This window comes from Rhizobium etli CFN 42, from assembly GCF_000092045.1.
Taxonomy (GTDB): domain Bacteria; phylum Pseudomonadota; class Alphaproteobacteria; order Rhizobiales; family Rhizobiaceae; genus Rhizobium; species Rhizobium etli.
The window spans coordinates 56,618-171,960 of the sequence record NC_007763.1 but is presented as its reverse complement, the minus strand read 5'-3'; the positions used below and the strand labels follow the sequence as shown (position 1 = coordinate 171,960).

General features: G+C 62.3%; 101 protein-coding genes, 6 pseudogenes and 1 riboswitch (2 of these 108 running past the window's edge). Of the genes and pseudogenes, 62 read left to right on the top strand and 45 right to left on the bottom strand.

The features are described 5' to 3' along the window. Positions 1-198 carry the 5' end (the start) of a fumarylacetoacetate hydrolase family protein gene (locus RHE_RS22795; protein ID WP_011427618.1) on the bottom strand. The gene continues 963 nt to the left of window position 1, outside the view, so the window shows 198 of its 1,161 coding nt (coding positions 1-198); it begins with the start codon at positions 196-198; the stop codon falls past the left edge of the window. A gap of 359 nt (positions 199-557) precedes the next feature. Between RHE_RS22795 and RHE_RS22790 the strand changes: the two genes are divergently transcribed. Together RHE_RS22790 and RHE_RS22785 are read left to right on the top strand one after the other, a co-directional pair. After that, positions 558-1,568, top strand: a complete 1,011-nt coding sequence (locus RHE_RS22790) for a Gfo/Idh/MocA family protein (RefSeq protein WP_011427617.1) — start codon at positions 558-560, stop codon at positions 1,566-1,568. Positions 1,569-1,578: 10 nt separating this feature from the next. After that, positions 1,579-2,646, top strand: a complete 1,068-nt coding sequence (locus RHE_RS22785; RefSeq protein ID WP_011427616.1) for a Gfo/Idh/MocA family protein — start codon at positions 1,579-1,581, stop codon at positions 2,644-2,646. 90 nt (positions 2,647-2,736) lie between these two features. Here RHE_RS22785 and RHE_RS22780 read toward each other — a convergent pair whose 3' ends face one another. Beyond that, positions 2,737-3,246, bottom strand: coding sequence for a GNAT family N-acetyltransferase (locus tag RHE_RS22780; protein WP_011427615.1), 510 nt, complete (start codon positions 3,244-3,246; stop codon positions 2,737-2,739). A 154-nt stretch (positions 3,247-3,400) separates the two neighbouring features. Here RHE_RS22780 and RHE_RS22775 point away from each other — a divergent pair, with 154 nt between their 5' ends. Then, positions 3,401-3,841, top strand: coding sequence for a VOC family protein (locus RHE_RS22775; RefSeq protein WP_042119686.1), 441 nt, complete (start codon positions 3,401-3,403; stop codon positions 3,839-3,841). Here RHE_RS22775 and RHE_RS22770 read toward each other — a convergent pair. Beyond that, positions 3,838-4,758 (bottom strand): helix-turn-helix domain-containing protein, encoded by a 921-nt coding sequence (locus RHE_RS22770; RefSeq protein WP_041678940.1) that lies wholly within the window; start codon positions 4,756-4,758, stop codon positions 3,838-3,840. The two genes, RHE_RS22775 and RHE_RS22770, sit on opposite strands and share 4 nt — an antisense overlap. Positions 4,759-4,844: 86 nt before the next feature. Here RHE_RS22770 and RHE_RS22765 point away from each other — a divergent pair, with 86 nt between their 5' ends. The 5 genes from RHE_RS22765 to RHE_RS22745 all read left to right on the top strand — a co-directional run bounded on the left by RHE_RS22765 (position 4,845) and on the right by RHE_RS22745 (position 11,037). Then, entirely contained in the window at positions 4,845-6,119 is a 1,275-nt protein-coding gene (locus tag RHE_RS22765; RefSeq protein WP_011427612.1) for an extracellular solute-binding protein, read from the top strand. 87 nt (positions 6,120-6,206) lie between these two features. Next, positions 6,207-7,067, top strand: a complete 861-nt coding sequence (locus tag RHE_RS22760) for a carbohydrate ABC transporter permease (protein WP_011427611.1) — start codon at positions 6,207-6,209, stop codon at positions 7,065-7,067. Next, positions 7,064-7,900 (top strand): carbohydrate ABC transporter permease, encoded by an 837-nt coding sequence (locus tag RHE_RS22755; protein ID WP_011427610.1) that lies wholly within the window; start codon positions 7,064-7,066, stop codon positions 7,898-7,900. Before RHE_RS22760 ends, RHE_RS22755 begins: the two co-directional genes overlap by 4 nt. A 15-nt stretch (positions 7,901-7,915) precedes the next feature. Then, the gene (locus tag RHE_RS22750; RefSeq protein WP_011427609.1) at positions 7,916-8,998 is read left to right on the top strand and encodes an ABC transporter ATP-binding protein; all 1,083 of its coding nucleotides are present in this window, start codon (positions 7,916-7,918) and stop codon (positions 8,996-8,998) included. Between the two features lie 35 nt (positions 8,999-9,033). Beyond that, entirely contained in the window at positions 9,034-11,037 is a 2,004-nt protein-coding gene (locus RHE_RS22745; protein ID WP_011427608.1) for an aldo/keto reductase, read from the top strand. Positions 11,038-11,179: 142 nt separating this feature from the next. Here the strand turns inward: RHE_RS22745 and RHE_RS22740 are convergent, their stop codons facing one another. Beyond that, positions 11,180-11,779, bottom strand: coding sequence for a HupE/UreJ family protein (locus tag RHE_RS22740; RefSeq protein WP_020922744.1), 600 nt, complete (start codon positions 11,777-11,779; stop codon positions 11,180-11,182). A gap of 343 nt (positions 11,780-12,122) precedes the next feature. Here RHE_RS22740 and RHE_RS22735 point away from each other — a divergent pair, with 343 nt between their 5' ends. After that, positions 12,123-13,154, top strand: a complete 1,032-nt coding sequence (locus RHE_RS22735) for a hydroxyacid dehydrogenase (RefSeq protein WP_011427606.1) — start codon at positions 12,123-12,125, stop codon at positions 13,152-13,154. A gap of 144 nt (positions 13,155-13,298) precedes the next feature. Continuing rightward, a protein-coding gene (locus tag RHE_RS33030; RefSeq protein ID WP_086005013.1) for an IS630-like element ISRel6 family transposase occupies positions 13,299-14,247 on the top strand; the annotation gives its coding sequence in 2 pieces (ribosomal slippage) (positions 13,299-13,634 and positions 13,636-14,247; 948 coding nt in all). Between the two features lie 6 nt (positions 14,248-14,253). Here RHE_RS33030 and RHE_RS22720 read toward each other — a convergent pair. Both RHE_RS22720 and RHE_RS22715 read right to left on the bottom strand, forming a co-directional pair. Then, positions 14,254-15,267, bottom strand: coding sequence for a Tim44 domain-containing protein (locus tag RHE_RS22720; protein WP_011427605.1), 1,014 nt, complete (start codon positions 15,265-15,267; stop codon positions 14,254-14,256). Positions 15,268-15,351: 84 nt separating this feature from the next. Further along, positions 15,352-15,810, bottom strand: coding sequence for a YbaK/EbsC family protein (locus RHE_RS22715; RefSeq protein ID WP_011427604.1), 459 nt, complete (start codon positions 15,808-15,810; stop codon positions 15,352-15,354). Between the two features lie 247 nt (positions 15,811-16,057). On the opposite strand from RHE_RS22715, the gene RHE_RS22710 reads away from it, so the two are divergent. The 7 genes from RHE_RS22710 to RHE_RS22680 all read left to right on the top strand — a co-directional run bounded on the left by RHE_RS22710 (position 16,058) and on the right by RHE_RS22680 (position 23,264). Continuing rightward, positions 16,058-17,404, top strand: coding sequence for an extracellular solute-binding protein (locus RHE_RS22710; RefSeq protein ID WP_011427603.1), 1,347 nt, complete (start codon positions 16,058-16,060; stop codon positions 17,402-17,404). Positions 17,405-17,468: 64 nt separating this feature from the next. Then, entirely contained in the window at positions 17,469-18,770 is a 1,302-nt protein-coding gene (locus RHE_RS22705) for a carbohydrate ABC transporter permease (protein WP_011427602.1), read from the top strand. 2 nt (positions 18,771-18,772) lie between these two features. Next, positions 18,773-19,615 (top strand): carbohydrate ABC transporter permease, encoded by an 843-nt coding sequence (locus tag RHE_RS22700; protein WP_011427601.1) that lies wholly within the window; start codon positions 18,773-18,775, stop codon positions 19,613-19,615. Beyond that, the gene (locus tag RHE_RS22695) at positions 19,615-20,670 is read left to right on the top strand and encodes an ABC transporter ATP-binding protein (RefSeq protein WP_011427600.1); all 1,056 of its coding nucleotides are present in this window, start codon (positions 19,615-19,617) and stop codon (positions 20,668-20,670) included. Before RHE_RS22700 ends, RHE_RS22695 begins: the two co-directional genes overlap by 1 nt. Continuing rightward, a complete protein-coding gene (locus tag RHE_RS22690) occupies positions 20,670-21,440 on the top strand; it encodes a glycerophosphodiester phosphodiesterase (RefSeq protein ID WP_011427599.1) in 771 nt (256 codons plus the stop codon). The genes RHE_RS22695 and RHE_RS22690 overlap by 1 nt, the downstream gene beginning before the upstream one ends. Continuing rightward, the gene (locus RHE_RS22685) at positions 21,433-22,437 is read left to right on the top strand and encodes a LacI family DNA-binding transcriptional regulator (RefSeq protein WP_042119684.1); all 1,005 of its coding nucleotides are present in this window, start codon (positions 21,433-21,435) and stop codon (positions 22,435-22,437) included. Before RHE_RS22690 ends, RHE_RS22685 begins: the two co-directional genes overlap by 8 nt. Continuing rightward, the gene (locus RHE_RS22680; protein ID WP_011427597.1) at positions 22,437-23,264 is read left to right on the top strand and encodes an inositol monophosphatase family protein; all 828 of its coding nucleotides are present in this window, start codon (positions 22,437-22,439) and stop codon (positions 23,262-23,264) included. The genes RHE_RS22685 and RHE_RS22680 overlap by 1 nt, the downstream gene beginning before the upstream one ends. On the opposite strand, the gene RHE_RS22675 is transcribed toward RHE_RS22680, so the two are convergent. The 10 genes from RHE_RS22675 to RHE_RS22630 form a co-directional block, all read right to left on the bottom strand. Further along, positions 23,261-24,124, bottom strand: a complete 864-nt coding sequence (locus RHE_RS22675; protein WP_166486941.1) for a glycerophosphodiester phosphodiesterase — start codon at positions 24,122-24,124, stop codon at positions 23,261-23,263. The two genes, RHE_RS22680 and RHE_RS22675, sit on opposite strands and share 4 nt — an antisense overlap. A gap of 69 nt (positions 24,125-24,193) precedes the next feature. Continuing rightward, entirely contained in the window at positions 24,194-25,288 is a 1,095-nt protein-coding gene (locus tag RHE_RS22670) for a pyridoxal-phosphate-dependent aminotransferase family protein (protein ID WP_011427595.1), read from the bottom strand. A gap of 11 nt (positions 25,289-25,299) precedes the next feature. Beyond that, positions 25,300-26,079, bottom strand: coding sequence for an ABC transporter ATP-binding protein (locus RHE_RS22665; protein ID WP_011427594.1), 780 nt, complete (start codon positions 26,077-26,079; stop codon positions 25,300-25,302). Beyond that, positions 26,076-26,870 carry an ABC transporter ATP-binding protein gene (locus tag RHE_RS22660; protein WP_011427593.1) on the bottom strand — a complete coding sequence of 265 codons (795 nt, stop codon included), beginning with the start codon at positions 26,868-26,870 and terminating at the stop codon, positions 26,076-26,078. The genes RHE_RS22665 and RHE_RS22660 overlap by 4 nt, the downstream gene beginning before the upstream one ends. Further along, positions 26,867-27,700, bottom strand: a complete 834-nt coding sequence (locus RHE_RS22655) for an ABC transporter permease (RefSeq protein ID WP_011427592.1) — start codon at positions 27,698-27,700, stop codon at positions 26,867-26,869. The genes RHE_RS22660 and RHE_RS22655 overlap by 4 nt, the downstream gene beginning before the upstream one ends. Then, positions 27,697-28,686 carry an ABC transporter permease gene (locus RHE_RS22650; RefSeq protein ID WP_020922734.1) on the bottom strand — a complete coding sequence of 330 codons (990 nt, stop codon included), beginning with the start codon at positions 28,684-28,686 and terminating at the stop codon, positions 27,697-27,699. The genes RHE_RS22655 and RHE_RS22650 overlap by 4 nt, the downstream gene beginning before the upstream one ends. Positions 28,687-28,726: 40 nt before the next feature. Beyond that, complete coding sequence (locus tag RHE_RS22645; RefSeq protein ID WP_011427590.1) at positions 28,727-30,337, bottom strand: ABC transporter substrate-binding protein; 1,611 nt, start codon at positions 30,335-30,337, stop codon at positions 28,727-28,729. A 123-nt stretch (positions 30,338-30,460) separates the two neighbouring features. Next, positions 30,461-31,858 carry an LLM class flavin-dependent oxidoreductase gene (locus RHE_RS22640; protein WP_011427589.1) on the bottom strand — a complete coding sequence of 466 codons (1,398 nt, stop codon included), beginning with the start codon at positions 31,856-31,858 and terminating at the stop codon, positions 30,461-30,463. Between the two features lie 18 nt (positions 31,859-31,876). Next, entirely contained in the window at positions 31,877-32,935 is a 1,059-nt protein-coding gene (locus RHE_RS22635; protein WP_011427588.1) for an ABC transporter permease, read from the bottom strand. Beyond that, positions 32,932-34,416, bottom strand: coding sequence for a sugar ABC transporter ATP-binding protein (locus RHE_RS22630; protein WP_042119694.1), 1,485 nt, complete (start codon positions 34,414-34,416; stop codon positions 32,932-32,934). Before RHE_RS22630 ends, RHE_RS22635 begins: the two co-directional genes overlap by 4 nt. 228 nt (positions 34,417-34,644) lie before the next feature. Between RHE_RS22630 and RHE_RS22625 the strand changes: the two genes are divergently transcribed. Together RHE_RS22625 and RHE_RS22620 are read left to right on the top strand one after the other, a co-directional pair. Then, positions 34,645-35,691 carry a substrate-binding domain-containing protein gene (locus RHE_RS22625; RefSeq protein WP_011427586.1) on the top strand — a complete coding sequence of 349 codons (1,047 nt, stop codon included), beginning with the start codon at positions 34,645-34,647 and terminating at the stop codon, positions 35,689-35,691. Between the two features lie 82 nt (positions 35,692-35,773). Beyond that, entirely contained in the window at positions 35,774-36,982 is a 1,209-nt protein-coding gene (locus RHE_RS22620) for an acyl-CoA dehydrogenase family protein (protein ID WP_011427585.1), read from the top strand. A 79-nt stretch (positions 36,983-37,061) separates the two neighbouring features. On the opposite strand, the gene RHE_RS22615 is transcribed toward RHE_RS22620, so the two are convergent. Continuing rightward, on the bottom strand, positions 37,062-38,279 hold the full coding sequence (locus RHE_RS22615; RefSeq protein ID WP_011427584.1) for an SfnB family sulfur acquisition oxidoreductase: 1,218 nt from the start codon (positions 38,277-38,279) through the stop codon (positions 37,062-37,064). Between the two features lie 313 nt (positions 38,280-38,592). On the opposite strand from RHE_RS22615, the gene RHE_RS22610 reads away from it, so the two are divergent. Next, positions 38,593-39,930 carry an LLM class flavin-dependent oxidoreductase gene (locus tag RHE_RS22610; protein ID WP_011427583.1) on the top strand — a complete coding sequence of 446 codons (1,338 nt, stop codon included), beginning with the start codon at positions 38,593-38,595 and terminating at the stop codon, positions 39,928-39,930. A 22-nt stretch (positions 39,931-39,952) separates the two neighbouring features. Here the strand turns inward: RHE_RS22610 and RHE_RS22605 are convergent, their stop codons facing one another. Continuing rightward, positions 39,953-41,026, bottom strand: a complete 1,074-nt coding sequence (locus RHE_RS22605) for a substrate-binding domain-containing protein (RefSeq protein ID WP_011427582.1) — start codon at positions 41,024-41,026, stop codon at positions 39,953-39,955. A 134-nt stretch (positions 41,027-41,160) separates the two neighbouring features. Here RHE_RS22605 and RHE_RS22600 point away from each other — a divergent pair, with 134 nt between their 5' ends. From RHE_RS22600 to msrA, 8 genes are all read left to right on the top strand, one after another. Further along, positions 41,161-42,195: a Gfo/Idh/MocA family protein gene (locus RHE_RS22600; RefSeq protein ID WP_020922725.1), complete on the top strand. Its 1,035-nt coding sequence runs from the start codon at positions 41,161-41,163 to the stop codon at positions 42,193-42,195. 11 nt (positions 42,196-42,206) lie between these two features. Continuing rightward, positions 42,207-43,106, top strand: coding sequence for a sugar phosphate isomerase/epimerase family protein (locus RHE_RS22595; RefSeq protein ID WP_011427580.1), 900 nt, complete (start codon positions 42,207-42,209; stop codon positions 43,104-43,106). Between the two features lie 105 nt (positions 43,107-43,211). Then, positions 43,212-44,474: an ABC transporter substrate-binding protein gene (locus tag RHE_RS22590; protein WP_011427579.1), complete on the top strand. Its 1,263-nt coding sequence runs from the start codon at positions 43,212-43,214 to the stop codon at positions 44,472-44,474. A 66-nt stretch (positions 44,475-44,540) separates the two neighbouring features. After that, entirely contained in the window at positions 44,541-45,449 is a 909-nt protein-coding gene (locus tag RHE_RS22585) for a carbohydrate ABC transporter permease (RefSeq protein ID WP_011427578.1), read from the top strand. A 3-nt stretch (positions 45,450-45,452) separates the two neighbouring features. Beyond that, on the top strand, positions 45,453-46,340 hold the full coding sequence (locus RHE_RS22580; protein WP_011427577.1) for a carbohydrate ABC transporter permease: 888 nt from the start codon (positions 45,453-45,455) through the stop codon (positions 46,338-46,340). A 61-nt stretch (positions 46,341-46,401) separates the two neighbouring features. Beyond that, the gene (locus RHE_RS22575) at positions 46,402-47,478 is read left to right on the top strand and encodes an ABC transporter ATP-binding protein (RefSeq protein ID WP_042119681.1); all 1,077 of its coding nucleotides are present in this window, start codon (positions 46,402-46,404) and stop codon (positions 47,476-47,478) included. Positions 47,479-47,588: 110 nt separating this feature from the next. After that, the gene (locus RHE_RS22570) at positions 47,589-48,422 is read left to right on the top strand and encodes an inositol monophosphatase family protein (protein ID WP_011427575.1); all 834 of its coding nucleotides are present in this window, start codon (positions 47,589-47,591) and stop codon (positions 48,420-48,422) included. 133 nt (positions 48,423-48,555) lie between these two features. Continuing rightward, positions 48,556-49,065, top strand: a complete 510-nt coding sequence (gene msrA / locus RHE_RS22565; RefSeq protein WP_011427574.1) for a peptide-methionine (S)-S-oxide reductase MsrA — start codon at positions 48,556-48,558, stop codon at positions 49,063-49,065. A 57-nt stretch (positions 49,066-49,122) separates the two neighbouring features. On the opposite strand, the gene RHE_RS22560 is transcribed toward msrA, so the two are convergent. Beyond that, entirely contained in the window at positions 49,123-50,001 is an 879-nt protein-coding gene (locus RHE_RS22560) for an alpha/beta fold hydrolase (RefSeq protein ID WP_011427573.1), read from the bottom strand. 80 nt (positions 50,002-50,081) lie between these two features. Here RHE_RS22560 and RHE_RS34485 point away from each other — a divergent pair. Then, positions 50,082-50,318: pseudogene (locus RHE_RS34485) on the top strand (methyltransferase); the annotation flags it as partial. Positions 50,319-50,428: 110 nt separating this feature from the next. Here RHE_RS34485 and RHE_RS22550 read toward each other — a convergent pair. From RHE_RS22550 to RHE_RS22525, 6 genes are read right to left on the bottom strand one after another with little or no spacing between them, the layout of a single operon-like run. Beyond that, the gene (locus RHE_RS22550; protein WP_011427571.1) at positions 50,429-51,718 is read right to left on the bottom strand and encodes an amidohydrolase family protein; all 1,290 of its coding nucleotides are present in this window, start codon (positions 51,716-51,718) and stop codon (positions 50,429-50,431) included. Between the two features lie 25 nt (positions 51,719-51,743). Then, on the bottom strand, positions 51,744-52,688 hold the full coding sequence (locus RHE_RS22545) for an ABC transporter permease (protein WP_011427570.1): 945 nt from the start codon (positions 52,686-52,688) through the stop codon (positions 51,744-51,746). After that, positions 52,685-53,734 carry an ABC transporter permease gene (locus RHE_RS22540; RefSeq protein ID WP_011427569.1) on the bottom strand — a complete coding sequence of 350 codons (1,050 nt, stop codon included), beginning with the start codon at positions 53,732-53,734 and terminating at the stop codon, positions 52,685-52,687. Before RHE_RS22540 ends, RHE_RS22545 begins: the two co-directional genes overlap by 4 nt. Continuing rightward, a complete protein-coding gene (locus RHE_RS22535; RefSeq protein WP_011427568.1) occupies positions 53,724-55,256 on the bottom strand; it encodes an ABC transporter ATP-binding protein in 1,533 nt (510 codons plus the stop codon). Before RHE_RS22535 ends, RHE_RS22540 begins: the two co-directional genes overlap by 11 nt. Next, on the bottom strand, positions 55,253-56,665 hold the full coding sequence (locus RHE_RS22530) for an amidase (protein WP_011427567.1): 1,413 nt from the start codon (positions 56,663-56,665) through the stop codon (positions 55,253-55,255). Before RHE_RS22530 ends, RHE_RS22535 begins: the two co-directional genes overlap by 4 nt. An 8-nt stretch (positions 56,666-56,673) precedes the next feature. Continuing rightward, positions 56,674-57,660, bottom strand: coding sequence for a BMP family protein (locus RHE_RS22525; RefSeq protein WP_011427566.1), 987 nt, complete (start codon positions 57,658-57,660; stop codon positions 56,674-56,676). 179 nt (positions 57,661-57,839) lie between these two features. Here RHE_RS22525 and RHE_RS22520 point away from each other — a divergent pair, with 179 nt between their 5' ends. Genes RHE_RS22520 through RHE_RS22510 form a run of 3 tightly spaced genes read left to right on the top strand, consistent with a single transcriptional unit; the run spans position 57,840 to position 60,012 of the window. After that, the gene (locus RHE_RS22520) at positions 57,840-58,469 is read left to right on the top strand and encodes a CDP-alcohol phosphatidyltransferase family protein (RefSeq protein WP_011427565.1); all 630 of its coding nucleotides are present in this window, start codon (positions 57,840-57,842) and stop codon (positions 58,467-58,469) included. After that, positions 58,466-59,086, top strand: coding sequence for a lysophospholipid acyltransferase family protein (locus RHE_RS22515; RefSeq protein WP_011427564.1), 621 nt, complete (start codon positions 58,466-58,468; stop codon positions 59,084-59,086). The genes RHE_RS22520 and RHE_RS22515 overlap by 4 nt, the downstream gene beginning before the upstream one ends. After that, positions 59,083-60,012, top strand: a complete 930-nt coding sequence (locus RHE_RS22510) for a phosphatidate cytidylyltransferase (protein ID WP_011427563.1) — start codon at positions 59,083-59,085, stop codon at positions 60,010-60,012. The genes RHE_RS22515 and RHE_RS22510 overlap by 4 nt, the downstream gene beginning before the upstream one ends. An 11-nt stretch (positions 60,013-60,023) precedes the next feature. Here RHE_RS22510 and RHE_RS22505 read toward each other — a convergent pair whose 3' ends face one another. The 3 genes from RHE_RS22505 to RHE_RS22495 all read right to left on the bottom strand — a co-directional run bounded on the left by RHE_RS22505 (position 60,024) and on the right by RHE_RS22495 (position 61,864). Next, a complete protein-coding gene (locus RHE_RS22505; RefSeq protein WP_011427562.1) occupies positions 60,024-60,347 on the bottom strand; it encodes a chaperone modulator CbpM in 324 nt (107 codons plus the stop codon). A gap of 2 nt (positions 60,348-60,349) precedes the next feature. Further along, positions 60,350-61,264, bottom strand: a complete 915-nt coding sequence (locus RHE_RS22500) for a DnaJ C-terminal domain-containing protein (RefSeq protein ID WP_011427561.1) — start codon at positions 61,262-61,264, stop codon at positions 60,350-60,352. A 132-nt stretch (positions 61,265-61,396) separates the two neighbouring features. Continuing rightward, entirely contained in the window at positions 61,397-61,864 is a 468-nt protein-coding gene (locus tag RHE_RS22495; RefSeq protein ID WP_042119675.1) for a universal stress protein, read from the bottom strand. Between the two features lie 437 nt (positions 61,865-62,301). Here RHE_RS22495 and yghU point away from each other — a divergent pair, with 437 nt between their 5' ends. After that, the gene (yghU, locus tag RHE_RS22490; RefSeq protein WP_011427559.1) at positions 62,302-63,177 is read left to right on the top strand and encodes a glutathione-dependent disulfide-bond oxidoreductase; all 876 of its coding nucleotides are present in this window, start codon (positions 62,302-62,304) and stop codon (positions 63,175-63,177) included. Between the two features lie 83 nt (positions 63,178-63,260). On the opposite strand, the gene RHE_RS22485 is transcribed toward yghU, so the two are convergent. Genes RHE_RS22485 through RHE_RS22465 form a run of 5 tightly spaced genes read right to left on the bottom strand, consistent with a single transcriptional unit; the run spans position 63,261 to position 69,230 of the window. After that, on the bottom strand, positions 63,261-64,775 hold the full coding sequence (locus RHE_RS22485) for an ABC transporter substrate-binding protein (protein ID WP_011427558.1): 1,515 nt from the start codon (positions 64,773-64,775) through the stop codon (positions 63,261-63,263). After that, positions 64,772-66,505: a dipeptide ABC transporter ATP-binding protein gene (locus RHE_RS22480; protein WP_011427557.1), complete on the bottom strand. Its 1,734-nt coding sequence runs from the start codon at positions 66,503-66,505 to the stop codon at positions 64,772-64,774. Before RHE_RS22480 ends, RHE_RS22485 begins: the two co-directional genes overlap by 4 nt. Then, complete coding sequence (locus RHE_RS22475; RefSeq protein WP_011427556.1) at positions 66,502-67,353, bottom strand: ABC transporter permease; 852 nt, start codon at positions 67,351-67,353, stop codon at positions 66,502-66,504. The genes RHE_RS22480 and RHE_RS22475 overlap by 4 nt, the downstream gene beginning before the upstream one ends. Further along, positions 67,350-68,288 (bottom strand): ABC transporter permease, encoded by a 939-nt coding sequence (locus RHE_RS22470; RefSeq protein WP_011427555.1) that lies wholly within the window; start codon positions 68,286-68,288, stop codon positions 67,350-67,352. Before RHE_RS22470 ends, RHE_RS22475 begins: the two co-directional genes overlap by 4 nt. A gap of 51 nt (positions 68,289-68,339) precedes the next feature. After that, on the bottom strand, positions 68,340-69,230 hold the full coding sequence (locus tag RHE_RS22465) for a proline iminopeptidase-family hydrolase (RefSeq protein ID WP_011427554.1): 891 nt from the start codon (positions 69,228-69,230) through the stop codon (positions 68,340-68,342). Between the two features lie 126 nt (positions 69,231-69,356). On the opposite strand from RHE_RS22465, the gene RHE_RS22460 reads away from it, so the two are divergent. After that, positions 69,357-70,151 carry a helix-turn-helix transcriptional regulator gene (locus tag RHE_RS22460; protein WP_011427553.1) on the top strand — a complete coding sequence of 265 codons (795 nt, stop codon included), beginning with the start codon at positions 69,357-69,359 and terminating at the stop codon, positions 70,149-70,151. Positions 70,152-70,213: 62 nt separating this feature from the next. After that, on the top strand, positions 70,214-71,116 hold the full coding sequence (locus tag RHE_RS22455) for a proline iminopeptidase-family hydrolase (RefSeq protein WP_011427552.1): 903 nt from the start codon (positions 70,214-70,216) through the stop codon (positions 71,114-71,116). A 16-nt stretch (positions 71,117-71,132) separates the two neighbouring features. Here the strand turns inward: RHE_RS22455 and RHE_RS22450 are convergent, their stop codons facing one another. Then, positions 71,133-72,047, bottom strand: a complete 915-nt coding sequence (locus RHE_RS22450; RefSeq protein ID WP_011427551.1) for an acetamidase/formamidase family protein — start codon at positions 72,045-72,047, stop codon at positions 71,133-71,135. Between the two features lie 245 nt (positions 72,048-72,292). On the opposite strand from RHE_RS22450, the gene RHE_RS22445 reads away from it, so the two are divergent. After that, positions 72,293-72,547, top strand: a complete 255-nt coding sequence (locus tag RHE_RS22445) for a type II toxin-antitoxin system Phd/YefM family antitoxin (protein ID WP_011427550.1) — start codon at positions 72,293-72,295, stop codon at positions 72,545-72,547. Continuing rightward, positions 72,544-72,966, top strand: a complete 423-nt coding sequence (locus RHE_RS22440; RefSeq protein ID WP_011427549.1) for a type II toxin-antitoxin system VapC family toxin — start codon at positions 72,544-72,546, stop codon at positions 72,964-72,966. The genes RHE_RS22445 and RHE_RS22440 overlap by 4 nt, the downstream gene beginning before the upstream one ends. Before the next feature lie 46 nt (positions 72,967-73,012). On the opposite strand, the gene RHE_RS22435 is transcribed toward RHE_RS22440, so the two are convergent. Together RHE_RS22435 and RHE_RS22430 are read right to left on the bottom strand one after the other, a co-directional pair. Beyond that, entirely contained in the window at positions 73,013-76,483 is a 3,471-nt protein-coding gene (locus RHE_RS22435; RefSeq protein ID WP_011427548.1) for an AAA family ATPase, read from the bottom strand. Continuing rightward, positions 76,483-77,751 carry a metallophosphoesterase family protein gene (locus tag RHE_RS22430; protein ID WP_042119672.1) on the bottom strand — a complete coding sequence of 423 codons (1,269 nt, stop codon included), beginning with the start codon at positions 77,749-77,751 and terminating at the stop codon, positions 76,483-76,485. Before RHE_RS22430 ends, RHE_RS22435 begins: the two co-directional genes overlap by 1 nt. 293 nt (positions 77,752-78,044) lie before the next feature. Further along, positions 78,045-78,176, top strand: a riboswitch (TPP riboswitch). 95 nt (positions 78,177-78,271) lie between these two features. Between RHE_RS22430 and thiC the strand changes: the two genes are divergently transcribed. The 25 genes and pseudogenes from thiC to RHE_RS22310 all read left to right on the top strand — a co-directional run bounded on the left by thiC (position 78,272) and on the right by RHE_RS22310 (position 106,035). Continuing rightward, a complete protein-coding gene (thiC, locus tag RHE_RS22425) occupies positions 78,272-80,104 on the top strand; it encodes a phosphomethylpyrimidine synthase ThiC (RefSeq protein ID WP_011427546.1) in 1,833 nt (610 codons plus the stop codon). 2 nt (positions 80,105-80,106) lie between these two features. Beyond that, entirely contained in the window at positions 80,107-81,090 is a 984-nt protein-coding gene (thiO, locus tag RHE_RS22420; protein ID WP_011427545.1) for a glycine oxidase ThiO, read from the top strand. Next, entirely contained in the window at positions 81,087-81,284 is a 198-nt protein-coding gene (thiS, locus tag RHE_RS22415) for a sulfur carrier protein ThiS (protein WP_042119669.1), read from the top strand. The genes thiO and thiS overlap by 4 nt, the downstream gene beginning before the upstream one ends. Position 81,285: 1 nt before the next feature. Next, entirely contained in the window at positions 81,286-82,059 is a 774-nt protein-coding gene (locus RHE_RS22410; RefSeq protein ID WP_011427544.1) for a thiazole synthase, read from the top strand. After that, a complete protein-coding gene (locus RHE_RS22405) occupies positions 82,056-82,670 on the top strand; it encodes a thiamine phosphate synthase (protein WP_011427543.1) in 615 nt (204 codons plus the stop codon). Before RHE_RS22410 ends, RHE_RS22405 begins: the two co-directional genes overlap by 4 nt. A 181-nt stretch (positions 82,671-82,851) precedes the next feature. After that, a complete protein-coding gene (locus RHE_RS22400; protein WP_042119667.1) occupies positions 82,852-83,880 on the top strand; it encodes a substrate-binding domain-containing protein in 1,029 nt (342 codons plus the stop codon). Between the two features lie 58 nt (positions 83,881-83,938). After that, a complete protein-coding gene (locus RHE_RS22395) occupies positions 83,939-85,465 on the top strand; it encodes a sugar ABC transporter ATP-binding protein (protein ID WP_011427541.1) in 1,527 nt (508 codons plus the stop codon). A 22-nt stretch (positions 85,466-85,487) separates the two neighbouring features. Next, positions 85,488-86,477 (top strand): ABC transporter permease, encoded by a 990-nt coding sequence (locus tag RHE_RS22390; RefSeq protein ID WP_011427540.1) that lies wholly within the window; start codon positions 85,488-85,490, stop codon positions 86,475-86,477. 1 nt (position 86,478) lies between these two features. Continuing rightward, positions 86,479-87,486: a sugar-binding transcriptional regulator gene (locus RHE_RS22385; RefSeq protein WP_011427539.1), complete on the top strand. Its 1,008-nt coding sequence runs from the start codon at positions 86,479-86,481 to the stop codon at positions 87,484-87,486. Continuing rightward, positions 87,483-88,478: an aldo/keto reductase gene (locus RHE_RS22380; protein WP_011427538.1), complete on the top strand. Its 996-nt coding sequence runs from the start codon at positions 87,483-87,485 to the stop codon at positions 88,476-88,478. The genes RHE_RS22385 and RHE_RS22380 overlap by 4 nt, the downstream gene beginning before the upstream one ends. A gap of 11 nt (positions 88,479-88,489) precedes the next feature. Beyond that, on the top strand, positions 88,490-90,238 hold the full coding sequence (locus RHE_RS22375; protein WP_011427537.1) for a glycerol-3-phosphate dehydrogenase/oxidase: 1,749 nt from the start codon (positions 88,490-88,492) through the stop codon (positions 90,236-90,238). Continuing rightward, positions 90,211-91,053 (top strand): class I fructose-bisphosphate aldolase, encoded by an 843-nt coding sequence (locus RHE_RS22370; RefSeq protein WP_042119663.1) that lies wholly within the window; start codon positions 90,211-90,213, stop codon positions 91,051-91,053. Before RHE_RS22375 ends, RHE_RS22370 begins: the two co-directional genes overlap by 28 nt. An 86-nt stretch (positions 91,054-91,139) precedes the next feature. After that, entirely contained in the window at positions 91,140-92,669 is a 1,530-nt protein-coding gene (locus RHE_RS22365) for an FGGY-family carbohydrate kinase (RefSeq protein ID WP_011427535.1), read from the top strand. A 2-nt stretch (positions 92,670-92,671) separates the two neighbouring features. Continuing rightward, positions 92,672-94,291, top strand: a complete 1,620-nt coding sequence (locus tag RHE_RS22360) for a GMC family oxidoreductase (protein WP_011427534.1) — start codon at positions 92,672-92,674, stop codon at positions 94,289-94,291. Positions 94,292-94,419: 128 nt separating this feature from the next. Then, positions 94,420-97,079: pseudogene (locus RHE_RS22355) on the top strand (FAD-binding and (Fe-S)-binding domain-containing protein); the annotation flags it as partial. A 20-nt stretch (positions 97,080-97,099) separates the two neighbouring features. Continuing rightward, positions 97,100-97,246 (top strand): annotated as a pseudogene (locus RHE_RS35010) (FadR family transcriptional regulator); the annotation flags it as partial. A gap of 171 nt (positions 97,247-97,417) precedes the next feature. Further along, positions 97,418-97,615: pseudogene (locus tag RHE_RS22350) on the top strand (helix-turn-helix domain-containing protein); the annotation flags it as partial. A gap of 208 nt (positions 97,616-97,823) precedes the next feature. Continuing rightward, complete coding sequence (locus tag RHE_RS22345) at positions 97,824-98,075, top strand: hypothetical protein (RefSeq protein WP_020922689.1); 252 nt, start codon at positions 97,824-97,826, stop codon at positions 98,073-98,075. Between the two features lie 175 nt (positions 98,076-98,250). After that, positions 98,251-100,652: pseudogene (locus RHE_RS22340) on the top strand (FdhF/YdeP family oxidoreductase). Positions 100,653-100,666: 14 nt separating this feature from the next. After that, positions 100,667-101,260 carry a c-type cytochrome gene (locus RHE_RS22335; RefSeq protein WP_020922687.1) on the top strand — a complete coding sequence of 198 codons (594 nt, stop codon included), beginning with the start codon at positions 100,667-100,669 and terminating at the stop codon, positions 101,258-101,260. Then, on the top strand, positions 101,257-102,240 hold the full coding sequence (coxB, locus tag RHE_RS22330; RefSeq protein WP_011427531.1) for a cytochrome c oxidase subunit II: 984 nt from the start codon (positions 101,257-101,259) through the stop codon (positions 102,238-102,240). Before RHE_RS22335 ends, coxB begins: the two co-directional genes overlap by 4 nt. Then, entirely contained in the window at positions 102,237-104,150 is a 1,914-nt protein-coding gene (gene ctaD / locus RHE_RS22325; protein ID WP_011427530.1) for a cytochrome c oxidase subunit I, read from the top strand. The genes coxB and ctaD overlap by 4 nt, the downstream gene beginning before the upstream one ends. After that, complete coding sequence (locus tag RHE_RS22320) at positions 104,147-104,749, top strand: cytochrome c oxidase subunit 3 (protein ID WP_011427529.1); 603 nt, start codon at positions 104,147-104,149, stop codon at positions 104,747-104,749. Before ctaD ends, RHE_RS22320 begins: the two co-directional genes overlap by 4 nt. Continuing rightward, positions 104,746-105,638, top strand: a pseudogene (locus RHE_RS22315) (cytochrome c oxidase assembly protein). Before RHE_RS22320 ends, RHE_RS22315 begins: the two are co-directional and overlap by 4 nt. 34 nt (positions 105,639-105,672) lie before the next feature. Beyond that, a complete protein-coding gene (locus tag RHE_RS22310; protein WP_187331735.1) occupies positions 105,673-106,035 on the top strand; it encodes a c-type cytochrome in 363 nt (120 codons plus the stop codon). 33 nt (positions 106,036-106,068) lie between these two features. On the opposite strand, the gene RHE_RS22305 is transcribed toward RHE_RS22310, so the two are convergent. The 9 genes in view from RHE_RS22305 to RHE_RS22265 are tightly spaced (at most 33 nt apart) and all read right to left on the bottom strand, a layout consistent with a single transcriptional unit that may run on beyond the window. Continuing rightward, on the bottom strand, positions 106,069-106,983 hold the full coding sequence (locus RHE_RS22305) for a c-type cytochrome (protein ID WP_011427526.1): 915 nt from the start codon (positions 106,981-106,983) through the stop codon (positions 106,069-106,071). A gap of 33 nt (positions 106,984-107,016) precedes the next feature. Next, on the bottom strand, positions 107,017-107,751 hold the full coding sequence (locus RHE_RS22300) for a TIGR04290 family methyltransferase (RefSeq protein ID WP_011427525.1): 735 nt from the start codon (positions 107,749-107,751) through the stop codon (positions 107,017-107,019). A 20-nt stretch (positions 107,752-107,771) separates the two neighbouring features. Next, positions 107,772-108,818 (bottom strand): UDP-glucuronic acid decarboxylase family protein, encoded by a 1,047-nt coding sequence (locus tag RHE_RS22295; RefSeq protein ID WP_011427524.1) that lies wholly within the window; start codon positions 108,816-108,818, stop codon positions 107,772-107,774. Positions 108,819-108,830: 12 nt separating this feature from the next. Then, positions 108,831-109,931 (bottom strand): CgeB family protein, encoded by a 1,101-nt coding sequence (locus RHE_RS22290; protein ID WP_011427523.1) that lies wholly within the window; start codon positions 109,929-109,931, stop codon positions 108,831-108,833. Then, positions 109,928-111,016: a CgeB family protein gene (locus RHE_RS22285; protein WP_011427522.1), complete on the bottom strand. Its 1,089-nt coding sequence runs from the start codon at positions 111,014-111,016 to the stop codon at positions 109,928-109,930. The genes RHE_RS22290 and RHE_RS22285 overlap by 4 nt, the downstream gene beginning before the upstream one ends. Next, complete coding sequence (locus tag RHE_RS22280; RefSeq protein ID WP_011427521.1) at positions 111,013-112,143, bottom strand: CgeB family protein; 1,131 nt, start codon at positions 112,141-112,143, stop codon at positions 111,013-111,015. The genes RHE_RS22285 and RHE_RS22280 overlap by 4 nt, the downstream gene beginning before the upstream one ends. Before the next feature lie 2 nt (positions 112,144-112,145). Then, the gene (locus RHE_RS22275; protein WP_042119656.1) at positions 112,146-113,258 is read right to left on the bottom strand and encodes a glycosyltransferase family 4 protein; all 1,113 of its coding nucleotides are present in this window, start codon (positions 113,256-113,258) and stop codon (positions 112,146-112,148) included. Further along, positions 113,255-115,294 (bottom strand): NAD-dependent epimerase/dehydratase family protein, encoded by a 2,040-nt coding sequence (locus RHE_RS22270; RefSeq protein ID WP_011427519.1) that lies wholly within the window; start codon positions 115,292-115,294, stop codon positions 113,255-113,257. Before RHE_RS22270 ends, RHE_RS22275 begins: the two co-directional genes overlap by 4 nt. Next, positions 115,291-115,343, bottom strand: partial view of an NAD-dependent epimerase/dehydratase family protein gene (locus RHE_RS22265; protein WP_011427518.1) — the 3' end only. 1,051 nt of this gene lie beyond the right edge of the window; the window shows 53 of its 1,104 coding nt (coding positions 1,052-1,104); the start codon falls outside the window, past its right edge — the gene reads right to left on this strand; it ends in the stop codon at positions 115,291-115,293. Before RHE_RS22265 ends, RHE_RS22270 begins: the two co-directional genes overlap by 4 nt.

Here is a 115,343-nt window from a genome sequence, read left to right as displayed (position 1 = left end):
GCCGGTTGCGGCACGGACGAAGCCGGCCGCATCCTCGTTTTCGAGCAAGGCGCTCAGCGTCGGCGCCTCGCGCGAGGTAATGTCGATCAGCATTCCCTCGCGAAGCGTCACGATGCTTGGGCCGGCGGCCTCAGGGTTCCAGACGCGGCCGACAAAAAGACCACCCGAAGCGGCGGCATCGAGAAGGGGATGAGACATGGTGATCCTCCGTCACAGGCAAGCGGCGAGCGCTCTTTGAAATTTTTCGAAGTCGTTGCCGCCCTCCAGCCAGGCGGCGGCCGAAATCGATCACATTCATGGAGACGGGGCAAGATATTCGTGGGAAAAAGACTTTCGCCCGATTGGATCGAAAGGCTGATCTCCAACCCTAAACATGCGGCAAAATAACTATTTAGATACAAAATAATCATTATTTTTCATGTATTTAATCTGAAGTCAGGGCGATTTCACCGCTCTTCTCGCCTTGACAGGAGTGAGCTTTCGTTATCTGTTTTGGCCGACATTGAGGATGCCGGCATCAGTCGGCCGCACGAAAATCCCGGGAGGATATTGCAGCGATGTTGAGATTTGCCGTCGTCGGAATCGACCATGGGCATACGTTCGATCACGTAAAGGGACTGCTCGCCGCAGGCGGCGAGTTCGTCGGCTATTGCCCGCAGACCTCCGTGCCGGCGTTGCGGGAAGCCCTTGAGAAGACCTATCCCGATGCGCCGCAGATCGACCGGGAGAAACTGTTCGACGATCCCTCGATCGATGTCCTCTGCATTTCCGCCATTCCCCGCGACCGAGCGGGGCTCGCCATCCGCGCGATGAAAGCGGGCAAGGACGTGATGACCGACAAGCCGGGTGTGACGACCTTCGCGCAGCTCGAAGAGGTCAAGCGCACCGTTGCCGAAACCGGCAAGATCTTCTCCATCTGCTTTTCCGAGCGCCATTGCGTGCGCTCCGCCGTCAAGGCCGGCAAGCTGGTAAAGGAAGGCGCGATCGGCAAGGTCATCCAAACGCTCGGCGTCGGTCCGCACCGGCTGCAGCTGCCGACCCGGCCCGATTGGTTCTTCGATCCCGAAGCCTTCGGCGGCATCATCGTCGATATTGCCTCCCATCAGGTCGATCAGTTCCTGTTCTATACCGGCTCGACCGCAGGCGAAGTCATCGCCAGTTCGATCGGCAACTTCGGCATGCCCGAAAAGCCGGCCTTTCAGGATTTCGGCGAAGTGCTGCTGCGCTCCGACAGGGCAGCAGGCTACGTCCGCGTCGACTGGTTCACGCCGGAAGCGCTGCCAACCTGGGGTGACGGACGCCTGACCATCCTCGGCACCGAGGGTTATATAGAGCTGCGCAAATATATCGATATCGCCGGCCGGCCGGGCAAGGATCACCTCTTCCTCGTCAACGGCAAGGAGATGACCCACATCGATTGCAGCGGGGAAAAGCTCGATTATTTCGATGCTTTCACCGCCGATGTCGGCAATCGCACGCAGACGGCGATGACCCAGGATCACGTGTTCGAAGTCTGCCGCCTTTCGCTCGAAGCCCAGACGAAAGCCGCGCGCATCGGCGCTCGTTGAGGAGGATAGCATGACCAGGAAATTGCGCGTCGGCGTCATCGGCGCAGGCATTGCTGCGCGGCATCTGACCGGCTTCGGCTGGAACAAGGATCTCTTTGAGGTTCCCGTACTCTGCTCGCTTGATGAGGATCGTGGCAAGGCGCTGTGCGAGGAATTCGGCATCGGCGAATATACGCAGGATGCGGATTCGCTGTTTGCCCGCGACGATCTCGACATTATCGATATTTCCACGCCGCCGAGCTCACATTTCGAGCTGTGCCGCAAGGGCATCGAATCCGGCAAGCACGTGATCTGCGAGAAGCCACTCTTCGGCTCGATCGCCGAGGTCGACGAGATGGGTCGCATCCTCGCTCGTTTCCCCGGCAGAAAGCTGATGCCGATCTTCCAGTATCGCTACGGCTCCGGCCTGCAGAAACTGAAGCTGCTGATCGAAAGCGGCCTGGCCGGCAAACCGTTCCTGACGACGATCGAGACTCATTGGTGGCGCGGGCCGGATTATTACGCCGTGCCGTGGCGCGGCAAATGGGCGAGCGAGCTCGGCGGCGGTCTTCTCGGCCATGCGATCCACGCCCACGACATGTTGAACTACGTGCACGGCCCCTGCGCGGAAGTGTTTTCCTATGGCGCGACGCTGGTCAACCCGATCGAGGTCGAGGATACGGCGGCGCTTTCGGTGAAGATGCAGAACGGCTCGCTGGCGACGCTGTCGATGACGCTCGGCTCACGCAAGGAGATCTCGCGGCTGCGCTTCTGCTTCAGCGATCTCGTTGCTGAAAGCATACTCGAACCCTACACGATGGGCCGCGATCCCTGGGTCTTCACGGCAGGAACAGAGGAACACCAGGCGCGGATCGACGAGGCGCTGGCCGCCTATGTGCCGGGCGAGGACGGCTATACCCGCCAGTTCGAGCTCTTCCACAAGGCGATCATCGAGGGCAAGGACCCGCCAGTGACGCTGCAGGATGCTCGCAACTCACTGGAGCTGGTGACAGCCGCCTATTTCTCGCAGCGCACCGGCAAGCCGACGCGGATGCCGATTGCCGCCGATCACCCGCTCTACCGCTCCTGGCTTCCGTAGGAATAGCGCGCGGCTGCCGGCTCCGCGAGAAGACGCGTTCTGATCAGGCGAGGCCTCGATCGCATCATTCCGACGAGGTCGTCGCCATAGTCAAAGAGAAGATGTCGGGCGACGCCCGGCATCTACCTTGAACCGTTTCTTGATCCGATCGACGGGCGTTCCATTCAGAAGCGGAACCTGGAAAAGCCTGTCATAGAGCTGGAAACCCATCTTTGCGTAATAGGCAAGTCCGCCGACATTGTCGGCACGAATGGTCGCATTGATGAATTCGAGCCCGAGTTCATCGGCTGCTGCCCGCGTCGCTGGAAAAAGGGCGCTGCCGACGCCGGAAATCTTCGGACTCGTGCGGGCGAATGTTGCGATATCGGCATAACCTTTCGGCGGATCGCCATACAAGCTCAGCGACTGAAAACCGGCAAGCGTCCGGTCATGCTCCGCCACATGGCAGACAAGGGGAAACTCGCCGTCGATGAACCAATCTGCGAATTCCGCAGCCGTCAGCGGCGTCTCGAGCGCGGTTGTTCCGCCGGCCAGGATAATTTCGTTCAGCAGACTGCACAGCTCCTCCGCATCGGCGGATACCGCTCTTCGAATATGCATCACAATAGTGGCTCCATCTTTCGACTACAACCTAGCGGCGACGTTGCGAGAGAGCAAGCAACTACCCGTCTGCGGCCTCCAGCCCACCCGCTCAACCCTAAAATTCCAAGGCGCCGCCGAGATCCGTTCTCACCCAGAAACGAAAGAAGCAAATATGCTGAAATCCTTTGAACATATCGGAATGACGGTCAGCGACATGGATCGTGCCATAGATTTTTACTGCGGCCTGCTCGGCCTGCGCCTGCACCTGCGCAAGACGATGGCCGACGGCTCTGGAATCGCCTTTCTCGATGCCGGTGGCGGCATGCTCGAAATCGTCGCGCCGGCCGGCGGGGCGGCGAGGGCGGTCGACCTTCCCGAGGGCACGGCGGGCCTACGCCATCTGACCTTCCTGTTCGAAAGTGTCGATGAGACATTCGCCCGGCTGGAACAGGCCGGCGTCGAGATCAAGGAGCGGCCGCGCCTGGCTGTCAATGCCGAAGTTCTGCACAAGGTCGCCTTTCTGCGCGATCCCGATGGCATTCAGATCGAACTTGCCGAGAAACGGTCGTCTGGCGTCGACCCGTTGCGATCGGCCGGAACCGATCGCAGCTAGTTCTGAAAGGCGCCGGCGGGCACCGTCGTCACCAGCCGGATATCCCGGCGGAAGTCCGATGGCGACATGCCGGCGATGTGGCGGAAGGATTTGTTGAAGGCGCTGATCGAGCCGAAGCCGCTGTCCATCGCCACCTGCAGCACATTGGCGCCCTCGCTCATCAGCATCGCCTGGGCGCGCGATAGCCTGAGCAGCGTCACATATTTGCTGATCGTCATGCCGGTCGATCGCTTGAACAGGTTCATCGCATATTTCGGGTGCAGATCGGCGGCGCGGGCGATGTCGACCGAATCGATGTCCTGCAGGAAATTGGCGGCGATGAAATCGCACATGCGCGCGACGCTGCGCGAGGAATTCGGATGCGGCTGATCGCCTTCCAGGCTGACCGTCGTCTTCGATGTCGTCATCGAATAGGGTTCGAGCGCAATGCGCTCGATGCGCAGCAGCAATTCATCAACGGCGTGCTGGGCCTTGGCGGAATCGCCGGACTTGGAATAGCGAAACCAGCGCGCGAAATTTTCGTTGTCGGCAGCATCGGTTGCCGAGGTCAGCAGCGTCTCGCCCTTCATCAGCCGGCTGGAAATGCTGATCGGCAGACGCAGTCGGAAGAAATAGATGAGGGGCAAATGGGCGCCGGCATAAAGCGAATCATCCGAGGATTCGTCCATCTGATGCGGCTGCCCACCCCAGAATAGGCACATTTCGCCGGCGTTCAGCCGGAATTCGTGGTCGCTCATCCGGTAATGAACAGTGCCGCGCATCACGTAATTGACCTCGACCTGCGCATGCCAGTGCGGCATGGCCATGACGAGCGGATGGGCATGAAACATCTGCAGCGTCGTCGGCGAACCCTCAATGCTGCTGGCGCCGGGCCGGTAGATTGCGCGCGTGCCGATCTTACTTTCCGCCAAATCTATGTTCCCTTTTTAGGAGACAGGCGCTCCTTTGCGGATAGTCTAACCGCGTTCGTGAAAGATCGGCAATTGAAAAGGGAGGATTTTCAATGCGCTTCAAACTTCTCGCTGCGACCGCAGCTGTCGCACTGCTCGCTTCCGGCTCCGCATTCGCTGAGTCGGCCAATCTCACCATCTGGAGCTGGAATGTCGCCGCGTCGGCATTGAAATCCACGCTGCCCGGCTTCAACAAGCAGTTTCCCGATATCAAGATCACCGTGGAGGACCTCGGAAACAGCCAGGTCTTCGACAAGACGCTGGCTGCCTGTGCCGCGGGCGGCGAAGGCCTGCCCGACATCGTCAGCATCGAGAATTTCGAGGCTGAAATCTTCTGGAGCCGCTTCCCGGATTGCTTCGCCAATCTGAAGGAGCTCGGCTACACCGCCGATATCCAGGCAAAATTTCCCGATTTCAAGCGCACCGAGCTTGAGGTTGGCGATGTCGCCTATGCCATGCCGTGGGATTCCGGTCCCGTCGCTGTCTTCTACCGCCGCGACATGTACGAAAAGGCCGGCGTCGATCCGAGCACGATCAGCACCTGGGATGATTTCATCGCCGCCGGCAAGAAGATCTCTGCCGCCAATCCGGGCGTGGTCATGGCCCAGGCAGACTTCAACGGCGACAGCGAATGGTTCCGCATGATCGCCAACGAGCAGGGCTGCGGTTATTTCTCGACCGACGGCCAGAACATCACCATCAACCAGCCGGCTTGCGTCGCGGCCCTGCAGAAGGTGAAGGAGATGAAGGATGCCGGCACGCTGACATCAGCCAACTGGGACGAAAAGATCCAGGCCAATACCGCCGGCAAGGCTGCGAGCCAACTGTATGGCGGCTGGTATGAGGGCACCGTGCGCTCGACCTCTCCCGACCTCAAGGGCAAATGGGGCGTCTACCGGATGCCGAGCCTGACAGCCGACGGCCCGCACGCGGCCAATCTCGGCGGTTCGTCGCTTGCCATTTCGGCGACATCGGCCAACAAGGAAGCGGCCTGGAAATTCGTCAACTACGCCCTCGGCACCAATGAAGGTCAGGTCACCATGCTGAAGGAATTCGGCCTGGTTCCGTCGCTGCTCTCGGCCGAGAAGGACCCCTTCGTCAACGAGCCGCAGTCCTATTGGGGCGGCCAGAAGGTCTGGGCCGATATCCTGGCGACGCTGCCGAAGATCGTTCCGAGCCGCGGCACCGCCTTCCAGAGCGATGCCGAAGGCATCTTCAGGGCGACGCAAACGAAGTTCTTCGCCGGCGGTTATCCCGACGCGAAGGCGGCTCTCGACGATGCCGCCAAGCAGATCGCTTCTGCAACCGGACTTCCGGTCGCGCAATGAATGACAACGCCGGGCGTTTCAGGCGCCCGGCATCCCGCCCGCCATGGGCCGGCCCGTCATTCGTTCGTTTCGTCTGGAGGAAGCTGAATGCCGTTCAGAACTCGGAGCGCCTATGCGTTCCTCGCTCCCTATCTGCTGGTCTTTGCCACCTTCTGGGTCTGGCCGATTATCAATTCGTTCCTGATTTCCTTTCAAAACACCCGCATCAACCCGTGGAAATACAGTCTGCAGTCCAATTGGGGTCGGCTCTTCTACGACCCTGCCTTCTATAACGCTCTTTACAACACGCTGATCATCCTGGTGATCCAGGTGCCGGTAATGATCGCGCTTGCGACCGTCATGGCCGTGCTGCTCAATTCGCCGCTCCTGAAAGCGCGTCCGCTTTTCCGTTTCGCCTTCTTTGCGCCGGTTGTCGTCGGTGAGGTCGCTTACGCAGCCGTATTCCGGCTGATGTTCAGCCTCGATTTCGGCGTCATCAACAAGATGATTTCGGCCATCGGTTTCAGCCCGATATCCTGGTTCGACAATGCCAATGCGGCGATGGCCGTGATCATCCTCGCCGTCACATGGCGATGGGCCGGCTATAACGCCATCATCATCCTCGCCGGCCTGCAGGCCATTCCCGACGATGTCTACGAGGCAGCAACTCTCGACCGAGTGAACAAGGTACAGCAGTTCTTTCATATCACCCTACCGCTGTTGAAACCGATCATCCTCTTCTGTGTGGTGCTTTCGGTGATCGGCACCATGCAGCTCTTCACCGAGCCCTTCCTCATCACCAATCGCGGCGGCCCCGGCGGCGGCACGGAAACACTTGGCCTCTTCCTTTATCGCCAGGGCTTCACTGCGCTGAACTTCGGTTATGCCTCGGCGATCGCCTATACGATGGCCGCCCTCGCCGTCGTGATCTCGCTTCTCAATCTCTGGCTCGGGAGGGAACCGAAATGAGATCCAAGTCGCAATCCCTTCTCGCCCGCCAGATCGCGCTGCACGCCGTGCTGGCGCCGCTGGCGCTCATTTGGCTGTTTCCGCTCTGGATGATGTTCGTCTTCTCGACCATGCCTGATAACGGCATCTTCAGCCCCGAGATCGTGCTCTGGCCGTCGACCAACTTCGTCGCAAATTTCCAGAACCTGCAGGCCGATACCGATTTCATCGGCGCGATGGTGATCTCCGTCGGCGTCGCGATCATCTACACCATCCTCTCGGTGCTGTTGACCTCGATGGCCGGCTGGGCGCTGGCGCGTTACCGTTTCGTCGGCCGCTCCGTCGTCATCGCCATCATCCTCGGCACGATCACACTGCCTTTTTCCGTGGTCGTCATTCCGCAATTCATCATGGTGGCGCGCGAATTCAAGCTGGCCAACACTTGGATTGCGCTGATCGTGCCGCCGCTGTTCAATTCGCTCGGCGTGCTGTTCATGCGGCAATCTTTCTCGATGATGCCGGGTGAGCTGTTCGATGCGGCCCGGGTCGAGGGCGTCAAGGAATGGCAGATCTTCCTGCGCATCGCCCTGCCGCTGGCGCGCCCGACGATGGCGGCACTGGCGATCATTCTCTTCCTGCACTCGTGGAACAATTACCTCTGGCCGCTGCTGATCAATTCCAGACCGGGGATGATGACCGCGCCGGTGGCATTGGGAACACTGATCGGCCTGACCAAGGTGTCCTGGGGCGGAATCATGGCAGGCGCAGTGCTGCTGACGGCGCCGATCCTTGTCGTGTTCGTCATGCTGCAGCGCCATTTCATCGCCGGCATCGCCGCCGGCGCAATCAAGTAATCGGGGAGGGGCTGCATGGCAGAGCTTTCACTCAGCAATATCGTCAAGCGCTTCGGCGGCTTCGAGATCATCCACGGCGCCAATCTGGAGGTGAAGGACGGCGAATTCGTCGTCTTCGTCGGCCCCTCCGGCTGCGGCAAGTCCACGCTCTTGCGCATGATCGCGGGTCTCGAGGATATCACCTCAGGCGAACTTCGGATCGGCGGCAGGGTCGTCAACGACGTCGAACCCGCCGATCGCGGCATCGCCATGGTCTTCCAGTCCTATGCGCTCTATCCGCACCTCACCGTCGAGGAGAACTTGAGCTTCGGCCTGCGCATGAACGGCAATCCGAAGACCGATACCGAGCGGCGCGTGCGTCATGTCGCCGACATCCTGCAGATCACCGAACTGATGAAGCGGCGGCCGAAGCAGCTTTCCGGCGGCCAGCGCCAGCGCGTCGCGATCGGCCGCGCGATCGTGCGTGAACCCGAGGTCTTCCTGTTCGACGAGCCTTTGTCGAACCTCGACGCGGAACTGCGCGTGCAGATGCGGGTCGAGATTTCGAGGCTGCACAAGCAGCTCGGCACGACGATGATCTACGTCACCCACGACCAGACGGAAGCGATGACGCTGGCCGACCGGATCGTCGTGCTGCGCGCCGGCAATATCGAGCAGATCGGTGCGCCGCTCGATCTTTACGACGATCCCGCCAATCAGTTCGTCGCCGGTTTCGTCGGCTCGCCGAAGATGAATTTCCTGAAGGCCATGGTGGTCGAAGCGCAGCCGGGCAGGGCGGTGATCGCGCTGGAAAGCAACCCGGAGACGCGCCTGCCGCTGCCCATCGCCGAACCGGTCGAAGCCGGCACCAAGGTGACGCTCGGCATCCGTCCCGAACATTTCGCTGATGCAGGGGCGGGCGATGCCGATCTCACCGTCGCCATCGACGTCGCCGAGCATCTCGGCAATACCAGCTACATCTATGCCGCCATCGGCAGCGAGCAGCTGATCATAGAGCGGCCGGAATCGCGCACCGCGGGCAATCGCGAGACGCTGACCGTCGGCCTTCCCGCACGCCACACATTCCTTTTCGACGGCGCCGGTAAACGGCTTCGCTAAACCCCTCCCAAGGCAGAAAGACGAAAGAGGTTTCCATGACTTCCGATCAACCGATCCGCTGGGGCATCATCGGCCCCGGCACCATCGCCCGCACCTTTGCCGACGGCGTCGCCCATTCGCGCACCGGCAAGCTGGTGGCAATCGCCACCCGCAATCCTTCCAAGCCGGGACTTGCCGAAAACTTCCCCGGCGCCCGCATCGTCAACGGCTATGAGGCGCTGCTGTCGGACCCCGAGGTTGATGCGGTCTATATATCTGTGCCACATACCGGCCATGCCGAATGGGCGATCAAGGCCGCCCGCGCCGGCAAGCATATCCTGGTGGAAAAACCGATCGCCCTTTCAGCCTATGATGCTGAAGCGGTTTATTACGAAGCCAAGAAGGCCGGCGTCTTCGCCGGCGAGGCCTTCATGTACCGCGTGCATCCGCAGACGGAAAAGCTGGTCGAGCTCATCAAGAGCGGCGTCATCGGCACGCTGCGCATCATTCGCTCGAGCTTCGGCTTCAATATGGGCAGCTACAGACCGGAGCACCGGCTGTTCGCCAATGATACTGCCGGCGGCGGCATCCTCGATGTCGGCGGCTACCCGGTCTCGATGGCGCGGCTGATCGCGGGCGCGGCCGAGGGCAAAGCCTTCCTCGACCCGGAGAAGGTTTCAGGCGTCGCCCATCTCGGAGAGAGCGGCGTCGACGAATGGGCGTCCGCCGTGCTCAAATTCCCTAACGAGATCATCGCCGAAGTTTCCTGCTCGATCATGGCCCAGCAGGACAACGTGCTGCGCATCATCGGCTCCGAGGGCCGGATCGAGGTCGCCGACTTCTGGTTCGCCTCCGGCCACAAGGGCGGCGTCGGCAAGATCGAGATTTTCAAGGGCGGAAAGCAGGAGACGATCGAGGTCAAGGAAGAGCGCTGGCTCTATTCATTCGAAGCCGATGCGGCGGGCGATGCCATCCGCGCCGGCAGAACCGAGTTCAGCGCTCCCGGCATGGGCTGGACGGATTCGATCGCAAACCTGCGGGTGCTCGACCAGTGGCGCGCCTCAGTCGGCCTCGAATACGGCGTTGAGAAGGCGGCGAAGCGCACCAACAACATTGCCGGCGGCGCGGTTACACGCGGCAACAGCATTCGGCAGCGCCAGATTCCCGGCATCTCCAAGCCGGCGTCAGTCGTCACGCTCGGCTTCGAGTTCTTCCCGAATTTCGCCGCCGCCTCGCTGACGCTCGACGCTTTCTACGAGGCCGGCGGCAATGCCTTCGACACGGCCTATGTGTACGGCGCCGGCAAGACGGAAGCGATCTTCGGCGACTGGCATACGAGCCGCAATGTACCGCGCGAGGAGATCGTGCTGATCGGCAAGGGCGCGCATTCACCGCTCTGCTATCCCGATATGATCGCCAAGCAGCTCGATCAGTCGCTCGCCCGACTGAAGACCGACTATGTCGACATCTATTTCATGCATCGCGACAATACCGACGTACCGGTCGGCGAGTTCGTCGATGCGATGGATGCCGAAGTCAAACGCGGGCGTATCCGCGGCATCTTCGGCGGCTCAAACTGGACGCGGGCGCGGTTCGATGAGGCGATCGCCTATGCCGAAAAGAACGGCAAGACGGCGCCGGCGGCACTCTCCAACAACTTCTCGCTCGCCGAGATGCTCGATCCGATCTGGGCCGGCTGCGTCGCCGCCTCCGACGACGACTGGAAGAAGTGGCTGAACGAGAAGCAGATCCCGAATTTCGCCTGGTCCAGCCAGGGGCGCGGCTTCTTTACCGACCGCGCCGGCCGCGACAAGCGGGACGATGAGGAGATCGTGCGCGTCTGGTATTCCGAGCGCAATTTCGGACGCCGCGACCGCGCCATCGAGCTCGCCAACAAGCTCGGCCGCAACCCGATCCACATCGCGCTTGCCTATGTGATCGCCCAGCCTTTCCCGGTCATTCCGCTGATCGGGCCGCGCACCGTCGCCGAACTGGAAGACAGCCTCTCTGCGCTGGACATCCGGCTGACGCCCGACGAGGTGAAGTGGCTGGAAGGCTGATGAAAAAGGAGGGGCGCGGATCAGACCGCGCCCCTTTCCTCTTCATTTCAGTGGCACCGAAGCCTTATGCCTTGAGCATACCGGACGTTGTTGTTGGACCGGGACAATTACGGCGGCCAAAGGTGACCTAAAGCCATCAGGCTCAGAGCAAGCCGGCCAGGATGCCGATGCCTGCGACAGTGGCAATGCCGCCAGCCGTGCGCGTCAGGAAGACGCCATTACGTCCGCCGGCGCGGCCGACGACGTAGCCGAGACCGAGGCCGGCGGCATGCAGCAGCGCCGTCGCGATCATGAAACCGGCAGCATAGGCCGCGCCAGCAGCATCCTCCGGCATTTCGGCGCCATGCGCATGGCCGTGGAAGATGGCGAAGAGCCCGATGAGGCCAAGTGATGCGGCGAGTGGCGCCTTAACGTTAAGCGCGACGACGGCACCGAGGACGACGACGGAAAGCGCAATACCGGCTTCGACAAAGGGGACATTCACGCCGGCAATGCCAAGGGCGCCGCCGAGCGCCATCACCAGGACGAAGGTCGCCGGCACCAGCCAAGTGGCGCGGGCGCCGAGCTGACATGCAAAGACGCCGACCATCACCATGGCGAGGACATGATCAAGGCCGGAGATCGGATGGACGAAACCATGACTGAATCCGGCCGCTTCGCCAATGGCGGGGTGGGCGGAGGCGACGGCTGGTAGCGCCGCGACAGCCAAAGCAAGCAGGCCGCTCTTGAGTGCTGATTTCATGGCTTGATCCCTAGAGTTATCGAATATCCTGCGGTCGCCGAACACCGGTTCGGGCCGCGCATACCAAGCTAGTGCAAAGCGTTTTCGCCGTCAACGAAAAGACCTAGGCAATTCAAATGCTTATCAGATAGGCAGATGCCGCTTTTGATAGCGACGGCGCTTCCTCGACAGCGCGTCTCTCTCGTGACGCGCAACGGACGCTGTTATGAGCTTGAACCCTCGCATCATTCGAACATTGTTTCTGATTTTAGGCGACGGACGCCTGCGAACTGGAAACGCGCCTGCGCAACGGCTATCAATCATCCAGCCGCGGCGATGCAAGCGCCCTATGGAGGAGAGCCCCATGACGAACACTGAACGGCCGCTGGCAATCAGCGCGCCCGAGCCGCGCTCGCTCGATCTGATCTTCAGCGATGAAGCGCGCGCCGCACTGCATTCGAAATACGAGATTGTCGAAGCCGATCCCGAAAATATCGCCGGGCTTGGCGACGATATCCTCGGCAGGGCGCGATACATCATTGGACAGCCGCCGCTCTCAGCCGAAACGCTGGCCAGGATGCCTGCCTTGCGCTCGATCCTAAACGTCGAGAGCAATCTCTTGAACAACATGCCCTACGAGGTGCTTTTCCAGCGCGGCATTCATGTCGTCACGACAGGGCAGGTCTTTGCAGAGCCGGTCGCCGAAATCGGCCTCGGCTTCGCGCTGGCGCTTGCGCGGGGCATCGTCGATGCGGATATCGCTTTCCAAGAGGGCACCGAACTCTGGGGAGGGGAGGGCAATGCCAGCGCCCGGCTGATCGCCGGCTCGGAGATCGGCATCGTCGGCTTCGGCGATCTCGGCAAGGCCCTGCGCCGGGTTCTGTCCGGCTTCAGGGCGCGCATCAGAGTGTTCGATCCCTGGCTGCCCCGCTCAATGCTCGAGGAAAACGGCGTCGAACCGGCAAGCCTGGAGGATGTCCTGACGAAGAGCGATTTCATCTTTGTCGTCGCAGCCGTCACCAGCGAAAATAAGCGATTTCTCGGCGCCGAGGCCTTTTCCAGCATGCGCAGGGGCGCGGCCTTCATCCTGCTCAGCCGCGCCGACGTCGTCGATTTCGACGCATTGATGGCGGCCGTTTCGTCAGGCCATATCGTCGCCGCAAGCGACGTCTACCCTGAGGAGCCGCTGCCGCTTGATCATCCGGTACGCAGCCTGAAAGGCTTCATCCGCTCGGCACACCGGGCCGGTGCGCTCGACAGCGCCTTCAAGAAGATGGGCGATATGGTGCTCGAGGACATGGACCTGATGGATCGCGGCCTGCCGCCGATGCGCTGCAAGCGGGCGGAGCGCGAGACGGTCTCCCGCATGCGCTCCAAGCCGGTCGCGGTGAATTGAAAATGCCGCCCGAACTAACTGTTTGGCGGCATCTATAAAGGCTGGCTTCCTTAGAGCGGATCATTTCTTATCGGAATCGGTGCGGGATTCCCAAATCAGCAGATTTGTGATTCATGATGGATGCTGGAATGGAGGCCAGCATCCATGACGCGACCCTATTCGAATGATCTTCGCGAGCGAGTCATTGCAGCGGTTGTGGACGGTCAGAGCTGCCGGGTGGTGGCGGAGCGGTTCAACATAGCTATCTCATCCGTGGTGAAGTGGTCGCAGCGTTATCGGGCCACCGGTAGTGTGTCGCCCGGTAAGATGGGCGGCCATCGCCGACGTGTGCTGGAGCCGCACCGCGCCTTCATTGTCGAGCAGATCGAGCAGACATCACATCTGACGCTACATCGGCTGAAGGATGAGTTAGCCGCCCGCGGTGTGAGCGTCTCCCACAATGCCATCTGGCAGTTCATGCGCCGCGAGGGCTTGAGCTTTAAAAAAAACGCTGTTCGCCCTTGAGCAGGGCCGCGCCGACATTGCCCGCCGCAGAGCCCGCTGGAAAGCCTGGCAAGACCGCTTCGATCCGAAGCGGCTCGTCTTTATTGACGAGACCTGGATCCGCACCAACATGGCGCCGTTACGCGGCTGGGGGCCGAGGGGCAAAAGATTACGCGGCTTTGCCCCGCATGGCCGCTGGCGCACCCTCACCTTCCTCGGCGCCCTACGCTGCGACAAGCTCACTGCACCCTGCGTCTTCGACGGTCCCATCAATGGCGAATGCTTTCACGCCTATGTCCGCCAGCAGTTGATCCCGACCCTCAAACCTGGCGACATCGTCATCCTCGATAATCTCGGCTCTCACAAAGCCAAGGCCATCCGCGATGCCATCAGGGCCGTCGGCGCCAGGCTCTGGTTCCTGCCGAAATATTCCCCCGACCTTAACCCGATCGAGCAGGCCTTCGCCAAGATCAAGCACTGGATGCGCCAGGCCCAAAAGCGAACCATCGAGGAAACCTGGCGCCATCTGGGCATACTCGCCGACACTATCAAGCCAGAGGAATGCGCCAACTACTTCTCAAATGCTGGCTACGCTTCCGTCAAAACATGAAAGGCTCTAGGCGGCACGCTGGCCCGTGCCCTGGATCGCAGCGAGCTTCCAGTCCGCGCCGGACTTGCGCACGAACGTCCAGATCTCGGTGCTTTCGCTCGGACGGCGGTCGTCGCCGGAGACGACGCGACCGCTATCGCGTTCAACCATCGCATCGATCGAGGAATAGCGCATGGCGAGCGTCGCATATTCCTGGCCGTTCTCGCGCCAAGCCTCGGCAATATCGCCCTGCAGCAGCTTGACGTCGGAGACACGGTTGCGCACGCCATTGGTGGCGTTTTCTCCCAGTTCTTCGGCAAGGTAGGACATTGCCTCAGGCGTCGTCAGCCGGCGCAACGTGCCGTAGTCTTCGGCGCCGTAAGCGGTCTGCACGCTCGTCAACAACTCCTCAAACTGGTCGAGATCAGCCTGGGTCAGTCCGATCTCGTCGCTCGGGCGATTGCCGCGTGACTGTCCGCCGTAACCGGCGCCCGAGCCGATCGCCGGGATATGAAACGACGAATGGTTCGTGGGCGCCATGTTGAAGGACTGGCCGTAGGACCGGCTCTGGCCGCCGGCGCCGTAAGAAGGCTGGCGGCGGTTGGCGAAATAGCGCATGGCGAGCATGACGGCGCCCCCGATCAGGGCGATCTGCAGCAACATACCGAAGAAGCCGAAGCCGCCGCCGAAACCGTGGCCGAGCAGCATGCCGAGAAGACCGCCGGCGATCAGGCCTCCGATCATCGATCGGCCGAAGCCGTTGAAGAAGCCGGAGCGCTGCTGGGCGTAGCCGGGCTGCTGGGTATTATAGGGTGCGGTCGTCTGCGGCCGCGGCGTCATCGAGCGTTCAATGGGGGCAGCCGGGGCAGGTGCTGTGCGGGTAACCGGAGGCGCGCTGAAAGTACGGGTGCCACGGCTTCCGAACCCGCCGAAGCCGCCGGCGCGGCGCGCATCGGCATCGCTGATCGTGGCAAAAACGGTAGCGCTCGTCAGTACGGCAATGGCTGCGATCCTGGCAAAACGCGAAACGGCACTCGGCATTCTGGTCTCCCTGTCATGCGCACTCACGGCATGTCGGGATAGAATATAGGTACTCTTTCCGGCGTTTGAAGTTCTTCGGCCGCTTTACTGGCAGACATCGACCCAGCTGGCGCCGGTCAACTCGGCAAGCCGTCCTGTGGCGATGCGCACGGCCGAATTGGTCGAGCCGGCCGCCGGCACCACTTCTTCGAAGCGTTTCAGCGAAACATCGCAATAAATGGGCAGTGGCGAGGGCAGGCCGAACGGGCAGACACCGCCGACGGGATGGCTGGTCACCGCCACGACCTCTTCGGCATCGAGCATGCGCCCCTTGGCGCCGAAAGTGTCCTTGAACTTGCGATTGTCGAGCCGCGCTGTACCGCCGGCGACGACCAGCATCATCTGCTCGCCGACGCGCAGGCAGATCGTCTTGGCGATCTGAGCGGGCTCGACGCCATGGGCTTCGGCGGCAAGCGTCACGGTCGAGGAGCTCTCGGCGGTTTCGATGATTTCAACATCGGGTGCGTGAGCACGGAGGAAGGCGCGGACGGATTCAAGGCTCATGAGGCGATGCTAGACCAGGAAAGGCGCAATTTGAAGCATAAAAGATGCCCGCCGAACACCGCCGCTTGCAAGTGCCGCGCACATCGTCATAATAATTTTGCACACGTGCTCAAATTTGTCATTCGGCCGTTACGTTCAGCCCATAGAGCGGGACTTGTCACGTTTTCGCGGGTTTCGAAGCGGTCGTCAACACCAGTGATGACCCGTCAAAGAGGCCTCACACTGCTCTTCTGGGGAGATGAAGAAGATGACCATTTTGCCGACATTGAAGTCCCTTACGATCGCGGCCGCCATCCTGGCCTCGACCTCCGCATTTGCTCTCGCCAAAGACGTCACCATTAGCGTCTGGGCCGGCGGCACCGGCCCGAACGATACCTATCGTCTCGACGCCATTGAGATCGCAGCCCAGCAGCTGCAGCGCGAAGCCGCCCTCAAGGGCGAAGATCTGAAAATCACCGTCGAGAAGAAGCCCTATAGCGCCTGGGAAGACTTCAAACAGGCCTTGACCCTTGCGGCGGAAGCCAAGACCGCCCCGAACATCGTCGTCAGCGGCCACGAAGACATCGCGCCCTGGTCGCAGTCCGGCCTGATCGTTCCGATCGAAGATTATGTCGACCTCGATTCCTGGCCGCTCAACGGCATCTACGAAAATCTTCTGAAGATCGCCTCCTACAACGGCACCGTCTACGGCATCCCGCAGGATGCCGAATCCCGGCCGATGTTCTTCTGGAAGCCTTACATGAAGGCGATCGGCTACAGCGACGCCGATCTCGACGCCCTGCCGCAGAACGTGCAGGACGGCAAGTATACGATGAAGAACCTGCTCGAAGACGCCAAGAAGATGCAGGACAGGGGCCTCGTCCAGCCCGGCTACGGCTTTTATCCGCGCACCAGCAACGGCCCGGATTACTGGCAGTTCTACACCAGCTTCGGCGGCACGATGGAAGAAGGCGGCAAGCTTGTCTTCGACAAGGCCGCGATGACCCGCACCTACCAGTTCTTCGCCGACGCCGTTAAATCAGGCGTCACCAAGAAGAACCACATCGGCATGCCGGGCGACCAGTGGTGGAAGGAAGTCGCCACCGGCAAGGCCGGCATCTGGGACGGCGGCACGTGGCACTATGCCCGCCTCGTCAATCAGGAGGGGCTAACGGATTTCTTCGGCAACGTGATCTTCACGCTCATCCCGGCCGGCGAAGGCGGCAAGGCCAACACGCTGACGCATCCGCTCGTCTATCTCCTGACGGCAGGTCACGACAAGGAAGAAACCGATATCGCCGCCCAGCTGATCACGATCGCCTCCGAGCCGCGCATCAATGCGTTGCATGCGGTCAAATCAGCCCATCTCGGCATCTCGGAGGCGGAGTCCGAAGTCGATTTTTACTCGGCTGACCGCTGGACCCGCGAAGCCACCGAACGCCTGCTGCCGCATGCCAATGCGATGCCGAACAATTCCGATTTCGGCACCTACTGGAACATCATGTGGAAGAACCTCGAAGCTTCCTGGACCGGCGCCAAGACCGTCGACGCCGCCATCGGCGATGCCGAAAGCGAGCTGAAAAGCACGCTCGGCGACAAGATCGTCATCCGCTAAGATCGAAGCGTCCCTCCGGGCGGCGGCGATCCGCCGCCCGATCGATCCCTTCGAGGAGGCTTCCATGAAATCGTCCAGAACGCTCGGACTGGTGATGATCGCGCCTGCGGCGGTCATGATCGTGCTCTTTTTCCTAATGCCGGTCGTTCTGACAGCGGTCTTCTCCATGACCAACATGACCACGGCGACCGGCATTTCAGGGGGCGTCTATCAGATCGCACCCAATTCGCTGATCACGCTGAAATCGGCGATGCCGGAGATCGCCGCCGAGATGGCCGAGCCGCGCTACACGATCGACGAAGCCGGCCTCAAGGCGGTGGAGGGCCTCGGCCTTGCGCCTGCGATCGCGGCGGAGTTGCGCGCTAAACACGCCGGCGAGGTCTTTGCGACGCGGCGCGATGTCGAACGCATGATCAAGGATCTTACCGAACGGCCTTCGACGCGCGAGGTCAAGCAGATCTCCGAACAGTTCAACCGCTCCGTCCTCAACACGCGCTTCGACAGCAAGGAACAGCTGTTTTCGTCGCTGGACGGTCTGGGTTTCAAGCTGACGCCGGAGCAAAAGGAAACCGTCGCCAAGACCACCTATACCGGCTGGACCTGGACGACCGACAATTTCTCTCGCATGGCCAGCTCGCCCGACATGGCGCGTGTGCTTTTCAATACCGTGCTCTATGTCGCGCTGGTATTGATGCTCTTCAACGTCGGCTATGCGCTGCTGCTTGCCATCTGGACGCATTACATGCCTCCGACGCGGGCCTCGATCTTTCGCGGCATCTGGCTCCTGCCGCGCATCACGCCCGTCGTCATCTACGTCATGCTGTGGAAGTGGCTCGCCTGGGACAGCGGCTTCATTTCGATCCTGATGGGCAGGTTCGGCTACCCCCCGAAGAACTACCTGCTCGATACCGCCTATAATGCCTGGTTCTTCGTCGTGCTGATCAACGGATTCATCGGCGCCTCCATGGGCATGCTGGTGTTCTCGTCGGCGATGAAGGCCATCCCGAAGAGCCAGTTCTATGCGAGCGAAGTCGACGGCGCCTCACGCTGGCAGCAGATCCGCTACATCATCCTGCCCCAGATGCGCTGGCCGATCCTCTTCGTCACCTGCTATCAGACGCTGTCGCTGCTCGCCTCCTTCAATGAAATCCTGCTCGCCACCAATGGCGGGCCGGGCAACGCGACCGAGGTCTGGGCGCTCTCCGCCTATCACACCGCACTCAGAAACTATGCCGGCAATCTCGAATACGGGCTGGGTGCCGCCATGGCGCTGGTACTCGTCGTCATCGGCGTGGTGCTGTCGCTGCTTTATCTGCGCGTTTTCAACTATGGCACGCTTGTCGCCAAGCCCCTGATCGAGGATTGACCATGGTCGAACGCGCGCAGCCATCAGCAAATTATCGCAGCTGGCCTGTCCTGACGGCGCTGACCATCGTCAGCCTGCCGCTGCTCTTGATGTATGTCTATCTCTTCCTCGACACCGTCACGGTGAAGCCGCCGGACGCCTTGCTGCCCTCCGGCTTGACGCTCAACCATTGGCGTTTCCTGTGGCAGACAACGGCGGGCAAGGCGAACATCTGGCACGTGACCCTGAATACGCTGCTGTTTTCCGCCTGCACCACCAGTCTGGTGCTGATCGTCTCCTCAATGGCCGGTTATGTGCTGTCTCGGCTGAACGTGCCGGCACGCGGCTTCTTCCTTGCCGGCGTCATGGTGCTGCACGCCTTCCCGTCGGTAACGCTGATCATCGCCATCTTCATCGTGCTGCAGATGATCGGCCTCTATAACTCGCTGATCGGCGTCATCCTGGTGAAGGCGGCGATCGACCTGCCGCTCGGCATCTGGCTGATGAAGGGCTTCTACGATACCGTGCCCTGGGAAATCGAAATGGCCGGCGTCGTCGATGGCGCGTCGCGTTTCAGGGTCTGGCGCAGCCTGGTGCTGCCGCAGGTCAAGCCCGGCATCATGGCCCTCGGCTTGTTCTCCTTCCTGTCCGGCTGGGGCGAGTTCATCCTGCCGCAGGTGCTGGCGCCGGGCAATCAGGTGCAGGTGCTGTCGGTCTATCTCGCCGGCTTCCTTGCCGACGACAACAATTACGATTTCAACATGTTCAAGGCGGTCGGCCTCTTCTACCTCATTCCGGTGCTGATCGCTTACGCGCTCTTCAACAAATACCTCATGAACATCTACGGCGGCGGGAGCAAAGGCTGATGCGCATCCTCCTCGACAATTTCTCGAAGAGCTTCGGCTCCACCAAGGTCATCGAGAATATGCGGCTCGAGGTCGCCGGTGGCGAGATGCTGGCATTGCTCGGTCCGTCCGGCTGCGGCAAGTCGACGACGCTCTTTGCAGTCTGCGGCATTCACCGGCCGACCGGCGGGCGCATCCTCTTCGGCGAGCGGGACGTCACGGATCTGCCGAGCCAAGCCCGCAATGTCGGCGTCGTCTTCCAGTCCTACGCGCTCTACCCGCATATGACGGTTGCCGAGAACATTGGATTTCCCCTGAAGGTCAAAGGCGCGCCTGCCGCCGAAATCCGCAAAGAGGTCGACCGCATCGCGACCCTCGTACAGATCGGCAAGTTGATGGACCGGCGGCCGGCGGAGCTTTCCGGCGGCCAGCAGCAGCGCGTGGCGCTGGCCCGCGCGCTGATCCGCAAACCCGACGTGCTGCTGCTCGACGAGCCCCTCGCCAATCTCGACGCCAAGCTGCGCTTGGAAATGCGCTCGGAGATCCGCCGCCTGCAGCGCGAGACCGGCATCACCGCCATCCTCGTCACGCATGACCAGGTGGAGGCGATGAGCATGTGCGACCGTATCGCCATCATGAAAGAGGGCGAGATCGTCCAGATCGCCACACCGGCTGAAATGTACAACAATCCAAAAACCGCTTTCGTCGCCGGCTTTCTCGGCAATCCGCCGATCACCTTCCTTCGCGGCGTCATGGACAAGGGTGCCTTCGCAATCCCGGAAAGTGAGATCCGGGTCCCGTTGCCGAACGCCATCGGCGCGGCCGAAGGCACCAAGCTGATGCTCGGCGTTCGGCCGGAGCATTTTACGCCTGCGGGCGACGTCACCGTGTCCGGCAAGATCACCTTCGCCGAAACACAAGGGCGAGAGAACCTTTACGACGTGCGTGTTGCCGGCGGGCCGCTGCTGCGTTCGATCCAGCCGGCGCGCAACGATATTCACGTCGGCGACGATGTCGCCTGGGGAATCGACAGCCGCGGCGTGTTCGTCTTCGACGAGAACGGAACGAGGCTCTGATGACCCGCGATTTTTCAGCCTTCTTCGCACGTTATGGCTGGCCGGCGGCCAAGGGCCAGCTTCCGTTCTGCATCGGCCATCGCGGCGCCAGCGGCCACGAACGCGAAAACACTCTCGCCGCTTTTCGCCGCGCGGCCGAACTCGGCGCGGAGATGTGGGAACTCGATACGCAGCTGACCGGCGACGGCGTTGTCGTCGTTTCCCACGACGACCATCTCGAGCGGGTCTACGGCGTCGACCGGCGCATCTCGGAAATGACAGCGGCTGAACTTGCCGACCTTGACGGCGTCGACGTGCCGAGGTTTTCACAGGTCGCCGCTCTCGCCCGAGAGACCGGGACCGGTCTCTATGTCGAGCTCAAGGCGCCGGGAACCGGGGTCCGATGCTGGCGGCACCTTGTCGAAATGAACCAGCGCTTTGCCTGCCTTGGTTCCTTCGATACCGCGCAGGTGCGTGAACTCAGGGACGCGGCCTGCGATTTTCCGCTCTCGGTGCTGATCCGTGTCGGCCATGATCCGCATGCTCTCGGTGATGAGGCCGGCGCCGATATCCTCCATCTCTGCTGGGAGAGGGCAGGGGAGCGCCCGCAGGATCTGGTGACCGAGGTGCTGACGGCTCGCGCCTTCGAGGCTGGCCGCGAGATCGTGCTCTGGCACGAGGAGCGGCGGACCATTCTCGATGACCTCATGAAACTCCCGGTTCTCGGCATCTGCACCGATTTGCCCGATCTGATGCGGCCGCCTCCGATCAAGGAGAAAGCACTTGGCTGACAAGGACAAGGGGCCGCGCAAGGCAACCTCCTTCGACGTGGCGCGGGTGGCCGGAGTTTCGCGCGCCGCCGTTTCGCGTGCCTTCACGCCAGATGCCAGCGTCTCGCCAAAAACGCGCGAGAAGGTCTATCAGGCCGCCAAGGAACTCGGCTATCGAGTGAACTATCTTGCCCGAAGCCTCACCAACAAACGCTCCGATCTCGTCGGTCTCGTCGCCGCCGGTTTCGACAACCCGTTCCGTACGTTGCAGATCGAACATTTGTCTCGGGCGTTGCTCGCCCGCAACTTCCGCCCGATCCTGTTACCGACCTCACAGGAGGCGGATACCTCGACGGTTATCGGCCAATTGCTGCATTACGCCGTGTCAGGCGTCATCGTCACATCGGACGCACCGCCGACCGAAATCTGCGAACAATGCGCAGCCGAAGGCGTGCCGATCGTACTGATCAACAAGGGCAACGACATTCCCTTGGTCGACCGCATCATTTCCGACGACCACGTGGCCGGGCATCTGGCAGCCGACCACCTGATCGACAGCGGCGCGCGAAAGCCCGCCGTGATGGCCGCACCGGCCAAATCCTATACAGCGCGACGGCGCAGCGAGGCCTTCATCGCCCGCTGCAAGCAAGTTGGCGTCGAGGCGCAGCTCCTGCAGGTCAGGATCAACGACTACCGGAGCGGTTATGATGCGGCGACCGACCTGGCCGCTTCCTGCATAGACGGGCTGTTCTGTGCCAATGACTACATGGCCTGCGGCGTGATTGACCGCATCATGCAGGGCAGGAGCCGCGACGAGGCGCCGCCGCTCCCCATTATCGGCCATGACGACATTCCCCAGGCCGCTTGGACCGCCTACGACCTGACGACCATCCGCCAGCCCTGCGACCTCCAGGCAGAACAGACCGTCGAGCTGTTGATAAGCCGGATGGCCGAACCGGAGCTGACGGCGCGTGTCGAGTTCACACCGGTGACATTGATAACAAGAAGGACTGCCTAATGAATGCCGCATTCGATACTGCTGCCATTCGCGCGCGGGCGGAGGCCGCAAAGACCATTGCACTCGAGGTCGGACGGGAGGCGGCCAGGTTTCGACGCGAGTCGGATCCCGGCACTCTTGCCGTTCAAAGCAAGGGCTTGCAGGATTTCGTCACCATCGCCGATAGCAGGGCCGAGCAGGCGATCCGCCACGGGCTCATCTCGCGCTTTCCGGACGATACCTTCATGGGAGAGGAGAGCGGCGAGGAGAGCCGCGGGCAGTCGGACGGGGCCGGCACCTGGGTCGTCGATCCGATCGACGGCACGACCAACTACATCAGGGGCTTTCGCTACTGGGCCGTTTCGATCGCCTTCGTCGTCGGTGACAAGGTCGAGATCGGCGTCGTCTACGACGCCGCCGAGGATAAAGTCTTTCACGCCGTGCGTGGCGGCGGCGCCTTCAAGGACGGGCTGCCGATCCATACGGCAACGACGGTCGATCCGGCCAATGCGCTCATCATTCTCGGTCATTCGCGCAAAACGAGCTTCGATGAGTATCTCGCGCTCTCAAAGCGACTTCATGAGCGCGGCATGGATTATCGGCGCACGGGCGCGGCCGCCATCGACCTTGTTCGTATCGCCGAGGGTGCTGCCGATCTCTATTACGAACGCCACCTCAACGCGTGGGATATGCTCGCCGGTGCGCTGATCGCCGAAGAGGCTGGCGCAACGGTTGCAATGCCACCGGTCGAAACACTGCTTGCGCAAGGCGGGCCCATCATCGCGCAAGCCCCGGGACTTGCCGACGAATTTGCCTTCATTCTCGATATCGAAGGATTGGCGGGTTAACTCGCCACCCGCCGGCGCCAGGCGCGCTCGGTTGCCGGTGCCTCGTCGGTGGTGATCTGATCCGGCTTCAGCGCCATCAGCGCCCGGAAATTCAGCCATTCCTCCTCGCTGAAGCCAGCTTCAGCGTTTTTGAGAGTAAAGGTCCAGGCATCGACGCGTCTGCCGTGATCGTGGCAGAGTGCGATCATATCCAGCCCCTCTCTGGCGGCATCGAGGATCAGCGGCCAGTGGAGATAGACGGTATCGGGTTCGGTCGGGCCGCTGAGGTCGGCGCGCAACGCTATCTCGACCGCCTTCCAGCCGCTCGCCCGCCAGAGATCGTAAAGCTTGTCGGTCGGGTCGATGCCACGCAGCAGATGCGGAAGCTTTTGTCTGACCGCGACGATGAGGTCGAGACTGCCGCCGCTGATGATCACCGAGGCGGCGATATCGCGGAAATGCTCGGCAAGATGCTCGATGCCGCCTGCGCCGATTGCCTCATAATCGTCCTTCATATCGAATTGCAGCAGTGCGGCCGGGTGCGTCGATTGCATCATGGCGGCAAGATCCTCGCTGAGGATCAGCGGTCGGCCACCCTGCTTCATCCTGATATCGCGGAGATCAGCGACACTCTTCTTGACGATCGGTCCATGTCCGGTCGTTTCGCCCTCAAGCTCTTCATCATGCAGCACGACGAAGCCGCCGTCGGCGCGCACGCGCAGATCGAGCTCCATCGAGGCGCCGGCTGCGAATCCCTCCGCCATCACCTCGGCGGAGAACAGCGGATCGGCAAACCGCTTGCGCAACCGATGCCATTTCAGGCGGGTTCGATGTCCCTCATGCAAAATCTCCAGGCCCTGCGCATCCAGCAATTTCGTCATCGGCATCCGGTCTCCGCAATGCCACTCTCCTGCCTTGCCGGGCCGCCATTATCAAGGCCTGAATCCCCTTCATCGGCTGTAAGCCGCGGAAATCGCCTCCGCGGCAGCGGCGATATCCGATGGATGGCCGGCCTGCCTGAGGGCTGCGCCGAAGGCCGCGACATTCGCAAGCACCGGCTGAAATGCGGCGCGCGGACCTGTGTGATTCAGCCGCAGGAGGCGGGCCGGCGCAGTCCCCACACCTTCGGTCAGCTCGACGCCCAGCCGTCTGGCGGTGGTGATCAGCGCTGCCGGCGTCAAACTCTCCGGCACCGCTACAGACGTCACCAGGTTCGAAGCCTTTGCCGACGGCACCCATGCCCCTGCGCCGAGCGCGGTTAGTCCCGTCCGTGTCGCCGAGGCCGCCAGCGCATGCCGGGCGATGACGCTCTCCAATCCTTCGGCCTCGATGCGGTCGAGTGTGGCCTCAAGCGCGAAGAATTCCAGCGGCGACGGCGTTCCCGGCAGGCCGCGCCGTCCGCCATCGACCCATGTTTTCAGATCGGCCAGAGACAGGATGGAATCGCGCGGCGTGCCATCCCTCAGGATTAACTGCCAGGCGCGGCGGCTGACGGAGAGCGCCGATACACCGGCCGGACCGCCGAGCGCCTTTTGCGGGCCGATCACCGCGATGTCGATGCCGAGACCGTCAATATCGAGCGGATGGCCGCCAACCGAGGCAACCGCATCGACCACGGTGACAATGCCGCGAGCTTGCGCCAGCGCCATTATCCTCGTCAGGGGATTTAGAATCCCGCTCGCCGATTCGGCGTGGACCACAGCGAGCAGGTCGACATGAGGGCCGGCATCGAGTGCCTTGGCGACCGCTTCGATCTCGATCGGCAGGCCCGGTTGAGCTGCAACATCCCGGACCGCGGCACCACCCCGCCGCAGCCATTGCCCGAACCAGCTGCCATAAGAGCTGGTGACGACATTGAGAGCGGAAAGGCCCGGGCGCGCAAGGCTGACCGCCACCGCCTCCAGCGCCACCGTTGCTTCTGCCTGCATCAGTAAGACGTCGTTGCGGCTCATCAAGATGCCGCCGATCCTGTCGGCGAGGGCGCCGTAACGTTCGACAGGATAGGCGGGGACGCCATGTAAGGCATTCCAATGGGGATCGAACATGGGCACCTCCTTCAGGACGGCTCGGTCACAAGACGAGGGACGGCTGCAACAAGCGCGCGGGCGGCCTCCGATCGCGGCGCGGCAACGACAGCCGCGGCCGGACCGCTCTCGACGATCCGCCCCGCATCCATGACGGCGATGCGGTGCGAGACGGCATGGACCACGGCAAGATCGTGCGAAATGAACAGACAGGCAATGCCCTCTCGCTTCTGCAGATCGACCAGAAGCTCAAGAATCCGGCCGCGCACGGTGACGTCGAGCGCTGTGACGGCCTCGTCGAGCACCAGCAGCGACGGGCGTGTAGCGATCGCCCGGGCGATTGCTACACGCTGGCGCTGACCGCCGGAGAGTGCGCGGACCGGCCGGGCGGCATGATCGGCGGTGAGGCCGACCCGTTCGAGGAGCGTCACGATCTCGTCGGCACGCCGGTCTTTCGCAACGACGCCGTGTATGCGCAAGGGATCATCGAGCACCGAACCGACACTCGCCAACGGGTTGAAAGCGGCGAGCGGATCCTGGAACACCATCTGCATGCGCGCGCGTTTAGCGCGCAGGGCAGCCCCCTTCAGCCTCAGCCAATCCTCGCCGTCAAAGCGGATGGAGCCGGCGTCAGAGGAGAGAAGCCGGAGCAAGATGCGCGACAGCGTGGATTTTCCGCTGCCGGAGGCGCCGACGAGACCGAGCGTTTCTCCGGCCGCGATCGTCAGCGAAACATTGTCGAGGGCGCTAATCCGGCGGCCGGCCGACGAAAAGCCTTTCGAGATGTTTTCGATGGAAAGCAGAGAATTCATGACGAAGCCTCCGCGATCAGCGGTCGCGTCGCAAGGTCGCGGTGGCTGGCGATAAGGGCGGCGGTATGGCGGCTTTGGGGCGCCGAAAGCACTGAACGCACCGGCCCCTCCTCGACCAGCTTCGCATCGTGGAAGACGGCGATCCGGTCGACGAAGCCGGAGGCGAGCGCGATGTCGTGGGTGATGAAAAGCAGTGTCATGCCGTCCTCGCGCACCAACTCGTCGAGCAGCCGGACGATCTGAGCTTGGACCACCACATCGAGCGCGCTCGTCACCTCGTCGGCGATCAGCAGCGCGGGCTTTGCCGCGATTGCCGCTGCAATCGCCACGCGCTGTCGCTGGCCACCGGAAAGCTGGTGCGGATAGGCCCGCATCGCCTTACCCGGCTGCGGTATGCCCACCCGGTCGAGCAATTCCTCGGCTTTGCTGGAGGCCTGTTTCCAGCTGAGCCCGAGATGGTGCCTGGCACCCTCGGCAATCTGCTCGCCGATCGTCAGGACGGGATTGAGGCTGGCGCCCGGATCCTGGAAGACGAAGCCGAAATCGCGGCCCGGACGAGGCCGATGGCCGAGAGCGGGCCAGACAATTTCGCCTGCGACCGTCGCTCCGTTCGGCAGCAGACCGGCGAGCGCACGGGCGAGCGTGCTCTTGCCGGAGCCGCTTTCGCCGATGATCGCCAGCCTTTCGCCGGTGGCAATATCGAGATTGATGTGCTCGAGCGCCGCCGCATTGCTCCGGCCGTGCCCATAGGTGATCGAAAGCTGCCGCAGGCTGCAGAAAGTCGCGCTCATGCCGCCCTCCCGCCGCCGTCGCCAAGCGCCTTGCCAAGACCTTCGCCGAAGAGATGGACGCCGAGGACGGCCACCGCAAGTGCGGCACCCGGTATGACCGAGAGATAGGCGGCCGAGCGCAGCACGCTGCGGCCCTCGGCGATCATCGAACCCCAGGTAGCGATGTTGGGATTGCCGAGGCCGAGAAAGGAAAGCGCCGCCTCGGTCAAAATCGCGCCGGCGACGATGGTGGCGGAAAGCGCCAGCACCGGCGGCAGCGCGTTCGGCAGGATTTCCCGAAGGGCGATTTCAACAGGATGCATACCGATCACCCTTGCCGAGGCGACGTAATCCCGCTCGCGGATCGCCAGCACCTGCGCCCTCGTCAACCGCGCCGGATCTGCCCAGGTGCCAAGCGCGATGGCAAGCACGACGACCGCCGTCGAAACGCCGACCGTGCTGACGAAGGCAAGCGCAAGCAGGAAGCCTGGCACGATCTGGAAGGCGTCGACAACGCGCATCAGCGCCTCATCGACGATCCCGCCGACAAAACCGGCGGTCATGCCGACGCAGATGCCGAGCACCATGGCTGATACTGCCGCCGTGACGCCGACGACAAGGGAGGTACGCGCGCCGTAAAGCAAGCCGGCGAGCACGTCGCGTCCAAGACGGTCGGTGCCGAGCGGAAAGGCCGGATCGGTCAACGGCGGAAGCAGCGCCCGCCCAGCAATCCTCAACGGATCGCCCGGCGAAATAATAGGCGCGGAGAGCCCGGCTAAAAGCAGGATGACGAGGATTGCAAGGCCGGTCACGCCTTCGCGCGAGCCGAGCAGCCGCCGGAGACGGATCATGCGCTGCCCTCCGAAGCGCCGATGCGCGGATCGAGCGCGGCATAGACGAGATCGACGAGGAAATTGACCGAAATGACGAGAACGGCGCTGGTGACGATAATACCCATCAGCAGCGGCGCGTCACGGCCGTTGACCGCTTCCTGCGCTAAGCGCCCGAAGCCCGGAATCGCAAAGACGCTCTCGATCACGACGCTGCCGCCGAGCATGGCCGCCGATTGCAGTCCGAGCATGGTGACAAGCGGCAGCAGCGCATTGCGCGCGACATGGCGCAGCACGATGCGACTGCGCGACAGACCTTTGGCGCGGGCGAAGAGGACGAAATCCAATTTCCAAGCCTCGGCCATGCCAGCCCGCATCACTCGCAGGAACAAGGCAAGATAGATCAAAGCGAGTGCGCCAACCGGCAGAACCAGATGATCTGATATGTCGAGGGCGCGGGAAAACCCTGTCTTGCCCGAAGCGATCGTCTCGATGCCGGCGATCGGAAGCCAGCGCAGCTTGACCGAAAAGACAATGGTGAGGACGAGGCCGAGCCAGAAGCTCGGAACGGCATAGACGATCAGCGATCCGATCGACAGGAGCCGGTCGCGCAAGGACCCCGGCCGCGCGCCCGCGAGGATGCCGAGCGCAGAGCCGAGGCCGAAGGAAAGCGCCGTCGCACTGCCCATCAACAGCAGCGTATTGGGCAGGCGCTCGGCAATGAGTTCGCCGACCGGCCGGCCGAACGCGACCGACCAGCCGAGGTCGAGGCGCGCCAGCGATGAGAGATAGAGCCAGAGGCGGGCGAGCATGGACCGGTCGAGGCCGTAGCTCTCCCGCAGCGACTGCCTGAGCACCGCATCGCCGCCGCCGATCGAGCCGAGATAAGCGTCGACGGCATCGCCCGAGGCCGATTCGAGCATGAAAAAGGTGAAGATCACCACGATCAGCAGCACCGGAATGCTGCTGATCGCCCTGCGCCTCAGGAGGGTGATGGCTCGTTTCACGCCGGACAGGGCCTCTGGAAGAGAATTGCCGCCGATACTATCATGATTGCAGCGCTGTATCGCCCCAGTTCGAGACTGCCCAGCGCGGATTGTTCGAGACGTTGAGCACGGTGTCGCGCGCAACGGTGATAAATCCCCATTCCGCGACATTGATCAGCGGCAGATCGGCGACGACGAGCTGTTGGAACTTGCGGTAGAGATCGGTGCGAGCCGCCGTGTCCACGGTCTCAGAGGCCTGCAGGATGATCTTGTCGAGCTCCGGATTGACATAGCCACCCTGATTGGAAAAGGGCACACCAGCGGGCGTGCCGGATTGAACGAGAATGGTGGTGGAGATCGCCGGATCGCCACGGAAGACCGGCGGGCCGACGGCGAGGTCGAAATCGTGGTCGGTATAAACCGCTTTCTGATGCGCAGCCGCATCGGCATTGACGATCTCGGCATCAATGCCGATCCCGGCGAGCGCCTGGCGAAGATAGTCGCCGAACTGTCGGGTCTCATTGAAATACGGGGCCGGACGAAGCTTCAGCTTGAAGCGGGTGCCGTCCGATCCTTTGGGGTAACCGGCCTTATCGAGAATATCATTGGCGGCCGCCAGGTTGAAATCATAGCTTGCGACATCTGAAGTATAGAACTCCGGCGCATTCTTCGGCACCGGGCCTGTGGAGGCGGCGGCATAACCGAGGAAAATCGTGTCGACCACGAATTTCTTGTCGATGGCATGCGCGATCGCTTGGCGGACTCTGAGGTCGGTGAGCTCCTTGCGGCGGTGATTGATCTCGACGACGAGCTGATAGGTCAACGCTTCGTAACCCTTCGAAAACACCTTGATGCCATCGACCTTGGAGATGCGGTCGAGATCGGCAAGCGGCACCGCCGAGAAGGCGGCAAGCTGGATTTCATCGGCCTCGAGCGCCGCACCCGCCGAGCCTCGGTCAGGCAGCACGCGGAAAACGATCTCGTCGAGTTTCGGCTGGCCCTTGTCCCAATAATCCTCATTGCGCGCCAGCCGGTAGTATTCGCCGGGCTTGTGTTCGGCAAACTTGAATGGGCCGGTGCCGACGAGCGTGTTGTTGGCAGGATTGGCGGCGATATCGCTGCCGTCGAATATATGCTTGGCGACCACACTTGTCACAACGGGCAGGGCATTGCGGATCAGCTGGAATGGTGTCGGCTTGGAGAAGCGGAAGATGGCAGTGTAGTCGTCAGGGGTATCGACGGCTTCGAGATTGGCAAAGACCAGACGGCCGAGATTCTGCAGCGGCTTCCATATGTTGAGGGCGGAAAAGGCGACATCGGCCGAGGTGAAGGGCTTGCCGTCGTGCCAGGTGACGCCGTCGCGCAGCTTGAAGGTGACGGAGAGGCCATCGGCCGAGCCCTTCCAGGAGGTGGCAAGCCTCGGCGCAAGCCCGTCCTTGCCGTCGAACGCGGCTTCGGCGAGCGGTTCGATCACCTTGCTGGCGATGAAAAAAACGCCGTTCGATGCGACGATCGCGGGATTGAGGTTCTTCGGCTCGGAATCGGCCGCAACGATCAGCCGGCCACCGGCGGGCGCGGCCTGCGCCGATGCGTGGCGGGCGAGCGCCGTCGAAGCGAGGAGCAGGGCGGTGCCCTTCATCAGCGTGCGCCGCGAGATAGATGGTTCGGTCATGACCCCTCCTGATCGATCAAAAATCGAGCTCCCATTTTGGAGCGAAATTGCAAACCTCATAGAGTTTAAATTCGAAATGGCCGGGCTCTGCGAGACATTTTTTGTCACCCAGCCATTATTCGCTCAGCCGTTGGCAGCGATGCCTCCGGGCTCGCCGAAAAGATTGCGGTAAGCGGCGCCCGGATGCGGAGCGACGAGCCGTGGGCCGGATCCGCCAAGTTTTTCCCGCAGCGTTCCATTTGCATATTCTGTCTTGTAGACGCCGCGGTTCTGAAGTTCCGGCACCAGCAGGTCGACGGCATCCTCGAAACTCTCGGGCGTCACGGCATAGGCCAGGTTGAAGCCGTCGACATCGGTGTCCTCGATCCATTCCTGCATGAGGTCGGCAACGGTCCGCGGCGAGCCGACGAAAACCGGGCCGAACCCGCCGACGCCAACCCAGTCGGCCATTTCGCGCACCGTCCATTCCTTGGTCGGATCGATGGTCGTGAAGGTTTCGACGGCTGATTGCACCGCATTGGTATGACGGTGGCGCAGCACTTCGTCCGGTCTGAATTGACCGAAATCGATGCCGGTCCAGCCGGAGATCAGCGTCAGCGCGCCCTCGAAGGAGGCGTATTTCCGGTATTCATTGAATTTGCGCTGCGCCTCAGCATCCGTCTCGCCGAGAATGACCGTCTGCAGGTTGAAGGCGAGGATTTCGCGCGGGTTGCGACCAACGCGCTCGGCCGCCTCGCGCACATTGGCGACATAACGTTTCAGCACGGGTTTCGACGGCGAGGCCACGAAGATGCATTCAGCATGCGCACCGGCGAAGTCCTTGCCGCGGCTGGAAGCGCCTGCCTGGTAGAGCACCGGCGTGCGCTGCGGCGAGGGTTCGCTGAGGTGAATACCGGGCACGGTGAAGTGTTTGCCGGAATGGCGGATCGGATGGACCTTGTCCGGATGGGTGAAGATGCCGGCTTCCCGGTCGCGGACGACGGCGCCATCCTCCCAGCTGCCCTCCCAGAGCTTGTAGCAGACCTCGAGATATTCCTCGGCGAGGTCGTAGCGATCGTCGTGCCTGGTCTGCGCCGGCTGGCCGATATTGAGGGCGCCGCTGTTGAGATAGGAGGTGACGATATTCCAGCCGACGCGGCCTTTGGTCAGGTGATCAAGCGTCGAGATGCGGCGGGCGAAGGTATAGGGATACTCGAAGGAGAGAGATGCCGTCAGGCCGAAGCCGAGATGCTCGGTCGCATAGGCCATGGTCGGGATGAGTTGCAGGGGGTCGTTGACAGGCACCTGCGCCGAATGGCGAAGCGCGGCATCGACATTGCCGTTCAGCACGTCGTATACGCCGAGCACGTCGGCGATGAACAGCCCGTCGAACTTGCCGCGCTCCAGCGTCTTTGCCAGATGCACCCAGTAGTCGAGGTCCTTGTAGGTCCAGGACTTGTCGCGCGGGTGGCGCCAGAGCCCCGGCGATTGGTGTCCGACGCAATTCATATCGAAGGCGTTGAGCCTGATTTGGCGGGTCATGTCTTTCTTCCTTGGAATTTAAGGATTGCTGCGGCCAAGGCCATAGGTCAGCGCCAAAGCGCCGACGAGCACGGCGCCCTTGACGAAATCCTGGGTGTAATAGGGAGCGTTCAGCATGGTGAGACCGTTCAGCAGCACGCCGACGAAGACGGCGCCGGCGATGGTACCGAGCACATTCGGGCGGCGTAGATTGAGAACGGCAAAGCCGATCAGCGCGGCTGCGACCGAATCCATCAGCAGCGAGCCGCCGGAGGAGACGTCGCCACGGCCGACGCGGGCGGCGATCACGATCCCGCCGAGCGAGGCGAGCGTGCCGGAAATGACATAGGCGAGCGTCTTCAGTCTGACCGTTGACGCCCCCGCGAGGCGGGTGGCGAGTTCGTTGCCGCCGGTCGCAAACAGCAGCCGGCCGATGCGGGTGCGTTCGGTGAGAACGAAAAGCGCGACGGCGACGGTCGCCATCAGCAATACGGAAACCGGCAGGGTACCGAGAATGCTGTAGCGGCCGATCAACAGGAAAGCGGGGTCATAAGCACCGGTCGCTTTCGAGCCGTCCGGCAAGGTGAGGCCTGATGAAATCGACCGGCCGGCGGTGGGTATCAATTGCAGGCCGGAGAGCAGGAACATCATTGCCAGCGTCGCCAAGAGATCCGGCACCTTGAGGCGCACGATGAGCAAGGCGTTGACGAGGCCGACCACGGCGCCGAAGGCGAGTACGAGGGGCACCGTCGCATAGACGTCGAAGCCCCAGACGATCATCGCATAACTTGCCGCCATCACGCTCGACGCGGCGACCGCGCCGATCGAGAGGTCAAAACCGCCGACGGCAAGCGTGACGGTGACGCCGGCGCCGAGAATGGCGACGACCGAGACTGCCTGAAGGATGCTCATCAGATTGGCAAAATTGATGAAGGCAGGCTGGGCGATGGTGAAGCCGACGACGAGCAGCGCAAGCAGGATAAATACTGCGCCGGCCCGCAGAAATGCGCCAAGAGCTGCTAGCTGGCCGCCATTGGTCCGCGGCCCCTTTGGCCGAGCGCCAGCCTTTGAAAGAGCGTCGTCGTCGATCGTCGTCATGCGGAAATTCCCTGAATGGCGAAAGGAGCGGTGAGCCCGCCTGCAGCCGGCTTCACCACATGGCGGTCGATGACCAGGATGCGGTCGGCCACCTCATAGGCCTCCTCCGGATCGGAGGTCGCGATCAGCGTCGCCCGGTCGGTGCGGGTGCGGATGGCGTCGATGATATCGCGGCGAGCACCGACATCGACGCCTTGAAAGGGTTCATCGAGCAGCAGCAGCCGACTTGGCTCCGCCTCCCAGCGGGCGATCACCGACTTCTGCTGGTTGCCGCCGGAGAGCGACCAGACCGAGGCTAGGGGGCCTTCGGCCTTGATGCCGAGACGGGTGATTGCCTGCACGGCCTCGCGCCGCTCGCGGCCGCCGATGAGGAAACCGCGCGGATACCATTTGGACAAATGCGGCAGGCTGATCGTTGCCGATAGCGAATGGCCGGGCCACGCCGGTGGCACCAGCGAGGAGCGATGACGGTCTTCGGCCGCCATGGCGACACCCGATGCAATTGCTTCTGCCGGGCTTTTCGGCCGGTATGGCAGGCCATCAAGTAACATCGCGCCACCACCAAGGGTCGTCACGCCGAAGATCGCCGAAAGCAATCGACTCTTGCCGGCGCCGAGCACGCCTGTCACCGCCACCACCTCTCCTTCATGCAAAGACAGGTCAAAGGTGGCGCCTGTCGGCCGCAGGCTGGCATCGCGCATTTCGAAAATCGCCGGCCCCGTTGTCGGCCGGGCATCCGGCCTCGCCGCGTCAAGCCTGCGGCCGATCATCGTCTCGATGGCGCCCGCAAAATCGATCGGCCGTGAGAAGGCGCCAACGACGCGGCCGCCGCGCATGACGAGCGCGCGGTCGGCGATCGCTTGGAGATCGGCGGTGCGATGCGAGATATAGAGGATCGCCAGGCCCTGCTTTCGAAGCCTCAGCAGAATATCGAAGAGGCGGCGGCTTTCTTCTCCGGAAAGGCTGGCCGTCGGCTCGTCGAGAATGAGGAGATCGGCACGGTTGGCAAGCGCGCGAGCGATTGCGATCAATTGCCGGTCGGCGCTGGCGAGCTCGCCGAAATCGCGGTCGAGCGGGAGGGTAAACCCGGCGCCATCGAGGATCGCCTGGGCGGCGCGGCGGATGCCGGCGCGTGAGACGAAGAAAGGGGTGCTGCGATCGGCAAAATGGTTGAGAAGCAGCGCATCGGCAACGGTCAAGCCGGCTGCGCCGACCAGATCGGTTGACTGATGCACGGTGACGACGCCGGCCTTTGCCGCTTCGGCCGGACTGCGCGGCACGAAGGGACGGCCATCGAGATTGATTGTGCCCGCTTCCGCCGAAAGCACACCGGACAGGATCTTCACCAGAGTCGATTTGCCCGCACCGTTTGCGCCCATCAGCGACACGATCTCGCCACGCTCGATCGAAAGATCGGCGCCAGCGAGCGCCCGCGTCGAGCCGAAGCTGCGGGTCAGGTTTTCGACGTGAAGAAGGGGCATCGGCACGGTCCGGGACTGCATTTGTACCGGGAGTGTGCCCTGTCTGGGCGGTCGAATTCCAGGCACGCATTTCCCGGCGGGCAGCGCCGGGGAAACAAAGAATCTCCCGCAGCCGGCAAAATCGGATCATTTAATCTACTAAAAAGATAGAGTTTATATCTAATACTTCGACACGTCGCGAGGTTTCCCTGTCAGACGACGTCTCTCATTGCTAAAAGGAACGCGACGATGAAATCCCTTGCACGGCTTGCTCTTTCCGCCGCCGTCATTCCGTTCATTTTCATTCAAGCCGCAAAGGCCGACGGCCTGTCCGGGGCTCCGGCTCCCTTCGACAAGGGCGGCGTCAAGGTAGCATTGATCAGCTATATCTCGGCTGGCGATTTCTTCCAGGCCTACCAGGCCGGCGCCGAGGCTCAGGCCAAGGCGCTGGATATCGACTTGCGGGTCTTCCCCGGCCGTCAGGACGCCGCCGAGCAGCGTGAGCAGATCCTGCAGGCAATCAATCTCGGCGTCTCCGGTATCGTCATCGACCATGGCCTGCCGGAATCGCTCGGCGATGTCGTGCAGCAGGCGCTCGAAAAGGACATCAAGGTCGTGGCCTTCGACGTCAACCTCAACAACCCCAAGGTTCCGCAGGTGGAGCAGAGCGACCACGAACTCGCCTCATTGGCACTCGAACAGGTTGTGAAGGACAACGGCAAGGATTTCAAGGCGGGCTATGTCTATGTCGCCGGCTTTGCGCCGCTCGACCGCCGCAATGAAGTCTGGGAAAAATTCAAGTCGGAGAACTCCGGCATCGTCGAAAAGGCCCGCTTCGGCAATGTCAGCGACACGACGGCGACATCGACTGCCGACCAGGCGAAGGCCGCGCTCACCGCCAACCCCGATATATCGGTGGTCTTCGCGCCCTATGACGAATTCGCCCGCGGCGTGAAGCTTGCCGCCAACGATCTCGGCTTCGGCAAGAAACTCAAGATCTATTCGGCCGACGTCTCGACGGCCGATATCCAGGAGATCACCGAGGAAGGCAGCCCCTGGGTCGCCACCGTCGCCACCAATCCTGCCGTCGTCGGCGCCGTCTCCATCCGTGCCGCCGCGCTCGAAATCGCCGGCCAGACGGTTCCGCGCCAAATTACCGTGAAGCCGACGCTTCTGACGCAGGAGAGCTTGCGGGCGGCCGGCGTCAAGACAATCGAGGATCTGGCACAGAAGATCCCCGCCTTCAGCAAAAGCGATGCGGCGACCGCCAGCTGGATTCCGGACAAGCTGTTCTGAGGCTGCGCACCATCTCGATCCTTCCGGCGGGAGCTTGGGCTCCCGCCGGATCATCTTGTTTACAGAATTGGAGACCCCGCCCATGAGCCAATCCAATGTCGTCTTCGCGACCAGCCGCAACCCGACGCGGGAAGACCTTTTCGCCCGCGCCGAGGAGATTTCGGCAGACCTGTCGCGCCGTGCCGCCGAACTCGACCGCGAAGGTCGCCCGCCGCTTGCCGAGATCGTCAAGCTGAAGAATACCGGCCTGCTCAACGCGCTGCATCCCACCCAGATTGGTGGCGGTGGCCTCGACTGGGTCGACGGGCTGAAGCTGGTGCGCATCCTCGCCCGCGGCGAGAGCTCGATCGGCCAGCTGCTCGGCTACCACTATGTCAACAGTCAATATATTTACTGGGCGCTCGATGGGGCGCGTGCCCATGCCCTGGGAAGCGAGACGGTCGCCAAGAACCTCTATTGGGGTGCGGCGGTCAATCCGCGCGATCCCGGGCTGGTGCTCACCCGCCGGGCCAACGGCTATGTCTTGAACGGGCGCAAATCCTTCTCCACGGCGGCGCGGGTTTCTGACTACATCAATGCCAATGCCGCACTCGACGACAAGATCGCCGGCTTTGCCGTGCCGACCGATCGGCCCGGCTACGTCGCCAATGACGACTGGGACAATATCGGCCAGCGGCTCTCCGACAGCGGCAGCGTCGAGTTCCACGATTTTCCCGTCTACGAGGAGGACTTCGTCAGTGAACCGACAGCACCTGACGTCGCGCCGCCGGTGTTGTCGACCTTCAACACACCGTTCATCCAGCTGGTCTTCGTCAACTTCTATCTCGGCACTGCCGAAGGCGCGCTGCAGGCGGCCGTCGATTATGTAAAAACTACCACCCGCCCGTGGATTACGTCAGGCGTCACGCGGGCGGCCGACGATCCCTATATCCTCGAACGCGTCGGCGAATTCACCGCAGCGGTCAAGGCCTCGGCCGCCCTTGCCGACAGTGCGGCAGCCGCCATGCAGGCGGGCCTCGACCGCGGCCGCGATGTGACTGCGCGCGAGCGCGGCGAGGCGGCAGCGGAAGCCTATGCCGCCAAGGTCAATGCCACCCATGTCTCGCTCGATATTACCTCGCGGGTCTTCGAGCTGACGGGGGCGCGCTCGACGGCGGATAAATACCGCTTCGACCGGTTCTGGCGCAATGTCCGCACCCACACGCTACACGATCCGGTCTTCTACAAGGCGAAGGAAGTCGGGGAATTCGTACTGAACGACAGGATACCGGAGGTCAGCCTCTACAGCTGAAGTGATCACGGCCTTGAAAGCAAAAACCCCGCTGCCAGCACCGGCAGCGGGGTTTTCAATTTAGAGTGAGACAAAAGTTTCAGAGCGCGCCGTTCCTCGGCGGCGTCACGCCGTTCAGATGGTAATTGCCGACGACGTGATATTTCCAGCGCACCGGATCATGCAACGTGTGGGTGCGTGCATTGCGCCAGTGGCGGTCGAGATTGAGGCCGATCTGCACCGAAGACGTCCCGGCAAGCTCGAAAAGCGTATTCGAAGCCTCGAGCGCTACTTCTGTCGTCAACACCTTGGCGGCGGCGACAGCAAGCGTCGCCTCGACCACCTTTTGCTCGGTCGTCTCGACCTGCGCGGCGTCGACCTTGTGGCCGGCACGCTCGACGAGAGCGGTCGCGGCTTCGAGCCGGATGGCGATCTGGCCGACCTTGGCGATCGTCAGCGGGTCATCGGAGGCGCGGTCGAGGCCGCTATCCATCCAGGGTCGTGATTTCGTCCTGACGAAATCAAGCGTCTCGGCAAAGGCTGCGCGCGCGATGCCGAGGTCGACGCCGGCATGGATGATCTGCCCGACGGAGCCGATCGTCGTCGGCCGTTCGAAACCCCTGTGATGAAAGACCACGGAATCAGCGCTGACATAGACATTGTTGAGGATCGTCGTACCGCTGCCGGTGGTGCGCTGGCCGAAGCCGTCCCAGTCATCGACAATCTCGACGCCTTCGGTGCCCTTCGGCACGAAGGCCATGGTCAGCCGGTCCTCTTCGTCGAGCGCGAAGACGGTGATCCAGTCGGCGAAGAGCACGCCGGTCGAATAGAATTTGCAGCCGTTGATCCGGTAGCCCGGGCCTTCGCGGGCAATGCGGGTGTTGTAATGGCCGGCCGTCTTCGTACCGCGCTCCGATAGTGCATTGGCGAACCGGTCGCCTGCGAGCACGCGGCTGAAGAAGTAGCGCTGCTGTTCCTCGCTGCCGTCGGTTCTGAGCGCCTCGAGAATATAGAAATGGTTCTGCGGGATCTGGCCTATCGAGCCGTCCGCCTGCGACAGGATCGCCGTGATCTCGGCAAGCACTGCGTTCGAGACATCCAGCCCGCCATACTGCGCCGGCACAGTGACCGCCAGAAGGCCGGACTGCGCGAGCAGATCGAGTTCGGCAAACGGCAGAAGCCGGTCGCTGTCGCGCTCGGCGGCGCGCACGGCAAATTGCGCCGCCAGCCTGCGAGCCGTTGCAATTGCCTCCTCGTCGCTGCCGATACGGTCGGCCACGGGCCGGATCTGATCTGCTTGCCTCAGCACGGTATTCATCGAGGTCTCCAAGTTCTGATGATCCTATCGGTGAAAGAAATCGGGTGTCGTGATAAGAGTACAAATTCTATAGATGGGATAGAAAATAAAAAGTGTTTGCTTATGCGCGGTTGCCCGGCGCGCTTAGTGTTTATCCGGCCTTTGCGCGGCGGCGGTGCTCCCGAAAGGATGAAGTCCCGTCCGGAATTTGCCGCCGCCGGCCTCGATTTGATCGAGGCGACCTCTTACCTATCGATATCCGCTACCCCCGCGCAGCGGTTTGAAAACCCGCAATGTGGGCAGGCGGCCGCCTTGCCCGACCATGAGGAAAATCATGACCCGTTCACGGCAGTTGCGCCTTGGCGCCTTCATGCGTCCCGTCAGTCTACATTCCGGCGCCTGGCGCTATCCCGGTTCCTATCCCGACGCCAATTTCAACTTTGCGCATCTGAAATCCTTCGCGCAGGCGCTGGAACGGGCGAAATTCGACGCCTTCTTCATGGCCGATCACCTGGCCGTACTCAACATGCCGGTCGAGGCGCTGCGGCGCAGCCACACCGTGACCTCCTTCGAACCCTTCACCTTGCTCTCGGCGCTCGCCGCGATAACGGAGCGCATCGGCCTCGTCGCCACCGCCTCCACCACTTTCGACGAGCCCTACCATATCGCCCGTCGTTTCGCCTCGCTGGACCATATCAGCGGCGGCCGCGCCGGCTGGAACATCGTCACGACGTCGAACCCCGACGCGGCGTTGAATTTCGGCCTCGACGAGCATGTGGAGCACGGCGAGCGCTATCACCGCGCCCGCGAATTCTACGATGTCGTGACCGGGCTCTGGGACAGCTTCGCCGACGACGCCTTCATCCGCGACCGGGAAAGCGGCCTGTTCTTCGATCCCGATAGAATGCATGTGCTCGGTCACAAGGGCGAGGAACTCAGCGTGCGCGGGCCGCTCAACATCGCCCGCCCGCCGCAGGGCTGGCCGGTGATCGTCCAGGCCGGCCAATCCGATCCCGGCCGCCAGCTGGCTGCCGAGACTGCCGAAATGGTTTTCTGTTCGCCGCGTGATCTTGCCGCTGGAAAGGCACTCTATGCCGACATCAAGGGCCGCATGGAAGCGATCGGCCGCAACCGCGATCACCTGAAAATCTTGCCCGCCGCCTTCGTCATCGTCGGCGACAGCATCGAGGAGGCGCGCGCCAAACGCGCGACGCTCGACAGCCTGGTGCATTACGACAGCGCCATCGCTTCGCTTTCGATCGCACTCGGCCATGATGCTTCCGGCTTCGATCCGGATGCGCCGCTGCCGACCGATATTCCCGACACCAATGCCAGCAAGACCGGCCGCGCCCAGGTTCTGAAGCTTGCCGCCGAGGAGAATCTGACCGTGCGCCAGCTGGCGCAGCGCTACGGCGGCTATGCCGGTCTTGCCTTCGTCGGCACGCCGGTGAGCATCGCCGACGAGATGGAGCGCTGGCTGGAGGAGGAAGGCTCGGACGGCTTCAACGTCGTCTTCCCCTATCTGCCGCAGGGCGTTCTCGACGTCACCGAACGGCTGGTTCCCGAGCTTCAGCGCCGCGGCCTGTTTCGCCGCGAATATGAAGGCACGACCTTGCGAGAGCATCTCGGCTTGCCTCGGCCGGAGAACAAGTTCTTTGCCGGCCGCACATGAAGTCCGGCTGGCTCCATGTTCATCATTTCGACCAGTGTTCGGACGCGAACTCCTTGTCGCCCCTGCCGACCTCGAACGCGTCGCTTTCCCCCGACACCAGTTCCAGCGGCCAGATGATGTTGCGGCCGGCGTTTGGATAAAGCACGCGATAGGCCGGCATGTGGGCAAGAAGCATCTGGCCGAGCGCGATCCCAAGATCGTAGAGCGACATGCGGAAACAGCTGAGCGAGGGCTGCAGAAACCGGGCGCGCGGGGCATCACGGAAGCCGATCACTGCTAGATCGCGGCCGGGCATGACGCCTGACTCCATCAGACGGCGGTAAAGGCCGATCGCCATCAACTCGTAGATCAGGATGATCGCCGTTGGCCGATCTGGCAGCAGAAGCAATTCATGGGCCGCCTGGTAGCCACCCTGTTCGCTCGATTTGACGCGAATGACGAGCGACGGATCAAAGCGGATGCCGTGCCGCTCGAGCGCCCGGCGGTAGCTCTCGACAAACACATAACCGAGATTGACCTCGCTTAACGGCGCCGTAATTGCGATCCTGCGGTGGCCACGCGCCACCAGCCGCTCGACGGCACGATCGGCGACGCCCTCGAAATCGAGATCGATCCAACGGGAATTGCTGGCCGAAAGGCTGCGGCCGACTGCAACAAAAGGGATCTCTGCCCGCGACAGGAAACCAATGCGCCGATCGATGCGCTGCGTGTTCGAGATGATCATCGCATCGACGATGCGCCGCGCGACCATGCGCTTCAAATATTCGTGCGGGTCCTCGTCGCTCGGGCAGGGCAGCATGACGAGGTCGAGCTTGTGGCGGGCAAAGACGCTCTGCAGGCCGCTGGTGACGCCGAGGAAGAAGTTGTCGGCGTTTTCGACCGCCTCGGCACTGGACTCGATCATCAGGCCTATGACCCTCGTCTCTCCCTGTCTCAGGCTCCGGCCCGACTGGTTAGCGACATAGCCAAGCGCCTCGGCCGCCGCCAGCACGCGACGACGCGTTTCCTCGTTGACATCCGGCTTTCCATTCAGAGCCCGAGAGACCGTGCCGATCGAAATGGCCAGGTGTTCGGCAAGCTGGCGGATTCCCTTCATCGGCTGCGATCCCTCCGGGCCGTAATTTTCGCAGTTGGCGTCTATTGACACCGCAAAATGTTTTCGCCTACAGTCGTAAACGTTTACGGAGTGCGTGTCACCAGGAGAGTTGGCGCCATTCCCCGGAGGAAATCGTGAAATTCAGTGCCATTCTGTGCGGGTGCGGAGCTATGTCCAAAGGTTGGTTGCGCGCCATCGCATCCAATCCCGATCTCGTCGAATCCATTACCATCGTCGGCCTCGTCGACCTCAATCGCGAGACTGCCGAGAAGCTCGCTGCGGAATTTGGGATCGAGGGCGCCGTGATCGGTTCAGGCCTCGCCGAGGTCATCGCCGCGACGAAGGCGGATCTGGTCTTCGATATTGTCATTCCGTCCGCACGTTATGATGTCGTGTCGACCGCACTCAAGGCCGGCTGCCACGTGCTCAGTGAAAAGCCGATGGCCGCCTCGCTGGCCGAGGGCGCCGCGCTGATCGATCTCGCCACAGAGACCGGCCGCGTCCACGCCGTCATCCAGAACCGCCGCTTCATCTCGGGCATCCGGCGCCTTCGCCGTTTCGTCGACAGTGGCGCAATCGGCGAACTTACCGCCATCCATTGTGACTTCTTCCTTGCGCCGCATTTCGGCGGCTTTCGCGAAGAAATGGACAATGTGCTTCTTCTCGACATGGCGATCCACACCTTCGACGCGGCCCGCTATGTCGCCGACAAAAAGCCGCTCGCCGTCTATTGCGTCGAGAGCAACCCGAAAGGTTCCTGGTACCGGCACGGCGCGTCGGCGAATGCCATTTTCGAGTTTGCCGACGATATCGTCTTCACCTATCGCGGCTCCTGGTGCGCCGAAGGTGAGCGCACCAGTTGGGAAAGCCAGTGGCGGCTCGTCGGCTCAAAGGGAATGCTGACCTGGGACGGTGAGGAGAATTTCAAGGCGGCCGTTGCCGGCGAAGAGCCTGGCCTTCTGCGCGGTTTTGCTCCCGTAAACGTTCCCGGTCCGGAACACGATGAAGAAACCCACGGCCACGCCAGCGTCATCGCCGATTTCATCGCGGCGATCGGCACGGGCAATCAGCCCGAGACCGTCAACTCCGACAATATCAGAAGCCTGGCGATGGTCTTCGGCGCCATCGAAAGCGCCAAGACAGGCCGGCGCATTGAAATTTCAGCATAGGATCAACTGACGTGAGCAATCCTGCAAAATCCATTCGCATCGGCACCATGGTCAGCGGCAACAAGGGCGACGCCGCCACGCGCATCGGCCAGATTGCCGAGCTGGGCTTCGAGAGCTTCGAACCCTTCTTTTGGCAGACGACGAAGGGACAGAACCTCGCCGAACTCGGCAAGCGCTGCCTCGACGCGATCGGCGACCGCGACATCACCATTTCGACGCTCGGCATGTTCGGCAACCCGCTGGAAGAGGACGCGATCGACCTGGAGACTTTGCAGGGCTGGAAGGACTGCATCGACAACGCCCATCATTTCGGCGCCACCTGCGTCGCCGGTTTCACCGGACGCATTCGCGGCAAGCCGCTGACCGACAGTCTTCCGCGCTACAAAGAGATCTGGAGCGAACTCGCCAAACGCGCCGCCGACAAGGGCATCAGGATCGCCTTCGAGAATTGCGCCATGGACGGCAATTGGGCAAACGGCGACTGGAACATCGCTCACAATCCCGACGCCTGGGAACTGATCTTCAACGAGACGCCTGATGACCATATCGGCCTCGAATGGGAGCCTTGCCATCAGATGGTCTATCTGATCGACCCAATGCCACAGATCCGCAAGTGGGCGCACAAGATCTTCCATGTCCATGGCAAGGACGCGACCATCCGCTGGGAAGTCATCAAGGAACACGGAATCTTCGGCAAGGAGAAGTTCGTCTTCATGCGCACGCCGGGCTTCGGCGACAGCAACTGGACCGACATCATTTCCGAGCTGCGCCTTGCCGGCTGGTCGGGCTCGATCGACATCGAAGGCTGGCATGACCCGGTCTATCGCGACGAACTGGAGATGACTGGCCAGGTTCACGGGCTCAACTATCTAAAGAAATGCCGGGGCGGAGATTTCATTGTTGATCCCTGATCAACCGCCTAAGGTGGAGCGCCGCCGGGCTGGGAGGCCGGGGCGGGGCGCCATGACTGACTAACTGGTCTTTTCGCGGCGCAGCCGCTTTTTTGGGAGGAAGGCATGAAAAGAATTGCAACACTTGCGCTAGCACTCGGCACGGCGATGCTGATGACATCGATCGGCCATGCCGAACAGAAGACCTTCAAGATCTGGTGGTTCGAGGAGCCGACCACAGCTCAGGGCATTGTCTGGAAGAAGGCGCTCGAGGAGTTCAAGGCGAAACACCCGGACATCAACGTTAGCTTCGAGCAGAAGACCTTTCAGCAGTTGCAGGCCTCAGGAGGCATGATCCTCAATTCCGATCAGGCCCCCGACGTGCTCGAGTACAACAAGGGCAACGCGACCGCTGGCTTGGTTGCAAGCCAGGGATTGCTGACCAATCTGGATGCCTACGTGAAGAAGGAGGGCTGGGACAAGATCCTTAACGAAGGCGATTTTGTCCTAAGCCGTTATGACGAAAAGGGCATCTATGGCTCCGGTCCTGTTTGGGGCGTGTCTGTCTTCGGCGAATATGTTTCATGCTTCTACAATATCGACATGTTCGAAAAGGCAGGCCTCAAGCCGCCGACGACGCTCGAAGAGTGGGTCGCTGACCTGGAAGCCTTCAAGCAGAAAGGTCTCACGCCTCTCGCGCTCGGCGCCATCGACACCAGTGGCCAGCACTTGCTTGCCTCCCTCGCCTACACCAAGGCCGATGACGCCTGGATCCAGAATTATCAGGGTTTGAAGGCCCCTCTCGACGGCGCGCCTTACCTCTATGCGGCGCAGACATTGGTCGACTGGGTCAGCAAGGGCTACATCAGCAAGGACTCCACGGGCATGAAGGACCCCGACGCAGCTCTGCTCTTTACCTCCGGCAAGGCACCAATGTACGTCTCGGGCACGTGGAATCTCGGCACCTTTGCCTCGACTATCAAGGACTTCAAGTGGGGTCAGTTCGTGATTCCAACGCCGAAATATTCTGTCGGCTCGACAGGCAATCTCTGGGTCGTTCCCAAGAGTAGCAAGAATCCCGATCTCGCCGCAGAGTGGATCAGCCTGACCTTGTCGCCGAAGTACCAAGCTGAACTCGGCAATGCGGGCGGCGTCCCGATCGCCGCTGATCTTTCCGCCATCACCAATCCGATCGGCAAGAACGCCGCAGCGGTTTTCAAGCAGATCTCTGACAAAAACGGCCTCGGTTTCTATCCTGACTGGCCGGTCCCCGGCTACTACGACGTGCTCAATCAGAAAGACACCGGCCTCTTCCAGGGCAGTCTGACTGCGGAGCAGTTCGTCGAAGAGATCAAGCAGGTCTACGACGACGCGCAGGAGAATCAGTAGCGCGACCGTGAACGCTGGGCTGCGCCTCCGGCGCAGCCCATTGTGGTAGGCTGAAGGAAGAATAATATGGCCATATCCAGCCAGAGATCGATCGACGGGTCACGAAGCTATAGCCTCTACCTCGTCCCGGGGGTGATCGGCTTCATTCTGATCGTGCTCATACCGCAGCTTGCTAATATCGGGCTGAGCTTCACGGCATGGAAAGGCGTTGGCACGCCGCGACCGGTCGGCCTGCAGAACTATCATCGCCTGCTTGCGGACGATCAATTCTGGGGATCGATGTATCACACGCTGCTGTTCATCGTCTCGATGACCGTGATACCCGTATGCATCGGCCTGGTACTGGCGGCTCTGCTGTTCGACTACGTCAGGGACCAATTCGGGGAATGGGTCTCAAGCTTCTTCAGGGCCGGTTTTTACTTACCGCAGATCCTGCCCGTAACGGTCGCGGGCGTGCTCTGGGGTTGGATTCTCAATCCCGTCGGTGTCATCAACATCACGCTAAAGGCTATCGGCCTTGATAATCTTGCCCAGAACTGGATCGGCGATGCGACATACGCGCTTGCTGCCGTCTCGCTCGTTATTGTCTGGATACAGGTCGGCTATTGTCTGGTGGTTTTCATGGCCGGTCTTTCGCGCATCGACCCTTCTCTCTACGAGGCTGCCGACCTCGACGGCGCAAACTGGTGGAGCCGGCTGGTGACACTCACCATTCCACTCCTGGCGCCGGAGATCTTCGTCGTTGTGCTGACGACGCTGATCGCAGCGCTTAAAGTGTTTGCGCCAATCTTTGTCATCACCGCCGGCGGCCCCGACAATTCCACCCTGGTACCATCCTATCTGACCTACTACCATTTCTTCACAACACAACGCGTCGGCTATGCCGCAGCTATCGCGGTCGTGCAAACGACTCTGACGATCGCTTTGGCTGTGATTTTCCTACGCTTCCAGAGCCGGCAGGAGTCGAAGGGGTAGATCATGGCTTACTCAGTTCTCAGCGATGGTAAGACCGAGGCAAAGGCGACGGCGGCAGCCGATGGCGCGAGACGCGATCCCATGCGGTGGGTGGTGCTGGCCATCCTTATCCTACTCCTCGCCTTTACACTCTTTCCTTTTTTCCTTGCTCTGCTCAACGCCTTCAAGGCGAGCGCCGAATACGCAGTCGGCGGACCGCTTTCGATCCCTCGGTCGATCGATCTCACAGCGATCAAGAAATTCTGGACGGTGTCGGATTTCAGCCGCAAGCTGCTCAACAGTGTGGTGATCAGTCTCGCTGTTTCGGTTTTGGGGGTACTGATAAGCCTGTTCAACGCCTATGCGATTGGGGTCGGCAAGGTGCCGGGGTCGCGAGTGATTTTGGTGGTCTTTCTTCTCGGCATTATGGTGCCGCAGGAGTCCATTATCTACCCGCTTTACTACATGGCGAAAGCGAGTGGCCTCTACGATACACAGCTTTCCGTGATCATCATTTTCGCGGTCCTGCAAAGCGCTTTCGGGACTTACCTGCTCTCGACCGTGCTGAGTACCTTCCCCAAGGAAATCCTTGAAGCGGCGGAGATGGATGGCTCGACTCACTGGAAAACGCTGTGGTTCGTAGTCGTCCCGGTGCTGAGGCCGACGCTCATGGTCCTGGGAACCTTCTTTTTCATCTGGACTTGGAATGAATTCTTGATCCCACTCGTCATGCTGGTTTCCAACAACAACCAGACGGTCTCGGTTGCCATGGGCCTCACCCGCGGACAGAACATGTCGGACCCGGTGCTGCAGGCCTCGGCGGCTTTCCTGGGTATAATACCGACCGTGATCTTCTTCTTGATCTTCCAGCGTACGCTAACGCGCGGCATCGCCGCTGGAGCGGTCAAGTGACGACGTTTTTCACCCTTGACCATCTTATCGGTCCCGGTTGGGGACCAGCAAGGTTTTCGGTATGAGCCAGGACATCCAAATCGAGCTCTCGGGCGTCGAGAAGCACTACGGCGCCTTTCACGCGCTTAAGAACGTCAACCTTTCAATTCCCAAGGGCACGTTCGTGGCGCTGGTCGGTCCGTCCGGATGCGGCAAGTCCACGTTGCTCCGTTCGCTTGCCGGGCTGGAAAGAATTACCGGCGGCACGCTGAAGATTGCCGGCAAGGTGATGAACGACGTGCCTCCGCGGGCACGCGATATCGCCATGGTTTTTCAGAGTTACGCCCTCTATCCGCATATGACGGTGGAACAGAACCTGACCTATTCGCTGAAAATGCACGGCGTTCCTAAGGCTGAGGCAAAGCAGAAGGCGGAGGAAGTCGCTGTCATCACCGGTCTTTCCCGGCTGCTCGACCGTTATCCGCGCCAGCTTTCCGGGGGCCAACGGCAGCGCGTCGCCATGGGCCGCGCCATTATCCGCAACCCTCAGGCCTTCCTGTTCGACGAGCCGCTTTCCAATCTCGATGCTGCGCTGCGTGTCTCGATGCGCAAGGAAATCCGCGCCCTGCACGACCGGCTGGGCGCTACCTTCGTTTACGTCACGCATGACCAGGTCGAAGCGATGACGATGGCCGACCACGTGGTGGTGATGCGCGACGGCGTGATCGAACAGCAGGGGGCGCCGCTCGAGCTTTACGATCGGCCGGCCAACCGCTTCGTTGCCGGTTTCATCGGTTCACCGGCGATGAATTTCATTCCGGCAATCGTCGCGGAAGACGGCAAGAGCCTGATCCTGGATTTCGGCGCGGTGAAGCAGACACTTGCCATCAACCGCGCTATCGAGCCTGGGCGCAAGCTCTTCGCGGGTGTCAGGCCTGAACATATCGAGGTTGTCGCTCCCGGGCAGGGCAGCTTCGACGTCCCGATTGCCTTCGTCGAATCGACCGGCTCTTCGACCTTCATCGTCGCGGCGACCGAGCCGGAACTAACGATCGTCGAGACTCGCCGCGACCGGGTCAAGGCGGGAGACATGATTGGCCTCTCGATCGATCCGGCTCAGATCCATCTCTTCGATGCATCGACGGACCGATTGACATAACAACCGGTGGACAGGGGCGGCGGTCAGCTTCATAAAGCCATCATCGGCCTTGGCGAAGGGATTGCCTCCGCACAAGTCACTCCGTCCCATCTGCAGCGTCCGGATTTTTCATGGCATCCTCCCTGATATCAGCGCGTCTTTCACCGACCGCGTCATCCCGCCTTGTCGTGCTTGCTGAAGCCGTAGTGAAGGCGGGCGAAACCGCCCGCGTCTCGCTGCGGCGGCGAACCTCTCGGGAAATGCTCGCCAAGGCGCCACGTGACTATCAGACCGAGATCGATGTCGCCGTCGAGCGGATCATCGTCGACGAAATGACCAAGGCCTTTCCTGATTATGCCATCCAGGGCGAGGAAGCCGTCGGCAACCGCACGGCCGGGCCCGACGCGCCGATCATCTACATCGACCCGATCGACGGCACCACCAATTATGCCTGGGGCGTCCCGCATTTTGGCATGACGATCGCAATCGCCGAAGGCGGCAGTCTGGTGGCCGGCGTCGTCTATGACGCCATGCAGGACGAGCTGTTCAGCGCCGAGCGCGGCGGCGGCGCTTATCTCGATGGCGAGCGTATCCGCTGCGCCGATGTCGGCGACATCGAGAACGTGCTCATCGGTGCCGGGCTGCCGGTCCCCGGTCAGGTCAAGGCGGTGGCGGAAGAGACTTATTTCGACGCGATCAAGCGCCTGATGGCCAACACGGCTGGCGTCCGCCGCCTTGGCTCGGCGGCTTTGTCGATCGCCTATGTCGCCTGCGGCCGGCTGGACGGCTTCTTCGAGGATGGGCTTTCGATCCATGATTTCGGCGCATCGGCGCTGATGGTCGAAGAGGCGGGCGGCATCGTCACCCGTTTTTCCGGCGCCGAAGTCGACGGGAAGGGCGATATCCTCGCCGCCAGCAAGGCACTGCATCCCTGGCTCAAGCAAGGCTTTCAAGGCAAAGCCTGATCGTTTTGAACCGGCAGCGACATAGATCTCAGCGTGATCTTCAATGGGCGGTATCGCCAGACTGCGCTCATGGCGCCCCTTATGGAAATCGGCGGCGCGAGACACTATCTTTGGGCAAACAAGGAGACACCCAATGACCGAAGAACGTGCAGTGCTCGCCGGTGGCTGCTTCTGGGGTATGCAGGACCTCATCCGCCGATTGAACGGCGTGATTTCGACCCGCGTCGGCTATACCGGCGGCGATGTGCCGAACGCCACCTACCGCAACCACGGAACTCATGCCGAGGCGATCGAGATCATTTTCGATCCGGCCAAGACCAGCTACCGCGACATCCTCGAATTCTTCTTCCAGATTCATGACCCGACCACGCGCAATCGCCAGGGCAACGACGTCGGCATGAGCTATCGTTCGGCGATCTTCTACACCAGCCCCGAGCAGGAGCGCGTCGCCAGGGATACGATCGCCGATGTCGACGCATCCGGCCTCTGGCCCGGCAAGGTCGTCACCGAAGTCGTGCCGGCCGGCGATTTCTGGGAGGCCGAGCCGGAGCATCAGGACTATCTGGAGCGGATCCCGAACGGCTATACCTGCCACTTCGTTCGACCCGGCTGGAAGCTGCCGGCCCGCCAGAAGATCGCCTGAGGGAATTCATGCATGCATGCCGGACGCAACGCCGGCATGCATGACCCGTTCAATTGTTTAGCCGCCAGGCCCGGCCGCAGTATGGTCGACTATGACACACACCATCTCGTCAATGTCGCGATCGTGAATTTCGTGGCCTCCACCGGCAATCCGGTGCAGTCGCGCGTTCGGCACGATCCGGGTGAAGGCCTTTGCGTGCTCGATCGGGAAGAGGGGATCGGCCGTGCCATGGATCGCGAGAACCGGCGCCTCGATATTGGATGCATGGTGCGTGGCGGCCTCGTCCCCACTCGAGAGCATGAAATGATTGGTCGCACTGACAAAGGAGGTGGCACGACCGATGTCGCGTGCGATCAGCGCACTCGCCGCCTCGCCATCGTGCGGATGCCTGGTGCCGGCCAGCATGGCTGAATCGCGGCGCATGAAATCGGCAATGGCTTCAAGGTCCGACCAGTCGATATGCTCGGCAGCAGAGGAATGCTCCTTGTAAGCCTTGGTCGAGGAAGGCAGGCCTTCGATCCCGATCGGCGACGTGCTGATCAGGGTGAGGGTCAGCACGCGCCGGGGGTGGCGCAAAGCGGCCTCTTGGGCGACGAAACCGCCCATCGACATGCCGACCAAATGCGCGGCTTCAATCCCATAGCCATCGAGAACGGCGATGGCGTCTTCGGACAGATCGCCAAACGAATAGCCGGGCTCACCGGGCGCATAATGCGTGGAAAGGCCGGTGTCACGCTGATCGTAGCGGATGACGTAGCGTCCCTGGGCGGCGAGTTCCTCGCAGAATCGTTCCGGCCACCACAGCATCGAGGACATCATTCCCATGATCAGCAGGATCGGTGCGCCGGCCGGGTCGCCGAAAGCCTGGGTCTGCAGTTTCGCACCTGTGAGTTCGACGATCTTGTCGGCGACGAGTATTGATCCGGTCGTTTCCATGGCATCAATCCTCCTGGTTGCAGACCGCATTACTCTCCAACTTGCATCACTGATCCTAATATGCAATCTGTTTTCGCGTCATCAGCCGGTTCGGCGTGATGTTTTTTGCCGATCCCGCGGCGGCATTTGCCAATATCGGCCGGGCGATGCGGCCGGGTGGGCGCCTCGTGTGGATGGTATGGCAGAGCCGGGAGCGCAACGCGTGGTCCGGCGCCATCCGCCAGGCCTTGGCGGCGCCCACTGCGGTTTCTGCAGGTACACCCGATCCGTTTTCGCGGGGCGATCCTGGTGTTGCTAAGGAGCTTCTCAGCGCAGCGAGGGCGTGTTGTTCGCTCGCGGGCATGGATCATCACCGCTCGCCGAACGGCGGGATAGCGGAGAGGCGGGCAGAGCAACGATCTTCATCGATGGTCAGCGGCGTCATCTTTCAAGAGTGAGGTATGTAGTCCAGACCGCCGTCGATCTGCGCCGGGCGCCCGTCGAGGAAAAGCTCGCCGATGCGCGGCGCCGTACGGGCGACGACCTTGCCGCGGCGGACGACCGCCAGCCGGTTCGGCTTCAGCCGCAGCGCCTCCAGCGTGTCGTTCGCCTGGAGGACGACGAGATCGGCATTGCAGCCTTTCTCCAGCCCGTAGCCTGCAAGCCCCATCGTCTTCGCCGAATTGACGGTCAGCGCGTCGAATATCCTTTTCTTGTCGTCGATGCCGGCCATCTGCGCGACATGAATCGCCATGTGGCCAACCTCCAGCATGTCGCCGGACCCCATTGAATACCAGGGATCCATGACGCAATCGTGCCCGAAGGAGACATTCAGCCCGGCATCCATCAGCTCGCGGACCCGGGTCATGCCGCGGCGTTTCGGATAGGTATCGTGCCGGCCCTGCAGCATGATGTTGATCAGCGGATTGGGGATCACATTGATCTCCGCCTCTGCCATCAGCGGGATGAGCTTGGAAACATAATAATTGTCCATCGAATGCATCGAGGTCAGATGCGAGCCGGCGACACGTCCCTGTAGGCCGAAGCGGATGGTTTGCGCGGCCAGCGTCTCGATATGGCGCGAGAGCGGATCGTCGGTTTCGTCGCAATGCATGTCCACCGGCAGGCCGCGATCGGCGGCGATGCGGCAGAGCGCCTCGACCGACGCCGTGCCGTCGCCCATCGTCCGTTCGAAGTGGGGAATGCCACCGACGATATCAACGCCCATATCGAGCGCCCGGTTGAGCGCGTCGATCGCCCCCGGCGAGCGGTAGTAGCCGTCCTGGGGAAAAGCGACCAGTTGCAGATCGATATAGGGCGCGACCCTTTCGCGAACCTCGATCATTGCCTCGACCGTCACCAGTCTGGGATCACTGGTATCGACATGGCTGCGGATGAAAAGCAGGCCTTGCGTCACCGCCAGATCGCAATAGCGCAGCGCGCGGTCGACCAATTCCTCCTTCGTCACGATCGGGCGCAACTCCCCCCAGAGCGCGATGCCCTCGAGCAATGTGCCGGAGACGTTCATCCGCGGCAGCCCGAGCGACAGGGTGGCGTCCATATGGAAATGCGGATCGACGAAGGGCGGGCTCACCAGCCTGCCCGTTGCGTCGATTTCCTCTGCGGCCTGCGCCTGCAGATTGCGCTCGACGGCGACGATCCTGCGGCCCTCGATACCGATATCGATGCCGGTTCGGCCATCGGGGAGATTTGCGTTTCTGACGATTAGATCAAACATCGGAACCTCGTTTGAAAGGGCGGCTTCACCGCTCGCCGCGGCGATAGGGCTGCATCAGCGCCTGCGGCACGCGGGCGCGGCGGGCCATGATGGCAAGAGCGGCAATGGAAAGGATATAGGGCGTCATCAGGAAGAGCTGATAGGGTACAAGTCCGCTTAACGCCGTTTGCAGCCGAAGCTGAAAGGCATCGAAGAAGGCGAAGAGCAGGGCGCCGAAGAGCGCGCGGCCCGGCCGCCAGGAGGCGAACACGACAAGCGCGATGCAGATCCAGCCGCGCCCCTGCACCATGGTCGGAAAGAAGCTGTTGAACGCCGACAAGGTCAGGAAGGCGCCGCCCATTCCCATCAGCGCGCTGCCGATGATGACTGCACCGTATCGCACCTTCATCGGATTGACGCCCTGGGCTTCCGCTGCATGCGGATTTTCGCCGGTCATGCGGATCGCGAGCCCCACGGGCGTGCGGAAGATGATGTAGGCCATCAGCAGAGCAATCACGATCGCAAGATAGGTCGGCGCCGTCTGCGTGAAGAAGGCCGGGCCGATGAAAGGCAGCGTCGAGAGACCGGGGATGGCGATCGGCTGGAACGGCACGATGGTGGGCGGCGTATTGGCAAGCGGCACGATAAGCCTGAAGACATAATAGCTGAAGCTGGAGGCAAAGAGCGTGACCCCGAGACCGGAGACGTGCTGGGACAGGCCGAGCGTCACCGTCAGCGACGCATGCAGCAAGCCGAACGTGCCGCCGGCGACCGCCGCGATCAGCAGGCCGGTCCAGAGATCGGCACCATGATAGACGGAAAGCCAGCCGATCATCGCGCCAAAGGTCATGATGCCTTCGATGCCGAGGTTGAGCACGCCGGCCCGTTCACAGAGCAGGGCGCCGAGCGTGCCGAAAATCAGCGGCGTGGCGATCCGCAGGATTGCCGCCCAGAGCCCGGCGGAGGCGATGATATCGAACAATTGCGTCATCGCCTTATCCTGTATTGCGTGAAGAACAATGCTATCAGCATCGTCAGCAGCGACAGCGCCACCGTGACATCGGCGATATAGGTCGGGATGCCGAGGCCCCGGCTCATGCCGTCGGCGCCAACGAACATCGTGGCTGTGAAAATGGCGGCGAAGACGACGCCCAGCGGATTGAGGTTGGCGAGCATTGCGACGACGATGCCGGCATAGCCGAAACCGGGCGACAGATCAGTCGTCACATAACCCTTGACGCCCATCACTTCGATCGCTCCCGCAAGCCCTGCAAGCCCACCGGAGAGACAGGCAACCTTCACCAGTGTTCTTCCGAGCGGCACACCGGCAAAACTCGCACCGGCAGGATTGAGGCCTGCGGCGCGCGACTGCATGCCGAACACCGTGCGGGACTGGACGAAGTGGACGGCGATCGCCAAGGCGATCGCAATCGCCAAACCGATATGCAGGCGCGAGCGGGCGATCAGCTTCGGCAGCATGGCATGATCGCTGACGGATTGCGACTGCGGCCAGCCGAAGGCGAGCGGGTCCTTGAGGACGCCATCGATCAGCATCGAGACGAAAAGCACGGCGATGAAATTCAGGAGCAGGCTGGTGACGACCTCATCGACGGAAAAGCGCAGCCGGAGCCACAGCGGAACCAGGATCAGCACCATGCCGGCGATGGCGCCGATCAGCAGCAGCAGCGGAATGAGAAGGGGTGCGGGAAGATTGCCCAGCAGTTTCGCGCTTGCCGCCGCAACGGCGATGGCGCCGAGATAGAACTGGCCCTCGGCGCCGATATTCCACAGCCGCGCCCGGAAGGCGACGGCGGCGGCAAGTCCGGTCAGCATCAGCGGCGTCGCCCGTGTCAGCGTTTCAGTCGCCGAAAGCCGCGAGCCGAAGGCGCCGGTCAGGATGCGCCAATAGGCATCGAGAACAGGTGCGCCGGCGATCGAGATCAAGATGCCCGCCAGTGCAAGCGCCGCGATCACGGCGATGACGGGTGTAGCGATCAGCAGGTAAAGCGGGCGGTGCTCGCGGCGCTCAAATCGCATGATCTGCCTCGCGGGTCTCTTGCCATTCGCCGGCCATCATCAGCCCCAGTTTGCGGGCATCGGCGCCGTCGGCGTCGACGGGCGGCGACAGGCGGCCGCCGACGATCGCCTGTATGCGGTCTGCCAGCGCAATCACCTCGTCAAGATCCTCCGAAATCAGCAGCACGGCAGTCCCCTGCCGACGGGCTTCGAGCAGACGCGCATGGACGGCGGCAACAGCGCCTTCGTCGAGGCCGCGCGCAGGCTGCGCCGCGATCAGGATGCGCGGTCGCCGATAGAGACTGCGCCCGAGAATGAGCTTCTGCATATTGCCGCCGGAAAGCAGCCGGGTGCGAATGGCCGGGCCGCCGCCGCGAACGTCGAAGCCGTCGATGATTTCCCTGGCGAAAGCGATGCCGGCCTTGCGGTTGACGAGACCGTGGCGCGAGAAGGCCGGCGAGGCGATACGCTCCAGCACGGCGTTTTCCCAAATCGCCATTTCTCCGATCACGCCCTCATGGTTGCGGTCCTCGGGAATGCGCCCGATACCGGCTTCGACAACATCGGCGACGCCAAGATTGCCGACCACTTCGCCGAACAGCCTGAGATCGCCGCTGCTGCGCGCCAGCGTGCCGGAAAGAAGATGCGCCAGTGCAGCCTGGCCATTGCCGGAAACGCCGATAATGCCGAGGATCTCTCCCTGATGCAGCCGGAAGCTGATCGACTTCAGACGATCGATGCCGCCGGTTCGCACGGAAACGCCTGAGGCCTCGAGTGCAACGGCGCCGGGGGTCGACGGTTCGCGAACGGGCCGCGTTACGCGGTGCCCGACCATCAGCTCGGCAAGTTCCGCCTTGCTGGTTTCCGATGCCCTGCGCTCGGCCACCATCCTGCCGGCGCGCAGCACGACGATGCGGTCTGCCGCCGCCATCACCTCGTCGAGCTTATGCGAGATGAAGATCAGCGACAGGCCCTGGCGGGCCATTTCCTTCAGGGTCGTGAACAGCCGCTCGGCTTCGATGTTGGTCAGCACAGCCGTCGGCTCATCGAGGATCAGGATGCGGGCATCGTTGTAAAGCGCCTTGAGGATTTCCACTCTTTGCTGTTCGCCGACCGAAAGGTCGCCAAGACGGGCATCCGGATCGACTTGCAGGCCGAAGCGCTCCGAAATCGCCAGGAGTTTCTTGCGCGCCGCGGATGTTGCCGATCGCCAGGACCAAAGGCCTTCCGTGCCGGTCATGACGTTTTCGAGAACGGTCAGATTGGGCGCGAGCGAGAAATGCTGATGCACCATGCCGACGCCGGCGCGGATCGCCGCGCGCGGCTTTCCCTGCGGCACCTCGGCGCCCTCGATCAGAATTCGGCCGGCATCCGGCACGTAGTGTCCGAAAAGGATGCTCATCAGCGTGGTCTTGCCCGCGCCGTTCTCGCCGAGCAGGGCAACGACCTCGCCTTTGGCGAGCGTCATGGAAATATCCTCATTGGCAAGATTCGCGCCGAAGCGTTTGCTGACGCCGACAATTTCCAGAACAGGCCCGGTCATGACGGCAACCCCGCCACCGGAAAACGATGCTGCCATCGCCCCTCGGCCTCCAGGCGCGCCGCCAGCGACAGAAGCCGCGGCTCGTCACCCATCGACATCATGAGCTGCACCGGCAGCGGCATAGCGTGCTCATCCTGTCCGAAAGGCAGCGTCAAAGCAGGAAAACCCGAAATATTGGCAAGGCAGGCAAGCGGCGCAAACGCGGTCATTCGTTCCAGATGCAGATCGGTGTCGGCATGATCGGACGGAAAGGAGCCTATCGCAAGGGGCGCGGATGCAAGCATCGACATCACCATGCAATCGACCTTGTCGAACAGTGCCCAAAGGGCGTGGCTCACCAGAACGGCAGCGTTCAGCGTGTTCCAGAGCATAGACGCCGAAAGCGCCCGCCCGCGGGCCGCGAAAGCCTGCGTGAGAGGCTCGGCCCTGCTTTCCTCAAGACCCGCTGCCTCGATGAGTGCGGAAAGATTGACGGAAACGATATCGGCAAAGGCGCGGCCGCTGGCGGCGACGCTCCATTCGAAATCGGCCCACGCCAAAGGAACGATGACGTGTCCGTCGCTCTCCAGCATGCGCGCCGCGTCTTCGACGGCGGCAAGCCGGCTACCCTCGGTCGAATAGGTCGGCCCGGTATCGGTGAGCAGGCCGATCCGCAGACGGCCGTTGTCGATATCGGCGGGAGAGGGATCGGGAACGGGTCCGCGTGCATTACCGCTTAGCCGGTCGAAAATCAGCGCAGTATCCCGCACCGAGCGGCAGACCGCCAGTTCGCTCGCAATGCCGGCAAGGTGGTTGCCGAAAGATGGCCCGCCGGGGATGGCGCCGCGGGTCGGCTTCATTCCGACGAGACCGCAGCAGGCGGCGGGCACGCGGATCGAGCCGCCCGCGTCGGTGGCATGGGCAATCGCGACGATTCCGGCAGCAACCGCTGCCGCCGCGCCGCCGGACGAGCCGCCGGCGGTGCGCGTGGGATCGAGAGGGTTGCGACAGACAGGTCCGATCGCCGGTTCGCTGGCGAGCGAAAGGCCGAATTCCGGGCTCGTCGTCAGGCCGAACAGACAGAAGCCGGCGTCGCGGAACCGCGAAGCGAGATCGGAATCGGCTTCGCCGCCCTTTCTCTCGAAGAGGCGGGAGCCGGCTGTTACCGGCAGTCCGCGGAAGGGACCGCCGAGATCCTTCGCCAAGGTCGGCACGCCGGCAAAGGGCCGCGCCGCGAAACGACGGGGCACGGTCTGCCGCTCCCGGTCGCAGGCATGCGCCGCGGCGAGGCCCATGGCGCCGTCGAGATAGGCGATCGCGCCGAGCGGCGCATGCAACGCGGCGGCCTCAAGGGAGATGTGCATCGCTTCTGCAGCGCTCAGGCTGCCATGCCTAATCGCTGCCGCCAGTTCCGTCGCGTCGCCCTGCATGAGCCGAACTACTTCGGCTCTTCCATCACCTTCGGAACTTCGAAGGTGCCGGCCTTGATCTCCGCCCGCTTGGCTTCCATCGCGGCCTCCGCCTCGGCAGGCGCAACACCCTTCACGAAGACGATGTCGCTGCCGCCTTCCTTCATCAGGCCGTAAGAGGTGTAGTTCCTGCCGACCGGTTTGCCGGCGGCGACATCGGCGATCGCGGCATCGAGGATCGGGCGGAAATACCACATGGCGTTGGCAAACACCGTATCGGGATAGCGCGGCGTGTAATCGATCAGCGAGCCGATCGACTTGATGCCGCGTTCCTTGGCGGCGTCGGCCGTGCCGATGCGCTCGCCGAACAGGATGTCGGCGCCGGCGTCGATCTGGGCAAGACCGGCCTCGCGAGCCTTCGGCGGATCGAAGAAGGTGCCGATGAACGAGACCAGGTGTTTGGCGTCGGGGTTGACGGCCTTGACGCCCGCGGCAAAGGCGTTGATCAGCATGTTGACCTCGGGGATCGGGATGGCGCCGACCGAACCGACGACGTTCGACTTGGTCATCTTGCCCGCAAGCATGCCGGCCAGATAGGCGCCGTCGTGGTTCCAGGTGCCGAAGACACCGAAATTGTCGCCGGCCTGCTCGCCGCTCGAACCCAATACGAAAGCGGTATCCGGATAATCGGCCGCGACCTGCCGGGCCTCCCTCTCCACTGCATAGGCCTCGCCGATAATCAGCTTGTTGCCCTGTTCGGCATATTCGCGCATGGCGCGGGGATAATCTGTGCCGGAGACGCCTTCGGAGAAGACATATTCGATGACGCCATCCTTTGCTGCGTCCTGGAGGGCCTTGTGCAGACAGGAGTTCCAGGCATTTTCAACCGGTGAGGCATGGATGCCGGCAACTTTCAGGGGCGCAGCCGCCCTTGCGAGCGGCGCGAAGCCGCTGACGCCAAGCGCAATGCCCGACGCAATCACTGCTCGGCGTGAAATCAGCATGTCTTTGGTCATTGATTGTTCCCCTTTTTACCATCTGGTTCAAAAATCATAGTAGCGCCCAAAAAGGTGTCAAGCAGAGAACCAGCTTAAAAATCAGGCTGATGGCCGCCGCGACCGACAGAACGAACGAGGGCTTGGCGCGACGACATTGGCAGGATATGCATTAGAATATTGGGTCGGGGGAAATGAGGATGGGTGAAGAAGAGGACGCCTCGCGGGGACCGATCGCGAGCCGGTCGTCGTCCTGGGCGATCGGCTTGAGTGCATGGCTGGCGCGCAGTGGCGTGACGCCGAACAGCATTTCGCTTTTCTCGATCGTCTTTGCCGGCCTCGGTGCGGCACTCATCCTGTTCTCGACACATCCGATCGCCGTGATCGGCGCGGCAATCTCGGTGCAACTGCGGCTCGTCTGCAACCTACTTGACGGGATGGTCGCGATCGAAGGCGGCAAGAAAACCAAGAGCGGGCCGATCTACAACGAATTCCCCGACCGCGTCGCCGACAGCCTGCTGCTTGTCGCCGCCGGTTATGCCTGCGGCGTTCCCTCAATCGGCTGGCTATCGGCGCTGCTTGCCGCCCTTACCGCCTATGTCAGGGTGTTCGGAGGAGCGGTCGGCCTGCCTCAGGATTTCAGCGGCATCATGGCCAAGCAACGCCGCATGGCGGTGTTGACGGCGGGCCTCCTTGCCCAGAGCATCGAGACACTGATATCGGCCAGCCGGTGGTCTCTGCTCCTCGCCTCCGCCATGATCGCGGCCGGCAGCCTAGTCACCTGCATCACGCGCACGACGAGACTTGCCCGCTCGCTGGAGAGACCATGATTGCGCTCATCCGTCGTCTTCTCGTGCTGTTCGTCCGTATTGTGGTCGGCGCCCGAAGCGAATGGCGGGGCTGCACCCCCGATCCGACCCGCCGCATTTATTTCGCCAATCACAACAGCCATGTCGATACCGTCGCTGTCATGGCCGCCCTGCCGTATCAGGTGCGCCGGCTGACCCATCCGGTCGCGGCGCGCGATTATTGGGGAACCAACGCCTTTCTCCGTTTCATCGCGGAAAAAGGCCTGCGTGCTGTCTTGATAGACCGCAAGCCTCTGCCCGACAGTAATCCGCTGGCGCCCGTCGAGCGCCTGCTCGAGGAGGGGCGCTCGGTCCTGATCTTTCCGGAAGGAACGAGAAACTCCAGCGACGAGATCGCTCCGTTCCGCAGCGGCATCTATCGCCTTGCTTGCCGTTTTCCCGATGTCGACCTCGTCCCGATTCATCTCGACAACCTTCAGCGCATCCTGCCGAAGGGAAGCATGCTGATCGTCCCGATCACCTGCACGGCGCGGTTCGGCAAGCCGCTGCGCGTCGAAGCGGGCGAGGAAAAGGGCGCGTTCCTGGCCCGCGCCCGCGCCGCGGTCATCGAGCTCGCCGACGGAGGCCCCGTCGCATGACCAGCTTTTTCTCCATCGTGCTGGCCGCGATCCTCGGCCTGCTGGCCGTCGCGTCGGCCATCGGCTTCGTCCTTCAACGGCGCGCGACCGAGCCCGGGTCCGTCGCCACCGTCCACAACCTCAATGCCCGTATCCGCTCATGGTGGATCATGGTCGGGGTCTTCGGCGGCGCGATCCTGCTCGGCGATACGGCGACGGTCATTCTATTCGCATTCCTGTCATTCATGGCGCTTCGCGAGTTCTGGACGCTGACACCGTCGCGTCGCGGCGATCACCTGGCGCTCTTCCTGTCCTTTTTCGTGGTCCTGCCGCTTCACTACGTGTTGCTCGGAACGGCGTGGTACGGGCTCTTTTCGATCTTCATCCCCGTTTATGCCTTCCTGATCCTGCCGGCGGTGGCCACCCTGACGGGGGACGTCAACGAATTTCTGGCGCGCAGCGCCAGAGTGCAATGGGGCTTGATGCTGACGGTCTATTCGATCAGCCACGCCCCCGCGCTCCTTATGCTGCAGACCGGCACACCCTCCGCGCTTCTTCTCGTCTATCTCGTCGTCGTGGTGCAGCTCAGCGACGTTTTCCAGTATGTCTGGGGCAAGCTCCTGGGAAAGCACCGCTTCTCGCCGAACATCAGCCCGTCGAAGACGCTGGAAGGTCTCTTCGGCGGCGGCGCATCGGCGATCCTTCTGGGAACGCTACTCTATCGCCTGACGCCGTTCTCGCCTCTGCAGGCGGCCGCCGTGAGCACGGTCATCGTCGTCGCGGGCTTCTTCGGCGGCTTCGTGCTCTCGGCGATCAAACGCGACCTCAACGCCAAGGACTGGGGCTATGTTATTGAGGGCCATGGCGGCGTGCTCGACCGCCTGGATTCCATCACCTTCTCAGCGCCGCTGTTCTTCCACATCGTCCGCTATTGGTTCACGACATAGGCATGGTCATGTTAAGACCGGTCGAGATCTTCCAGACTCGCGAACAGTCGGCGCTGAACATCCCGCTCCTGGCTATTGATAGCTGACATCAGCATGGCCATCGTTTCCCGCAGCCCGTGCAGCTCGTCCACCAGCTCCATGACGATATCAACGCCGGCTTCGTTGACGCCCATATTCCCCATCAGGTCCAGGATGAGCCTCGCGCGGGCGACGTCGGCGTCGCGAAACCGTCGCTGGCCACTCGACGTCTCCGGGATCAGCCAGCCCTGTTCGACCCAGAAATCGAGCTGGACGACATCGATTTTCAAGCAAAGACGGAATTCGAGATCATCCATGATCAGGCCTCCATGTTCTTCCTCGGATCGTATGGATGTGCGGCCGCCCATTCCTGCACCAGGGACGTCAGCCGGTCGTCGGGGCGATCGGGCAATACGATCTTCAGCGAGACGTAGACGTCACCGTGCCCGCCGCCGCGTTTCGGAACGCCCTTGCCCTTGAGGCGCAGAACTTTGCCGGTGTTGGAATGCGGCGGCAGCGTGAGACTGACAGGTCCGGACGGCGTCGGTGCGCGAATCTTGCCTCCGAGCACCGCTTCGCCGAGCGAAATCGGCAGCTCCAGGCGGATGTCGTCGCCGTCACGCGTGAAGAAGCGATGCGGCCGCACCCGGATTTCGATCAGCGCGTCGCCCGCCGGTCCGCCCCCGATGCCCGGCTCACCCTTGCCGCGCAGCCGCAAGGTCTGGCCATCGCGGGTTCCCGGTGGGATCTGCACCTCGAGCGCGGGGCCATTGGGAAACTTGACCTCGGTTTTGGCGCCGTTGACGGCCTCGAGGAAATCGACCTCCATGGAGAAACGCCCGTCCTGGCCATGGCTGCGCGCTCGGCCACCGCCGGTGCGGCGCGAAAAGAAGCTCGCAAAGATATCATCGGCGTCGCCGAAATCGGCGAAGCCGGCGCTGTTGTGATAGGGATCGTTGGGACCGCTTGCCGAGGCATAATCGCGATAATAGTTGCGCTGGGCCCGCTCGGCGCCCGACATATCGATCTCGCCGCGGTCGAAGCGGCCGCGCTTTTCCTCATCACTCAAAATCTCGTAGGCGGTCGAAATCTCCTTGAACTTTTCCTCGGCGTGTCTGTCGCCGGGGTTGAGATCGGGGTGAAGTTTCTTGGCGAGCTTGCGGAACGCGCTCTGAATATCCTTCTGCGTGGCATCCCGCCTCACGCCCAGAAGCTCATAGGGATCCTGGCTCATGCATCTCTCCGGTCGGGCAGTGAATACTGCTGGTTGGGTTGGGATTGATATAGGTTGCCTGGCCGCCGCAGGGGAGGGGGTGGTCAAACGTCAAAAGCCCGCCGTGCCATGATCGGCGGCGGCTCGCCAGGATCAGAGCGAAGCGGCGTCTTCTGTTTGAGCCGCAGAGTCTTCATCGGCATGATCGAGGCGCCGGTCGATGAGTACCGAGCACCCGGCATGGCGCGCGACCTTCTCGACGATCGAGGAGAAGACATAATCGGTGATATCAGGCACGTGGGATGACAGCAGGATTAGCTCGGCCGCTCTCTCCCTTGCGGCCGACACGAGCAGCGAGGCGGCAACGCCGATGCGAACCTCGATCATCGCCGGGATGTCCAGCTCCTTGCACAGCGACGCAAGTTTCCGTTCGGCGTCGATAATGGCAGCCGTCTCGAATTCCTCGGGGATGTCTGTCAGGTGGTGGCGCGGGATATTTTCAATGACGTGCATGACGAAGATCGTTCCGCCTTCGTCCACCAGCGCCGCAGCCCGGCGCAGCAGACGCTCGGCCGTCTGTCTCGAGCCCATGCCGATGCAGCAGATGATCGTGCGATACATGAGATCAATATCCTCGAATGGAGTCATTTTCCTGATCATAGCGCTAGCGACAGCGTCTGCTTTGACTAAAGTCAAGCCGGACTGCCGCCGGCATTTGGCAACCATCGCCCGCCTCAAGGCGAGAATTCAGCCGCATTGTCGCAATTGACGGCCGTCCGATCGGCGGTAGCTCTCATGCGGTGCCGTCACAACATCGAGGTTTCAGATCCGAACTTTGCCATTATCCGAGCGGGCGCGATGGGAGGCGCGGTCGCCAAACGATTGATCGAGGGTGCGGCCTGAACCGGCCGTTTTCGTCAGGGTTGCCAAGGCTCTGACGATTGCGTGAAGCCGCTCCGATAGCTGTGACAAAACCTCATCGCCTCTGCTATGTCAGGAAAAATGCGGCGACCCAACCGGCGTCGCGCTCTGTCTGATCAATGCCAGGAGTTTAAAAGATGAGCGGTACCTCCGACTATATCCCCCCGAAGGTCTGGACCTGGAACAAGGCAAATGGTGGCCAATTCGCCAACATCAACCGCCCGATAGCAGGACCGACACATGAGAAGGAGCTTCCGATCGGCCGCCACCCGCTGCAGCTTTATTCGCTCGGCACGCCGAACGGCCAGAAGGTCACGATCATGCTCGAGGAACTGCTGGCCCTTGGCCATAGCGGTGCTGAGTACGACGCCTGGCTGATCAAGATCGGCGAGGGCGACCAGTTCGGCAGCGGCTTTGTCGCCGTCAATCCCAACTCCAAGATCCCGGCGCTGATGGACCGCAGCGGCCCGAAGCCGATCCGCGTCTTCGAGTCCGGCGCCATCCTCACCTATCTCGCCGAGAAATTCGGCGCTTTCTTGCCGACCGAGCCGAGTGAGCGCGCCGAATGCCTGTCGTGGCTGTTCTGGCAGATGGGAAGCGCGCCCTATCTCGGCGGCGGCTTCGGCCATTTCTACGCCTATGCGCCTGTCAAGATCGAATATGCGATCGACCGGTTCGCGATGGAAGTGAAGCGTCAACTCGACGTACTCGATCGCCGTCTTGCCGAAAGCGAATATGTGGCAGGCAGCCAATACACGATCGCCGATATTGCCATCTGGCCCTGGTATGGTGGCCTGGTGAAGGGCTGGACCTACGGGGCGGCCGAGTTCCTGCAGGTCGAGGACTACAAGAACGTGCTGCGCTGGGCCGACGCCATCCACAGCAGGCCGGCCGTACAGCGCGGCCGGATGGTCAATCGCCTCTCCGGCGAACCCTCGACGCAATTGCACGAGCGCCACGACGCCAGCGACTTCGAGACCAGGACGCAAGACAAGCTGGCGGCCGCCGAGTAAGCAAGCCGCATCAGCGACGTGTCGCAGCAATAAACAGGCTCCGCCGCCTTCACGGCGGCGGAGCGCTTGCGAACTGCCGGACCTCAGTTCTTGACCGTATCCTCCAGGAAGAAACGGCCGAGCGGGTTCTGGTGGAAGTTGTCGATATTCTTGCGCGAGACGTTGATATAAGGGCTGTAATAGAGGTCGATCCAGTTGACGTCTTCCTTCGCCATTTTCTGCAGATCGACATACATCTCTTCACGCTTCTTCGGGTCGAGCTCGAGACGCGCCTTGGCGACCAGTTCCTTCACCGCCTCGTTCTTATAGTTGGTCAGATAGTTGTTATTGGAATCATGGCCGAGAACGAAGGTGGTCTTCTGGTCCGGATCGAGAATGTCGTTGGTCCAGTAGTTGACCGAGATGTCGTAATCCCCGGCAACGGTCATGTCCCATTCCTGGCTCGGATCGACCTTCTGCAGGTTGGCGGTGATGCCAGCCTTCCGCAACTGCTGCTGGACTAGGATGGCCGTCTGTTCGTCGACTTCGTCGCCCGCGCGCACGAGGTAATTCAGCGTCAGATCGGACGCTCCGGCCGCCGCCAGCATCTCCTTGGCCTTCGCGGGATCGTAGGGCCGCTGCAGATTGTCGGCGTAGTGAAAGAGAGCTCCCTTCGGAATGTAGGAATTGGCGACAGTTCCCTGGCCGAAGGTCACGGCATCGACAATCGCATTCTTGTCGATGGCCATATCGAGCGCCTGACGGACTTCCTTTTTGCCGAGCGCACCATGCGCGTGATTGATCAGCAGATGGTCCTCTCGCGTCGAAGCATCGATGTCGACATTGAGATTGGGATCCTTTTTCAGCTCTTCGACGCGGGAGAAGGGAACAAATATCGCCGCATCCAGCTCACCGGCCTGAACGTTCAGCATTCGGGTGTTGTCGTCAGGAACCGAGATCCATTCGACGCCGTCGAGCTTGACGCGGTCGGCCTGCCAGAAGTTGGGGTTCTTCTTCAGGATCACCCGGTCGCCGCGCCGCCATTCGTCAATGACGAAGGCGCCGGATGCGACCGGCTTTTCGCCGTAGGCCTCGGCACCCAGGGACTCCATGCCCTTCTTGGAGATGACCGAAGCATTGGGCAGCGCAAGCGTCGAGAGGAACGGCGCAGACGGGTTTTTGAGCTTGATCGTCAGCGTATGCGTGTCGGTCGCGATCGCCGTTTCAATCACCTTGTAGGAATCGCTCCAGAGCGAGGCAGGATCGTCGCGAATGCGCAGAAGACTGTAGGCCGCGTCTTCTGCCGTCAGCGGCGAACCGTCGGAAAATTTCGTATCGCGAATCTTGAAGGTGTAGGTCAGGCCCTCATCCGAGGCCGTCCAGCTTTCGGCAAGACCGGGCTCCAGCTTCGTGCCTGTCTTGTCGACGCGGATCAGCACGTCGTAGACGTTTGAGAATACCCAATTGTCGATGTTCTGGGCAGTTTTAATCGGATCGAATATCGTCGAATCCTCGCGGCGGCCGATGGTGAGCACACCGGCGGCTTCGGCATAGCTGGCGCTGAGCGCCAGACCGGCGAGGAAGGCTGCGAGCCCGATTGATTTCCACCTGTTTGTCATGAGTTCGTCCCCTTCGTTGTTATGGCATGCGTTTTGATGGGCTGGATCGGTATCGATTGCAGATCCTCCTTGCCGCCGGCGCCCCGCGGCAGCGGCTTGTCGGGATCGATGTCGGGAATGGCGGCGATCAGCGCCGCCGTATAGGCATGCTTCGGCCGCGCGAAGACCTCTTCGCAGCGGCCTTCCTCGACGATCTCGCCGCGATACATGACGACCACGCGTTCGCAGAGATTGCGGACGATCGCGAGATCATGGGCGATGAAGATCAGCGTCAGGTTCATCTTCGCGGTGAGCTCGCGGAAGAGTTCGATGATCTGCGCCTGAATGGTGACGTCGAGGGCGGCGACACATTCATCGGCAATGATCATCTTCGGGTCGACGGCGAGGGCCCGGGCGATGCCGGCGCGCTGGCACTGGCCGCCGCTCATGCTGCGCGGTTTGCGGCCAGCGAATTCGCGTTCGAGGCCGACGAGATCGAGCAGAGCGTCGATCCGCGCCGGGATATCCGCCTTGGCCACCTTGCCCTGCACCTTCAGCACCTCCGCAAGCATCTGACCGATCGTCAATCCAGGATTGAGCGCATTATAGGGGTCCTGGAAAACCATCGCCGTTTCGCGCCTGAGCTTTGCCAGGCCCGCGCGCTTCTGCAGCGCCAGATCGACGCCGTCGAAAGTGACATGACCGGAGGAAAGGGGCGTAAGGCCAAGCACGGCGCGGGCAAGCGTGCTCTTGCCGCTGCCGGATTCACCGACGATGCCGACCGTCTCCCCGGCCAGGATCTGCAGGCTGACGCCGGAAACCGCGCTGACCGTCTTGGCGCCGCCCTTCAGCAGGCCGCCGCCGGCTCTGAACTGCACATGGAGATCGTCGATTTCAAGCATTAGTCCCGCCTGCCGGCCGGCGACCGCCACCTCGGGCGAGGACGTGGGAGTCTCGCCTGACATCGAAGGGTGGCTGTCGATCAGGCTGACTGTATAGGGATGCTGCGGCCGTGCGAGGATCGCCCGCTTCGGCCCCGCTTCAATCAGCTTGCCGCCGCGCATCACGGCAATGCGGTCGCAGGTCTGGGCGACGATGCCAAGATCATGGGTAATGAGAATGATCGACAGTCCGCGCCGGTCGCGAATATCGATTAACAGCCGCAGGATCTGTGCCTGGATGGTCACATCGAGTGCCGTCGTCGGCTCGTCGGCAATCAGGATTTTCGGGTTGCAGGACAAAGCCACGCCGATCATTGCCCGCTGCCGCATGCCGCCGGAAAATTCGTGTGGATAGCTGTCGTACTGACGCTTCGGATCGGGGAAGCCGACCTGCGCCAGGATATCAGTCGCAGCAGCGCGAGCCTCGCGGGCGCCGAGCCTCTCGTGATAGCGAATGCCCTCGGCGATCTGCTCGCCGACCCGCATCACCGGGTCGAGATGGCTGGTCGGGTTCTGGAAGATCATGCCGACCTCGCCGCCGCGCACCGTCAGCATTTCGCCGTCGTCGACCCGCATGAGGTCGCGTCCTTCGAGCAGCACCGATCCGCTTTCGATCTTCAACAGCGAGGAGGGCAGCAGCCGCAGCAGGGAGCGGCAGAACAGGCTCTTGCCTGAACCGCTCTCGCCGACGAGGCCGAGGACCTCGCCCTTGCCGAGATCGAGCGACACTGCATCAAGCAGCGTGCGCGGGCCGGAATCGAGATGGGCGCTGACGGTGAGATCGCGAACGGAGAGCAGGGAGCCGCTCATTCGTGCACCCCCAGCAACTCGCCCAGCGCATCGCCCAGCATGCTGAAACCGAAGGCGAGGCAGACGATGGAAAGGCCAGGGAACAGCGTGATCCACCAGGCGGTGGTGATGAAACTCTGCCCTTCCGCAACCATGACGCCCCACTCGGCGATCGGCGGCTGGACGCCGAGACCGAGATAGCTGACGGCGGCGCCGCTGAGCAGCACCAGCGTCGCATCGGACATGGAAAAGACGATCGATCCGGCGATTGCGTTCGGCAGCAGGTGGCGGAACATGATGCGCGGGCGGCTGAAGCCGAGGCTGACGGCGGCAACGGCGTAGTCGCTGCTTTTCAGCACCAGCATCTGCGCCCGGATCAGCCGCGCATAGGACACCCAGCCGACCAGCGCCATCGATATGTAGAAGCTGCCGAGACCAGGGCCGAGAATCGCGATGATCGACAGCATCAGCACGAGAAAGGGGAAGGCGAGGATGATATCGACGAGACGCATGAACAGCGCGTCGACAATGCCGCCGAAGAAGCCGGCGACCGTGCCGACCGTCGTGCCGATCAGAAAGGGGAAGATGACGCCGATCAGCGCCATCTGCAGATCGATGCGCGCGCCCCAGATGACGCGAGACAGGATATCGCGGCCGAAATTGTCGGTGCCGAACGGGTGAAGCAATGACGGCGCCTGCAGCCGCACTTCGGCATTCTGCATGATCGGGTCATAGGGCGCGATGATGGGCGCGCCGACTGCCAGCAGGACGAAAAACAGCAGCAGGCCGGCACCGACGGCAAGCATCAGCTGCCGGCGGAAAAACCGGCGCCAGCCGGGCGATGCAGGCACGATCGCCTCGACGCTCATAACTTCACCCTCGGATCGACGGCGACGGTGACGATGTCGGCGAGGAAATTGATGAGCACGGTGGCGCAGGCAAAGACCATGGCGACGCCCTGAACCACCATGTAGTCGCGTGAAAAGATCGCCCTGACAAGCAGTTGCCCCATGCCGGGCAGCGCAAAGACGCTCTCGACCACCACCGTGCCGCCGATCAGCCAGCCGATATTGACCGCAAGCAGGTTGATCGTCGGCACCAGCGAATTCGGCAGCACATGCCGCCAGAAGACGATGCCTTCCGGCATGCCGCGGGCGCGCGCCGCCGTCGCGACGTCCGACTTCAGCGCTTCGATCATCGCCGCCCGCAGGCTTCGCGTCAAAACGATCGAGAGCGACAGCGCCACCGTCAGGCTCGGCAGCACAAGATGGGAAAGCTTGTCGCCGATGGTCTCGCCATAGCCCGAAACCGGCAGCATGCCGAGCTCGACACTGAAGAGGATGATCAGCATCAGTCCCAGCCAGAAGGGGGGAAAACCGATGCCGAAGGTCGAGACGATGCGCACCGCATGGTCCGACGCGCGGCCGGCATTGCGTGCGGCGATTGCCGCCAGCGGCACCGCGATCAGCACCGACAGCAGGACGCTGGAGGCGACGAGCGCAAGCGTCGGCTCGATGCGGGTGACGATCAGCTTCAGCACGTCGACTTTATAGAGGATCGACTTGCCCATCTCGCCATTGGCGAGGTTCTTGAGGAAGTAGAGATATTGCACCCACATCGGCTGATCGAGGCCGTATTGGGCGCGGATGCCGGCAAGGGCTGCCGGCGTCGCGCGCGTGCCGAGAATGTTGCGGGCGGGATCACCGGGGATCAGGCGGACCAGAATGAAAGTGATGACGCTGATGCCGAAAATGACGGGCAGGAACTGCAACGGTCGCGTCAGAACAAACTTATAGCGATGCATGACGGCGATCGCCCCTTTGACTTCGTCGGCTCCGGTCCACTGCCTCTTGCATCAGCCTGCCTCGTGCCGGGCCAGAAAATCGAGAAGCGCCGGATAATAATCCTGCGGGTTCTCATAGAAGGGCATGTGGCTGGCATTGGCAAACACCTTGAGCTCGGCATTCGGCAGCGCCAGCTTCATCCTCAGCGCGCAGGCCGGGGTCAGCTCGTCATGCTCTCCCGCGGTGATCAGCACCGGCAGCGTCAGCCGCGGCAGATCGGCAATCCGGTTCCAGTCCTTGAGGTTGCCGATATAGAGAAACTCGTTCGGCCCCTGCATCGTCTCATAGGGCGCCATGTTCCAGTCGTCGAGCGAGCGGCGGACCGGCGCCGGCCATTCCGGCAGACGGCAGACATGGCGGTGGTTGAGGATGGTGACGGCGGCGAGATATTCGGGATGATTATAGGTGCCCTGCGCCTCGTGCTTCTGCATCATCGAGACGGTTTCGGGACCGAGTGCCGCGCGCAGCCGCTCCAGTTCCGAGATCAGATGCGGCATGTCGGCGACGGTATCCTCGAGAACCAGCGTTTTGAGGTTCTGAGCGTAAGTCAGCGCATATTCGATCGCCAGCCACCCGCCCCAGGAATGGCCGAGCATGTGGACCTTGCCGAGCCCCAGCGCCTTGCGCACCGTTTCCGTCTCCTCGACATAACGGCCGATCGTCCAGAGCGAGGGATCGTCCGGCCGGTCGGAAGCGCCGGTGCCGAGCTGGTCGAAAGCGATGACACGACAACCCTTGTCGACGAGACAGGAGTGCGCCTCGCGCAAATAGTCGCACGGCAGGCCCGGGCCGCCATTCAGGCAGAAGACCGTCTCGTCGCCGGACCCGAAACTATAGGCGACGACGCGATAGCCATCCACACCGACCTCAAATCGCGCGTCCGGCTGCAATTCACGCCACATTGATTGCTCCAGCAGAAAATATCCCTTGCTCATTATTTGGGCATGGTTAAATTTTTACCGGAAATCGCGCTCCGTGCCAGCTATAAGAAGTGATAGGGTAGGGCGCTTGCCGAACCGGGGACGCCCATGCTTGATGACATCGGAATGATCAGACGGCAGTTTACGACGCATGAAACGCTGGAGGGCCGGATCGACCAGGCTTTCGAGGCAATGAAGCAGCTGGGCTTCGAGGCCCTCATCTATGATTATACGCCGGTACCCTATGATATTGATGGCGTGATCATGGTACCGTCGCTGCTGAAGCTCAGGAACATCGCCGAGGACATGCACGACTATTGGTTCGATCGCGGTTATTTCCGCATCGATCCGGTCCAACAGGTGGCGCTGCGCACCTCCGCACCGTTTTTCTGGAACTATGATCCCGACGCCGATACGCTGATCAGGCGCTTTATGAGCGAGGACACTGCACCGGTGACGCGCTATTTGAGTGAACGCGACATGTCTACCGGCGTCACTGTTCCGGTGCATATGCCGCGCGGAGACTACGCGACCGTCACCGGCATCCGTTTCGGCCGGAACAGCGATTTCGAACGACATGCGCTGCGCTATATCGCCGACTTCAACCTGCTGGCGCATGTTTTTCACGAGACAGCCTATGCGCTTTTCGACAGGAAGGACAAAAGCGTCGGCATCCGCCTGACAGAACGGGAGCGCGAATGTTTGCGCCATTCTGCGGAAGGCTATTCGGCCAAGGAAATCTCCCGCATCATCGACCGTTCCGTACCCACCGTGGTCATGCATCTCAATGCCGCAGCAAAGAAGCTCGGCGCCCGCAATCGAACGCAGGCTGTGGTGCGCGCCACCCACTACCGCCTGCTTGAAGACCGGCCGACTCAGACCTGGTCACCCTATAACTTGTGATAGCTGCCTTCGCCGTCGCCGCCGCGTTATGGTTTCCGAACCTTCGAGGATTGGAGAAGTCGGTGACCGAAGTCGCAACAAGTGAAGCCTATCTGCCCTTTCGCGATTACCGGACCTGGTACCGCGTCACCGGTTCACTCGATAGCGACAAGTTGCCTCTCGTCGTTGCTCACGGAGGACCCGGCTGCACGCATGACTATGTCGATTCCTTCAGGGACATCGCCGCTCTCGATGGCCGCGCGGTGATCCATTACGACCAGCTCGGCAACGGCAATTCCACCCGCCTTCCCGACAGGGGCCCGGACTTCTGGACGGTCGACCTCTTCCTCGAAGAGCTGAGCGCTCTGCTCGCCCATCTCGGCATCGAGCATCGTTACGCCTTCCTGGGCCAATCCTGGGGCGGCATGCTCGGCGCCGAACATGCTGTGCGCCGGCCGCGAGGTCTGAAGGCGCTTGTCATTGCCAACTCCCCGGCCAACATGCACACCTGGGTTGCCGAAGCCAATCGGCTCCGCCAGGAACTGCCGAAAGAGGTCCAGGACACGCTGCTGAAGCATGAAGAGGCGGGAAGCCTCACCCATCCGGACTACATCGCCGCCTCACGCGCGTTCTACGATCGCCATGTCTGCCGCGTGGCGCCATGGCCGCCCGAAGTTGCACGCACCTTCGCGATCATGGACGAAGACAACACAGTCTATCGCAACATGAACGGCCCGACCGAATTCCATGTCATCGGAACGATGAAGGACTGGACGATCGAAGACAGGCTCGACCGCATCGAAGCGCCGACGCTGCTGATCTCCGGCAAGTACGACGAGGCGACGCCGCTGGTCGTGAGGCCCTATCTCGAACGCGTGCCCCGCTGCGAGTGGGTGCTCTTCGAACATTCCAGCCACATGCCGCATGTCGAGGAAAAGCAGCTTTGCCTTACGACGGTTTCCGGCTTCCTGTCGCGCTACGACTGACCCGTAACCCGGTCCGTCACGATCGGCGGACCAGCCATTTCTTGGCAACCCGGCAGGCGATCGTATAGGCCGGATCGAAGACGTTGCCGACATCGTAATGCACCACCTGACCCAGCAAATGGCTTGCCGCCGTCTTGTCAAGGCCGTAGTCCGATGCGAGCCAGTTCAGCATTTCACTGGTGGCATGCTGAAGCGCCTGATCGAGGGGCCGGGCATTGCCGATGGTGAAGATGTCTTCGGCGGTTTCGCCGCGCGGCCAGATGAGGCCAGCCTTCTTTTCCACCGTCAGTCGCACCGTCACTTCGAAGGTGGTCTCGACGCCGGTACCGACGATCTCACCATCGCCCTGGATGGCATGGCAATCGCCGAGAAAGAAAAGCGCACCGGGAGCCGATACCGGGAAACGAACTGTGGTGCCGGGACCGAACCGGCGATAGTCCATATTGCCGCCATATTCCCCGCTCGTCGCCGTCGAAATCGCCTGACCTAAACCCGGTGCCACGCCGAAACAGCCGATCATCGGGGCGAGCGGCAGAATGAAATTTTCAAGGCCGGCAACCGGCTCCGACAACCGTACGGTCAAGGCTTCGCGATCGATGGCCCAAATCGCCATATCGCGCGGCGGCAGGTCGCGAACCGTTTCGGGATCGATGACATTGGCCGCGACGATGCTCCGGGTAAAACCAGTGTCCCGTGTAGGGATCATGCTGATGATCTCGACCTTCAGCGCATCTCCGGGTTCGGCGCCTTCGACGAAGATCGGGCCGTTCATCGGGTTGGGACCGGAGGTCCGCCGGATGCCGTCCTTGTCATAGCCGATGGCGTCGAGCGTCTCCGTGACGACGGTATCGCCGTCAGCGATATGCCAAGCGGGCGGAAGAGAGCCGATGACATTGTGAAAGATCGTCGGAATGAAGCGGTGAGTGGTCATGAGAATACGGCTCTCGCTCTTAGGATGCCAGCCGCGGCTGGGCTGCCCGGCTGAGAGTCGAGACTAGATCAAAGATGATCTGGGAAGCCAATATCCCGACATCGTTTAGGCCCGTATCAATTTCGCGATCGTGACCCGACGTCGCCGCGATCGGTTGCCCGATCAGCTCCGGAGCGTTATGGCTGATCTTGCCTTTCACTCTCCGGATGCTATATGTAGGTAAGTGCCTACATCGGAGGTGGATTATGAGCGTGACACATCTTTCCAGCCGCGAACTAAATCACGACGTGAGCAGGGCAAAGAAGGCGGCGCAAAATGGTCCGGTCATCATCACGGATCGTGGGAAGCCATCCCACGTGTTGATGACCTATGACGAATTCGAGCGGCTAACCGGCAAGCCCCGCACTCTCGTCGATGCTCTCTCAATGCCAGGCCTGTCGGATATCGACTTCGATCTGCCTCGTGTTGAGATCGCCCCCCGAGGAGTCGATCTATCTTGAAGTATCTGCTGGATACCAATGTTGTTTCCGAACTACGCAAGGTCGGAGACGGCAAGGCCGATGCGAACGTGGTCGCATGGGCTGGAGCGCAAGATGCAACAAGCCTATGCATCTCCGCCATGACGATCCTGGAATTGGAACGTGGAATACTCGGCGTGCAGCGCCGCGATGCAGCGCAGGGCGCTCGTCTTCGTGCGTGGCTGGAAAATCAGGTTCGACCGGCATTCGCCGACCGTATCGTGCCGATCGACGATGCGGTCGCGACGCGCTGCGCGCATCTGCATGTTCCAGACCGGCGCAATGAAGCCGATGCCTTGATTGCCGCGACCGCCCTGGTTCACGGCCTGACCGTCGTTACCCGCAATGTCCGGGATTTCGAAGGCGCCGGCATTATCGTGCTGGATCCGTGGCAAAATTGATCTCCCTGCCGAAACTAGAAGTGGCGCGGCGTTTCTTTGCGACCTGTCACGGCAGTTGATGTATGGTCACGTTCGGAACAACGTCTCGCGCGATCTCGCAGAGATGCCAATGGTGGGTCAGGTAGATAACCTGTCCGACCTTTGCCATTTCGCCGAGCAGGCGGAAAACCTCTTCGGAGCGGGGATTGTCGAAGCTCTCCATGATGTCGTCGGCGACAAAGGGTACGGGCCGGCGAAACGCTGCGAATTCCTCGTAACCCGCCAGCCGAAGCGCGAGGTAGAGCTGGAACTGAGTGCCGGTCGACATCGCGTCCGCCAGCTTCGAACCACCGTCGCGCGACACGCCGATCAATATCTCCTTGTCCCGGTCGGGCTGGGTCGTCAGGCCGGAATAATTGCCGCCGGTGATCAGGCGAAAGGCTTCCGATGCGCGGTTCATCATCGAGCTGCGGTGTTTTTCCCGATAGATATGCAGCGCCTGTTCGGCCGCGAGCGTGCCGGCGCGCAGCGTCAGATGCCGCACCGCCAGTTCCTCGATCTCGAGGAAGATGGTTCGGCGCTTGGCCTCGATCCGGGCCACAGCGTCGTCTCCGCCGACGGCCTCGAGCTTCTGCCGCGCCAGCGACACGTCGGAATAGAGAAGCTTCGCACGCTCGGTAAGATCCTCGATCCGGGCGCCAAGCTCCATGGCGTCGCGCTCGACCGCAGAGGCATCGACACCGTCAAGGCGCCGTTCGGCTTCGGGAAAACTTGCAATACGCAATGCCTCGGTGATCTGGTGGCGCAAGGTGGCCGCCCGCTCCTCCAGCCGGTCCCGCTCTCGGGACTGATTCAGGAATGCTTCGACCGAAGCAAGCGAGTCTGTGGCGAAATAGCCGGTCAATTCGTCCTTGCGGGCATTGTGAACGGCCAATTCCTCCTCCAGCGCACGCCGTTTTTCCAATTGCTTTTCGAGATCTGCCTGCCGGTCTGCCCGAAGCTGCGCCGCATGCCGCGCCGCCTCGTGACGTTCCACGAGCGCGTTTGCGGAGGCGAGCGTATCCACCGCCGGCCGGCTGAGGCCGCAGTCTATAAGAAGACCGGCAATATGCTCGCGGAATTGCTGCTGGTCGCGCTCCATCGCGGCAACACGACTTGCGAGGTCATCCCTCTCCTTCAGGATGGAGGGCAGTGTAGCGAGCGCATTCAGCATTGCGCGGACGGCGGCCATCGAACCGGCCTTGTCGGCAAACCAGGTTCGCGACAGCGCCTCCGCCCATTCCCGCTCCCAGGCCGCCATGGCGGCTTCCGCCTCCTGCCGGTCGCGCTCGCGTTCCCTGAAATCGCGATTGAGATCGTCGAGCGCCTTCTCATGCGCCTGCCGCGCCGCCTGTTCCGCTTTGCCGGTGGCAAGCATATTGTTCGCAGTCTGTATCAGGTCGGCGACCGACAATTGGTCGACGCCATTGTAACCGGCATCCGCAAGGCTCGCCGCAAGCGTCGCGACATGCCCGTCCAGTTCGAGGCGTAGCGCGTCCACCGCGTCTTCGGCCAGCTGCAGATCGTCCCAGGCGGAAAGCGCCGCTGCTCGCCTGGTGCTCCATGCCTCGAGCGAGGCAATACGCGCCACCGCTTCGGGGTGACAGTCGATCGCATCGGGCAGCAGACTACCGATGCGCTCGGCGAGCGCATCCTGTTCGGCGCGCGCCTCGACAAGCAGTTCCCTCTGCCGTTCGATCGCTGCTGCCGTTGCCGCTTCCGTCTGACGGAGCTGGCGCAGCTCGGCCAATTCCTGCGCCCGCGACAGCCGGCCGGCGGACAATACGTCGTCCTGGCGCATCCGCTCCTCGAATGTCCGGGCCGTGGCGGCATTGAGGCTGGCAAGATGCGCCTGCCAGGCGGCATCGCGCGCATCGCGCAGCCCTGCGGCCTCGGCATCGTCTATCGAACCGCCGGCGGCGAAGGCCGCGATCCGGGCTTTGGTCAGCGCCTGCTCGGTACCAAGATCGCGCAGCTGTGCCTCGTGATCCGCAATCCGCTTGTCGATATAACTCGCCTGACTGCGCCAGGCGTCGATCTGCCGAGGCTCGGCCCCGGTCGTCCGCTGCAGGGCGACGGCATCACCTGTCCAGGGCGCAAGCTGTGCGAACTGCTTCTCCTGCATTCGCTTCGCCTGGGCAAGTGTGCGTTCTTCCAAGGTAAGCCGCATTGCGAGATCAGACCCAGCGAGCCGGCTCAGGGCGACCTCGATGCGGCCGAGACACGCGTCGAGAACCGCGGCTCCCTTTTGCGAGCCGCCTTCCTTGTCCAGCCTTTCGAGATTTTCTCGCGCTCGCAACAGTTCGCGACCGGCCGCAGCCAGTCTCGCCTCGACGCCGGAGCGCCGTTCAATGAGATCGCGGACGATGCCGATCAGTGAAGCGGGCAGCAGCAGCGCCTCGGGCGTCGCATGGTCCGGCTGTTCGAGATCGGCCAGCAGCCGCACCAACTCGCCTTCCTGTTCGGCCAACGCCAGCCGGCGCTTCGGCAGGTCGTTCTCAGCCGCGGGATAGCGCGCCCGGCCCTGATCCAGCAGGTCCATATGCGCGGCGACCGCCAGCGCTTTGTCGTCGATCGTGATCGCCTCGATCTCGTCGGCAAGCTGGCGCAGCGTGCGGTCAGCGGTTTCGACAAGCGCCTGCAGGCGCGTCTCGTCGCGGAAAAGCTGCGGCAGCAGTGTGAACCATTCGGCCGGCGGCCGCGGCAGGTCGCCCATGCCGGCTGCATCGGCGTCCAGCCGCCGGAGCTCCAGCGCCGCCGGCACGGCGCCGAGAAGACGCGTCAACTCCTGGTGCCGGGCCTTGGCCTCGGCCAGTTCCCGCGTCGTCGCGGCATAGGCGGCGTCGGCCCGCTCGTGGGTCGATTTCAGGCCCGAATAGGTGGAGGCCAGCGTGTCGATGGCATTGCGCTCGGCCTTCAGCGCTTCGAGCGAGCGTTTGAGTTCCGCAACCTTCGTGCTCGACGACCGCTTCCTGTAGATCCCATTGGCTTCGTCGACGGCCGTCGCCAGCGAACGGCTCAGGCCGGCAAGACCCGAGCTTGCCGAGAACAGCAGCTCGCCGAGCTCGCCCTTGCTTTGGAGGATAGCGTTGCCGCCTTCCTTGAGCGACTGGTCGTCGAGCGAGAACATGGTGCGATAGGCCTCGCGGCCGACGCCCCCGAGCGCGCCCGCGAGCAGCGCCTCGTTCACAGCCTGTCCCCGATCATCGACGAGGCTGCCGGTCCGCAATTTGAGCCGCGCCAGCTCGTGGTCCGCGCCACCGAATTCCAGCCGCGCACCGACCTTCATCGTGTTGTAGGGATGCAGGAAATTGTAGGTGCTGCGCTCGCCTATGCCGTAGAGCAAATCGAGATAGGCGGCGAAGGTGGTCGACTTGCCCGCTTCGTTGAGGCCATAGACGATGTGCAGGTCCGGCGACCCCTGACGGGCCGCGCCGAAATCGATCGAGTGGTCGGTGAACTTGCCATAACGGATGAGGTCGAGACGGCGCAGGCGCATCAGCTGTCTCCCCGCTCCGCAACCTTCATCCGGGCGGCGATATCCTCGGCGCCGTCGGCGAGAAGGCCGTCGATGAAGCGTTCGAAACCTGTCTCGTCATTCCCGGCAAATGCCCGGCTCTCGGGCGGCAAATCGGCGAGCAGGTCCCGGACCATCTCCCTGACATCGTCGCGAAACCCGCTGCGGGCGATGACCTCGTCGCGCATCAGCGCGCCAAGTTCGACGACGGGATCGGCGGCGGACGCGTCTGCGGGGATCGAGGGCGCTTCGAAGGCGAGTTCCAGCTTCTCGATCCAGGTGCGGCCGATCACGTCGCCGCGCCGCTCGGCTTCCGCCTGCATGAGGTCAACATCGCGCCGCAGCTGCCAGGAGAGCGGCGTGCGGCCGGAAAGCCTGAGGCGTGCGACAAGATGCGGCGAAGCCGTGCGGTCGCGCTGCGCCATCAGCGCCGCCTCGACCACCACGGCCGCCTCACGCCAATCATCGACACCCGTAAGGTCGACATTGACGCGCTCGAACTGCGCGATGCTGGTTCGCCGCTCGTCGACCGTCACGGTCCGGTCGTCCGCCACGGTCACCAGCGATACGGTCTTGACGCCCGACTCGTTGATGTCGCGGCCTTGCGGCATGCCGGGCATGATGATCGTTGCCGTGCCGGGATACTGGCTGCGCTGATGAAGATGCCCGAGCGCCCAGTAGTCGAATCCCGAGGCGTGAAGGTCGAGCACGTTGCAGGGCGCATAGACGTCATGGCCGGCCGATCCGGCAAGGCTCGTATGCATGATGCCGATATTGACGGCACCCGCGACCGGCGACTTGAATTTCGGCAGAAGCGGGTCGGGCGCTTGCGGCTTGGCGAAGCTCAGGCCGTGGATCGCGATCGAAAGGCTGCCCTTCGTCGCCTCCACGGTCTCGGCGTGGCCGCCGAAGACCTTTACCGTATCGGGCATCACCAGCTCCTTGGCGATCTTCGACATCGCATCGTGATTGCCGCGGATCTTGAAGACGCAGATCCCCGCCCGGTGCAGCCGTTCCAGCTGGCTTGCCAGAAAGCGCGCCGTCTTCATCGACGTCTGTTCGCCGTCATAGAGATCGCCGGCGATGACCAGCGCATCGACCTGCTCTTCGAGGCAAAGGTCGACGATCGCGATCAGCGCCTGCCGGCTGGCGTCACTCACGAGATCGGCCAGCTCGGCGTTGCGAAGCGCCAGCGACCGAAGCGGAGAGTCGAGATGGAGATCGGCAGTGTGGACGAAACGATAAGCCATGAATGCAGAAAATCGCGTTGCGACAGGATGAGGAGCCGGTGCCGTCGGACCGATGAACGCGCGGTCGCTGTCACCTGGCCTTGAGCGAGAGAATATGGAGCACGCGTCCAAGGGGCGCGAGCGAAATGGGCCGGTAAAGCCGGCCCATCCACAATCAATGTTGCTCGACCGGGGCCGGTACGGCCGCCGGCGCACCCTGCTGCCCAAACCGATCGGCGACTAGCAGCGACAGCCACTGCCTTGGAACGCAAAAGGGCTTCTTGACACAAGCGCCGCTCCGGTCTTTGATGGCGACCATTCACCAGGGGTGCCCCGGCAAGGGGCTGAGATTCTGCTGAACAATACGGCTTTGCCTGTTGTGGCGCGGTGACCCGTTGAACCTGATCCAGTTCATACTGGCGTAGGGACGGTGCGGACGCTGCGGCTGTTGGGCGGATTTTCGCTTTGTCGCGCAAGGCGTCTTTTCATCATTCCAACACTGGAACTGGGTCTCCAAACGTCAAACCTTGGAGCCTCATCCATGAATATTGTCGCGCCCCAGCTTACTCCCGTCGTCACCACCGGCTCGCTTCCGGCCTCGACCAAGATCGTAAAACCCGGAACCCTCTATCCGGACCTGCGCGTGCCGATGCGCGAAATCAGCCTTCACCCGACCTCCGGCGAGCCGCCGGTAACGGTCTATGATTCCTCCGGCCCTTATACCGATCCGGCCCATGTGATCTCCATCGACGCCGGGCTGCCACGTTTGCGCGAGAGCTGGATCAAGGCCCGCGGTGATGTCGAATCCTATGACGGCCGCATCGTCAAACCTGAAGACAATGGTTTTGCCACCGGCGAGCGGCTGACGCCGGAATTTCCCGTTCGCAACACGCCGCTGAAAGCAAAAGCCGGCCGTGCCGTCACCCAGCTCGCCTATGCGCGGGCAGGCATCGTCACGCCGGAAATGGAGTTCATCGCAATTCGCGAAAACCTCGGCCGACAGGCAGCGAAGGAGGCACTCGCGCGCGACGGCGAGAGCTTCGGCGCGCATGTTCCGGATTTCGTGACGCCCGAATTCGTGCGGCGCGAAGTCGCCGAGGGTAGGGCGATCATCCCCGCCAATATCAATCATCCGGAATCCGAACCGATGATCATCGGCAGGAACTTCCTTGTGAAGATCAACGCCAATATCGGCAATTCGGCGGTCACCTCGTCGATGGCGGAGGAAGTGGAGAAGATGGTCTGGGCGATCCGCTGGGGCGCCGATACGGTCATGGACCTTTCCACCGGCCGCAACATTCACAATATCCGCGAATGGATCATTCGCAATTCGCCGGTTCCGATCGGCACCGTGCCTCTTTACCAGGCGCTCGAGAAGGTCAACGGCATTGCCGAAGATCTGACATGGGAAGTCTATCGGGACACGCTGATCGAACAGGCCGAGCAGGGCGTCGATTATTTCACCATCCATGCCGGCGTGCGGCTGGCCTACATACCGCTCACGGTCAATCGCGTCACCGGCATCGTCTCACGCGGCGGCTCGATCATGGCCAAGTGGTGTCTGCATCACCACAAGGAAAGCTTCCTCTACGAGCATTTCGAGGAAATCTGCGACATCTGCCGTGCCTATGACGTCTCCTTCTCGCTCGGCGACGGTTTGCGTCCGGGTTCGATTGCGGATGCCAATGATGCAGCGCAATTTGCCGAACTTGAAACGCTTGGCGAATTGACCAAGATCGCCTGGGCGAAGGATTGCCAGGTGATGATCGAAGGTCCCGGCCACGTGCCGATGCACAAGATCAAAGAGAATATGGACAAGCAGCTCGAGGTCTGCGGCGAAGCGCCCTTCTATACGCTCGGACCGCTGACGACCGACATCGCACCGGGCTATGACCACATCACCTCCGGCATCGGTGCCGCCATGATCGGCTGGTTCGGCACGGCGATGCTCTGCTATGTCACGCCGAAGGAGCATCTGGGGCTGCCCGACCGCAGCGACGTCAAGACCGGTGTCATCACCTACAAGATCGCCGCCCATGCCGCTGATCTCGCCAAGGGCCATCCGGCCGCGCGCATCCGCGATGATGCGCTCTCGCGGGCGCGTTTCGAATTCCGTTGGGAGGATCAGTTCAACCTCTCCCTCGACCCGGACACGGCGCGTTCCTTTCACGACGAGACCCTGCCGAAGGAGGCGCATAAGGTGGCGCATTTCTGTTCGATGTGCGGCCCGAAATTCTGCTCCATGCGAATCTCCCATGACATTCGCGCCGAAGCCCAGAAGGAGGGATTGGAAGCCATGGCAGCCAAATACCGCGATGGCGGCGATCTCTACATGCCGGTCGCAGAGGTCGCGAAAACGCCTGCCGGAGAATGACGATGCGCATTCTCGTCAACGGGGCCGGCGTTGCCGGCCTCACCGTGGCCTGGCAGCTGTACCGCCACGGCTTCCGCGTCACCCTTGCGGAGCGGGCCGGCACGGTCGGCGCCGGGGCCTCCGGCTTTGCCGGCGGCATGCTGGCGCCGTGGTGCGAGCGGGAAAGCGCGGAAGAACCGGTGCTGACGCTCGGTCGCCTTGCCGCGGACTGGTGGGAAGCGGCATTGCCGGGCCACGTCCATCGCCGGGGAACACTTGTCGTGGCGGGCGGACGCGATACCGGAGAACTCGACCGCTTTTCCCGCCGCACAAGCGGATGGGAATGGCTGGACGAGGTGGCAATCGCAGCCCTCGAACCGGATCTCGCTGGCCGTTTCCGCAGGGCGCTGTTCTTCCGGCAGGAAGCGCATCTCGATCCGCGGCAGGCGCTCGCGGCACTGGCCGCAGGACTTGAGGATGCCCGAATGCGACTGACGTTGGGCGTCGTCGGCGAATCGGACGTTGATCATGACCGGGTGGTCGACTGCACGGGTGCCGCCCAGATAGGCCGGCTGCCCGGACTGCGCGGCGTTCGAGGCGAGATGCTCTGCGTCGAAACAACCGAAGTCAGCCTCTCCCGTCCTGTCCGCCTGCTGCATCCGCGCCACCCGATCTACATCGTACCGCGCGACAAAAACCGCTTCATGGTCGGGGCAACGATGATCGAAAGCGATGATGGCGGCCCGATTACCGCCCGTTCGCTGATGGAGTTGCTGAATGCCGCCTATGCGATGCATCCTGCCTTCGGGGAGGCACGGGTGACGGAAACCGGCGCAGGCGTGCGGCCCGCTTATCCCGACAATCTGCCGCGTGTGACACAGGAGGGACGCACCCTCCATGTCAACGGCCTCTACCGCCACGGCTTTCTACTGGCGCCGGCCATGGCCGGCGAGGTCGCGCGTCGTCTTCTTACAGAACAGGGACAACCGGAAAGGAGGGCCTCATGACCTTCATCATCAATGGCGAGGAACAGGAGGTCGCAGCCGCGACGCTTGCAGATCTGCTTCTCGCGTTGGACTACGAAGGCAGCTGGATCGCAACTGCGGTGAACGGTGAACTGGTGCACCGCGAGGACCGCGCCGATTTCCGGCTCGGCGAACGCGACCGCATTGAAATTCTCTCACCCATGCAAGGAGGCTGAGATGCTGAAACTTTACGATGTTGAAGTTGGCTCAAGGCTGCTGCTTGGCACCGCACGCTATCCGTCTCCCGCTGTCCTTGCAGAAGCCGTGAGACGCGCGAAGACGGAGATCGTCACCGTCTCGCTGCGGCGCGAGGCGGCCGGCGGCAAGGCGGGCGGCGCCTTCTTCGAGCTGATTCGCGAGCTTGGCGTGCGCGTGTTGCCGAATACGGCCGGATGCCACAGCGTACAGGAGGCGGTGCTGACGGCAAAGTTGGCGCGCGACGTCTTCCGCACCGACTGGATCAAGCTCGAGGTGATCGGTCATCACGATACGCTGCAGCCCGACGTATTCGGACTTGTCGAGGCGGCCCGCATTCTGTCGGGCGAGGGCTTTCAGGTCTTCCCCTATACGACCGACGATCTTGTCGTCGCCGAAAAGCTGCTGGATGCCGGTTGCCGCGTTCTGATGCCTTGGTGTGCGCCGATCGGCTCCGCGATGGGACCGGTAAACCCGATGGCGCTACGGGCATTCCGAGCACATTTTCCGGATGTGCCGCTCATCGTCGATGCCGGCGTCGGCCGCCCGTCTCACGCCGCCGCTGTCATGGAATACGGCTATGATGCCGTACTTCTCAACACCGCCGTTGCCGGCGCTGGTGATCCCGCCGCCATGGCCGAGGCCTTCGCGCTTGCCATCGATGCCGGCCGCATTGCGCATAGCGCCGTGCCGTTGGAGCCGCGCGATATGGCCGTTCCTTCCACTCCCGTCATCGGAAAGGCTGTCTTTTCATGAGGCTCGATCCCTTCTATCTCATTGTCGACAGCGCCGACTGGGTCGAGCGTCTCGTGCCGCTCGGCGTCAAACTCGTCCAGCTGCGCATCAAGGACCGGCCGGAGCCAGTGCTTCGCGAGGAGATCCGGCGTGCGAAAGCCGCCTGCGCGGCAGCGGCCTGCCAATTGATCATCAACGATTACTGGAGGCTGGCGATCGACGAGGGATGCGATTTCATTCATCTCGGGCAGGAAGACCTGATGGCTGCCGATCTGGCTGCCATTCGCCGCGCCGGCCTGAAGCTCGGCCTTTCCACGCACGATCCATCAGAACTAGAAACCGCGCTGGCCGCCGCGCCGGACTATGTTGCCCTTGGGCCGGTCTGGCCCACGATCCTCAAGGAAATGAAATGGGCGCCGCAAGGCGTCGAACGCCTTGCGGACTGGCGGCGGCGTGTCGGACCCATGCCGCTCGTTGCCATTGGCGGGATCACCGCCGAACGGGCGCCGCTGGTATTGGAAAACGGCGCCGATAGCGCTGCCGTAGTCACTGATATCACCCGCAACCCGGATCCGGAGGCCCGCACCCGACAGTGGCTGGCGGCGACCGCGCCTTGGCGATCTGTCGGGTAAGACGCCGCACCGCGCCCCTGTGAAATATATTTCAATACGTGAATTATATTGACAGACCTCGAGCTTTAGGCTTAGCTGCCCATACCGGACGTCGAGGAGGCAGTCCGGACTTCAATGTGATCAGCGGCGCCTTTCGGCGCCCTCGGGCTTTTGGGAGAGGCTTCGGCCTCAAGGAGGACTCTTGCGCACTTTACTCACCACGACCGCGATGGCGGTTTTTGCTGCAACGTTTATCGCCGGCGCCGCAAGCGCGGGGACGGAAAACCCGTTCCGCTGCAAGCCGGGCGAAAAATACGTCATGAACGTCATGGTTTCGGGGGTCGAATATTGGTTCCCGGTTTACGAGATGTTCAAGCAGGCGGGGCAACAACTCGGTTGCGAAACGGAATATACCGGCACGCCGGAATATGACGTCAATAAGCAGATCGCCACCTTCGACCAGGCGCTGGCGCAAAAGCCGGCCGGCATTCTCGTTCACCCGATGAACTCCGACCCGTTCATCGAGCCGATCAACCGCGCCATCGACCAAGGCACGGCAGTCGTCACCTTCGCCGCCGACTCACCGCTGTCCAAGCGCGTCTCCTTCATCACCTCGGACAATACTCGCGAAGGCACCTATGCCGCCGACGCGATCGCCGAGAAGATGGGCGGCAAGGGCGAATATGCCGTTCTGGAAAACCCCGGCCAAGACAACCACGACAAGCGCATCGCCGCCTTTATCGCCCGCATGGAAGAGAAGTGGCCGAATATGAAGCTCGTCGGCCGCGCCGCGTCCAACCAGGATCCGACCAGGGCCTATCAGGGTCTTTCCAGCCTCATCCAGGCCAACCCGAACCTTGGGGCGGTCTTCATGCCGGAAGCGAACTCCGCGATCGGCGCGGCGCAGGCCAACAAGGAAACCGGCGGCAAGGTCCTCGTCATGTGCGCCGACGTCAATGCCAACATCCTCGACATGATCAAGGCCGGCGAAGTCTTCGGCTCGATCAACCCCAACCAGGGCATGCAGGGTTACATGGGCTTCATGCTGCTGTGGCTTGCCAAGCACCCGGAACTGATCGACCCGATGAACGACGCCAAACGCTCGGGCTTCAACCCGATGAGCATCCCGGTCGTCGACAACGGCCTCTCCATCGTGACCGCCGCAAATGCCGATGACTTCTACTGGGACAAGTACCTGAAGCATCGCGGCACCAAGGGCATCGAGGAATAAGACCCCGAAAGGGCCATCCGTTCGGTGCGGATGGCCGAGATTGAGAGGGAGGGGAGATATGGCGGAGCCCGTGCTCACCATTCATGGCGTCACCAAGCATTTCGGGGCGGTGAAGGCGTTGAGGGATGTCGACTTCACCCTAGAGCGCGGTGAAGTCCATGCGCTTTGCGGCGAGAATGGCGCCGGCAAGTCGACGCTGATGAACATCATCGCCGGCGTGCTGCAGCCGACCGAAGGCGAAATCCGTGTCGACGGCAAGGCTGTGCGCATTTCCTCTCCCGCCGCCGCCCAGTATCTCGGCATCGGCCTGGTGCACCAGGAAATCGCACTCTGCCCCGATGCCACGGTTGCCGAAAACATGTTCATGGCGGCGACCAATCGCCGTCGGGCGCCGCTCATGAACTATCGCAGGCTGGAGCGCGATGCCCAGGCGGTGATGAACCGGCTTGCCGCAATCGATGTCCGCCGTAGGGTCGCCGACCTGCCGATATCAAGCCAGCAGCTCGTCGAGATCGCCAAGGCGCTGACGCTCGACTGCCGCGTGCTGATCCTCGACGAACCGACGGCTGCCCTGACCGAGACCGAGGCGCAACAGCTCTTCTCGATCATCCGCGATCTCAAGGCGAACGGCATTTCGATCATCTATATCAGCCACCGCATGGCGGAAATCTTCAGCCTCTGCGACCGGGTTACCGTGTTCCGTGACGGCCGCTACGTTTGCACCGATCGCCTTGCCGACCTGACGCCGGATGACGTGGTGCGCCGCATGGTCGGCCGCGAGATCACGCAGCTCTATCCCGACAAGCTCGGTGCCGACGAAAGGTCAGGCGGGATCATTCTCGAGGTCGACGGCATCAGTGACGGGGCGCGTTTTCACGACGTCACCTTCGGCCTGCGCAAGGGCGAGATCCTCGGCATCGGCGGCCTCATCGGCTCCGGCCGCACGGAAATCGCCGAAGGCATCTGCGGATTGCGGCCGCGCACGGCAGGCACGGTGCGCCTGCACGGCGCGGCCCAACCGATCCGCGCCTATTCGGATGCGGTGAAAGCCGGCATCGTCTACCTGTCCGAGGACCGCAAGGGGTCGGGCATCTTTCTTGAAATGTCCATCGCGCAGAACATATCGGTGCTGGATCTGAAGGCGCTCACCAATGCGGTCGGCCTGCTGAACGGCCGCGCGGAGGCCGCGCTGGCGGACGACTTCGCCCGGCGGTTGGCCGTGCGCATGAGCGGCATCGAGGCGCCGGTGAAATCGCTTTCCGGCGGCAACCAGCAGAAGGTGGCGATCGCCAAGCAGCTCGCGGTAAAGCCGAAAGTCATCCTGATGGACGAGCCCACGCGCGGCATCGATGTCGGCGCGAAGGCGGAGATCCACCGCGTGCTGCGCGAGCTAGCAAGCGCGGGCATCGGCATCATCGTCATCTCGTCGGAAATGCCGGAGCTTCTCGGCCTTTCAGACCGTCTGCTGGTCGTCCGCGAAGGGCGCATCGCGGGAGAGCTCAGTGCCGACGAGATGTCGGAGGAGGCCGTGATCCGCCTTGCCTCCGGCATGGGCAGCGCAAGGGCGGCAGACCATGCCGCGTGAAGAGAACATGGGAGAGAGGGAAATGGCAATCGACACGATGGCGGCAGGCCTGCCCAGGACGTCGTCCTTCAAACGCATCGCCACGATGCGCGAGGCGGGGCTGATCGCGATCATCCTGGCGCTCGGCATCGTCATGAGCTTCGCCTCGCCGCACTTCCTGACGCTCGGCAATTTCCGCGCCATGCTGATGAGCTTTTCCGTGGAGGGCATCGTCGTCGTCGGCATGACGATCCTGCTCATCGTCGGCGGCATCGATCTTGCGGTCGGCTCCGTCGTCTGCTTCGCAATGGTGCTTTCGGGCTCGCTCTTTCTCGCCGGGCTCGATCCGTGGACGGCCTCGCTTGCCGGCATTCTTGCCAGCAGCGCCATCGGCGCCATCATGGGTTTCTTCGTGACCGTCGTCGGGCTCAACCACTTCATTACGTCGCTGGCGGGCATGGTGATCGTGCGCGGTCTCTGCCTCATCATCACCAAGGGCACGCCGCTCTCGCTCTTCACGCTGCCGGCCGGCTTCAAGGCGGTGGGGCAGGGCACGTTCTACGGCATTCCCTATGTCATCCTGATCTTCGTCGCCGTCGTCATGCTGTTCGATTTCCTGCTGCGCCGGGCGACCGCCTTCCGCAAGGTGTTCTACACCGGCAGCAATGAAAAGGCGGCGCTCTATTCCGGCATCAAGACGAACCAGGTGAAGTTCTGGGTGACGGTGCTCTGCTCGACGCTCGCCGGCGTCGCCGGTGTCATCTACATGTCCCGCTTCGGGGCGGCGACGCCCACGTTCGGCGTCGGCATGGAGCTGAACATCATCGCCGCCGCGGTGATCGGCGGAGCCTCGCTGAACGGCGGCTCGGGAACCATCCTCGGCGCCATTCTCGGCATCGCGCTTCTTTCCCTCGTCACCTCGTCGCTGATCCTGCTAAATGTTTCCGTCTATTGGCAGGACATGATCAAAGGATGCATCCTGCTTGCCGCCGTATCCATCGACCATTTCCTGCACAAGCGGAAGGCCGCCTGACATGCCGATCGCCAAACTGAAACCCAGGACGACAGCCCCGCGCGAAGAAATCGTCATCGCCCGCCAGATGCACCAGGCGCTCGTCCTGCATTTTCTGGAGGGGCTGACGCAGGCGCAGATCGCCGATCAGCTCGGAATCTCGCACGCCACCGTCAACCGCCTCATCAAGCGGGGCCGTCAGCTCGGCCTGGTCGAAATCAAGATTAAGTCGCCGATCGAACCGCTTGTCGACATGGAGGAGCGGCTTCTGGCGCTCGGCGGCATCAGCCGCGCGGTCGTGGTCCCGACCGTCTCAGACAATCCGCAGACCGCGCTGCAGGCGGTCGGCGAGGCGGCAGCCCGCCTGCTGCTCGAAGAAATCGCCGATGGCGACACGATCTGCATCACCGGCGGCAAGGGCGTCAGCGCCGTCGTCGCCGGCCTCCAGGCGCCGCGCCGCTTCGATGTCGAGGTCATCCCGGCCACCGGCTGTGTGCAGGGCAAACACTATACCGACGTCAACCACGTCTCGACCCTGATGGCCGACCGGCTTGGCGGGCGTTCCTACCAGATCCATGCGCCGCTCTTTGCCGATGATGCCGAGCAGCGGTCGATGCTGATCAACATGCGCTCCGTCGCCGACGTCTTCCGGCGGGCGCGCGAGGCCAAGGTGGCGGTGGTCGGCATCGGCTCGATCCTGACCGATGATTCGAGCTATTACGACCTGCACCCTTCCTCCAGCACCGATCGCGCGGCGATCGAGCGTTCGGGCGCCAGCTGCGAACTGCTCGCCCATTTGCTCGACGATCGCGGCCGCGTCTGCGACTACAGCTTGAACCGGTCCCTGGTTTCGCTGACGCTGCCGGAATTCGCCTCGATCCCGACGAAGATCGGCGTCGCGAGCGGCCCGAACAAAGCCGGGCCGATCCTCAGCATCCTGCGCGGCAATCATCTCGATACGCTCGTCACCGACGAGGCGGCGGGTGCGCGCATTCTTGAACTCGCATCCGAGGAAGGATTTTCCGCATGAGCGGCGAACAGTTGACCCGTGAAATCGGCCGCTCCGGCGTCAAGGCCTCGGCCGTCGGCCTCGGCACCTGGGCGATCGGCGGCTGGATGTGGGGTGGCACGGACGAGGCGCAATCCATCGCCGCGATCCAGGCTTCGCTCGATGCCGGCGTCACCCTCATCGACACGGCGCCGGCCTACGGCCTAGGCCGATCCGAAGAAATTGTTGGCAAGGCGCTCGCAGGACGCCGCGACAAGGCGGTGATCGCCACCAAATGCGGGCTGGTGTGGCATACGCAGAAGGGCAACCATTTCTTCGACCAGGACGGCAAGCCGGTGCACCGCCATCTCGGGCGGGATTCGATCGTTCACGAGGTGGAGGAAAGCCTGCGCCGCCTCGGCACTGACTATATCGACCTCTACATCACCCACTGGCAGGACCCGACGACGCCGATCGAGGAGACCGTTGCGGCGCTGGAAGAGCTGAAACAGGCCGGGAAGATCCGCGCGATCGGCGCCAGCAACGTCAACCGGTCGGAACTCGAACAATATATCGAGACCGGCTCGCTCGATGCGATCCAGGAGCGGTTCAGCATGATCGATCGCCAGATCGAGACGGACCTGCTACCGCTCACCATCGCCAACGGCGTGTCGACGCTCAGCTATTCCTCACTGGCGCTCGGCCTGCTTTCCGGCGCCATCGGGCCTGAGCGCGTGTTTTCCGGCGACGACCAGCGCAAGGACAATCCGCGCTTTTCCGTCGCCAACCGCCGCAAGGCCAAGGATTTTGCCCAGGCGATCCGGCCTGTCGCGGAGCGCCACGGCGCCAGCATCGCGCAGACGGTGATCGCTTGGACGCTGGCGCAGCCCGGCGTAACCTTCGCGCTTTGCGGCGCGCGAAACCCGGCGCAGGCGCTCGACAATGCGCGGGCCGGAACGCTTCGCCTTTCAACCGCCGATCTCGCGGCCATCGACACCGCCATATCGGCGCAGCTGGCCACCATGGACGGATAACGGAAGCCATCATGAACCGTGTGGAAACAATGGACGGGCTTCGCCAAAGCCCGAAGGTGGACGTTTGCGTCCTCGGCGGCGGCATCAACGGGCTCAGCGTGTTCCGCGAGCTGGCGCTGCAAGGCGTGAACGTGCTGCTCGTCGAGCAGGGTGACTATTGCTCCGGTGCGAGTGCTGCCCTCTCGCGCATGGTCCATGGCGGCCTGCGCTATCTGGAGAATGGCGAATTCAGCCTTGTGCAGGAATCGCTCTTCGAGCGCGACCGGCTGCTGCGCAACGCTCCCCATTATGTCGCGCCTCTGCCGACGACGGTGCCTGTTTTCGACATCTTCTCCGGCCTTGCCAACGGCATCGTGCGCTTCCTCGGTCTCACCCGCCGTCCGAGCCGCCGCGGCGCCGTGGCCATCAAGACCGGGCTCGCCATCTACGATTTCCTGACGCGCAAACGCGCGCTGATGCCCCGCCACCAGTTCCGCGGACGCCGGGCGACGCTCTCAAAATGGCCGGCGCTCAATCCCGGGATCCGCAGTTCCGCAACCTATTACGACGCCTGGGTGAGCCATCCGGAGCGGATCGGAATCGAATTGCTGCGCGACGGCCTGTCTGCCGGTCCGAATGCCCGGGCCTTGAACTATGCGACGATTGCGCAGGCTGGGGCGGGGGACTTTCAGCTCTGCGACGGCGTCGCCGGGGAGACGTTTCGCATCCAGCCGCGGCTGGTCGTCAACGCAACGGGGGGCTGGATCGACATCGCGAATGGATCGCTGTTTTCCGAAGGCACACGGCCTGAACCCCTGATGGGCGGCACCAAGGGGTCGCACCTCATCATCGACAATCCCGCGCTCCGCGACATGCTCGACGGCCACATGATCTATTACGAGAACGAGGATGGGCGCATCTGCATCCTCTTTCCCTATCTCGGCAAGGTGCTGGTCGGCTCGACGGACATTCGCGTTGATGACCCCGGCACCGTACGCTGCGAGCCCGACGAGCGCGACTATATCCTGCAATCGCTTGCCTTCGTGCTGCCCGGCATTGGCATCCGGCCGGAAGAGATTGTTTTCCAGTTCGCCGGCGTGCGCCCGCTGCCCGCCAGTAAGGACAGCTTTACCGGACGGATCCCGCGCGATCATTTCTGCACCGTGATTGAAGGCCATGAGGACGGCCCGCCGGTGCTCTGCATGATCGGCGGCAAGTGGACGACGTTCCGCTCCTTCGGTGAGCTGGCGGCCGATATGGTGCTGGAACGGCTCGGTTGGCCGCGGCGCATCGATACGGCGGAAAGGGCATTTGGCGGCGGGCGTGCCTTCCCCAAGGACGGCGGCGGCTGGGTTCGTGACCTTGCGGCGTCGACGGGCATCTCCATCGATCGCGCTGCGATCCTCTTCGAACGCTATGGGACCGATGCGGAGCATGTCGCCGGCTTCATCGCGGCAGGCCCCGACCATCCTCTGCCGCATGCCGGCTACAGCCTTCGCGAAATCCAGTATCTGATCGGCGCCGAAGCCGTCGAGCATCTCGACGACCTGCTGCTGCGTCGCACGACACTGGCAATTTCCGGCGAGCTCTCGCTCGACATGGCTGACGCCGTGCTCGCCCTGCTGGCCGCCGCAAGAGGCTGGTCGGCTGAGCGCGCCGCCGAAGAGCGCATCCGCTTTCTCACCATCATGCGCGAGCGCCACGGCGTCGCCGAAGCAACCCTTTCCGCAAGGAACGAACGAAGGAGTGAATTATGCGAGACAACCGCAAGGTCCGGATGAACCGGCTGTTCGGCAACGGCCGTTGCCTTGATGTGGCGATCGATCACGGCGTCTGCAACGAGCCGTCCTTTCTCGACGGGCTGGAGAACATGCCCGCGGTCGTCAAGGCGCTGGTCGATGCGAGACCGGATGCGATCCAGATGAATTACGGCCAGGCCGACCTGTTGCAGGATCTGCCCGGCAAGGACAAGCCGGCGCTCGTCATGCGCATCGACATGGGCAATCCTTATAACCGCATCCGCCACCGCGACATGTGGGCGGTGCTGCAGAACGAAGCAGAGCCGCTGGTCGGCGCCTTGCAGATGGATGCCGCCTGCGTAGTGGTCAATCTGTTCATGCTGCCGGATGAGCCCGATCTCTTCCGCCAGTGCGTGCAGAACATTTCGCGCGTCCGGGCGGACTGCGAGAAATACGGCATGCCGCTCATGATCGAACCGCTGGTCATGCAGCCGGTCACCGAGCGCGGCGGCTACATGGTCGATGGTGATGCCGACAAGATCGTCACCTTGACGCGGCTTGCGCGCGAAATGGGCGCCGATATCGTCAAGGCCGATCCGACGACGAATGCGGAGGATTTCCACCGCGTGGTCGAGGCGGCGCGATGCCCGGTGCTGGTGCGCGGCGGCGGCAAGGAGGATCTCGCCGCCGTCTTTGCCAAATCCACTGCCTTGATGCGGCAGGGTGCGATGGGCATGGTCTATGGCCGCAACATTTACCAGCATGCCAACCCGAGCGCCGTCGTGCGTGGGCTGATGGCGATCATCCACCAGGATGCGAGCGGCGAAGAAGCCGTTGCGATCTACCGTCAAGGCTGAGAGGCTGGAGCAATTCCCGGAAAAGCGTGAAGCAGTTTGTCCTTGGAATTGCGTAGGCAATGACAGAACCTTGGGAGGGGTTCGCAATGGGAGAATATCTGTTGGGGCTCGATGCCGGCAACACCGTCATCAAGGCGGTGATCTTCGACCGCGCCGGCCGGGAAGTGGCCTATGCGGGAGAGGAGGGGCATAGCCGCATGCCATGTCCCGGCCATGTCGAGCGGGATCTCGGCGAGCTTTGGGCCAACGCCAAACGCGTCATCCGCACCTGCCTCGACCGGGCAGGCATTGCTGCGGCCGATATCGCCGCAATCGGCTGCGCCGGTCACGGCAACGGGCTGTATGCGCTGGATCGAAATGGCGAACCCTTCCTCGGCATCCAGTCGCTCGATACGCGGGCGACCGGGCTCGTCGAGAAATGGGCGGCCGAGGCTGTCGGCGATCGCACCTATCCGATCGCCCGCCAACGGCCCTGGCCCTCGCAGACACCGACGCTGCTCGCCTGGCTGAAACGGTATCGCCCTGAGTTTTTCCAACACATCGGCACGGTGTTCTGCTCCAAGGATTTCGTCGTCAACCGGCTGACCGGCGAGCGGGTCAGCGAGATGTCGGATATGTCGGGGGCCGGACTGCTCGATTTCGCCGCCCGCCGTTATGACCGCACGCTGATGGAGGCGTACGGCCTCGGCGACTGCATGGGCCTGCTGCCGCGGCTGATCGAAAGCGCCGACATCGCCGGCAGGGTGACGGAAGAGGTCGCCGCGGAAACCGGCCTTGCCGCCGGCACGCCGGTGGTCGGCGGGCTCTTCGACGTCGTCGCCTCGGCACTCGGTTCGGGCGTCTCGCGCACCGGCAGCGCCTCGATCATCGCCGGTACCTGGAGCATCAACCAAGTCATCATCGACCGGCCCGATCTCGGCAGGCCTGTCTTCATGTCCTCGACCTTCGACCGCACCCGCTGCCTGGCGATGGAAAACAGCGCCACGTCGGCCGCCAATCTCGAATGGCTGGTGCGGGAATTTTTCGATGGCGAGCATGCGGAAGGCGTCTCGCCCTTCGACGCCTGCTGCGCGCTGGCGGCGGAAATTCAGCCGGCTGCCGACGACCCGCTTTATCATCCCTATCTCTACGGCGCCCAGCAGGACGGCCATGCGCGGGCCGGCTTTTACGGCGTTGCCGGCTGGCACACGAAGGGACACATGATCCGCGCCCTTCTCGAAGGCGTTGCTTTCGGCCACCGCCACCATGTCGAGACGCTCCGCGAGGCGGGGGCTGTGTTCGACCAGGCGGTGCTGTCCGGCGGCGGATCGCGCAGCCGCCTCTGGCCGCAGATCTTTGCCGATGTGCTCGGCGTGCCGGTTTCTGTCGCCAGCTCCAGGGAAACCGGAGCTCTCGGTGCGGCGATCGCGGCAGGTACCGGAGTGGGCCTGTTTGCCGATTTCACGGAAGGCGCGGATGCCATGGTGCGTCTCGACCGGCACTATCGGCCGAATGCCGCGCTCGCCGCGCATTACGACCGGCGCTACGCGCTTTATAATGACATAGCGGAAGCCATGGCGCCGCTCTGGCGGCGGCTTTCGGCAGCCGAACCTAGCGCGACGGGAGCTGCAGCGTGACGATGCAAGGCAATGAAACGCCGATAGACGAGGGAAGCTACGATTTCATCATTGTCGGCGCCGGCTCCGCCGGCTGTGTTCTGGCAAACAGGCTCTCGGCCGACCCTGGGAATCGCGTGCTGCTGCTCGAGGCCGGAGGCACGGACCGCTATCACTGGGTCCATGTGCCGATCGGCTATCTCTACTGCATGGGCAATCCGCGCACCGACTGGATGATGAAGACGGCCGCCGAGGCCGGCCTCAATGGCCGCGCACTGAACTATCCGCGCGGAAAACTTCTCGGCGGCTGTTCGTCGATCAATGGCATGATCTACATGCGCGGCCAGGCGGCTGATTATGATGGCTGGCGGCAGGCAGGAAACGCCGGCTGGGGCTGGGACGACGTTCTACCCTATTTCCTGAAGTCGGAAGACAATTACCGCGGCAAATCCGCCATGCATGGCGCCGGCGGTGAATGGCGCGTCGAGCGCCAGCGCCTTTCCTGGCCGATCCTCGACGCCTTCCGCGATGCGGCGGAAGAGCTCGGCATCCCGAAGACTGATGATTTCAACGATGGCGACAATGAGGGCTCGGGCTATTTCGAAGTCAACCAGAAGGGCGGACTGCGCTGGAACACGACGAAAGCCTTTCTGCGGCCGGCGACGAAGCGCGCGAATCTTCGCGTTCTGACGGGCGCGGAGACGGAACGGCTGGAGTTCGACGGCAAGGCGGTTTCCGGAGTGCGCTTCCGGCTTGGCGGCCGGCTCTGCATCGCTCGTGCCGCCCGCGAGGTCGTGTTGTCGGCGGGTGCCATCAACTCGCCCAAAATCCTGGAACTCTCCGGCATCGGCCGGCCGGAGCTTCTTTCGGCCCTTGATATTCAGGTTCGTCACCCCCTGAAGGGCGTTGGCGAAAATCTCCAGGATCACCTGCAGATCCGCACGGTCTTCAAGATCGAAGGCGCACGCACGCTGAACCAGCTTTATCACAACCTCTTCAGCCGCGCCGGCATGGGGCTGCAATATGCCGTCAACCGGTCCGGCCCGCTTTCGATGGCGCCGAGCCAGCTTGGCATCTTCGCCAAAAGCGATCCGGCGGTTGCGACGGCGGACCTCGAATATCACGTCCAGCCGCTCAGCACCGACCGGCTTGGCGAGCCGTTGCACCGCTATCCCGCGGTCACGGTTTCCGTCTGCAATCTGCGGCCGGAAAGCCGCGGCACCGTGCATGTCACGACCGGCGACGCCAGCCAGCCGCCGGAAATCCGCCCGAACTATCTGTCGACGGCCGGCGACCGGCTGCTTGCGGCAAAATCCATCCGCCACGCCCGCAGCCTGATGCAGACGAGGGCCATTTCACGTTTCAACCCGCAGGAAATGCTGCCGGGCCGGGAATACGAGACCGACGACGATCTGATCCGCCGTGCCGGCGACATCGCCACGACGATCTTCCATCCCGTCGGCACCTGCAAGATGGGCAATGATCCGATGGCGGTGGTGGATACGCGGCTGCGCGTGCACGGCGTAGCGAAGCTTCGGGTCGTCGACGCTTCCATCATGCCGGCGATCGTCTCCGGCAACACGAACTCGCCGGTGATCATGATTGCTGAGAAAGCGGCCGAAGCCATCATCAAAGGCGATTAGGAAGGACCATGCCCCCTGCAACCAACCGGCTGTCGCGTCGCTCGAGCCCGCCAGAGTGGCTCGGCATTAGAGTCTGTCATTGTTATTTTGAACCATACCCTGCATGTCTGAGGTCGTTGGAGCACTCCTGGGCCGGCGTCGTCAAGGACCAGCTCAATCGCGTCCTTGAGGATGATGGCCTGTTCTTCGCTCCGGAACTTTCGACCTCCAATCGGGCGACGATCGGCGGCATGGTCTCGACCGATGCCTGCGGCCAGGGCTCCTGCCTCTACGGCAAGACCAGCAACCATGTGCTCGGCCTCAGGATGGTCCTGACCGATGCGACGGACTGGTGGTCGCGTCCCCTCGACGACGTGTCTCTTGCCAAGATCAAGTCTCGCGATGATCGCGTCGGGGAGATCCATCGGACAGTCGACAGGATCGCGCGCGACGAGCGTGCGCGCATCGAGGAAATCTTTCCGCGCCTCAACCGCTACATGGCGGGTTACGACCTTGCGCATATCCGCCGCGACGACGGACGCTTCGACCTCAATGCGATCATGTGCGGCTCGGAAGGCACACTGGCGATGATTGCCGAGATCGAGCTCAACCTTCTGCCGATCCCGAAATGTGCGGCGCTGGTCAATATCCGCTACGACGACTTCAACATGGCTCTCGAAGACGCAAGGTCGCTGACCGCGCTGAACGTCGCCTCAGTAGAGACGATCGACGAGAGGGTGCTTGGCCTTACCAAGGGCGATATCGTGTGGAGCGGCATCGCCCGGTTTTTCCCGGACGACCAGCGCGGCCCCGCCAACGGCATCAATATCGCCGAGGTGCCGGCCGACGACCCAGTCGAGTTGGAACAGAAGCTCATGGCGGTGACGTCGGCGCTGGCCGGCGCCGATGTCGTCCGCAACATCGGCCTTACGATCGCCCAGGAGAAAGCGGACGTCGAGGCGATATGGAGCATGCGCAAGCGCGCCGTCGGGCTTCTCGGCAACGTCGAAGGCCCGGTGCGCCCGGTGGCTTTCGTCGAGGATACCGCCGTCCCTCCCGACAATCCCGCCGCCTATATCCCAGAATTCCGCGCTCTTCTCGATGCTGCCGGCGTCTCCTACGGCATGTTCGGGCATGTGGATGCGGGCGTGCTTCATGTGCGGCCGGCCCTCGACCTGACGCGGGACGACCATGTGCCGCTCATCCGGGAAATCACCGACGCGGTGGTGGCGCTTACCCGCAAGCATGGCGGCGTTCTCTGGGGAGAGCACGGCAAGGGTGTGCGTTCAGAATATGTGCCGGAATTCTTCGGCGATCTCTATCCCTGCCTTCAGCAGATCAAGAAGGCGTTCGATCCAGAGAACCGCCTCAATCCGGGCAAGATCGCCGCGCCCGACGATGGCGCGCTCATGAAGATCGACGAGGTTCCCTTGCGGGGAAGCGTCGACCGGATCATCGGCAACGAGGTCCGCGCAGCCTTCGACAATGCGGCCAATTGCAACGGAAACGGCGCCTGTTTCGATTTCGACGAGAACAGCCCGATGTGCCCGTCCTACAAGGCGACCCGCAACCGGGTGTACTCGCCGAAACGACGCCCCGCCCTGATGCGGGAATGGCTGAGGCTGCTCGTCGATCAGGGTGTCGACCTCCGCGAGGAAGCGGTTCGGCTCCGCAATTCGAACAAGGCGATCGGGCTTGTCAGGAGGGCGTTCAACTCGCTGAACCCGGCCAATCGGACCGATTTTTCGCATGAAGTGCGGGCGGCCATGGATACATGCCTCGCCTGCAAGGCCTGCGCCGGTCAATGTCCGGTCAAGGTCAGCGTCCCGGCGTTCCGCTCGAAGTTCCCGAACCTCTATTACGGCGGCTACCTCAGGCCGCTGAAAGATCCGCTAGTGGCCGGCATCGAGGCGACTCTGCCGCTGATGGCGCGGATCCGTCCTCTCTACAATCTCCTTGCCGGAACGGCTGCCGGCCGCGCGGCGATGAAGCTTGCCGGCTTGACCGCGCTGCCGAAGATGCCGGCGGCGTCGCCGCTGCCGGCCTCGGGGTTCCGACCGCCGACGCGGAGCAGATCATGGAGATGTCTCCCGAGTCGCGCGGCCGCACCGTCGTCTTCATTCCCGACGCCTTCACTGCGCATTTCGATCCCAAAGTGGTCGTCGCAGCCATCGAGGTCGCCCGCAAGCTCGGCCTGTCGCCGTTCATCGCGCCGCCGCTCACCAACGGAAAAGCGCTGCATGTCCACGGCTATCGCGACCGTTTCGAAAAGACGGCCGTCGCGACCTCGCGCTCCCTGGATCGTTTGGCGAAAATCGGCGTGCCGCTTGTCGGGCTGGACCCATCCATGACCCTCGCCTATCGCAGCGAGTACAAGACCTTGCCGAAAGGATTATCCCACGCAACCGTGCTGCTGCCGCAGGAATGGCTGGCCGCAAACAGCAAGACCCTGGCCGAGGCGGTCGGGCGGCAGGCCGTGGCGACGGTCCGGCTTCTGCCGCACTGTACCGAACGCACCAACATGCCCTCAACCGTTGCGCAGTGGAAAGCGGTCTTCGGCACCCTCGGCATCGATCTGCAGGTGGCCGATGCGGGTTGCTGCGGCATGGCGGGAACGTTCGGCCACGAAGCCCGCAACAGAGAGATTTCCGAAACGCTCTATGCGATGAGCTGGGCAGAACAGATCGCCGCCGGCGAGGACGGGACCGTCGTCATGGCGACCGGCTATTCCTGCCGGTCGCAGGTCAAGGAAATTGACCGCAGGACGATCCCCCATCCTCTGGAAGTCATCCGGGATCTGTTAAGCTGAAAACCCGGGCGCAAGGCAGCGCGATCGCGCGGGCGACGCGCAACCCGCATTTCCCGAGTTTTCTGGAAGCGGTAATGGAGAGCATCAACTTCGAGCTGGTGCTCAGGCACCGTCAGTCGTCACGCGCCTATCAGGGATATCTGAAGAGGATCAACAAGGAGCATGCGGTGCGATGGTTCCTTTCGCGCGCGGCCACAGTTGCGAATGGTCCGCCGCAGGAATCAAGTTCCATAACGTTGATTACGCCAGATTCGCCTGTAGCCGCAAAGTTAGAATGTCCTGTTTCTGCAAAGTTGGAATGTCACACTCCCCGCATTTGCTAACGTGGGAGATTGCGGATGGGATTGATTGCGATGAGCGAGCGTGATCTGCAGCGGATCGAGGTTCTGTCGAAGGTGATCGCCGGCCGGATGACGATGGTCACGGCGGCGCATGTGCTTGCTCTGAGCGAGCGCCAGGTGCGGCGGCTGTTGGATCGCATCAGCACCGACGGCGCGGCGTCGATCCGCCATAAGGCGATCGGTCGGCCGTCGAATCCTCCCTCCCGTGACGTCAGGCCCGCTGGTGTACATCATTTGTATGTACATCGGAATTGACGCGGCAATGCAACTTGCCTGAAGGATCAGACCGCGATTGGACCTGCTCTAACCAGGAGCGAAGGGAACGAAATAGGGGCGATCAGGTTAGTCCAAGCAAAAGCGGCCTTTCGAACCCTGGCGGCAAGGCGAACCCGAGGAGCACATTGTGAATGTCGTAAGTTTCCCGCGCCAGCGCCGCGATGATCCCGATCGCGCTTTCGTGAGCACCGACGCGGATAAGCGGCGGCTCTACAAGTTCGCCTTGCAGTACGAGATGGGTGGCAAGAGCTGGGCGACCGACATCTGGGCCTATTCATCCGAGGACGCCGAAGATCGCGTCGCTGCGATGCGGCGATCGCTGACGATGTGCGGTCAACTCTATGCCGAGGTGGAGGCCGACGCTCCGACGCAGTTCTGAGGACATGCGAGGCGGCTGAGGCCGTCTCCGGAATTTTTCTGCTCGGCTTTCCACGACCGGCAACGGCAGGCAACTACGATGCTTTGCCGCCCCGGATGGAACAGTTTGTTTCTCAGGGAGTTCAGGGTCGCGACATATCTGCCGGGATTCCCTTGGACAATGTCGGGAGGTAAAAATGTCTGCGAGACCGAAACATCATCCGACTATCGGTGAGAGCACGCACGCGGCCGGCGGATGGCCGGCGGCGAGAGCTCTTGGAGAAATTCTTCTACGCGAACACGTCCCGCGGTCCGGACCGTCGTTGTTAGCCTATCACAACAAGCCTGACGGCTACATGTGCGTGAGTTGCGCCTGGGCCAAGCCTGCGAAGCCCCATCCGATGGAATTTTGCGAAAGCGGCGCAAAGGCGACCGCCTGGGAAATTACCACGCGCCGCGCAGACCGCGCCTTCTTCGCCGCTCACAGATTGCAGGAGCTGGAAGAGTGGAGCGATCACGATCTCGAAGAACAAGGTCGTCTGACACATCCGATGCGATGGAACAGCCGGACCGACAAATACGAACCGGTCAGCTGGAAGGAAGCCTTCGACGAAATCGGCAGAGAGTTGCGGGCCGTTCCCCCGCAGCAGGTCGATTTCTATACGTCCGGACGTGCCGCTCTTGAGACATCGTACATGTATCAGCTGTTTGCGCGCATCTTCGGCAGCAACAATTTGCCGGACTCTTCGAATATGTGTCACGAAAGCACGTCAGTCGGCCTTCCCGAAAGCATCGGGGCCACGGTCGGCACGGCAATTCTTTCCGATTTCCAGAACTGCGACTGCATTTTCTATCTGGCGCAGAACGTCGCGACCTCCTCGCCGAGAATGCTTCACGATCTGCAGGACGCGGTCGATAGAGGCGTGAAGATCGTTACTTTCAATCCCTTGCGCGAGCCAGGCCTCGAACATTTCACCAATCCGCAAATACCGAGTCAGATGCTGACGGGCCGCTCGACGCCGATATCCTCCGAATATTATCAGGTGAAGAATGGCGGCGACGTCGCGGCGCTCTTCGGGATCTGCAAGGCTCTGATCGAGGCCGACGATGCCATGAAGGCATCGGGCATGAGCAAGGTCTCGGGCGAGGACGCCTCGCCTGACGATCCGTCCAGCGCCGCAGCGGTCGCGTTTGCCGCCTCGATAGCTGCTGCCGACAAACGGCATGTGCTCGACCACGATTTCATCGAGACACATACGGCGGGTTTCGAAGAATTCGCCGGCGCTGCGCGTCGGCACGACTGGGCCGAACTGGAGCGCATTTCCGGCCTGACCCGCCAACAGATGACGCAGGCGGCCCGCACCTATGCCAATTCCGAGGCCGTGCTGATGATCTACGGCATGGGGCTCACCCAGCAGGTCATGGGCGTGCAGAACGTTCAGATGGTGGTCAATCTCGCCCTTTTGCGGGGGAACGTCGGCAAGCCCGGCGCCAATATCTGCGCAGTGCGAGGCCACTCAAACGTCCAGGGACAGCGCACCGTCGGCATAACGGAAAAGCCAGGCCTGGTGCCTCTGACAAGCTGGCGGAACTCTACCAGTTCGAGCCACCGAAGTGGGAGGGCCGCTCGACGGTCGACACCTGCAAAGCGATCATGGAAGGCGAAGCGAGGGCCTTCGTCAGCCTCGGCGGCAATTTCCTGCGCGCCGTCCCGGAAACCGACGCAATGGAAGAGGCGTGGCGGAAACTTCGCCTGAGTGTGCAGATTGCCACGAAACTCAACCGCAGCCATGTCATCCATGGTGAGATCGCCTATCTCCTGCCCTGTCTCGGCCGGCTGGAGATCGATGAACAATCGAGCGGTGCGCAAGCCGTCTCCATCGAAAGTTCGGTGGCGCATTTCCACGGATCGCGCGGCAAGGCAAGGCCCGCAAGCGACGAGCTTCTGTCGGAGCCGGCTATCGTCGCCGGCATCGCCAAGGCGACGCTGACGCAAGGCCGCGTTCCTTGGGATGAATGGGTGGGGGATTATTCGAAAATCCGCGATGCGATCGAAGCGACCTATCCCGAGACCTTCAGGGACTTCAACAAGCGGATGTTCCAGCCTGGAGGCATCCCACGGCCGGTGCCGGCGCGCGAGCGTAAATGGACGACGCCAAACCAGAAGGCCAATTTCGTCACGCCGCCACGGCTCTTTCCCGAGTTTTTCATCGATCCGGCCGCCGACCGGGTCCTCAATCTCACCACCCTGCGGTCGAACGACCAGTTCAACACGACGATCTATGGTTGCAGCGACCGGTACCGCGGCGTAGACGGAACCAGGAAAGTCGTCTTCATGAATGCGGACGACATCCGCCGGATGGGCTTGAAGGAGGGCGATTTCGTCGACCTGACGACCGCCATCGATATTGCCCGGACGCGCCGCGTCACGCGCTTCAGGGTTGCCGGGCACGATATTCCGGCAGGCTGCTGCGCAGCCTATTACCCGGAGGCAAATCCGCTCTTTCCGCTGGCGCATCACGACGCGAAATCCAAGACGCCGTCTTACAAGCTGTTGCCCGTGCGCCTTAGCCTCTCGACCCAGCCATCGCCGTTCTGATCCAGGCCGCGGCGATGAGCGAAAACAGGTTCGGCAACTGGTTTGCGGTGATGACGGTTCTCTGCATATCCGCCGTCGGCGCAGTCATTGGCTGGGCAAGACATCCCAGGCAATACCGCGCCGATCCGCCTGTCACGTCGGCCCTCGATCAATTCAGACTGATGCCGGGCGGGATCGGCGGCGCCCCGTCGGATGTCTATTTCGCGCTTGGCAAGCCCTATGAGACGACCGCTTATGATCTGAGCCAGGGCAAGCGCCTTTATTCCTGGTTCGGCTGCCCTACTTGCCATGGAGACGGACGAGGCGGGACCGGCCCTTCGTTCCTTGACGGCTGGTGGTTTTATGGCTCGGAAATGGTATCGGTCGTGGCATCCATACGCGACGGACGGCCTCACGGCATGCCTGCCTTCGCCAACAAAATGACAAGCGACCAGATCTGGCAGCTCGCGGGCTACGTCAGGACGATCGGTGCCTATTCCGCTCCCTATACCGCGCCGAGCCGCAACGACGACAAGCATACGAGACCGGCCGAGAACCGGGCGCCGGCCGCAACTCTTTTCGAGGAAGGGCCGGTGGGCGTCCGCTCCGATCGAGGTGTCCGGCCTTGAAGATCACCCCGGCATGCACCCTGTTTCTGTCCGGCTGCGTTGCCGGCACGCAGTCGGCGCTGAATGCGGACGGACCCGCCGCTTCGGAACTCAAGAGCCTGATATTCCTGTTCGTCGCCGTCTGCGGCGTGGTTTTCGTGCTTGTCATGAGCGTCATGGCATGGGCGCTGGTTCGCAGGAAAAACCAGGCCCCCGGCGAACCGCAGACTGAGCGTTCCATGGGCAGGGTCGTTACGGGCGCGATCGTTATGACCTTCCTGGTCGTAAGCTTCCTGACCATCACCAGCTTTTATGCTACCAATGGCGTCGACCGCGGCCGGGACAATCTGCCGACCATCACCGTTCGCGGGCAGCAGTGGTGGTGGCAGTTTACCTACCTCGACGCGGATCCCGCCAGGACATTCCAGACCGCCAACGAGCTGCATATCCCGGTGGGAACCGATGTCCGGCTGCGCCTGGAAGCGACTGATGTCATTCATTCCTTCTGGGTGCCTAACCTGACGGGAAAGCAGGATCTGGTCCCCGGCCGCGACAACCGGCTGACGCTGCATGCCAGCAAAGCCGGCATTTATCGCGGCCAATGCGCCGAATTCTGCGGCCTGCAGCACAGCCACATGGCGCTGTTGGTGATCGCCGAGGAGCCGGCGGACTATGCCAGATGGCTGGAGTCGCAGAGAAAGACGGCAGCCGCACCGGCCGACAGTGATGCCGCTGCGGGAAAGCTCGTCTTCATGAGCAAGCCTTGCGCCGCCTGTCACACCATCCGCGGCACCGGGGCATCGGGCACGTCAGGGCCTGACCTCACCCATGTCGGCAGCCGCAGCATGATTGCGGCGGGGCTGCTGGAGAATACGCGGGGATCGGTTGCGGCATGGATTGCCGACCCGCAAACGCTGAAGCCGGGCAACAACATGCCGTTGGTCCCCCTTACCGGCGAAGAACTGCGACAGTTGAGCGCCTACATGAGTGGTCTGCGATGACCGGCAGCGGCAGACCCCCTTCCCCCGCCGATCTGGCTGCCGGCAGTGAAGAAGCGGAAGCCTTCCTCAGGCGCACATGGTCGACGCCTTCCGGATTTCTGGCAGCGCTCTCCACCGTCGATCACAAGATCATCGGTCGGCGCTATGTCGCGACAGCCTTTGTCTTTCTTATCCTCGGCGGCGTGCTGGCGCTTGTGATGCGCATCCAGCTCGCCTTTCCCGAGACCCGCTTCATCAGCGCGGACCGGTACAATCAGATCTTCACCGTGCACGGGAGCAACATGATGTTCCTGTTTGCAGTACCGGTCATGGAGGCGATGGCGGTCTATCTCGTTCCTCTGATGGTCGGAACCCGCAACATCGCCTTTCCCAGGCTGAATGCCTTCTCCTACTGGATCTACCTCGCCGGCGGGCTGCTGCTGTGGATCTCCCTCGCCCTCGATACCGCCCCCGATGTCGGCTGGTTCTCCTATGTGCCTCTGGCCGGCCCGCAATATGGTGTCGGGAAACGGGCGGACCTCTGGGCACAGATGATCACCTTTACCGAGGTCTCCGCCCTCGCCGTTGCCGTCGAGATCGTCGTGACGGTCTTCAAGCTGCGGGCGCCCGGCATGTCGCTCGATCGGATCCCCGTCTTCGTCTGGTCGATGCTGGTCACGGCCTTTCTGGTCATCCTGGCCATGCCGGCGATCATGTTTGCCAGCTCGTCCCTCATTCTCGACCGGCTGGTCGGCACCCAGTTCTATAATCCTGCGGAAGGTGGCGACGTCCTTCTCTGGCAGCACCTGTTCTGGTTCTTCGGTCATCCCGAGGTCTACATCATCTTTCTGCCGGCAGTCGGCATCGTCTCCGCCATAATCTCCACCTTCACGCAGCGTCCCGTCTTCGGCTATATGCCGCTGGTGCTGGCAATGATCGCCACAGGAATTCTCTCCTTCGGCCTGTGGGTGCACCACATGTTCGTGGCCGGCCTGCCGCGGCTGGGGAGCAGCTTTTTCACCGCCTCGAGCATGGCAATCGCCATTCCCGCCGGAACCCAGATCTTTTGCTGGCTGGCAACGCTGTGGGATGGCCGTCCGGTCTTCAAGACACCGCTGCTTTTCGTCATCGGCTTTCTCATCACCTTCGTCATCGGCGGCCTGACTGGCGTCATGGTGGCGTCGGTGCCGCTCGATAGCCAGGTCCACGACACCTATTTCGTCGTCGCCCATTTCCATTATGTGCTGATCGGCGGCTCCGTCTTCCCGCTGATCGGCGCGATCTATTACTGGTTCCCGAAGATGACCGGGCGGATGATGAGCGAAAGGTCCGGCCGATGGGCCTTCGGCCTGATCTTCACCGGCTTCCACCTGACTTTTTTCCCGATGCACATCCTGGGCCTCCAGGGTATGCCGCGGCGCGTCTACACCTATCCGCCCGAGCTGCCCTGGGCCGGCTTGAACCTCTTCGTCAGCCTCAGCGCCTTTATCCTGGCCGGCGGATTCCTGGTCTTTTTCATCGATGCGCTGCGCAGCTTCCGCCATGGCCCGCGGGCCGGCCCCAATCCCTGGAATGCGTCAACATTGGAGTGGGCCGTACCCTCGCCCCCTCCCCCTTATAATTTTCGGCATATTCCGGTGGTCGAATCGCGCGAGCCGCTCTGGATGTCGGACGAGACATTGGCGGTGGCGACGGGACTTCGGCTCGATCGGCGGGAACTAATCGTCAGCAGTGTCACCGCGGGCGAGCCGGAGGCGCGGGAGGCCTCGCCAGCCGATTCCATCTGGCCATTTCTGGCCGCCATTGCCACGGGCATCATGCTGATCGGTTCGATCTTCAGCCCGTGGGCCGTTGTCTGGGGAGCCGCTCCGGTGGCTATCACCCTGACAGGATGGTTCTGGCCCAAGCAAACGCGGGAGGACGAGTCATGAAGGAGCGCGTGGTGGCCGATCTGTCGAAGCTTCCCCTGCACGGCTTGGGCAGCGCGAGCCTGACCTTCTGGGGAACCAGCGCCTTCATGCTGATCGAAGGCATGGGATTCGCTCTGGCGATCGTCGTTTACTTCTATCTCATGAGCCTGGCGCCGCATTGGCCGATCGAAGCCCCTGCCCCGGATCTCCTTCCCGGCACAATTCTGACCCTGCTGCTTCTCGTCAGCATCGTGCCGAATATGCTCGTCGCGCGGTGGGCGAAGCAGAGGGACCTGCGAAAGGTGCGGGTGGGACTGATCGTCATGACGCTTCTCGGAGCGTCACCCCTCATACCCCGCGCCTTCGAATTTCGTGCACTGCACATAGGTTGGGACGACGATGCCTATGGATCAATCATCTGGACGATGCTCGGCCTGCACGCCACCCACATCATCACCGATCTTATTGATACGATTGTTCTCGCCTGCCTGATGTTTTCAAAGCATGGCGACAATGCTCGGCGCTACGGCGATGTCGAAGACAACGCGCTCTACTGGAACTTTGTCGTCCTCGCCTGGCTTCCCCTCTACGGGTGTATCTACTGGGTGCCGCGGCTATGAGAACAGCAACGACAATCGGTCTTGTTCTTATGGCGACACCGCTATCGGCACATGAAGGCCATACTTATGCGAGTTCCCTTCACTGGACGGCCGATCCCTTGATAATTGCGCCGCTGGCGTCTGCGCAGCCCTCTATGCAAGCGGAAGCCTTCGCTTCATGTCGCGATCATCCGCGGGCCGTCGCGTCTTCATGCACCGTCTTTTGGCCTATTGGGCCGGCTGGCTGGTGCTTGCCGCCGCGCTTGTCTCTCCCCTGCATTGGCTGGGAGAACAGCTTTTCACCTTCCACATGATCGAACATGAGCTGGTTATGGCGATTGCCGCGCCGCTCATCGTCTTGGCACGCCCGTCGGCGGTGTTGCTGTGGGGGCTGCCAAGGATCGTCAGGCGACGGGCGGGGCACGTGCTCGCCTTACGCGTGTTCCGCAGGACCTGGACAATGCTGAGCAACGGCAGCCTCACGACGCTGCTGCACGGGGCGGCGATCTGGGCATGGCATTCGCCCCTCCTGTTCGACGCCGCAATCGAAAGCACGCCGCTCCACCGTCTGCAACATCTTACCTTTTTCCTAAGTGCCGTCCTGTTCTGGTGGCCCGTCATCTGGAAGACGGACAGAGGGCTTGCGGCCTGGCATCTCTTCCTAACCATGCTCCATATGAGCATTCTCGGAGCCTTGATCGCGCTTTCACCAAACGTACTCTATGCCACGCAGACCCGAGCCTCGGGAAGCTGGGGCTTGTCACCGCTTGAAGAGCAGCAAGTGGCAGGCCTGGTGATGTGGGTGCCTGCCGGAACTATATACGCGGCGGCCGCTCTGGTGCTGATGGCATTATGGATCCGGGATTCCGGGAAAGGAGACGCAGGTGCAACACCGATCGCCGCCCCATAATTCCCTTCGACCCGCCGTCATGATCGCGGCATGCATGATGAGCCTGACGGCGGCATTGGCCCTGGCAGACGTCTACCGGCAGCGATCGGAAAAGCGAGCCGCGGCGGTCGCCATGACGAAAGGCGATCCCGATCGGGCACCAGCGATCTTCCGCCGATATGGGTGCGCAGGCTGCCATACCATTCCAGGCATCGCAGGCGCAGACGGCAAGGTCGGCGGCGATCTCTCCGCTCTGCGCGAACGGGTCTATATTGCCGGCGTCCTCAACAATTCCGCCGATAATCTCGTCGGCTGGATCGTCATGCCGCAGGCCCATTCGCCAAAAACGGCGATGCCGGCGACCGGAATATCCGATCAGGAAGCCCGTGATCTCGCCGCCTATCTCTATGCCAACTAGGAAGAACCGGTTAATCGTCCGCAATTGAATGCCCTATGGATGGGGCGTCGGCCGCGGCGGCAGCGACTTGACGTACCGGGCGATGGCCATCCTGTCGACCTCGGGAAGTTCCGCCGTGTTCTCTACGACGTCCGCCATGACCCAGCCGACATAGCCGTGGCCGGGCGTCATGCCGCTGCGAAGCATTTCGACTAGATCCTGCTCCGACCACGAGCCAATGCCTATCGGTGTTATATTGGGGTTGAAGCCGACATCTTCCGAACTCACTCCGCCGGCAAATCGCGTTTTCGGCTTTATCGCACCGAAGATATTGCGGGAGGAGTGGCACTCGGCGCAATGGCCAAGCGTCTCCACGAGATATGCGCCGCGATCATGCACGGGATCGCCATTCTCCGCTCCTCCCGATCTGCCTTCTCGGAAGAACAGCAGCTTCCAGAAACCGACAAACCGCCGGATGCGAAACAGCGGAGAAATCTGATGCGGTTGCGCGCGCTCCGGCACGGGCGAAAGCGTATGCAGAAAGGCGTAGAGATCTCTGATATCGCCGAGCGTCATGCCGGTATAGCTGGCATAGGGGAATGCCGGATAATAATGTTGCCCTGACGGAGAGACGCCTGAAATCAGCGCATTGGCGAGATCGGCGACCGACCATGATCCGATACCGGCCTCCGGGTCGGGCGAGATATTGGGGACTCTGAAGATCCCATAGGGTGAGGCCAGTGCGAGATCGCCCCCCAGCCTGAAGCGGTCCGGCTGTCCGGGGGAAGCATGACAGGAGGCGCAGTCGCCCGCAGCAAAAACCAGTCTGCCACGCCCGGCATCTCCCGACGTCAGCGTGGGATCGCCGGCAACGACACGGGGATGCGGCCTCGTCAGTAGCCAAGTCGAGGAGAAGACAAGGAGGACTGCAGCGACAGCGGTCGAAATCAGTCGGGCACCTCTGAGCATTCTGGACCCGCTAGTCTAGGTGAAACAATCGCCTCAACCGGGCGGCGGCTCGACCTTGTATGGCCGCCGACCTCGGCGGCAGAGATAAACTTCTCGCTCGGGATTGGCCTCTATGACAAAGCCCGAGCTGCGCAGCATCGCTTCGACCGCTGCCTTATTGGGAATGAACCAATTGGTGGGATCGGCGGCAAAGCGCTCTTCGACAAAGAACAGCTTCGGGAAATCCGATCGGTCGAAAATCTTCCATTCCGAAAAGTCGTAGTCTTCTTCAAGCTTGGCGATACGCTCTTCGCCACGCTGCAGGCATTGGAACAGCATGAGATCTGCGACCACATGCTCGTAGAGCAGATCCAATGCCAGCAACGGATGGCGCAAGTGGTAAAGCACGCCCATGAAGAGCACCAGATCGAACCTCTCGCCGAGTTTCGACACCTCGTAAACCGACATCTGCCTGAACTCGACATCAAGGCCGAAATGATCGGCGGCGAAACGGGCCTGCTCGAGATAACGTGGGTCACTGTCGATGCCCAACACCCGACCGGCATTGCGGCGCTTCATCTCAAGCGCATAAAAGCCGGCATTGCAGCCGATATCGAGAACGCTGCATCCTTCCAGATCCTTGGGCACAACATGCTTGAAGCCTTCCCATTTGAACGCCGGATAGTCGCCGAGAAAATGATCCGGCGCGGTTTCGATCTCTCCGAACCGCATATTCTGAAACCAGGGACCCAATTCGCTGATACGCTGTTGCAAAGCCAGGTTCATCATCGTTTGCATCCGCTTCTCGGTCAGTTATCCAAGGGGGCAGCCTGCGAGGCCGCCGCGGCGCACTGACGGCGAGGCGCAGCGACACGTTTACGGGGACGATCGTCCAAATTGGCGGCAAACCAGTCGATCGTATATCTGAGCCCTTCGGCAAGGGGCACCGTCGGCTGCCAATCGAGCAGTTCTGTCGCGCGAGAAATATCGGGCCGCCGGCGTTGAGGATCATCCTTCGGCAAAGGTCTGTAGGCAACAGCCGTTCGCACCGGCACCATCGAACGGATCATCTGCGCGAGCTCGTTGATGGTGAATTCCCCCGGATTGCCGAGGTTGACGGGAACACCAGGGTTCGGCCGCACATCCATCAGCGCCATAAGGCCGCCGACAAGATCGCTGACGTAGCAGAAGGACCGGGTCTGCATGCCGCTTCCGTAGATGGTGAGCGGTTTCCCCGAGAGGGCCTGCACGACCAGGTTGGAGACGATCCGGCCGTCATTTGCCTGCATTCGCGGCCCATAGGTGTTGAAGATGCGGGCGACCCGCACGTCGACGCGGCCGGCACGCAGCATGTCGAAGCAAAGAGCTTCCGCGGCGCGCTTTCCCTCGTCATAACAAGCACGCGGTCCTGTGCAGCTGACATTACCGCGATAGTCCTCTTTCTGCGGATGCTCAGCGGGATCGCCATAGACTTCGCTCGTCGAGGCCTGGAGGAAGGCGGCCCGGTGCCGCTCGGCAAGCGCCAGCAGATTACCCGTACCGGCAACGCACGTCATCATCGTGTGAACGGGATCCGCCTGGTATTGCGGCGGGGACGCGGCGCAGGCCAGATTATAGATCTGGTCGAGCGGTTCGCCGATTTCAATGAATTTGCAGATATCCTGTTCGATGAGCCGGAAGCCCGGATGGTTCATCAACGGCCTGACATTGTCTCGCGAGCCGGTAATGTAGCTGTCGACGCAAATGACGGTGTCGCCACGGCCGAGCAGAGCATCGCAGAGATGCGAGCCGACGAAGCCGGCGCCCCCTGCCACCAGAACAGTCTTGCTTTTTCCGCGACGATTGGCTTGAAGCATCGATACTCTCCTTCACGCTGAGATACGGTCAAAAGCTGGATTAGCGGACAGATTCGAAAGAGACCGGGCGAGCTCGCCGGCACGAGCGACACCGGTATGACTGCTCATCACCAGCTTTCTCGCTGCTGCGGCGGCGGCCAGACGGTCGCTGTCGGGAAGCTCCGTCAGCAGCGCCACGACATCCTCCGGCGTGCGCACAATGAACAAAGCGTTACGGTCCGGCAGCAGTTCATCGAGACCCTGCCAGAAGTCGCTGATGATAGGCGCCCCGCAGGCGGCAGCCTCGAACAGCCGCACGCTGGGAGACCAGCCGGCGGCAATCATATCGCTGCGGGTCACGTTCAGCGTGAACCGCTGCCGGCTGTAAAAGCTTGCGTGATCGGCAGGCGGCAGATGCTCGATGCGCTCGACGTTGGCCGGCCATTCAATCTCGGCTGGATATTGCGGCCCGGCGACAACGAAGCGCATCGAGGGCAGGCGGCGCGCCGACTCCAGCAGAAGGCGCTCCAGTGTCGGCTGCCGGTCATGGCTATAAGTTCCGAGATAGCCGAGATCCCAGCAAGTGGGCTCGCCGGTATTGGCATAACGCCCCTCGTCGACCGAACAATAGAGCGCGACGGCTCTGCGCGCGCCATATCTCTGTTCGAGCCGCGTCAACACCCTTCCTCCGGAGAAGGAGAAATAAGTGTCAAACAAGGGAACCTGCCGCAGCGCCAGATATTCCTCATCACCGCGATCGAGCTTGGCGAGGGTGACCGGCGTGTCAATGTCATAGAAGCAGAGACGTTTCAGCCCCAGCGCCCCGAGCCCGTCGATGAGCGGCACACCATCGGGAACATAGGATCCGACGATGACGGCATCGGCCTTGTCGAGCCTTTCGCCGTGACGCTCGAGCATTGCGCCGATATCGGAATAATAGGCGAGCTCGCAGAAGTCAGGCGAAGGGAGATCCCGGTGGCTGGCATACCACGGCACGTCCCGCTCCACGAACAGGACCCGATGGCCGTCCTGCCGAAGACCCTTGATCAGGGCGCGATAGGTCGTGGCGTGACCGTTCCCCCAAGAAGAGGAAAGGGAGAGCCCGAGGAAGACGATATCGAGCGATCTCGTCATTCGGCGGCCTCCCGCGCGCCAAGACGGGCGCGAAAAATCTCGTCTGCAGTTTCGGCGCGATTGACATAGGTGTGTTCGGCCAGAACGCGCCGGCGCGCCCTTTCTCCAATTTCCCGGGCGGATTGGTGGGATAAGCCGCTGAGCAAGGCAGCCACGTCCTGTCCGTCGCGCGCGACCAGGACCTCCTCGCCGGACTTCAGAAAGACATCGATGCCCTCCCAGTAGTCGGTAATGAGGCAAGCCCCGGCGCCGGCCGCCTCGAAGACCCGCGTCGCAGGGGAAAAACCATTCTCCGCCATACTGGCGCGCGATATGTTGAGGACCGTCATCGGCGTCACGTTGAAAGCGTTGTGATCGCGCGTCGGGACATGGCCGATATAGCGGACGTTTGAAGGGATCGGCTTGTCCTGCCAGCCGGAACCGCCAAGCAGGAATGTCCGGTTTGGCAGACGCGACGCCGGTTCGAGGAAGAAATGCTCGACCCTCGCCTCGCGATCCGGCAGGCGATTGCCAAGGAACCCGAGGTCGGCGGCGAAGCGGTAGTCCTGCGGCACCGGATGATGCGTTTGCGGGTCCAGCGCATTGTAGATCGGCACACATTCGGCCGCTCCGACGGAACGGTATGCGTTCACGACGGGGTCGCCGCCGCCATAGGTCAGCACGAGATCAAGCCGGGCGAGCGCAAGGCGTAGCGGATGATCGGGGTTGGCCCTGAGTTCGGCAAGCGTCGCCGGCGCATCGACGTCCCAGAAGATTTTCAACGCGTGCGGGCGTGCATGACGCAACACCTCTTCCAGCAATCGATCGTCCTCGAAGCCAACACCACTCGCCTTAACGACGATATCAGCTTCGACTGCCTCGCTTGTGACGGCCTTGAGGGCGTCGATCGTCCCTTCGTAGACGACGAGCCTGCACCAGTCCGGCGGATCCATGTCACGGTTCTTCTGTCGGTCATAGACATCCGGCTCATAGAAGGTGATATCGTAACCCTTTTCCGCCAGCGCCCGCAGCAGGCCGCGATAATAGGTGGCGGCGCCGTTCCAATAGGCGGAGACGAGACTTGATCCGTAAAAGGCGATCTTCATTCGGCAGCCTCCCTGGATTGCAGGTTTGCGGTGACCCTATGCGTGCCGCAGTGCGCCAGAATGGCGAAAAGCTCGTCGACGCGGTGGCGGCAGGTGTGACGGGTCTTGATCGTTTCAAGGCCGGCGGCGGCAAGGTTCGCAGCCAGATCGGTATCGGAGAGGACGTCGCGCAGGCTTTTCTTCATCTCCTGTCCGTCACCGACGACAAGGTAGTCCCTGCCGGATTCGAAGAGATGTTCGGCGTCTTTCCAGGGCGCCGAGATCAGGGGTATTCCGCAGGCGAGCGCCTCGAAGACACGGATGGTCGGAATACCCGGCAGATGTTCGACATAGGGTCGGCGCGGAATGTGTACGGTGACCTTGTGGCGGGCGAAGGCCGCGGGAACCTCGGCATTGGCGATCCAGCCGCCATAGGCGGTGCCGACTTTGCGAAGTTCGTCCAGCGCATGGTCGGGGTAGCGGACGCCGCGCACGACCGCGTCGAGCTTCAGATCCCTCGCAGGATGGATCAGAAATTCGCCGATTTCGGCGGACCGTTCGTCGTCGCCCCAGTTGCCGATCCAGATGAGGTCTCCGCATTTCTCGATCTCCGGCAACGGTCTGAACAGCGCGTCATCCGCCGCCTCGTGCCAGATGAAGACGGATTTCCCCCAGCCGGCTCTGAGATAACGCTCGCGCAGCGTCTGCCCGAAGGCCAGCACACCATCATAGTCGTCAAGCGCCAGCCCTGCGATATCGCCTTCGGCGGAGACGGCCCGATGGTGCGTATCGTGGAAAAGCAGGGTGAAGGCCGCGCCGTCGCGCCGGATGCGGCCGAGCCTCTCGACCAATTGCGGCTCCGTCCACTCGTGAACGATGACGACATCGGCATCGGAAAGCGCTGCTTCGTGGTCGAATCCCTTGCCGTAGATCTGCGAACGGTGCTGCGGAAAGGCTTGGTGAAATGCCTCGACCGCAGCCGCCCCCTGGTCTCGCACCAGATTGGCCCGGCTCCAAGCATCCTGCGGCTCCAGCGCCAGCGTCTCATGGCCGCGCCGCTGGAGATCGCGCATGATGCCGCGAAGAAAATGGGCATTGCCGTGATTCCAGTCGGAGACCAATGAATGGGTGTAGAAAATGAACTTCATGATCACTCCGCTGCTGTTGAAAAACCGCGGGCGCACATGCCGGAATAGATCGAGCACATCGCCTCTGCCTGAGCCTCGACGCTGAAGCCGGCGGACCTGGCACGCGCTTTTCGTCCGAACGCTGCCCGCAGTTGCGGATCGTCGGCAAGAGTATTGAAGGCATCGGCGAAGGCATCGGAGCGATGCCGCTCGGCAAAAAGAGCGGCTCCGCCCCATATCTCGCGATAAGTGGGAATATCAGAAAGCACCAAGGCCGCGCCCGTCCGCGCCGCTTCGAGAGCGGCTAGACCGAAAGGCTCGTAGAGGGACGGCGAGGCCACGATGGCCGCCTGCCGCGTCAAGGCGCTCATCCGCTCGTGCGAAAGCTCGCCGCGGTAATCGGCATGGCGAAATCGCGTGGTCTGGCCATTGGGACCGGTGGTCGCGCCGGCCGCCGCCACCGTCCATCGCGTCATAGCTGCAGCCTTGTCCAGCACCGCGCCGTTTTTGCCATCGTCCCACCAGCGCCCGGCAGCAAGAACAAAGTCCTGCTTGAGCTCGTCGGAAGCCTCAAGGGCGCTGGCGTTGTGAACGACCTGAAGATTTCCGATCGTTCCATAGGCCGCTTCCATCGCTCTCGCATGGCTGCGGCTTGGCGCGATCACCGCGTCCGCACATGCAAAGCCCTCTTGGTTCAGCCGGTACTGCCATTGCCAACCCTGCGGCACTTGACTTCCGCGGACTGCGGCAAACCAAGTGACGACACAGGAATGGCAAACCACCGCAATCGGCAGGTTTGTTTCCATGCCAGCCGCCTGCGATGGCAGATTGAGATGCAGAAGATCGGCCTGTTCCCGGCGCGCGAGATCCGCAATCAGGCGCGGAACTTCGGCAACTGCCTCTTCATTCTCGACCGTCCAGTCGAGCGGCGCATCCAGCCAGACGAGCTTGCCGACCCGACTGGCCTCGGCGACCTTGTCGTCTGCCGGGAAAGGACCCAGCCCCGCAAAGACAACCTCGATGTTGTTCGATTTCAGGGCTGCGGCCAAGTCCATGGCGTAGCGCCAGACGCCGCCGATGGCGTCAACCGTCATCAGCACGCGGCGGTGCCCCCTGCATCGTTCATGTTCGCTCATGCCGATGCCTTCCGCTTTTCTCTGCGGATCTGCCGGCCGCCGAAACGATGGGCGATCAGCCATTCGGCCAGGTGCCGCAAACCATGACGCCATCCGATTCCGGCTTGCCAGCCGGTTTCCTGTTCAAGTCTCGTCGTGTCGGCCACGAAATAGAGCTGATCGCCGGCGCGCCATGGGCCAAAGCTGGTTTCGACTGGACGGCCCGCAAGCTCTTCGATCTCGCGCAGCACCGCGAGCACGCTGACGGCGTTGCGCGGCCCGCCGCCGAGGTTGAATGCTTTGCCGCTGACCTGCCCGATATTGGAAAGCAGCACCCGATAGGCAGCAACGGCATCATCGACATGCAGAATATCGCGCACCTGCTTGCCGTCGCCGTAGATGGAAATGGGTTCCCCGCCGAGCGCGCGAATCAGGAAATGTGCCACCCAGCCCTGGTCCTCGGTGCCGAACTGGCGCGGTCCATAAATGCAGCTCATCCGCAGGACGGCGGCAGGGATGCCGTAGGACTTCGCATAGTCGAGGATATACTGATCGGCCACGCCCTTCGAACAACCGTAAGGCGTACAGAAATCGAGCGGCCGATCCTCCCCGATCCCCAGCGTCCTGATGCTCTCGTCTTCGGGAAGATAACGATCATCGAGTTCGATCATGCCGAGATCGTCGAGAGCGCCGTAGACCTTGTTGGTGCTGGCGAAGATGATCGGAGCTCGTTTGCCTGCCCTGCGAATCGATTCCAGCACATTGAGCGTGCCGCGCGCGTTCGTTTCGAAATCCTCCAGCGGGTCGACGAGGCTGGTGGTCACCGCCGTTTGCGCAGCGTAGTGGAACACCGCCTTGGCATCTCTGAAGGCTGCTTCGATGCCCAGCAGATCGCGAACGTCGGCGAGGACCGGATGCACCCGCCCGCCATGCCGCTCTTTGAGCCAGGAGAGATTCTGATCGACTCCCGATCGTGCCAGATTGTCGAGAATGATGACGTCCTCGCCGTCGCTGAGCAGGCGGTCGGCGAGATTGCAGCCGACAAACCCACTGCCGCCGGTGACGATGATCGGAGCTGCGCCTGAGGTGATGTTGGGAGCGGCAAGGGCCGCGACCTCCTCCAGCCTCTTGACGCCTCCTTCCGTGAGAAGGCGGGCAAGAAGCTTCGGTTTATTGTCGTGGCTGACAGCGCCCAGATGATAATGCCGCGGATCGAACCACAGGCCTTCCTGAACCGGAACATCCGGCGGCACGTCGCGCCATGAATACCAGTACATGCGATCGGCCGGTACTTTCAGCGCCTTTGTGAAGCGCCGCGCCTGTTCAATCTCGTCATTGCGCCAGGTGGAGTAGCCGGTTTCGGTGATCCATATTTCGGCATCGGCATTATAACGATCGATAATCCCACGCATCTCTCCGAGATGCATGTCCCAGCCGCCCCAGGTTGCCTCCTCGCTATCCCAGGTTCCAGGGAAACCGTGGAAGCCGACGGCGTCGACGACGCCGAGCACGCCGCGCGTGCCCATCAGATTGAGCCAATAGGGATCGAAGGGGCACGGGCCGCCAAGTACAGGTTTGTAGCCCCTCTGCTTCGCCCAGTAGGCGGCGCCTCCGACCATTTCGCAGAAAAGCAGAAAGTCGCTGTCGTGGCGCCAATCCCAGTCAAGCAGGTTGTTTGGTTCGTTCCAGAGCTCGATATGACTGATATAGCGGCCATAGCGCGTCAGAACATGGTCGACGAAGTCGGCATAGGATTTGAGATTCACCGGAGGGCCTGAAGACCTGCCCGTCCGGGACAGGGACGGCGGCGTGTAGTGAATGCACGGCAGAAGATCGATTTGGCCGCCGATACGCGGGATCAGCCAATCGAACCATTGCTGGCCGCCGGGGGCCAGATATTCGGCCCAGGAAAGATGTGTGCGGAGATAACTGGCGCCACTCTCCAGGATATCCGGCAACGCGACCTCAGCCCGCTCATAGTCTCCGGGCCGGAACCATTCGACAAAACCGAACCGCCTCGTCTCCTGATCGGATGCTCGAGCACCGGCCTTGTTCATGAAACCAGCCCCCGCTCTTCGAGTTGCCGCTTCATTTCGGCGCCACGGT

Excerpts from the sequence above, each read along its gene's own strand:
- RHE_RS22510 (WP_011427563.1), top strand. The coding sequence starts at position 59,083 with ATGACCAGCTTTTTCTCCATCGTGCTGGCCGCGATCCTCGGCCTGCTG.
- RHE_RS22520 (WP_011427565.1), top strand. The coding sequence starts at position 57,840 with ATGGGTGAAGAAGAGGACGCCTCGCGGGGACCGATCGCGAGCCGGTCG.
- RHE_RS22530 (WP_011427567.1), bottom strand. The coding sequence starts at position 56,665 with ATGCAGGGCGACGCGACGGAACTGGCGGCAGCGATTAGGCATGGCAGC.
- RHE_RS22580 (WP_011427577.1), top strand. The coding sequence starts at position 45,453 with ATGGCTTACTCAGTTCTCAGCGATGGTAAGACCGAGGCAAAGGCGACG.
- RHE_RS22390 (WP_011427540.1), top strand. The coding sequence starts at position 85,488 with ATGGCAATCGACACGATGGCGGCAGGCCTGCCCAGGACGTCGTCCTTC.
- RHE_RS22360 (WP_011427534.1), top strand. The coding sequence starts at position 92,672 with ATGCAAGGCAATGAAACGCCGATAGACGAGGGAAGCTACGATTTCATC.
- thiO (WP_011427545.1), top strand. The coding sequence starts at position 80,107 with ATGCGCATTCTCGTCAACGGGGCCGGCGTTGCCGGCCTCACCGTGGCC.
- RHE_RS22395 (WP_011427541.1), top strand. The coding sequence starts at position 83,939 with ATGGCGGAGCCCGTGCTCACCATTCATGGCGTCACCAAGCATTTCGGG.
- RHE_RS22760 (WP_011427611.1), top strand. The coding sequence starts at position 6,207 with ATGCCGTTCAGAACTCGGAGCGCCTATGCGTTCCTCGCTCCCTATCTG.
- RHE_RS22535 (WP_011427568.1), bottom strand. The coding sequence starts at position 55,256 with ATGACCGGGCCTGTTCTGGAAATTGTCGGCGTCAGCAAACGCTTCGGC.
- RHE_RS22450 (WP_011427551.1), bottom strand. The coding sequence starts at position 72,047 with ATGACCACTCACCGCTTCATTCCGACGATCTTTCACAATGTCATCGGC.
- RHE_RS22550 (WP_011427571.1), bottom strand. The coding sequence starts at position 51,718 with ATGTTTGATCTAATCGTCAGAAACGCAAATCTCCCCGATGGCCGAACC.
- RHE_RS22380 (WP_011427538.1), top strand. The coding sequence starts at position 87,483 with ATGAGCGGCGAACAGTTGACCCGTGAAATCGGCCGCTCCGGCGTCAAG.
- RHE_RS22545 (WP_011427570.1), bottom strand. The coding sequence starts at position 52,688 with ATGACGCAATTGTTCGATATCATCGCCTCCGCCGGGCTCTGGGCGGCA.
- RHE_RS22655 (WP_011427592.1), bottom strand. The coding sequence starts at position 27,700 with ATGATCCGTCTCCGGCGGCTGCTCGGCTCGCGCGAAGGCGTGACCGGC.
- RHE_RS22560 (WP_011427573.1), bottom strand. The coding sequence starts at position 50,001 with ATGGAAACGACCGGATCAATACTCGTCGCCGACAAGATCGTCGAACTC.
- RHE_RS22670 (WP_011427595.1), bottom strand. The coding sequence starts at position 25,288 with ATGTTCGATCCCCATTGGAATGCCTTACATGGCGTCCCCGCCTATCCT.
- RHE_RS22480 (WP_011427557.1), bottom strand. The coding sequence starts at position 66,505 with ATGAGCGGCTCCCTGCTCTCCGTTCGCGATCTCACCGTCAGCGCCCAT.
- RHE_RS22645 (WP_011427590.1), bottom strand. The coding sequence starts at position 30,337 with ATGACCGAACCATCTATCTCGCGGCGCACGCTGATGAAGGGCACCGCC.
- RHE_RS22515 (WP_011427564.1), top strand. The coding sequence starts at position 58,466 with ATGATTGCGCTCATCCGTCGTCTTCTCGTGCTGTTCGTCCGTATTGTG.
- RHE_RS22640 (WP_011427589.1), bottom strand. The coding sequence starts at position 31,858 with ATGACCCGCCAAATCAGGCTCAACGCCTTCGATATGAATTGCGTCGGA.
- RHE_RS22465 (WP_011427554.1), bottom strand. The coding sequence starts at position 69,230 with ATGTGGCGTGAATTGCAGCCGGACGCGCGATTTGAGGTCGGTGTGGAT.
- RHE_RS22735 (WP_011427606.1), top strand. The coding sequence starts at position 12,123 with ATGACGAACACTGAACGGCCGCTGGCAATCAGCGCGCCCGAGCCGCGC.
- RHE_RS22300 (WP_011427525.1), bottom strand. The coding sequence starts at position 107,751 with ATGATGAACCTGGCTTTGCAACAGCGTATCAGCGAATTGGGTCCCTGG.
- RHE_RS22620 (WP_011427585.1), top strand. The coding sequence starts at position 35,774 with ATGAGCCAATCCAATGTCGTCTTCGCGACCAGCCGCAACCCGACGCGG.
- RHE_RS22635 (WP_011427588.1), bottom strand. The coding sequence starts at position 32,935 with ATGACGACGATCGACGACGACGCTCTTTCAAAGGCTGGCGCTCGGCCA.
- RHE_RS22385 (WP_011427539.1), top strand. The coding sequence starts at position 86,479 with ATGCCGATCGCCAAACTGAAACCCAGGACGACAGCCCCGCGCGAAGAA.
- RHE_RS22765 (WP_011427612.1), top strand. The coding sequence starts at position 4,845 with ATGCGCTTCAAACTTCTCGCTGCGACCGCAGCTGTCGCACTGCTCGCT.
- RHE_RS22540 (WP_011427569.1), bottom strand. The coding sequence starts at position 53,734 with ATGCGATTTGAGCGCCGCGAGCACCGCCCGCTTTACCTGCTGATCGCT.
- RHE_RS22705 (WP_011427602.1), top strand. The coding sequence starts at position 17,469 with ATGAAATCGTCCAGAACGCTCGGACTGGTGATGATCGCGCCTGCGGCG.
- RHE_RS22790 (WP_011427617.1), top strand. The coding sequence starts at position 558 with ATGTTGAGATTTGCCGTCGTCGGAATCGACCATGGGCATACGTTCGAT.
- RHE_RS22695 (WP_011427600.1), top strand. The coding sequence starts at position 19,615 with ATGCGCATCCTCCTCGACAATTTCTCGAAGAGCTTCGGCTCCACCAAG.
- RHE_RS22295 (WP_011427524.1), bottom strand. The coding sequence starts at position 108,818 with ATGCTTCAAGCCAATCGTCGCGGAAAAAGCAAGACTGTTCTGGTGGCA.
- RHE_RS22435 (WP_011427548.1), bottom strand. The coding sequence starts at position 76,483 with ATGCGCCTGCGCCGTCTCGACCTCATCCGTTATGGCAAGTTCACCGAC.
- RHE_RS22445 (WP_011427550.1), top strand. The coding sequence starts at position 72,293 with ATGAGCGTGACACATCTTTCCAGCCGCGAACTAAATCACGACGTGAGC.
- RHE_RS22780 (WP_011427615.1), bottom strand. The coding sequence starts at position 3,246 with ATGCATATTCGAAGAGCGGTATCCGCCGATGCGGAGGAGCTGTGCAGT.
- RHE_RS22750 (WP_011427609.1), top strand. The coding sequence starts at position 7,916 with ATGGCAGAGCTTTCACTCAGCAATATCGTCAAGCGCTTCGGCGGCTTC.
- RHE_RS22505 (WP_011427562.1), bottom strand. The coding sequence starts at position 60,347 with ATGGATGATCTCGAATTCCGTCTTTGCTTGAAAATCGATGTCGTCCAG.
- RHE_RS22615 (WP_011427584.1), bottom strand. The coding sequence starts at position 38,279 with ATGAATACCGTGCTGAGGCAAGCAGATCAGATCCGGCCCGTGGCCGAC.
- RHE_RS22665 (WP_011427594.1), bottom strand. The coding sequence starts at position 26,079 with ATGAATTCTCTGCTTTCCATCGAAAACATCTCGAAAGGCTTTTCGTCG.
- RHE_RS22585 (WP_011427578.1), top strand. The coding sequence starts at position 44,541 with ATGGCCATATCCAGCCAGAGATCGATCGACGGGTCACGAAGCTATAGC.
- RHE_RS22675 (WP_166486941.1), bottom strand. The coding sequence starts at position 24,124 with ATGACGAAATTGCTGGATGCGCAGGGCCTGGAGATTTTGCATGAGGGA.
- RHE_RS22715 (WP_011427604.1), bottom strand. The coding sequence starts at position 15,810 with ATGAGCCTTGAATCCGTCCGCGCCTTCCTCCGTGCTCACGCACCCGAT.
- RHE_RS22270 (WP_011427519.1), bottom strand. The coding sequence starts at position 115,294 with ATGAACAAGGCCGGTGCTCGAGCATCCGATCAGGAGACGAGGCGGTTC.
- RHE_RS22500 (WP_011427561.1), bottom strand. The coding sequence starts at position 61,264 with ATGAGCCAGGATCCCTATGAGCTTCTGGGCGTGAGGCGGGATGCCACG.
- RHE_RS22430 (WP_042119672.1), bottom strand. The coding sequence starts at position 77,751 with ATGGCTTATCGTTTCGTCCACACTGCCGATCTCCATCTCGACTCTCCG.
- RHE_RS22590 (WP_011427579.1), top strand. The coding sequence starts at position 43,212 with ATGAAAAGAATTGCAACACTTGCGCTAGCACTCGGCACGGCGATGCTG.
- RHE_RS22290 (WP_011427523.1), bottom strand. The coding sequence starts at position 109,931 with ATGACGAGATCGCTCGATATCGTCTTCCTCGGGCTCTCCCTTTCCTCT.
- RHE_RS22610 (WP_011427583.1), top strand. The coding sequence starts at position 38,593 with ATGACCCGTTCACGGCAGTTGCGCCTTGGCGCCTTCATGCGTCCCGTC.
- RHE_RS22320 (WP_011427529.1), top strand. The coding sequence starts at position 104,147 with ATGAAGGAGCGCGTGGTGGCCGATCTGTCGAAGCTTCCCCTGCACGGC.
- RHE_RS22305 (WP_011427526.1), bottom strand. The coding sequence starts at position 106,983 with ATGCTCAGAGGTGCCCGACTGATTTCGACCGCTGTCGCTGCAGTCCTC.
- RHE_RS22460 (WP_011427553.1), top strand. The coding sequence starts at position 69,357 with ATGCTTGATGACATCGGAATGATCAGACGGCAGTTTACGACGCATGAA.
- RHE_RS22470 (WP_011427555.1), bottom strand. The coding sequence starts at position 68,288 with ATGCATCGCTATAAGTTTGTTCTGACGCGACCGTTGCAGTTCCTGCCC.
- thiS (WP_042119669.1), top strand. The coding sequence starts at position 81,087 with ATGACCTTCATCATCAATGGCGAGGAACAGGAGGTCGCAGCCGCGACG.
- RHE_RS22775 (WP_042119686.1), top strand. The coding sequence starts at position 3,401 with ATGCTGAAATCCTTTGAACATATCGGAATGACGGTCAGCGACATGGAT.
- RHE_RS22755 (WP_011427610.1), top strand. The coding sequence starts at position 7,064 with ATGAGATCCAAGTCGCAATCCCTTCTCGCCCGCCAGATCGCGCTGCAC.
- RHE_RS22280 (WP_011427521.1), bottom strand. The coding sequence starts at position 112,143 with ATGAAGTTCATTTTCTACACCCATTCATTGGTCTCCGACTGGAATCAC.
- RHE_RS22740 (WP_020922744.1), bottom strand. The coding sequence starts at position 11,779 with ATGAAATCAGCACTCAAGAGCGGCCTGCTTGCTTTGGCTGTCGCGGCG.
- RHE_RS22285 (WP_011427522.1), bottom strand. The coding sequence starts at position 111,016 with ATGAAGATCGCCTTTTACGGATCAAGTCTCGTCTCCGCCTATTGGAAC.
- RHE_RS22525 (WP_011427566.1), bottom strand. The coding sequence starts at position 57,660 with ATGACCAAAGACATGCTGATTTCACGCCGAGCAGTGATTGCGTCGGGC.
- RHE_RS22700 (WP_011427601.1), top strand. The coding sequence starts at position 18,773 with ATGGTCGAACGCGCGCAGCCATCAGCAAATTATCGCAGCTGGCCTGTC.
- RHE_RS22475 (WP_011427556.1), bottom strand. The coding sequence starts at position 67,353 with ATGAGCGTCGAGGCGATCGTGCCTGCATCGCCCGGCTGGCGCCGGTTT.
- RHE_RS22680 (WP_011427597.1), top strand. The coding sequence starts at position 22,437 with ATGAATGCCGCATTCGATACTGCTGCCATTCGCGCGCGGGCGGAGGCC.
- RHE_RS22605 (WP_011427582.1), bottom strand. The coding sequence starts at position 41,026 with ATGAAGGGAATCCGCCAGCTTGCCGAACACCTGGCCATTTCGATCGGC.
- RHE_RS22410 (WP_011427544.1), top strand. The coding sequence starts at position 81,286 with ATGCTGAAACTTTACGATGTTGAAGTTGGCTCAAGGCTGCTGCTTGGC.
- msrA (WP_011427574.1), top strand. The coding sequence starts at position 48,556 with ATGACCGAAGAACGTGCAGTGCTCGCCGGTGGCTGCTTCTGGGGTATG.
- RHE_RS22485 (WP_011427558.1), bottom strand. The coding sequence starts at position 64,775 with ATGACAAACAGGTGGAAATCAATCGGGCTCGCAGCCTTCCTCGCCGGT.
- RHE_RS22310 (WP_187331735.1), top strand. The coding sequence starts at position 105,673 with ATGATGAGCCTGACGGCGGCATTGGCCCTGGCAGACGTCTACCGGCAG.
- RHE_RS22275 (WP_042119656.1), bottom strand. The coding sequence starts at position 113,258 with ATGAGCGAACATGAACGATGCAGGGGGCACCGCCGCGTGCTGATGACG.
- RHE_RS22335 (WP_020922687.1), top strand. The coding sequence starts at position 100,667 with ATGAGCGAAAACAGGTTCGGCAACTGGTTTGCGGTGATGACGGTTCTC.
- RHE_RS22370 (WP_042119663.1), top strand. The coding sequence starts at position 90,211 with ATGCGAGACAACCGCAAGGTCCGGATGAACCGGCTGTTCGGCAACGGC.
- RHE_RS22690 (WP_011427599.1), top strand. The coding sequence starts at position 20,670 with ATGACCCGCGATTTTTCAGCCTTCTTCGCACGTTATGGCTGGCCGGCG.
- RHE_RS22710 (WP_011427603.1), top strand. The coding sequence starts at position 16,058 with ATGACCATTTTGCCGACATTGAAGTCCCTTACGATCGCGGCCGCCATC.
- RHE_RS22660 (WP_011427593.1), bottom strand. The coding sequence starts at position 26,870 with ATGAGCGCGACTTTCTGCAGCCTGCGGCAGCTTTCGATCACCTATGGG.
- RHE_RS22375 (WP_011427537.1), top strand. The coding sequence starts at position 88,490 with ATGAACCGTGTGGAAACAATGGACGGGCTTCGCCAAAGCCCGAAGGTG.
- ctaD (WP_011427530.1), top strand. The coding sequence starts at position 102,237 with ATGACCGGCAGCGGCAGACCCCCTTCCCCCGCCGATCTGGCTGCCGGC.
- RHE_RS22720 (WP_011427605.1), bottom strand. The coding sequence starts at position 15,267 with ATGCCGAGTGCCGTTTCGCGTTTTGCCAGGATCGCAGCCATTGCCGTA.
- RHE_RS22785 (WP_011427616.1), top strand. The coding sequence starts at position 1,579 with ATGACCAGGAAATTGCGCGTCGGCGTCATCGGCGCAGGCATTGCTGCG.
- RHE_RS22570 (WP_011427575.1), top strand. The coding sequence starts at position 47,589 with ATGGCATCCTCCCTGATATCAGCGCGTCTTTCACCGACCGCGTCATCC.
- RHE_RS22630 (WP_042119694.1), bottom strand. The coding sequence starts at position 34,416 with ATGCCCCTTCTTCACGTCGAAAACCTGACCCGCAGCTTCGGCTCGACG.
- yghU (WP_011427559.1), top strand. The coding sequence starts at position 62,302 with ATGAGCGGTACCTCCGACTATATCCCCCCGAAGGTCTGGACCTGGAAC.
- RHE_RS22575 (WP_042119681.1), top strand. The coding sequence starts at position 46,402 with ATGAGCCAGGACATCCAAATCGAGCTCTCGGGCGTCGAGAAGCACTAC.
- RHE_RS22625 (WP_011427586.1), top strand. The coding sequence starts at position 34,645 with ATGAAATCCCTTGCACGGCTTGCTCTTTCCGCCGCCGTCATTCCGTTC.
- RHE_RS22495 (WP_042119675.1), bottom strand. The coding sequence starts at position 61,864 with ATGTATCGCACGATCATCTGCTGCATCGGCATGGGCTCGAGACAGACG.
- RHE_RS22745 (WP_011427608.1), top strand. The coding sequence starts at position 9,034 with ATGACTTCCGATCAACCGATCCGCTGGGGCATCATCGGCCCCGGCACC.
- RHE_RS22365 (WP_011427535.1), top strand. The coding sequence starts at position 91,140 with ATGGGAGAATATCTGTTGGGGCTCGATGCCGGCAACACCGTCATCAAG.
- thiC (WP_011427546.1), top strand. The coding sequence starts at position 78,272 with ATGAATATTGTCGCGCCCCAGCTTACTCCCGTCGTCACCACCGGCTCG.
- RHE_RS22405 (WP_011427543.1), top strand. The coding sequence starts at position 82,056 with ATGAGGCTCGATCCCTTCTATCTCATTGTCGACAGCGCCGACTGGGTC.